The organism is Leifsonia williamsii (assembly GCF_030433685.1).
GTDB classification, from domain to species: domain Bacteria; phylum Actinomycetota; class Actinomycetes; order Actinomycetales; family Microbacteriaceae; genus Leifsonia; species Leifsonia williamsii.
Genome location: NZ_JAROCF010000001.1, coordinates 3,164,217 through 3,274,204 on the forward strand (window position 1 = coordinate 3,164,217; position 109,988 = coordinate 3,274,204).

General features: G+C 71.4%; 113 protein-coding genes, 1 tRNA gene and 2 riboswitches (2 of these 116 cut by a window edge). Of the genes, 47 read left to right on the forward strand and 67 right to left on the reverse strand.

What is annotated here, in order from left to right; translation table 11 throughout:
* Positions 1 to 316: the 3' portion of a PH domain-containing protein gene (locus P5G50_RS14930; protein WP_301212470.1), read on the forward strand. It extends 311 nt beyond the left edge of the window; the window shows 316 of its 627 coding nt (coding positions 312-627); its start codon lies off the left edge, out of view; its stop codon occupies positions 314 to 316.
* 41 nt (positions 317 to 357) lie between these two features.
* On the opposite strand, the gene P5G50_RS14935 is transcribed toward P5G50_RS14930, so the two are convergent.
* The 3 genes from P5G50_RS14935 to P5G50_RS14945 form a co-directional block, all read right to left on the reverse strand.
* Positions 358 to 1,371: an ABC transporter permease gene (locus P5G50_RS14935; protein ID WP_301212469.1), complete on the reverse strand. Its 1,014-nt coding sequence runs from the start codon at positions 1,369 to 1,371 to the stop codon at positions 358 to 360.
* On the reverse strand, positions 1,371 to 2,903 hold the full coding sequence (locus tag P5G50_RS14940; RefSeq protein WP_301212468.1) for an ABC transporter permease: 1,533 nt from the start codon (positions 2,901 to 2,903) through the stop codon (positions 1,371 to 1,373). The genes P5G50_RS14935 and P5G50_RS14940 overlap by 1 nt, the downstream gene beginning before the upstream one ends.
* A 185-nt stretch (positions 2,904 to 3,088) precedes the next feature.
* Positions 3,089 to 4,882, reverse strand: a complete 1,794-nt coding sequence (locus P5G50_RS14945; protein WP_301212467.1) for an ABC transporter family substrate-binding protein — start codon at positions 4,880 to 4,882, stop codon at positions 3,089 to 3,091.
* A gap of 281 nt (positions 4,883 to 5,163) precedes the next feature.
* On the opposite strand from P5G50_RS14945, the gene P5G50_RS14950 reads away from it, so the two are divergent.
* Positions 5,164 to 5,958, forward strand: coding sequence for a CPBP family intramembrane glutamic endopeptidase (locus P5G50_RS14950; protein ID WP_301212466.1), 795 nt, complete (start codon positions 5,164 to 5,166; stop codon positions 5,956 to 5,958).
* Between the two features lie 92 nt (positions 5,959 to 6,050).
* Here the strand turns inward: P5G50_RS14950 and gcvP are convergent, their stop codons facing one another.
* Genes gcvP through gcvT form a run of 3 tightly spaced genes read right to left on the reverse strand, consistent with a single transcriptional unit; the run spans position 6,051 to position 10,577 of the window.
* Positions 6,051 to 8,948 carry an aminomethyl-transferring glycine dehydrogenase gene (gene gcvP, locus P5G50_RS14955; protein ID WP_301212465.1) on the reverse strand — a complete coding sequence of 966 codons (2,898 nt, stop codon included), beginning with the start codon at positions 8,946 to 8,948 and terminating at the stop codon, positions 6,051 to 6,053.
* Between the two features lie 17 nt (positions 8,949 to 8,965).
* Complete coding sequence (gcvH, locus tag P5G50_RS14960) at positions 8,966 to 9,346, reverse strand: glycine cleavage system protein GcvH (protein ID WP_301212464.1); 381 nt, start codon at positions 9,344 to 9,346, stop codon at positions 8,966 to 8,968.
* A 1-nt stretch (position 9,347) separates the two neighbouring features.
* Complete coding sequence (gene gcvT, locus P5G50_RS14965; RefSeq protein ID WP_301212463.1) at positions 9,348 to 10,577, reverse strand: glycine cleavage system aminomethyltransferase GcvT; 1,230 nt, start codon at positions 10,575 to 10,577, stop codon at positions 9,348 to 9,350.
* A 63-nt stretch (positions 10,578 to 10,640) separates the two neighbouring features.
* Positions 10,641 to 10,745, reverse strand: a riboswitch (glycine riboswitch).
* A gap of 1 nt (position 10,746) precedes the next feature.
* Positions 10,747 to 10,845: riboswitch (glycine riboswitch) on the reverse strand.
* Between the two features lie 133 nt (positions 10,846 to 10,978).
* Between gcvT and P5G50_RS14970 the strand changes: the two genes are divergently transcribed.
* The 9 genes from P5G50_RS14970 (at position 10,979) to P5G50_RS15010 (ending at position 19,598) form a co-directional block, all read left to right on the forward strand.
* Entirely contained in the window at positions 10,979 to 11,704 is a 726-nt protein-coding gene (locus tag P5G50_RS14970; protein ID WP_301212462.1) for an NUDIX hydrolase, read from the forward strand.
* On the forward strand, positions 11,701 to 13,002 hold the full coding sequence (gene nadA / locus P5G50_RS14975) for a quinolinate synthase NadA (protein WP_301212461.1): 1,302 nt from the start codon (positions 11,701 to 11,703) through the stop codon (positions 13,000 to 13,002). The genes P5G50_RS14970 and nadA overlap by 4 nt, the downstream gene beginning before the upstream one ends.
* A 1-nt stretch (position 13,003) precedes the next feature.
* The gene (gene nadB / locus P5G50_RS14980) at positions 13,004 to 14,599 is read left to right on the forward strand and encodes an L-aspartate oxidase (protein WP_301212460.1); all 1,596 of its coding nucleotides are present in this window, start codon (positions 13,004 to 13,006) and stop codon (positions 14,597 to 14,599) included.
* Positions 14,593 to 15,453, forward strand: a complete 861-nt coding sequence (gene nadC / locus P5G50_RS14985; RefSeq protein ID WP_301212459.1) for a carboxylating nicotinate-nucleotide diphosphorylase — start codon at positions 14,593 to 14,595, stop codon at positions 15,451 to 15,453. The genes nadB and nadC overlap by 7 nt, the downstream gene beginning before the upstream one ends.
* Before the next feature lie 7 nt (positions 15,454 to 15,460).
* Entirely contained in the window at positions 15,461 to 16,627 is a 1,167-nt protein-coding gene (locus P5G50_RS14990; protein WP_301212457.1) for a cysteine desulfurase family protein, read from the forward strand.
* Between the two features lie 90 nt (positions 16,628 to 16,717).
* Positions 16,718 to 18,199, forward strand: coding sequence for an MDR family MFS transporter (locus tag P5G50_RS14995; RefSeq protein WP_301212456.1), 1,482 nt, complete (start codon positions 16,718 to 16,720; stop codon positions 18,197 to 18,199).
* 96 nt (positions 18,200 to 18,295) lie between these two features.
* Positions 18,296 to 18,676, forward strand: coding sequence for an iron chaperone (locus P5G50_RS15000; RefSeq protein WP_301212455.1), 381 nt, complete (start codon positions 18,296 to 18,298; stop codon positions 18,674 to 18,676).
* Positions 18,677 to 18,678: 2 nt separating this feature from the next.
* Positions 18,679 to 19,248: a carboxymuconolactone decarboxylase family protein gene (locus P5G50_RS15005; protein ID WP_301212454.1), complete on the forward strand. Its 570-nt coding sequence runs from the start codon at positions 18,679 to 18,681 to the stop codon at positions 19,246 to 19,248.
* Positions 19,245 to 19,598, forward strand: a complete 354-nt coding sequence (locus P5G50_RS15010; RefSeq protein WP_301212453.1) for a DUF488 domain-containing protein — start codon at positions 19,245 to 19,247, stop codon at positions 19,596 to 19,598. Before P5G50_RS15005 ends, P5G50_RS15010 begins: the two co-directional genes overlap by 4 nt.
* A 19-nt stretch (positions 19,599 to 19,617) precedes the next feature.
* Here the strand turns inward: P5G50_RS15010 and P5G50_RS15015 are convergent, their stop codons facing one another.
* From P5G50_RS15015 to P5G50_RS15035, 5 genes are all read right to left on the reverse strand, one after another.
* Positions 19,618 to 21,582: a glycoside hydrolase 5 family protein gene (locus P5G50_RS15015; RefSeq protein WP_301212452.1), complete on the reverse strand. Its 1,965-nt coding sequence runs from the start codon at positions 21,580 to 21,582 to the stop codon at positions 19,618 to 19,620.
* Positions 21,579 to 22,418, reverse strand: coding sequence for a carbohydrate ABC transporter permease (locus tag P5G50_RS15020; protein WP_301212451.1), 840 nt, complete (start codon positions 22,416 to 22,418; stop codon positions 21,579 to 21,581). Before P5G50_RS15020 ends, P5G50_RS15015 begins: the two co-directional genes overlap by 4 nt.
* The gene (locus P5G50_RS15025) at positions 22,411 to 23,385 is read right to left on the reverse strand and encodes a carbohydrate ABC transporter permease (protein WP_301212450.1); all 975 of its coding nucleotides are present in this window, start codon (positions 23,383 to 23,385) and stop codon (positions 22,411 to 22,413) included. Before P5G50_RS15025 ends, P5G50_RS15020 begins: the two co-directional genes overlap by 8 nt.
* Before the next feature lie 102 nt (positions 23,386 to 23,487).
* Positions 23,488 to 24,795, reverse strand: a complete 1,308-nt coding sequence (locus tag P5G50_RS15030) for an ABC transporter substrate-binding protein (protein ID WP_301212448.1) — start codon at positions 24,793 to 24,795, stop codon at positions 23,488 to 23,490.
* Positions 24,796 to 24,892: 97 nt separating this feature from the next.
* Entirely contained in the window at positions 24,893 to 25,957 is a 1,065-nt protein-coding gene (locus tag P5G50_RS15035; RefSeq protein ID WP_301212447.1) for a LacI family DNA-binding transcriptional regulator, read from the reverse strand.
* Between the two features lie 85 nt (positions 25,958 to 26,042).
* On the opposite strand from P5G50_RS15035, the gene P5G50_RS15040 reads away from it, so the two are divergent.
* Positions 26,043 to 27,212 carry an NYN domain-containing protein gene (locus tag P5G50_RS15040; protein ID WP_301212446.1) on the forward strand — a complete coding sequence of 390 codons (1,170 nt, stop codon included), beginning with the start codon at positions 26,043 to 26,045 and terminating at the stop codon, positions 27,210 to 27,212.
* Positions 27,213 to 27,277: 65 nt separating this feature from the next.
* Positions 27,278 to 28,228 (forward strand): NADP-dependent oxidoreductase, encoded by a 951-nt coding sequence (locus P5G50_RS15045; RefSeq protein ID WP_301212444.1) that lies wholly within the window; start codon positions 27,278 to 27,280, stop codon positions 28,226 to 28,228.
* A 71-nt stretch (positions 28,229 to 28,299) separates the two neighbouring features.
* On the opposite strand, the gene P5G50_RS15050 is transcribed toward P5G50_RS15045, so the two are convergent.
* From P5G50_RS15050 to P5G50_RS15060, 3 genes are read right to left on the reverse strand one after another with little or no spacing between them, the layout of a single operon-like run.
* Entirely contained in the window at positions 28,300 to 28,545 is a 246-nt protein-coding gene (locus tag P5G50_RS15050) for a hypothetical protein (protein WP_301212442.1), read from the reverse strand.
* A gap of 26 nt (positions 28,546 to 28,571) precedes the next feature.
* Entirely contained in the window at positions 28,572 to 28,895 is a 324-nt protein-coding gene (locus P5G50_RS15055; RefSeq protein ID WP_301212441.1) for a DUF7882 family protein, read from the reverse strand.
* A 3-nt stretch (positions 28,896 to 28,898) separates the two neighbouring features.
* Positions 28,899 to 29,264, reverse strand: coding sequence for a DUF7882 family protein (locus P5G50_RS15060; protein WP_301212440.1), 366 nt, complete (start codon positions 29,262 to 29,264; stop codon positions 28,899 to 28,901).
* Positions 29,265 to 29,344: 80 nt separating this feature from the next.
* On the opposite strand from P5G50_RS15060, the gene P5G50_RS15065 reads away from it, so the two are divergent.
* From P5G50_RS15065 to P5G50_RS15075, 3 genes are all read left to right on the forward strand, one after another.
* Positions 29,345 to 29,590 (forward strand): hypothetical protein, encoded by a 246-nt coding sequence (locus tag P5G50_RS15065; protein ID WP_301212438.1) that lies wholly within the window; start codon positions 29,345 to 29,347, stop codon positions 29,588 to 29,590.
* Positions 29,591 to 29,609: 19 nt separating this feature from the next.
* Positions 29,610 to 31,022, forward strand: a complete 1,413-nt coding sequence (locus P5G50_RS15070) for an MFS transporter (RefSeq protein ID WP_301212437.1) — start codon at positions 29,610 to 29,612, stop codon at positions 31,020 to 31,022.
* A gap of 429 nt (positions 31,023 to 31,451) precedes the next feature.
* The gene (locus tag P5G50_RS15075) at positions 31,452 to 32,141 is read left to right on the forward strand and encodes an MgtC/SapB family protein (protein ID WP_301212436.1); all 690 of its coding nucleotides are present in this window, start codon (positions 31,452 to 31,454) and stop codon (positions 32,139 to 32,141) included.
* A gap of 91 nt (positions 32,142 to 32,232) precedes the next feature.
* Here the strand turns inward: P5G50_RS15075 and P5G50_RS15080 are convergent, their stop codons facing one another.
* Entirely contained in the window at positions 32,233 to 32,469 is a 237-nt protein-coding gene (locus P5G50_RS15080) for a hypothetical protein (protein WP_301212435.1), read from the reverse strand.
* 186 nt (positions 32,470 to 32,655) lie between these two features.
* Here P5G50_RS15080 and P5G50_RS15085 point away from each other — a divergent pair, with 186 nt between their 5' ends.
* Positions 32,656 to 33,306 (forward strand): alpha/beta hydrolase family protein, encoded by a 651-nt coding sequence (locus P5G50_RS15085; protein WP_301212434.1) that lies wholly within the window; start codon positions 32,656 to 32,658, stop codon positions 33,304 to 33,306.
* A gap of 102 nt (positions 33,307 to 33,408) precedes the next feature.
* On the opposite strand, the gene P5G50_RS15090 is transcribed toward P5G50_RS15085, so the two are convergent.
* From P5G50_RS15090 to P5G50_RS15100, 3 genes are all read right to left on the reverse strand, one after another.
* Positions 33,409 to 34,467: an NAD(P)H-dependent flavin oxidoreductase gene (locus P5G50_RS15090; protein ID WP_301212519.1), complete on the reverse strand. Its 1,059-nt coding sequence runs from the start codon at positions 34,465 to 34,467 to the stop codon at positions 33,409 to 33,411.
* Positions 34,468 to 34,511: 44 nt separating this feature from the next.
* Positions 34,512 to 36,059, reverse strand: coding sequence for a DNA recombination protein RmuC (locus P5G50_RS15095; protein ID WP_301212433.1), 1,548 nt, complete (start codon positions 36,057 to 36,059; stop codon positions 34,512 to 34,514).
* A gap of 158 nt (positions 36,060 to 36,217) precedes the next feature.
* Positions 36,218 to 36,799: an exonuclease domain-containing protein gene (locus tag P5G50_RS15100; protein WP_301212432.1), complete on the reverse strand. Its 582-nt coding sequence runs from the start codon at positions 36,797 to 36,799 to the stop codon at positions 36,218 to 36,220.
* 191 nt (positions 36,800 to 36,990) lie between these two features.
* On the opposite strand from P5G50_RS15100, the gene P5G50_RS15105 reads away from it, so the two are divergent.
* Genes P5G50_RS15105 through P5G50_RS15115 form a run of 3 tightly spaced genes read left to right on the forward strand, consistent with a single transcriptional unit; the run spans position 36,991 to position 39,228 of the window.
* On the forward strand, positions 36,991 to 37,734 hold the full coding sequence (locus P5G50_RS15105) for a class I SAM-dependent methyltransferase (RefSeq protein WP_301212431.1): 744 nt from the start codon (positions 36,991 to 36,993) through the stop codon (positions 37,732 to 37,734).
* A 48-nt stretch (positions 37,735 to 37,782) separates the two neighbouring features.
* Positions 37,783 to 38,856 carry a redox-regulated ATPase YchF gene (gene ychF / locus P5G50_RS15110; RefSeq protein ID WP_301212430.1) on the forward strand — a complete coding sequence of 358 codons (1,074 nt, stop codon included), beginning with the start codon at positions 37,783 to 37,785 and terminating at the stop codon, positions 38,854 to 38,856.
* Between the two features lie 33 nt (positions 38,857 to 38,889).
* Positions 38,890 to 39,228 carry a hypothetical protein gene (locus tag P5G50_RS15115; protein WP_301212428.1) on the forward strand — a complete coding sequence of 113 codons (339 nt, stop codon included), beginning with the start codon at positions 38,890 to 38,892 and terminating at the stop codon, positions 39,226 to 39,228.
* Between the two features lie 16 nt (positions 39,229 to 39,244).
* Here P5G50_RS15115 and P5G50_RS15120 read toward each other — a convergent pair whose 3' ends face one another.
* Complete coding sequence (locus P5G50_RS15120) at positions 39,245 to 40,087, reverse strand: hypothetical protein (protein ID WP_301212426.1); 843 nt, start codon at positions 40,085 to 40,087, stop codon at positions 39,245 to 39,247.
* A 436-nt stretch (positions 40,088 to 40,523) separates the two neighbouring features.
* Between P5G50_RS15120 and P5G50_RS15125 the strand changes: the two genes are divergently transcribed.
* The 4 genes from P5G50_RS15125 (at position 40,524) to P5G50_RS15140 (ending at position 42,496) form a co-directional block, all read left to right on the forward strand.
* The gene (locus tag P5G50_RS15125; protein ID WP_301212424.1) at positions 40,524 to 40,916 is read left to right on the forward strand and encodes a DUF2510 domain-containing protein; all 393 of its coding nucleotides are present in this window, start codon (positions 40,524 to 40,526) and stop codon (positions 40,914 to 40,916) included.
* Positions 40,917 to 41,039: 123 nt separating this feature from the next.
* Positions 41,040 to 41,501, forward strand: a complete 462-nt coding sequence (locus tag P5G50_RS15130) for a phage tail protein (protein ID WP_301212421.1) — start codon at positions 41,040 to 41,042, stop codon at positions 41,499 to 41,501.
* A 36-nt stretch (positions 41,502 to 41,537) separates the two neighbouring features.
* Positions 41,538 to 41,867: a YciI family protein gene (locus tag P5G50_RS15135; RefSeq protein WP_301212419.1), complete on the forward strand. Its 330-nt coding sequence runs from the start codon at positions 41,538 to 41,540 to the stop codon at positions 41,865 to 41,867.
* A gap of 65 nt (positions 41,868 to 41,932) precedes the next feature.
* Positions 41,933 to 42,496 carry a GNAT family N-acetyltransferase gene (locus P5G50_RS15140; RefSeq protein ID WP_301212417.1) on the forward strand — a complete coding sequence of 188 codons (564 nt, stop codon included), beginning with the start codon at positions 41,933 to 41,935 and terminating at the stop codon, positions 42,494 to 42,496.
* Positions 42,497 to 42,523: 27 nt separating this feature from the next.
* On the opposite strand, the gene glpX is transcribed toward P5G50_RS15140, so the two are convergent.
* From glpX to P5G50_RS15165, 5 genes are all read right to left on the reverse strand, one after another.
* The gene (gene glpX, locus P5G50_RS15145) at positions 42,524 to 43,528 is read right to left on the reverse strand and encodes a class II fructose-bisphosphatase (RefSeq protein ID WP_301212416.1); all 1,005 of its coding nucleotides are present in this window, start codon (positions 43,526 to 43,528) and stop codon (positions 42,524 to 42,526) included.
* A gap of 259 nt (positions 43,529 to 43,787) precedes the next feature.
* Positions 43,788 to 45,065 carry a four-carbon acid sugar kinase family protein gene (locus P5G50_RS15150; protein ID WP_301212414.1) on the reverse strand — a complete coding sequence of 426 codons (1,278 nt, stop codon included), beginning with the start codon at positions 45,063 to 45,065 and terminating at the stop codon, positions 43,788 to 43,790.
* 99 nt (positions 45,066 to 45,164) lie between these two features.
* Complete coding sequence (locus P5G50_RS15155) at positions 45,165 to 46,481, reverse strand: MFS transporter (protein ID WP_363319479.1); 1,317 nt, start codon at positions 46,479 to 46,481, stop codon at positions 45,165 to 45,167.
* 58 nt (positions 46,482 to 46,539) lie between these two features.
* Positions 46,540 to 47,286, reverse strand: coding sequence for a FadR/GntR family transcriptional regulator (locus P5G50_RS15160; protein ID WP_301212412.1), 747 nt, complete (start codon positions 47,284 to 47,286; stop codon positions 46,540 to 46,542).
* A gap of 95 nt (positions 47,287 to 47,381) precedes the next feature.
* Complete coding sequence (locus tag P5G50_RS15165) at positions 47,382 to 48,740, reverse strand: NAD(P)H-dependent oxidoreductase (RefSeq protein ID WP_301212411.1); 1,359 nt, start codon at positions 48,738 to 48,740, stop codon at positions 47,382 to 47,384.
* A 162-nt stretch (positions 48,741 to 48,902) separates the two neighbouring features.
* Here P5G50_RS15165 and fbaA point away from each other — a divergent pair, with 162 nt between their 5' ends.
* Positions 48,903 to 49,931, forward strand: a complete 1,029-nt coding sequence (fbaA, locus tag P5G50_RS15170; protein ID WP_301212409.1) for a class II fructose-bisphosphate aldolase — start codon at positions 48,903 to 48,905, stop codon at positions 49,929 to 49,931.
* 59 nt (positions 49,932 to 49,990) lie between these two features.
* A complete protein-coding gene (locus P5G50_RS15175) occupies positions 49,991 to 50,605 on the forward strand; it encodes a DUF6264 family protein (protein ID WP_301212408.1) in 615 nt (204 codons plus the stop codon).
* Positions 50,606 to 50,648: 43 nt separating this feature from the next.
* Here P5G50_RS15175 and P5G50_RS15180 read toward each other — a convergent pair whose 3' ends face one another.
* Positions 50,649 to 51,521 carry an SDR family oxidoreductase gene (locus tag P5G50_RS15180; protein ID WP_301212406.1) on the reverse strand — a complete coding sequence of 291 codons (873 nt, stop codon included), beginning with the start codon at positions 51,519 to 51,521 and terminating at the stop codon, positions 50,649 to 50,651.
* A 94-nt stretch (positions 51,522 to 51,615) separates the two neighbouring features.
* Between P5G50_RS15180 and P5G50_RS15185 the strand changes: the two genes are divergently transcribed.
* Positions 51,616 to 52,002: a winged helix-turn-helix transcriptional regulator gene (locus tag P5G50_RS15185; protein WP_301212404.1), complete on the forward strand. Its 387-nt coding sequence runs from the start codon at positions 51,616 to 51,618 to the stop codon at positions 52,000 to 52,002.
* 59 nt (positions 52,003 to 52,061) lie between these two features.
* On the forward strand, positions 52,062 to 52,505 hold the full coding sequence (locus P5G50_RS15190; RefSeq protein WP_301212402.1) for a Rho termination factor N-terminal domain-containing protein: 444 nt from the start codon (positions 52,062 to 52,064) through the stop codon (positions 52,503 to 52,505).
* A 36-nt stretch (positions 52,506 to 52,541) separates the two neighbouring features.
* Here the strand turns inward: P5G50_RS15190 and P5G50_RS15195 are convergent, their stop codons facing one another.
* Positions 52,542 to 53,597: a 4-hydroxy-3-methylbut-2-enyl diphosphate reductase gene (locus tag P5G50_RS15195; RefSeq protein ID WP_301212518.1), complete on the reverse strand. Its 1,056-nt coding sequence runs from the start codon at positions 53,595 to 53,597 to the stop codon at positions 52,542 to 52,544.
* A 40-nt stretch (positions 53,598 to 53,637) separates the two neighbouring features.
* Here P5G50_RS15195 and xseA point away from each other — a divergent pair, with 40 nt between their 5' ends.
* From xseA to P5G50_RS15225, 6 genes are all read left to right on the forward strand, one after another.
* Positions 53,638 to 55,026 carry an exodeoxyribonuclease VII large subunit gene (xseA, locus tag P5G50_RS15200; RefSeq protein WP_435870904.1) on the forward strand — a complete coding sequence of 463 codons (1,389 nt, stop codon included), beginning with the start codon at positions 53,638 to 53,640 and terminating at the stop codon, positions 55,024 to 55,026.
* Between the two features lie 10 nt (positions 55,027 to 55,036).
* Positions 55,037 to 55,309 (forward strand): exodeoxyribonuclease VII small subunit, encoded by a 273-nt coding sequence (locus tag P5G50_RS15205; RefSeq protein WP_301212400.1) that lies wholly within the window; start codon positions 55,037 to 55,039, stop codon positions 55,307 to 55,309.
* 10 nt (positions 55,310 to 55,319) lie between these two features.
* A complete protein-coding gene (locus P5G50_RS15210; protein ID WP_301212398.1) occupies positions 55,320 to 55,976 on the forward strand; it encodes a DUF4245 domain-containing protein in 657 nt (218 codons plus the stop codon).
* Positions 55,976 to 56,644, forward strand: a complete 669-nt coding sequence (locus tag P5G50_RS15215; RefSeq protein WP_301212396.1) for a carbonic anhydrase — start codon at positions 55,976 to 55,978, stop codon at positions 56,642 to 56,644. The genes P5G50_RS15210 and P5G50_RS15215 overlap by 1 nt, the downstream gene beginning before the upstream one ends.
* A gap of 31 nt (positions 56,645 to 56,675) precedes the next feature.
* Positions 56,676 to 58,082, forward strand: coding sequence for a class II fumarate hydratase (locus P5G50_RS15220; RefSeq protein ID WP_301212395.1), 1,407 nt, complete (start codon positions 56,676 to 56,678; stop codon positions 58,080 to 58,082).
* 130 nt (positions 58,083 to 58,212) lie between these two features.
* Complete coding sequence (locus tag P5G50_RS15225; protein ID WP_301212394.1) at positions 58,213 to 58,779, forward strand: P-loop NTPase family protein; 567 nt, start codon at positions 58,213 to 58,215, stop codon at positions 58,777 to 58,779.
* Here the strand turns inward: P5G50_RS15225 and P5G50_RS15230 are convergent.
* From P5G50_RS15230 to P5G50_RS15255, 6 genes are all read right to left on the reverse strand, one after another.
* Positions 58,748 to 59,155: a type II toxin-antitoxin system death-on-curing family toxin gene (locus P5G50_RS15230; protein WP_301212393.1), complete on the reverse strand. Its 408-nt coding sequence runs from the start codon at positions 59,153 to 59,155 to the stop codon at positions 58,748 to 58,750. The two genes, P5G50_RS15225 and P5G50_RS15230, sit on opposite strands and share 32 nt — an antisense overlap.
* Complete coding sequence (locus P5G50_RS15235) at positions 59,152 to 59,394, reverse strand: hypothetical protein (RefSeq protein ID WP_301212392.1); 243 nt, start codon at positions 59,392 to 59,394, stop codon at positions 59,152 to 59,154. Before P5G50_RS15235 ends, P5G50_RS15230 begins: the two co-directional genes overlap by 4 nt.
* Positions 59,395 to 59,448: 54 nt before the next feature.
* Positions 59,449 to 60,087: a prepilin peptidase gene (locus P5G50_RS15240; protein WP_301212391.1), complete on the reverse strand. Its 639-nt coding sequence runs from the start codon at positions 60,085 to 60,087 to the stop codon at positions 59,449 to 59,451.
* A 147-nt stretch (positions 60,088 to 60,234) separates the two neighbouring features.
* Positions 60,235 to 61,584 (reverse strand): RNA 5'-3' helicase PhoH2, encoded by a 1,350-nt coding sequence (phoH2, locus tag P5G50_RS15245; RefSeq protein ID WP_435870927.1) that lies wholly within the window; start codon positions 61,582 to 61,584, stop codon positions 60,235 to 60,237.
* A 241-nt stretch (positions 61,585 to 61,825) separates the two neighbouring features.
* A complete protein-coding gene (locus P5G50_RS15250) occupies positions 61,826 to 62,947 on the reverse strand; it encodes an aminotransferase class V-fold PLP-dependent enzyme (RefSeq protein ID WP_301212389.1) in 1,122 nt (373 codons plus the stop codon).
* Between the two features lie 2 nt (positions 62,948 to 62,949).
* On the reverse strand, positions 62,950 to 63,744 hold the full coding sequence (locus P5G50_RS15255) for an isoprenyl transferase (protein WP_301212388.1): 795 nt from the start codon (positions 63,742 to 63,744) through the stop codon (positions 62,950 to 62,952).
* Between the two features lie 72 nt (positions 63,745 to 63,816).
* On the opposite strand from P5G50_RS15255, the gene trhA reads away from it, so the two are divergent.
* Complete coding sequence (gene trhA, locus P5G50_RS15260; protein WP_301212387.1) at positions 63,817 to 64,644, forward strand: PAQR family membrane homeostasis protein TrhA; 828 nt, start codon at positions 63,817 to 63,819, stop codon at positions 64,642 to 64,644.
* A 36-nt stretch (positions 64,645 to 64,680) separates the two neighbouring features.
* On the opposite strand, the gene lepB is transcribed toward trhA, so the two are convergent.
* Positions 64,681 to 65,394, reverse strand: coding sequence for a signal peptidase I (gene lepB, locus P5G50_RS15265; RefSeq protein WP_435870905.1), 714 nt, complete (start codon positions 65,392 to 65,394; stop codon positions 64,681 to 64,683).
* A gap of 260 nt (positions 65,395 to 65,654) precedes the next feature.
* On the opposite strand from lepB, the gene P5G50_RS15270 reads away from it, so the two are divergent.
* Entirely contained in the window at positions 65,655 to 65,861 is a 207-nt protein-coding gene (locus P5G50_RS15270; RefSeq protein ID WP_301230625.1) for a hypothetical protein, read from the forward strand.
* 87 nt (positions 65,862 to 65,948) lie between these two features.
* Here the strand turns inward: P5G50_RS15270 and P5G50_RS15275 are convergent, their stop codons facing one another.
* A complete protein-coding gene (locus tag P5G50_RS15275; RefSeq protein WP_301212384.1) occupies positions 65,949 to 66,212 on the reverse strand; it encodes a hypothetical protein in 264 nt (87 codons plus the stop codon).
* Positions 66,209 to 67,099 carry a mycothiol conjugate amidase Mca gene (gene mca / locus P5G50_RS15280; protein WP_301212516.1) on the reverse strand — a complete coding sequence of 297 codons (891 nt, stop codon included), beginning with the start codon at positions 67,097 to 67,099 and terminating at the stop codon, positions 66,209 to 66,211. Before mca ends, P5G50_RS15275 begins: the two co-directional genes overlap by 4 nt.
* 133 nt (positions 67,100 to 67,232) lie before the next feature.
* Between mca and P5G50_RS15285 the strand changes: the two genes are divergently transcribed.
* Complete coding sequence (locus P5G50_RS15285) at positions 67,233 to 67,628, forward strand: DUF4307 domain-containing protein (RefSeq protein ID WP_301212383.1); 396 nt, start codon at positions 67,233 to 67,235, stop codon at positions 67,626 to 67,628.
* A gap of 129 nt (positions 67,629 to 67,757) precedes the next feature.
* Entirely contained in the window at positions 67,758 to 68,246 is a 489-nt protein-coding gene (gene greA / locus P5G50_RS15290; protein WP_301212382.1) for a transcription elongation factor GreA, read from the forward strand.
* Positions 68,247 to 68,327: 81 nt separating this feature from the next.
* Here greA and ilvA read toward each other — a convergent pair whose 3' ends face one another.
* From ilvA to P5G50_RS15325, 7 genes are all read right to left on the reverse strand, one after another.
* Positions 68,328 to 69,587 (reverse strand): threonine ammonia-lyase, encoded by a 1,260-nt coding sequence (gene ilvA, locus P5G50_RS15295; protein WP_301212381.1) that lies wholly within the window; start codon positions 69,585 to 69,587, stop codon positions 68,328 to 68,330.
* Between the two features lie 70 nt (positions 69,588 to 69,657).
* Positions 69,658 to 70,965: an AI-2E family transporter gene (locus tag P5G50_RS15300; protein ID WP_301212380.1), complete on the reverse strand. Its 1,308-nt coding sequence runs from the start codon at positions 70,963 to 70,965 to the stop codon at positions 69,658 to 69,660.
* 89 nt (positions 70,966 to 71,054) lie between these two features.
* Complete coding sequence (locus tag P5G50_RS15305; RefSeq protein WP_301212379.1) at positions 71,055 to 71,663, reverse strand: hypothetical protein; 609 nt, start codon at positions 71,661 to 71,663, stop codon at positions 71,055 to 71,057.
* 53 nt (positions 71,664 to 71,716) lie between these two features.
* Entirely contained in the window at positions 71,717 to 72,787 is a 1,071-nt protein-coding gene (locus tag P5G50_RS15310; RefSeq protein ID WP_301212378.1) for an ABC transporter ATP-binding protein, read from the reverse strand.
* Positions 72,788 to 72,789: 2 nt separating this feature from the next.
* Positions 72,790 to 73,605: an ABC transporter permease gene (locus P5G50_RS15315; protein WP_301212515.1), complete on the reverse strand. Its 816-nt coding sequence runs from the start codon at positions 73,603 to 73,605 to the stop codon at positions 72,790 to 72,792.
* Positions 73,602 to 74,597: an ABC transporter permease gene (locus tag P5G50_RS15320; protein WP_301212514.1), complete on the reverse strand. Its 996-nt coding sequence runs from the start codon at positions 74,595 to 74,597 to the stop codon at positions 73,602 to 73,604. Before P5G50_RS15320 ends, P5G50_RS15315 begins: the two co-directional genes overlap by 4 nt.
* The gene (locus tag P5G50_RS15325) at positions 74,576 to 75,712 is read right to left on the reverse strand and encodes an ABC transporter substrate-binding protein (RefSeq protein WP_301212377.1); all 1,137 of its coding nucleotides are present in this window, start codon (positions 75,710 to 75,712) and stop codon (positions 74,576 to 74,578) included. The genes P5G50_RS15320 and P5G50_RS15325 overlap by 22 nt, the downstream gene beginning before the upstream one ends.
* A 160-nt stretch (positions 75,713 to 75,872) precedes the next feature.
* On the opposite strand from P5G50_RS15325, the gene P5G50_RS15330 reads away from it, so the two are divergent.
* Complete coding sequence (locus tag P5G50_RS15330; protein WP_301212376.1) at positions 75,873 to 77,135, forward strand: winged helix-turn-helix domain-containing protein; 1,263 nt, start codon at positions 75,873 to 75,875, stop codon at positions 77,133 to 77,135.
* Between the two features lie 10 nt (positions 77,136 to 77,145).
* The gene (locus tag P5G50_RS15335) at positions 77,146 to 77,574 is read left to right on the forward strand and encodes a hypothetical protein (protein ID WP_301212375.1); all 429 of its coding nucleotides are present in this window, start codon (positions 77,146 to 77,148) and stop codon (positions 77,572 to 77,574) included.
* A 69-nt stretch (positions 77,575 to 77,643) separates the two neighbouring features.
* On the opposite strand, the gene P5G50_RS15340 is transcribed toward P5G50_RS15335, so the two are convergent.
* Both P5G50_RS15340 and P5G50_RS15345 read right to left on the reverse strand, forming a co-directional pair.
* On the reverse strand, positions 77,644 to 78,534 hold the full coding sequence (locus P5G50_RS15340; protein WP_301212373.1) for a M48 family metalloprotease: 891 nt from the start codon (positions 78,532 to 78,534) through the stop codon (positions 77,644 to 77,646).
* Between the two features lie 7 nt (positions 78,535 to 78,541).
* Positions 78,542 to 79,108, reverse strand: coding sequence for a LemA family protein (locus P5G50_RS15345; RefSeq protein ID WP_301212372.1), 567 nt, complete (start codon positions 79,106 to 79,108; stop codon positions 78,542 to 78,544).
* Positions 79,109 to 79,295: 187 nt separating this feature from the next.
* On the opposite strand from P5G50_RS15345, the gene P5G50_RS15350 reads away from it, so the two are divergent.
* From P5G50_RS15350 to P5G50_RS15360, 3 genes are read left to right on the forward strand one after another with little or no spacing between them, the layout of a single operon-like run.
* Complete coding sequence (locus P5G50_RS15350) at positions 79,296 to 79,922, forward strand: TetR/AcrR family transcriptional regulator (protein ID WP_301212371.1); 627 nt, start codon at positions 79,296 to 79,298, stop codon at positions 79,920 to 79,922.
* Positions 79,923 to 79,977: 55 nt separating this feature from the next.
* On the forward strand, positions 79,978 to 80,778 hold the full coding sequence (locus P5G50_RS15355; RefSeq protein ID WP_301212370.1) for an ABC transporter ATP-binding protein: 801 nt from the start codon (positions 79,978 to 79,980) through the stop codon (positions 80,776 to 80,778).
* Complete coding sequence (locus P5G50_RS15360) at positions 80,775 to 81,509, forward strand: ABC transporter permease (RefSeq protein WP_301212369.1); 735 nt, start codon at positions 80,775 to 80,777, stop codon at positions 81,507 to 81,509. Before P5G50_RS15355 ends, P5G50_RS15360 begins: the two co-directional genes overlap by 4 nt.
* Positions 81,510 to 81,515: 6 nt before the next feature.
* Here P5G50_RS15360 and P5G50_RS15365 read toward each other — a convergent pair whose 3' ends face one another.
* Genes P5G50_RS15365 through P5G50_RS15380 form a run of 4 tightly spaced genes read right to left on the reverse strand, consistent with a single transcriptional unit; the run spans position 81,516 to position 86,039 of the window.
* The gene (locus P5G50_RS15365; protein WP_435870928.1) at positions 81,516 to 82,811 is read right to left on the reverse strand and encodes a D-arabinono-1,4-lactone oxidase; all 1,296 of its coding nucleotides are present in this window, start codon (positions 82,809 to 82,811) and stop codon (positions 81,516 to 81,518) included.
* A 44-nt stretch (positions 82,812 to 82,855) separates the two neighbouring features.
* Complete coding sequence (locus P5G50_RS15370) at positions 82,856 to 84,139, reverse strand: alanine racemase (protein ID WP_301212367.1); 1,284 nt, start codon at positions 84,137 to 84,139, stop codon at positions 82,856 to 82,858.
* Positions 84,139 to 85,398 carry an MFS transporter gene (locus P5G50_RS15375; protein WP_301212366.1) on the reverse strand — a complete coding sequence of 420 codons (1,260 nt, stop codon included), beginning with the start codon at positions 85,396 to 85,398 and terminating at the stop codon, positions 84,139 to 84,141. The genes P5G50_RS15370 and P5G50_RS15375 overlap by 1 nt, the downstream gene beginning before the upstream one ends.
* Positions 85,395 to 86,039 carry a TetR/AcrR family transcriptional regulator gene (locus P5G50_RS15380; protein ID WP_301212364.1) on the reverse strand — a complete coding sequence of 215 codons (645 nt, stop codon included), beginning with the start codon at positions 86,037 to 86,039 and terminating at the stop codon, positions 85,395 to 85,397. The genes P5G50_RS15375 and P5G50_RS15380 overlap by 4 nt, the downstream gene beginning before the upstream one ends.
* 217 nt (positions 86,040 to 86,256) lie before the next feature.
* On the opposite strand from P5G50_RS15380, the gene P5G50_RS15385 reads away from it, so the two are divergent.
* A complete protein-coding gene (locus tag P5G50_RS15385) occupies positions 86,257 to 88,488 on the forward strand; it encodes an Ig-like domain-containing protein (RefSeq protein ID WP_301212513.1) in 2,232 nt (743 codons plus the stop codon).
* 7 nt (positions 88,489 to 88,495) lie between these two features.
* Here P5G50_RS15385 and P5G50_RS15390 read toward each other — a convergent pair whose 3' ends face one another.
* Positions 88,496 to 88,867: a YchJ family protein gene (locus P5G50_RS15390; RefSeq protein ID WP_301212362.1), complete on the reverse strand. Its 372-nt coding sequence runs from the start codon at positions 88,865 to 88,867 to the stop codon at positions 88,496 to 88,498.
* Between the two features lie 382 nt (positions 88,868 to 89,249).
* Here P5G50_RS15390 and P5G50_RS15395 point away from each other — a divergent pair.
* A tRNA-Leu gene (locus P5G50_RS15395) sits at positions 89,250 to 89,323 on the forward strand.
* A 137-nt stretch (positions 89,324 to 89,460) separates the two neighbouring features.
* On the opposite strand, the gene P5G50_RS15400 is transcribed toward P5G50_RS15395, so the two are convergent.
* The 13 genes from P5G50_RS15400 to P5G50_RS15460 all read right to left on the reverse strand — a co-directional run bounded on the left by P5G50_RS15400 (position 89,461) and on the right by P5G50_RS15460 (position 101,946).
* Positions 89,461 to 90,864, reverse strand: coding sequence for an NAD(P)/FAD-dependent oxidoreductase (locus P5G50_RS15400; protein ID WP_301230627.1), 1,404 nt, complete (start codon positions 90,862 to 90,864; stop codon positions 89,461 to 89,463).
* 39 nt (positions 90,865 to 90,903) lie between these two features.
* Positions 90,904 to 92,187, reverse strand: coding sequence for a S8 family peptidase (locus tag P5G50_RS15405; protein ID WP_301212145.1), 1,284 nt, complete (start codon positions 92,185 to 92,187; stop codon positions 90,904 to 90,906).
* Positions 92,184 to 92,699 (reverse strand): DUF501 domain-containing protein, encoded by a 516-nt coding sequence (locus tag P5G50_RS15410; protein ID WP_301212144.1) that lies wholly within the window; start codon positions 92,697 to 92,699, stop codon positions 92,184 to 92,186. Before P5G50_RS15410 ends, P5G50_RS15405 begins: the two co-directional genes overlap by 4 nt.
* Positions 92,700 to 92,709: 10 nt before the next feature.
* Positions 92,710 to 93,243 carry an FtsB family cell division protein gene (locus tag P5G50_RS15415; protein ID WP_301212142.1) on the reverse strand — a complete coding sequence of 178 codons (534 nt, stop codon included), beginning with the start codon at positions 93,241 to 93,243 and terminating at the stop codon, positions 92,710 to 92,712.
* 34 nt (positions 93,244 to 93,277) lie between these two features.
* Positions 93,278 to 93,526 carry a hypothetical protein gene (locus P5G50_RS15420; protein WP_301212141.1) on the reverse strand — a complete coding sequence of 83 codons (249 nt, stop codon included), beginning with the start codon at positions 93,524 to 93,526 and terminating at the stop codon, positions 93,278 to 93,280.
* 105 nt (positions 93,527 to 93,631) lie between these two features.
* Complete coding sequence (eno, locus tag P5G50_RS15425) at positions 93,632 to 94,912, reverse strand: phosphopyruvate hydratase (protein WP_301212140.1); 1,281 nt, start codon at positions 94,910 to 94,912, stop codon at positions 93,632 to 93,634.
* Positions 94,913 to 94,964: 52 nt separating this feature from the next.
* Positions 94,965 to 95,555, reverse strand: coding sequence for a DUF1349 domain-containing protein (locus P5G50_RS15430; RefSeq protein ID WP_301212139.1), 591 nt, complete (start codon positions 95,553 to 95,555; stop codon positions 94,965 to 94,967).
* Positions 95,552 to 96,844, reverse strand: a complete 1,293-nt coding sequence (hisS, locus tag P5G50_RS15435) for a histidine--tRNA ligase (RefSeq protein ID WP_301212138.1) — start codon at positions 96,842 to 96,844, stop codon at positions 95,552 to 95,554. The genes P5G50_RS15430 and hisS overlap by 4 nt, the downstream gene beginning before the upstream one ends.
* 281 nt (positions 96,845 to 97,125) lie before the next feature.
* Positions 97,126 to 97,935, reverse strand: coding sequence for an ABC transporter ATP-binding protein (locus P5G50_RS15440; RefSeq protein WP_301212137.1), 810 nt, complete (start codon positions 97,933 to 97,935; stop codon positions 97,126 to 97,128).
* Between the two features lies 1 nt (position 97,936).
* On the reverse strand, positions 97,937 to 99,016 hold the full coding sequence (locus tag P5G50_RS15445) for a FecCD family ABC transporter permease (protein ID WP_301212136.1): 1,080 nt from the start codon (positions 99,014 to 99,016) through the stop codon (positions 97,937 to 97,939).
* A complete protein-coding gene (locus tag P5G50_RS15450) occupies positions 99,013 to 100,089 on the reverse strand; it encodes a FecCD family ABC transporter permease (protein ID WP_301212134.1) in 1,077 nt (358 codons plus the stop codon). The genes P5G50_RS15445 and P5G50_RS15450 overlap by 4 nt, the downstream gene beginning before the upstream one ends.
* Before the next feature lie 6 nt (positions 100,090 to 100,095).
* Positions 100,096 to 101,151, reverse strand: coding sequence for an iron-siderophore ABC transporter substrate-binding protein (locus P5G50_RS15455; RefSeq protein ID WP_301212133.1), 1,056 nt, complete (start codon positions 101,149 to 101,151; stop codon positions 100,096 to 100,098).
* A 111-nt stretch (positions 101,152 to 101,262) separates the two neighbouring features.
* The gene (locus tag P5G50_RS15460) at positions 101,263 to 101,946 is read right to left on the reverse strand and encodes a nucleoside triphosphate pyrophosphohydrolase (RefSeq protein ID WP_301212132.1); all 684 of its coding nucleotides are present in this window, start codon (positions 101,944 to 101,946) and stop codon (positions 101,263 to 101,265) included.
* 137 nt (positions 101,947 to 102,083) lie between these two features.
* On the opposite strand from P5G50_RS15460, the gene P5G50_RS15465 reads away from it, so the two are divergent.
* Positions 102,084 to 103,226, forward strand: coding sequence for a Na+/H+ antiporter NhaA (locus P5G50_RS15465; protein WP_301212131.1), 1,143 nt, complete (start codon positions 102,084 to 102,086; stop codon positions 103,224 to 103,226).
* A gap of 191 nt (positions 103,227 to 103,417) precedes the next feature.
* Here P5G50_RS15465 and mfd read toward each other — a convergent pair whose 3' ends face one another.
* Both mfd and P5G50_RS15475 read right to left on the reverse strand, forming a co-directional pair.
* Positions 103,418 to 107,029 carry a transcription-repair coupling factor gene (mfd, locus tag P5G50_RS15470; RefSeq protein ID WP_301212130.1) on the reverse strand — a complete coding sequence of 1,204 codons (3,612 nt, stop codon included), beginning with the start codon at positions 107,027 to 107,029 and terminating at the stop codon, positions 103,418 to 103,420.
* Positions 107,030 to 107,087: 58 nt separating this feature from the next.
* The gene (locus P5G50_RS15475; protein WP_301212129.1) at positions 107,088 to 107,792 is read right to left on the reverse strand and encodes an alpha/beta fold hydrolase; all 705 of its coding nucleotides are present in this window, start codon (positions 107,790 to 107,792) and stop codon (positions 107,088 to 107,090) included.
* Between the two features lie 94 nt (positions 107,793 to 107,886).
* On the opposite strand from P5G50_RS15475, the gene P5G50_RS15480 reads away from it, so the two are divergent.
* The gene (locus tag P5G50_RS15480; RefSeq protein WP_301212127.1) at positions 107,887 to 108,462 is read left to right on the forward strand and encodes a hypothetical protein; all 576 of its coding nucleotides are present in this window, start codon (positions 107,887 to 107,889) and stop codon (positions 108,460 to 108,462) included.
* Positions 108,463 to 108,549: 87 nt separating this feature from the next.
* Here P5G50_RS15480 and pth read toward each other — a convergent pair whose 3' ends face one another.
* From pth to P5G50_RS15495, 3 genes are all read right to left on the reverse strand, one after another.
* The gene (gene pth, locus P5G50_RS15485; protein ID WP_301212126.1) at positions 108,550 to 109,146 is read right to left on the reverse strand and encodes an aminoacyl-tRNA hydrolase; all 597 of its coding nucleotides are present in this window, start codon (positions 109,144 to 109,146) and stop codon (positions 108,550 to 108,552) included.
* A gap of 9 nt (positions 109,147 to 109,155) precedes the next feature.
* Positions 109,156 to 109,773: a 50S ribosomal protein L25/general stress protein Ctc gene (locus P5G50_RS15490; RefSeq protein ID WP_301212125.1), complete on the reverse strand. Its 618-nt coding sequence runs from the start codon at positions 109,771 to 109,773 to the stop codon at positions 109,156 to 109,158.
* 152 nt (positions 109,774 to 109,925) lie between these two features.
* Positions 109,926 to 109,988, reverse strand: partial view of a gluconokinase gene (locus tag P5G50_RS15495; protein WP_301212124.1) — the final stretch only. 453 nt of this gene lie beyond the right edge of the window; 63 of the gene's 516 nt are visible here — the last part of the coding sequence; its start codon lies beyond the right edge, outside the window; it ends in the stop codon at positions 109,926 to 109,928.

Consider the following 109,988-nt stretch of genomic DNA (forward strand, 5'->3'; position numbering starts at 1 on the left):
CGCCAAGTACCCGGTGTGGTCCGCTCCCGCGCCCGGCACCGCCCGCACGCTGCGGGCGACCCGCAACGAGACGAAGGGCCGGACCGGCCGGCCGAGCGTCGATGACACGGTGCGACGCCCCGGTGACCTGCTGGGCACCGAGTCCGGGGCCGCCGCGGAGGTCATCCGCCGTCGCTGGACCGCCCTGCAGAACGCTGGAACGATCGAGGCCGGCCGCGCCGACGAGACGCCCGTCGCCGTGCGCTGGCACGTCGCGACGCTGGCCGTGCTGGTGCTGCTGACGGCCGGCTCGGTCGCCGCGCTGCTCCTGGCCTGACCCCGCGAGGGGGGCCGGGAGCAGCACGGCGAGGGCGGAGGTCACAGCACGTCCTCCGCGAGGGCAGCGCCCGTGCGCGGGCCGCCGTCGTCGCCCTCGCCCTCCTCCGGCTCCTGCTCGCGCATGCGGCGCAGGTTGAACCGGCGGTGGCGGGGGTCGAAGGCGTCGCGCAGGCCGTCGCCGACGAAGTTGACCAGCAGGGCCAGGGTCACGATGAACGCGCCGGGCCACCAGAACAGCCACGGCCGGGTCTGGAACGCGGACTGGTTCTGGCTGATCAGCAGGCCGAGCGAGACGTCCGGCGGACGGATGCCGTAGCCGAGGAACGACAACGCGGTCTCGAGCAGGATGGCCGAGGCCATGATCAGCGTCGAGGCGACGATGACGACGCCGATGGCGTTCGGCAGGATGTGCTTGAAGATGATGCGCGCATCCGAGGCCCCCGCGACACGGGCCGCCTCCACGAACTCCCGCTCGCGCAGCGAGAGGAACTCGCCGCGGACCAGACGGGCGATGCCCATCCACGAGAAGAAGCCGAGCATCAGCGCCAGGAAGAAGGCGCCGAGACCGCCGAAGATGTGGCCGACGACCGAGCCGATCACGAGCGCGGGGATGACGATGAAGACATCCGTGATGCGCATCAGGATCGCGTCGACGACGCCGCGGAAGTAGCCGGCGACCGCTCCGACCACGACGCCGACGACGCTCGCGATCAGTCCGAGCACGACCATGACGAGGATCGAGTTCTGGATGCCGCGCATGGTCTGCGCGAAGTAGTCCTTGCCGATCCTGTCCTGCCCGAACGGGTGCTCCCACGAGGGCGCTCCGCGCTGGAACTGGTCGTTCAGCTCCTTGAAGCCGTACTTCCACCAGCCGGGGATGGGGCCGAGCCCGATCGCCGAGATGGAGAAGAGCAGGATCGCGATGAACAGGATGGCGCTGACGACGGCCAGCTTGTTCGAGAGGAACCGCTTCCAGACCAGCTTCCCCTGGCTGACCGGGGGCGCGGTCGGCGCCTCGAGCTCGTCTGCGATTCGCGTGTTGTCGACGGACATCAGCGGACCCTCACTCTCGGGTCGAGCGCGGCGTACGAGAGGTCCGCGAGGAAGTTGAACAGGATCGCCATGACCGCGATCACCAGGAAGTAGCCCATGACCGGATTGAGGTCACCGCGGTCGAGGCCGCTGGCGAACAGGAAGCCCATACCGGGGATGGCGAACACGCGCTCGGTGATGATCGCGCCACCGAGCAGCGCACCCACATCGAACGCCACGAGGGTGGTGAGCGGGATGAGCATGTTGCGGAAGGCGTGGCGCACGATCACCGTGCGCTCGGGCAGGCCCTTCGCCCGCGCGGTGCGGATGAAGTCCTGATTGAGCACCTCGAGCATCCCGGCGCGCGAGTAGCGCGTGTAGGAGGCGAAGGAGATCAGGAGCAGCGCGATCGTCGGCAGCACCAGGTGGGTGAAGGTGTCGAGGCCGGTGACCCACATGTCGCCCTCGAGCCCGGGGGTCGCCGAGCCGACGGTCGCGATCGGACGTCCGTTGGTGTCGTCGAAGTAGGTCGGCCACGCCTGCATGAGGCGGTCCACGATGATGAGGAAGCCGGAGACGATCGTCACGATGACCGCGATGCGCATGTTCTGGCCGCGGTCGTAGCCGCCGACGAACCAGCCGATCGCGAGGCTCACGAGGATGGCCACGATCGCCAGGATCACGATGGTGCCGATCGTCGAGACGTCGAAGAGCGGCTGCAGCGCGAAGTAGCAGATGATCGCGACGGCGCCCGCGATCCCGCCGGCGATCAGGGCGCGGCGGTTCTGCAGGCCCGCGATGAGGGCGGTGGTGCCGATGACGGTCGCCGCGACGAGGATGATCATCACGACCGGTCCGAGCCCGGGGACCAGGAACCAGTTCGTCGCCGACATCAGCAGCAGCACGCCCGCGGTCGCCACCGTGGCCACCGCGAAGGTGGTGAGGCGACGACGGCGGTCGCCGCCGATCAGCGACTGCCAGATCAGGCCGGCCACCACTCCGATGATGACGGCCACCCACCACGGGATGGTCGGGTGCGCCAGGAAGTTGTTGAACCCGATCGCGACGAACTCCTTGAGGAGCACGGCCATGAGGAACGCGGGCAGCGAGTACAGGAAGAAGCTGAGGAAGGTGACGACGTTGTCGAGCCCGCTGTACTGCCGGAGCGCGGTCACGATGCCGATCGTGACGCCGAGGAGGATCGCCAGCACCAGGGCCAGCGTGACCAGCTGGACCGTCGAGCCGAGCGCCTGCGGCAGGATGTCGACGACCTTCGCGTTCGAGATCGTCGACCCGAGGTCGCACTGGTTGGCGAACGGGATCAGGCACTTGGCCACTCCGCCGAGCCAGAGCAGCCAGCGCAGCGGCGGGGCGACGTCGAGCTGGAGCAGCTGCACGCGCGCGGCGATCAGCTGGGTCTTGTTGGGGGAATTGCTCGACCGCAGGTCCTGGAGCGGGTCGGCGCTGTACGCGACCAGCATGTACATCAGGAACGAGGCGGCGATGATGATGAGTACCGAGACGAGAAGGCGTCTCAGGATGAAACTCGCCATAGGTTCAGAACCTTCACTGACAGGACGCGCCTCACGGGATGCGGCGGGGGGAGCCGCCAGGCGCGTTCACTAAGGGCGGACGGATCGCGTCCACCGACTACATGATACGGGGCGCCGGAAGAACCGGCGCCCCGCCGCAGAGAGAGTGCCCGGGGTTCGCCCGGGCACTCTCTCGTACGGAGCTGTTACTTCTTGGAGCCGGACTTGACCGACCACTCCCAGAAGTTCCAGAACGGGCCCGTCTGATTGCCCATGTACTCCACGCCGTCGACGCGGGCGTTGACACCGAAGACACCCGGCAGCTGGAACAGCGGCAGGCCGTAGCCGTCCTTGAAGGTGGCCGTGTCGATCTGCAGCTCGAGCTTGGTGAGCTCGTCCTTGTCGAGGGTCGTCTGGGTCTGCACCGCGACGTCGTTCATGTTGTTGTAGCGGTTGTAGTTGCCGCCGCCACCGGTGGTGAACAGCTGCGGGATCTGCGAGGTGCCTGCACCCGGGCTGATCCAGCCGAAGAGCGACGCGTCGTAGTCACCACCCGGGAGGAGGGTGCTCCACTGCGGCGAACCGGCGTCCACGATCTTGAAGCCGGCCTTGGTCGCCGAGGCCTGGATGGCCTGGAACTCGTCGACGCGGTTCGGGTTGTTCGTGTTGTAGAGGATCCGGATGGTCGGGGTGGCACCGGCGAGCAGCTGCTTGGCGCCCTCGATGTCGACCTTGTCGTACGCGTCGGAGCCGTTCTTCTTGACCGCGTCCGCGTAGTCGTCCTGGCTGGGCAGCCAGATCTGCGAGTTGAGGACCTTCGCCTTCGGGTTCACCGGGGTGACGATCGAGTCGAGGATCTGCTGACGCGGGATCGTCTTGAGGAACGCCTCACGGACCTTCGCGTCCTGGAACGTCGGCGAGCCGAAGTTCAGGTCGAGGTGGTCGTACGAGACCTGGTCGCCGGTGAGCACCTTGGCGCTCGTGTTCTTCAGCGCCGTCAGGGTGTCCGCGGACGCCTGCGGGTTGATGATGTCGACCTCGCCGTTCTGTAGGGCGGTCACCTGAGCGTTGGCGTCGGGGATGATGCGGAAGACGATCTTGTCGACGTTGCCCTTGTTCTTGCCCCAGTAGTTCTTGTTCTTCACCATGGTGATGGACTGACCGGGGGTCCAGTTCGAGACCACGAACGGGCCGGACGCGACGAGGAGGTCCTTGTCGGTCGGGAACGCGGTGATGTCGTAGCCCGTGTTGACGAAGTCGGCGGCCTTCTTCAGGGTCGGGTCGGCCGGCTGCGGGTTGGCCTTGTCGCCCTTGGGCAGGCCCTTCAGCAGCTTCGTCAGGTCGGCGGCCGAGGAGAGGCCCGCCTTCTTGGCGACGATGTGCGCCGGCTGCGCGATCGGGTTGAAGAGCTCCCAGTCCACGAAGGGCTTGGCGTACTTCAGCGTGATCGTGCGGTTGTCGTTGCTGACCTCGGGGTACTCGGTCTGGTCGATGCCCGCGGTGCCGGCAGCAGGGGTGAAGTACTGCGTGCCCTTGGTGACCTCGCCGCTGGCCTCGTCGAGGGTGGCGGAGTCGTAGTAACCGGACTGCATCGCCCAGCCGAGGACCATGTCGTCAGCCGTGACCGGCTCGCCGTCGGACCACTTCGCTTCCTTGGGAAGGGTGTACTTGACGGTCAGCGGGTCGTCCGAGGTCTTCTCGAAGGTGCCGTAGCTGTCGTCGTGGACGATCTTGTAGTTGTTGTCGATGTACTGGAAGCCCGAGCCGTACGAGCCGTCCAGGTAGCCGACCTGACCGTTGGTGTCCAGGTTGCCCTGGGGGGTCTGCGAGTTCAGCGAGGTGAGGTCGTTGACGACCGCGACCGTCACGGTGCCGCCCTTGGCAGCCGTGGAGCCGCCCGTGCTGCCGGACGTGGTGCAGGCCGACAGGGCGAGCGCAGTGGCGCCCGCGAGGGCGACGGCGCTGACCGCGTACCTCACCCTTCTTCCCTTGATGTGCAATGTTCCTCCTGTGCGAAGTGTGCGACGGCACAGGCGTGCGAGAGCCCCTGCGCCGCGCGGGATATGAACGACCCTAGGTACGTCGGTGAATGAATGCAAAACAAGCCCGGAAAACGTTACACAGCGGTAACTCAGTCGCGGGAATCGTGCGCCGTGGCATCGATGACGCCCGTAATCGGTCCCGCGACGCAACGGATCCATCGTTCGCCGCCGGTCCTCCGCAACTCCATGCAGAAACGGCGCTCCCGCTCGGCCTGCCGCGGGGCTGGCAGGATGCACATATGAGCAGCACCACGACCTGGGTCGCCGAGACGCCCGTCGCGCCCGATCGCCGCGCCCGGCTGTGGTGGGAGGTCGCCATCGTCCTCGGGCTCTCGCTCGGCCGGTCGGCGGTCTACTCCATCGTCGAGATCATCGACGACAGCACCAAGGGCACGGCCCTCGCCGACCAGACGACGAGCATCAACCCGGCGCAGTCGGACCGCGAGGTCTTCGACTTCCTCTATCAGGTGCTCGGGGCGCTGTTCCCGCTCTTCGCGGTGGCTCTCGTCGTGTACCTGCTGTGGGAGCCCGGCCGCAGCGGGTTCCGGCGCATCGGGCTGGAATTCCGGCAGCCGGGGAGGGACGTGCTGCGCGCGCTGCTGCTGGTCGCCGTCATCGGCGTGCCGGGCATCCTCTTCTTCGCGGCGACCCGGCTGCTCGGGATCACGGTCACGGTGCAGGCGTCGACGCTCGACACGCACTGGTGGACGGTGCCGGTCCTCGTCCTCGTCGCGCTGCGCGCCGGGCTGCAGGAGGAGGTGATCGTGGTCGGCTACCTCTTCACGCGCCTCCGCCAGCTCGGCTGGGGGACGTGGCCGATCATCCTCGGCGCCGCCGTCCTGCGCGGGAGCTACCACCTGTACCAGGGCTTCGGCCCCTTCATCGGCAACGCGGTGATGGGCGTCGTCTTCGGCTGGTGCTACACGCGATGGGGCCGCGTCATGCCCCTCGTGGTCGCCCACGTGATCATCGACGTCATCTCGTTCGTCGGCTATCCCCTCGCCGTCGCCCTCTGGCCCCACATCTTCGCGTAGCAAACCGCCGAGTACGCGGACTCTCTGCGTACTCGGCGGTTTCAAGCGGAATTCGCGCGTACTCGGCGGTCGGGGCCGGGAGTGGGCGCGGGTCAGGCGAAGGCGTCCGGCGGGGGGCAGGCGCAGAAGAGGTTGCGGTCGCCGTAGGCCTGGTCGATGCGGCGGACCGGAGGCCAGTACTTGCCGCGGACGAGGCCGGGGACCGGGTAGACCGCCTTCTCGCGGGTGTACGGGTGGCTCCAGTCGGCCGCGACCACGGACTCCGCGGTGTGCGGGGCGTTGCGCAGCGGGTTGTCGTCGGAGGGCCACTCCCCCGCGGCGACCGCGTCGGCCTCGGCCTTGATCGCGATCATCGCGGCGACGAAGCGGTCGAGCTCCGCGAGGTCCTCGCTCTCGGTCGGCTCCACCATGAGGGTGCCGGCGACCGGGAACGACATCGTCGGCGCGTGGAAGCCGAAGTCGATGAGGCGCTTGGCCACGTCGTCGACCGTCACACCGGTGCGCTCGGTGAGAGGGCGCACGTCGAGGATGCACTCGTGCGCCACGAGCCCGTCGTCGCCCGCGTACAGCACCGGAAAGTGGTCGCGCAGCTTCGCCGCGACGTAGTTGGCCGCGAGCACCGCGGCGCCGGTGGCGTCACGGAGACCCTCCGCACCCATCATGCGCACGTAGGCCCAGCTGATCGGGAGGATGCTCGGGCTGCCGTACGGAGCCGCCGAGACCGGGCCGCCGCCGTGCTCGACGCGACCGCCGCCGACCGACGGGTGCGTGGCCTCCTGCGCCATGGGGTGCCCGGGCAGGAACGGCGCGAGGTGCGCCTTCGCCGCGACAGGGCCGACGCCGGGGCCGCCGCCGCCGTGCGGGATGCAGAAGGTCTTGTGCAGGTTGAGGTGGCTGACGTCGCCGCCGAAGTCGCCGAACCGGGCGTAGCCGAGCAGGGCGTTGAGGTTGGCGCCGTCGACGTACACCTGGCCGCCGGCCTCGTGCACCGCGCTCGTGATCTGGACGACCTCGTGCTCGTACACGCCGTGGGTGGACGGATAGGTGATCATCAGGGCGGCGAGCGCGTCGGCGTTCTCGCCGATCTTGGCGCGCAGGTCGTCGAGGTCGACGTTGCCGAGCTCGTCGGTCGCGACGACGACGACGCGCATCCCCGCCAACACAGCCGAGGCCGCGTTGGTGCCGTGAGCACTCTGCGGGATCAGGCACACCGTGCGCTGGTCGTCGCCGCGCGAGCGGTGGTAGCCGCGGATGGCGAGGAGGCCCGCCAGCTCGCCCTGGCTGCCCGCGTTGGGCTGCAGCGAGACGGTGTCGTAGCCGGTGACGTCGGCGAGCCAGGTCTCCAGCTGGTCGATCAGCTCCAGGCTGCCGGCGACGTCGGCGGTCGGGGCGAAGGGGTGGAGCGCCGCGAACTCCGGCCAGGTCACCGCCTCCATCTCGGTGGCCGCGTTGAGCTTCATCGTGCACGAGCCGAGCGGGATCATGCCGCGGTCGAGCGCGTAGTCGCGGTCCTGCAGGAGGCGCAGGTAGCGCATCATCGCAGTCTCGGAGTGGTGCGTGCTGAACACCGGGTGCGTCAGGTACGCGGAGGTGCGCGTCAGCGCCTGATCGAACGACGTCTCGGAGCCGAGCCGCAGCTCGGGCTCGCCGTCGACCGTGCCGCCCAGCGCCTCCACGAGCTCGCTGAGCGGGAAGGAGCCGTCGCGGAGGTCGGAGGCGGACTCCTCGTCGAGGCTCAGCGACACCAGACCGGCGTCGGTGGCGTGCAGCAGCAGGCCGTGCTCGTGAGCACGCGCGACGACCGCGGCGGCGTCGTCCACCTCCACCTGCAGCGTGTCGAAGAACGACCGGGAGACGACCTCGACGCCGGAGGCGCGCAGCAGGTCGGCGACGGCGACCGTCGCGAGGTGCACCTGGCTGCCGATCGCCCGCAGCCCGGCCGGGCCGTGGTAGACGCCGTACATGGCGGCCATGACGGCGAGGAGCACCTGAGCGGTGCAGATGTTGGAGGTCGCCTTCTCGCGGCGGATGTGCTGCTCGCGAGTCTGCAGCGTGAGCCGGTAGGCCGGCTTGCCCGCGGCATCCTGCGAGACGCCGACGAGCCGGCCGGGGAGCTGGCGCTCCAGACCGGCGCGGACGGCCATGTAGCCGGCGTGCGGTCCGCCGAAGCCCATCGGGACGCCGAACCGCTGCGTCGTGCCCACGGCGACGTCGGCGCCAAGCTCGCCGGGCGAGCGGAGCAGGGTGAGGGCGAGGAGGTCGGCGGCAGCGACCACGATCGCGCCCGCCTCCTTCGCGGCGCGCATGACCGGCTCGGCGTCCCAGACGCGGCCGGAGGCGCCGGGGTACTGCACGAACAGGCCGAACGCGTCCGACAGCTCCGGCGCGTCGGCCGGGGTGGAGGCGAGGTCGAGCACGACCAGCTCGATCCCGACGGCGTCGGCGCGGTTGCGGAGCAGGGCGAGCGTCTGCGGGAAGGTGTCGGCGTCGACGACGAAGCGGGGGCTCTTCACCTTGGAGGCGCGCCGCGCCAGCAGCATGCCCTCCACCACCGCGGTGCCCTCGTCGAGCATCGAGGCGTTCGCGGTGTCGAGGCCGGCCAGGTCGGCGACCATGGTCTGGAAGTTGAGCAGCGCCTCCAGCCGTCCCTGCGAGATCTCGGGCTGGTACGGCGTGTACGCGGTGTACCAGCCCGGGTTCTCGAGCACGTTGCGCTTGATCACCGCGGGGGTGATCGTGCCGTAGTAGCCGAGCCCGATCATGGGGCGGTTGACGGTGTTGCGGGAGGCGATGGCGCGCAGCTCGCGCAGCGCGGCCCGCTCGCTGATCGGGGCCGGCAGCGCCGACGCGCGGGAGCCGTCGACCCGGATGGAGTCCGGGACCGCGGCGGAGACCAGCGCCTCCACCGATTCGTAGCCCAGCGCGGACAGCATCGTGCGCTGCGCGTCGCCGTCGGTGCCGATGTGACGCGTCTGGAAGAGCTCGCTCATGCGGTGGTGTCGATCCTTCAGTCGGTTCCGCCGGTGACGGCGGTGTACTGGTCGTAGCTCAGGAGGCCGTCGGGCAGCGCCGAGAAGCGCACCTTGATCAGCCAGCCGTCGCCGAACGGGTCGGAGTTGACCAGCTCGGGCGCGTCGACGACCGCGTCGTTGATCTCGGTCACGGTGCCGTCGACGGGGGCGAACAGCTCGCCGACCGACTTGGTGGACTCGATCTCGCCGACGACGCGGCCGGCGGCCACGTCGCTCCCGGCCTCCGGCAGCTCCACGAAGACGACGTCGCCGAGCTTGTCGGCCGCGTACGCGGTGATGCCCACCGTCGCGACGTCGCCCTCGACGAGCAGCCACTCGTGCTCGGCGGTGTACTGGAGGTCCTGCTCTGCGGCCATGTCAGCCGTCCTTTCGGGTCTCGCTGGTGCTGGAGGGGGCGGGAGTGCTGGAGGGCGCGCCGGGCTTCCTGCGGTAGAACGGCAGCTCGGTGACGGTGAAGGGCAGGCGGGAGCCGCGCACGTCGACGTGCAGCTCGGTGCCGGGCCGGGCGTAGCGGGGCGCGACGTAGGCCATGGCCACGGGGACGCCGATCGTCGGCGACAGGACGCCCGAGGTCACGACGCCGACCTCGGCGTCGTCGCCGCCCTTGTCGCCGCCGAGGACGGCGAGCACGGGGTAGCCGGCGCGGGCGGCGCGCTTGCCATGGCCCATCAGGCCGACGAGCACGCGGGCCTCGGGGTCCGGCCCCTCCTCCGCGGCGGCGCGGCCGACGAAGTCGGTGTCCTTGCCCAGGTCGACGACACGGCCGAGGCCGGCCTGCGCCGGCTGGGTGTCGCGGCCGAGCTCGTGACCGTACAGCGGCATCCCCGCCTCCAGGCGGAGGGTGTCGCGCGCGGCGAGACCGGCGGGCACGAGGCCCTGGTCGGCGCCGGCCTCCAGCAGCGCGTCCCAGAGGCCGCGGGCGTCGTCGGGGGCGAGGTAGAGCTCGAAGCCGTCCTCGCCGGTGTAGCCGGTGCGGGCGATCAGCAGCGGGCGCGTCTGGAACTCGGCCGGAAGGGCGCGGTAGTAGCGGAGGTCGGTGAGGCGCTGGGCGAAGTCCTCGCCGTCGAGGGCTCCGTCGTCGGCGGAGAAGCCGGGCGTCGCGAGCAGGATCGACAGCGCGGCGGGGCCCTGCACCGCGATCAGGGCGACGTCGTCGCTCTCGTCGAACACCTCGACGTCGAAGGGCGCCGTGCGGTCGCGCAGCTCCTCGGCGACCACCTCGCGGTTCGCGGCGTTCGCGACGACCAGGTAGCGGTCCTCCCCCGTGCGGTACACGACGAGGTCGTCGATGACGCCGCCGGAGCGCGAGAGCAGGAGGCTGTACTTGGCCCGGTCGACCGCGAGCGCGGACAGGCGGCCGGCGAGCGCGTAGTCGAGCGCCTCCCCCGCCTCCGGCCCGAGGACGACGATCTCGCCCATGTGCGAGAGGTCGAAGATGCCGGCGGCGGTGCGGACGGCGTGGTGCTCGGCGAGGTCGCCCGCGTAGCGCACGGGCATCTGCCAGCCGGCGAAGTCCGTGAAGGAGGCGCCGGCGGCGACGTGGGCGTCGTGGAGCGGCGAGAGGCGGGGCTCGTTCTGCGAGGTCATGAGTTCTCCGATACGCCGGCCGGGCGGCCGGGGGCGGCGGGGCGCGGCGGCCCCGGGAAGAACTCCCCCTCTGTCATCCGGCCTGAGAGTTTCACCGCGCCCGCCGGAGCGGACCGCGGCTTTCACCGTGGGCGAGGGCGGCGAGCGCCGTCCTGCTTTTCAGAGTGGCCAGTCCGATGCGGTACGCGTACCTGAGAGATTGTCGGGGAGGATTGCTCCTTCGGTGCCGCGCGGCGTCAAGCGCCCGCGACTCTCCCGCATCGACCTCGATGGCCCGATGTTCAGTTGAGTGGATCGGGAGTCAGCATATCCGCTTCCCGCCGGGTTGGCGTTCAGGTCGGAATGACACTAAGATGGCTTCTTAGAGTCACGATGACTTTAACCATCCGGAGGGACCGGCCATGACGACGAAGCACGAACGCGCCAGCGCGTTGCTCGCCGTGTCCACGGTGATCTTCGCCCTCCGCAAGGACGACGAGACCGGTGGCGAGCCGCAGGTCTGGCTGCCGCTCGTGCGCCGCATCCGCGAGCCCTTCCAGGGCCGCTGGGCGCTCCCGGGCGGACCGCTGCGCGTCGGAGAGGATCTCGCGTACGCCGCGGGACGCACGCTCAACGAGACCACGGGGCTCGCCCCGAGCTATCTGGAGCAGCTGTACGCGTTCGGAGACGCCTCCCGCTCCTCCGGCGCCGAACGCGTCGTCTCGATCGTCTACTGGGCGCTCGTGCGCGGGGAGGAGGCGGAGCGCGCCGTGGTGGGCGAGAACGTCGCCTGGTTCCCCGCCGACCACCTGCCCGAGCTGGCCTTCGACCACAACCTCATCGTCGAGTACGCGCTCTGGCGGCTGCGCACCAAGATGGAGTACTCGCGCATCGCCCACGCCTTCCTCGGCGAGCGCTTCACGCTCGCCCAGCTGCGCGAGGTGCACGAGGCCGTGCTCGGCCGCGCCCTCGACCCGGCCAACTTCCGGCGCACGATCGAGGCCTCCGGGGCCGTCGTCGCGACCGACGAGTACCTCACGGGGACGCCGCACCGGCCTCCCCGGCTCTACCGCTACGACGACGCGGTCGACCTCGCCGACGCGGGGCCGCTGCCGCTGCAGCAGCACTTCTTCAAGGGAGAATCATGAGCACAGCCATCGCCTCGGTCGACACGACCATCCGGCTCATCGCGACCGGTGATGCCGCCGGCGCCACCTGCACGCCCGACCTCGTCGAGGCGCCGTGGACGTTCGACGCCGCCCCTCCCTCCTACGGGCCGGGCGCCTCCATGGCAGACCCGATCCCGGCGTTCGCGCCGCGCCAGGGCGAGCTGCCCGAGGAGTACCGCACGGCCTCCGCCGATGAACTGCGCGAACGCATCCTCGCCGCGAAGGCGACGCTCGGCGACCGCGTCGCCGTGATGGGCCACTTCTACCAGCGCGACGAGGTCGTGCAGTTCGCCGACTTCGTCGGCGACTCGTTCCAGCTCGCGAACGCGGCGAAGGCGCGGCCGGAGGCGGAGGCGATCGTGTTCTGCGGCGTGCACTTCATGGCCGAGACCGCCGACATCGTGTCGCGTCCCGAGCAGCGCGTCATCCTCCCGAACCTCGCCGCCGGGTGCTCGATGGCCGACATGGCCGACCTCGACTCGGTGCAGGAGTGCTGGGAGCAGTTGGAGGAGCTGTACGGCACCGAGCCCGACGCCGACGGCCGCGTGCCGGTCATCCCGGTCACGTACATGAACTCGTCGGCGGCGCTCAAGGCGTTCTGCGGCGAGCACGGCGGCATCGTGTGCACCTCCTCCAACGCGGCGACCGTGCTGGAGTGGGCGTTCGCGCGCGGGCAGCGCGTCCTCTTCTTCCCCGACCAGCACCTCGGGCGCAACACGGCGAAGGCGATGGGCGTGCCGGTGGAGGCGATGCCGCTGTGGAACCCGCGCAAGCCGCTCGGCGGGTCCAGCGTCGAGACGCTCCAGGACGCCCGGGTGATCCTGTGGCACGGCTTCTGCTCGGTGCACAAGCGGTTCACGGTCGGCCAGATCGAGCACGCGCGGGCCGAGTTCCCCGGCGTGCGCGTCATCGTGCACCCGGAGTGCCCGATGGAGGTCGTCGACGCCGCCGACGAGTACGGCTCGACCGACTACATCGTCAAGGCGATCCAGGCCGCTCCCGCCGGCTCGACCTTCGCCATCGGCACCGAGATCAACCTGGTGCAGCGGCTCGCGGCCCAGTTCCCGCAGCACACGATCTTCTGCCTCGACGCGGTGGTGTGCCCGTGCTCGACCATGTACCGCATCCACCCCGGCTACCTGGCCTGGGTGCTGGAGGGGCTGGTCCGCGGCGAGGCCCTCAACCAGGTCTCGGTGCCCGAGTCGGTCGCGGCACCGGCCCGGGTCGCGCTGGAGCGGATGCTCGCGGCGCGCCCCGACACGACGATGGCGGCGTGACATGAGCCGCGTGGTCGTCGTCGGAAGCGGCATCGCGGGGCTGACCGCCGCGCTGGAGGCGTCGCGCCTCCACGCCGTGACCCTGGTCACGAAGGCCGCGCTCACCGAGGCCAACACGCGTTACGCCCAGGGCGGTATCGCCGCCGCCGTGTTCCCCGACGACAGCGCCGAGGCGCACGCGGCCGACACCGAGCGCGCGGGCGCCGGGCTGACCGTGCCGGAGGCGGTGGCAGCGCTCTGCGGCGACGGGCCCGACCGCATCCGCGACCTCCTCGCGCTGGGGACGCGGTTCGACACGGTCGACGGCCCGGGCGCGGGTGACGGAGGCGATGGGATCGACGGGCTGGCCCGCGGGCTCGAGGCGGCGCACTCCGCGCCTCGCGTGCTGCACGCCGGCGGCGACGCGACCGGGGCCGAGATCGAGCGGGCGCTGGTGGAGGCGGTGCGCGCCTCCGGGGTCCGCGTCGTCGAGCGCGCCTTCCTGCTCGACGTGCTCGTCACCGACGGCGCCGCCGCCGGGGTGCGGCTGCTGCTCGCCGACGGGAGCACGACCTCCCTCGCCGCCGACGCCGTGATCCTGGCGACGGGAGGCTTCGGGCGGCTCTGGTCGCGCACGACCAACCCCGAGGTCGCCACCGGTGACGGCATCGCCGCCGCCTGGCGCGCGGGGGCGGCGCTGGCCGACCTCGAGTTCACGCAGTTCCACCCGACCGCGCTCGCCCTGCCGGGATCGTTCCTGGTGTCGGAGGCGGTACGCGGCGAGGGCGCGGTGCTGCGGAACGCGCACGGCGAGCGCTTCATGCTCGATGTGCACCCGGACGCCGAGCTGGCCCCGCGCGATGTCGTGGCCCGCGGGATCGCGGTCGAGATGGCGGCGCAGGGCGGCGCTCCGGTGGTGCTCGACGCGACGGCGCTGGGCCGGGACTTCCTCTCCCGGCGGTTCCCGACGATCGACGCCGCCTCCCGCGCCGCCGGCCTCGACTGGGCGACCGAGCCCGTGCCGGTCACCCCGGCCGCGCACTACGCGATGGGCGGGGTCGCGACCGACACGAGCGGCCGCTCCACCCTCCCCGGGCTGTTCGCCGCCGGGGAGGTCGCCTGCACCGGCGTGCACGGTGCGAACCGGCTCGCCTCCAACTCTCTGCTGGAAGGGCTCGTCTTCGCCCACCGGGCGGTCGCGGCACTCGGAGAGGAATGGCCTCCGCCGCCCGCCTGGATCACGGCGGCCCGTCCGGCCGACCTCCCCATCGTTGACGCGCATCCGTCGCTCGCCTTCGACCGCAGCAGGCTCGGCGCGCTGATGTGGGAGGCCGCGGGCGTGCACCGCTCCGGCACCGGCCTGCGCGCGGCGGCCGCCGAGCTGGCCGCGACGGCCATGCCGCTGCCCGGCGAGGACGCCAACCTCCTGCAGCTCGCCCGGCTCGTGGTTGCCGCGGCCCTCGCGCGGGAGGAGTCCCGCGGAGCGCACTTCCGCGCGGACCACCCGCTCCCCGCCCCTGGTACCGCGCAGCACACGCTGATCGCGGGAGCGTCCTCCACTCCCCTCTCCACCGCCGACACCGCCCTCCGAACCGCCGAGGTGACCGCCGCATGCTGACCCGCCAGATCATCGAGACCGTCGTGCGCGCCGCGCTCGTCGAGGACGCGCCCTGGGGCGACCTCACCAGCCAGACGCTCATTCCCGAAACGGCATATGCCACCGCGGCGCTGGTTGCGCGCGAGCCGGGGACCTTCTCCGGAGGCGAGGTGTTCGCCGCCGCGATGACGTTGACCGACCCCGCGATCGAGGTGGCGCTCGCGGTCGCGGACGGCGAGGAGTTCGCGGCCGGCGCGACCCTGGCCACCGTCTCCGGCCCCGCGCGATCGGTGCTGCAGGCCGAGCGCGTCGCCCTCAACTTCACGCAGCGCATGAGCGGCATCGCGACGACGACCGCCGCGTATGTACGGGAGGTGGCGCACACCTCCGCCCGCATCGTCGACACCCGCAAGACCACGCCGGGCCTGCGCGCGTTCGAACGGCATGCCGTGCGCAGCGGCGGCGGGCGCAACCACCGGTTCTCGCTCTCGGACGCGGTCATGGCGAAGGACAACCACCTGGCGGTGCTGACCGCGCAGTCCGGCCTGTCGGTCATTGATGCGCTGCGGGCCGTACGCGCGGAGCTGCCGCACACCACCCACCTGGAGGTGGAGGTCGACCGGCTGGACCAGATCGAGCCCGTGCTCGCCGCCGGGGTCGACACGATCATGCTCGACAACTTCAGCCTGGACGAGCTGCGCGAGGGGGTGGCGCTCGTCGCCGGTCGCGCGATCGTGGAGGCCAGCGGCAACGTGAACCTGTCGACCGTGCGGGCCATCGCCGAGACCGGGGTGGACGTCATCTCCTCCGGTGCGCTCACGCACAGCGTCCGCTCGCTCGACCTGGGGCTGGACGTCGTGGTGGAGCAGGCCTGAGGCGACGATGACCGCCCCGCTCTACCTCGACGCCGCCGCCACCTCCGCCGTGCGGCGGGAGGTGCTGGAGGCGATGTGGCCGTACCTGACCGGCGACTTCGGCAACCCCTCCAGCCACCACGGCTACGGCGAGTCGGCGGCGCGGGCGCTGGCCGACGCCCGCGCGACCGTCGCCGCGTGGCTCGGCTGCCGCGCGTCCGAGGTCGTGTTCACCTCGGGCGGCACGGAGGCCGACAACCTCGCCCTCAAGGGCATCGCTCTCGGGGCGGTCGCAGCGGACCCCGACCGTGGGCGGCACATCGTGACAACGCCGATCGAGCACGAGGCGGTGCTCGCCTCCGTCGACTACCTCGTCCGCCGGCACGGATTCGAGGCCACGATGGTCCCGGTCGGGAGGGACGGGCTGGTCGACCCCGCGGACTTCAGCGCGGCCCTGCGCCCCGGCACGACGCTCGCCAGCGTCATGCTCGCCAACAACGAGGTCGGCACTGTGCAGCCCGTCGCGGAGCTGGCGCGCATCGCGCACGACAACGGCACGCCCCTCCACACCGACGCGGTCCAGGCGGCCGGCTGGCTGCCGCTCGACGTGCGCGCGCTCGGTGTGGACGCGCTGAGCGTCTCCGGCCACAAGCTCGGTGCGCCCAAGGGCATCGGGGCGCTGTTCGTCCGCAGCCGCCTCCCGCTCGAACCGGTGCTCCACGGCGGCGGCCAGGAGCGTGGGCGGCGCTCGGGGACCGAGAACGTCGCCGGGGCGGTGGCGCTGGCCACCGCTGCACGGCTGTCGATGGCCGGCCAGGAGCGCGCTGCGGCGGCGGCCGCGGCGGCTCGCGACGCCTTCATCGCAGCGGTGCTCACGGAGGCGCCCGACGCGCAGCTCACGGGGCACCCGGCCGCTCGCCTGCCCGGCACCGCCTCCTTCGTCTTCCCCGGGACCAACGGGGAGGCGGTGCTGCTGGAGCTGGAGCGCCGCGGCATCGTCTCGTCCAGCGGCTCGGCGTGCGCGGCGGGCAGCGAGGAGGCCTCCCACGTGCTGCTCGCGCTGGGGTACGACGAGGAGCTGGCCCGCACGGCGGTGCGCTTCTCGTGGGGTTCGGAGGTGACGGCCGGGCAGCTCGCGGCGGTCGCTCCCGCCGTCGGCGAGGCGGTGCGCACGGTGCGCGGGCTGGCCGGCTGATTATTCCCCGTTACGCGCAGAGTGAACGGACGACACCGTTTACCTCGGCGAAACCCGCAGCGTCGGTGGCCATCGCTACTGTTGACCCTCGTGACCCTCCAAGACTCCCCGGCCGACACCGCATCCGTTCCGGCGCAGACCGTCGCCAAGCCGGGCCCGGTCATCGCACTGCTCGTCGTCAGCGCCTTCGTCGTCATCCTCAACGAGACGACGATGGGTGTCGCGCTGACCGACATCATGGACGACCTCGGCATCACCGCGGCCACGGGCGCCTGGCTCACCACCGGCTTCCTCCTCACCATGGCGATCGTCATCCCGCTGACCGGCTTCCTGCTGAGCAGATTCACCATCCGTCAGGTGTTCTTCTCGGCCATGGGCCTCTTCGCGACCGGAACGCTCATCGCGGCGCTCGCGCCGGGCTTCGAGGTCCTGCTGGCGGGTCGCATCGTGCAGGCCACCGGCACCGGTGTGATGATGCCGCTGCTCTTCACCACGGTCCTCACGATCGTGCCGCCGAGCCACCGCGGTCGCATGATGGGCGTCATCACCATCGTCATCGCTGTCGCACCGGCCGTCGGCCCGACCGTCTCCGGTCTGATCCTCCAGAACCTGACCTGGCACGCCATCTTCTGGATCGTGCTGCCCATCGCCCTGCTCGCCATCGGGCTCGGTGCGGTGTGGGTGCGGAACGTCACCGAGACCAACCCGCATGCGCGATTCGACGTCCTGTCGGTGATCCTGTCGGCCTTCGGCTTCGGCGGACTGATCTACGGCCTCAGCAGCATCGGCGAGGCGGCATCCGGTCACGCGCTCATGCCGATCTGGATCCCGATCGTCGTGGGCGTCGTCGCGCTCGCGTTGTTCGTGCTCCGGCAGCTCCAGCTGCAGAAGGTGGACGGCGCGCTGCTCGATCTGCGCGTGTTCACGAGTCGCGCGTTCAGCCTCGCGTCGGTCCTGGTGGTCATCGTCATGGCCGCGCTGTTCGGTTCGCTGATCCTGATTCCGATCTATCTGCAGCAGGTCCTCGGTCTCGACGTCCTCGCCGTGGGCCTGGTGCTGCTTCCCGGCGGGGTGCTGATGGGCGCGATGGCGCCGGTCGTCGGCAACCTGTTCGACCGGTTCGGCCCGACTCCGCTGGTCATCCCCGGTACCGCGATCGCCGCCGCCGCGCTCTGGGGCATGGCGACGTTCGGTGAGGGCACGAGCCTCGTCTGGGTCATCGCCGTCCATCTGGCGCTGAACCTCGGCCTCGGCCTGGTCTTCACCCCGCTGCTGACGTCGGCGCTCGGCTCACTCCCGCAGCGTCTGTATCCGCACGGGAGCGCCGTCGTCGGGACCATCCAGCAGGTCGCGGGCGCCGCGGGCACCGCCCTGTTCGTCACCCTCATGTCCGTCACCATCGCTTCGTCGACGAGCGCCGGCGCAAGCCCGGTGACCGCGACGGCCGACGGTGTGCATGTGGCGTTCTTCATCGGCGCCATCGTCGCCTCGGCCGCGGTGGTGCTGGCCCTGTTCGTCCGCAAGCCGGTGGAACCCGTCGAGGCCGGCGGGGACGTCCTGACGGTTCACTGACCCTCCCCGCTCCCCTCTCCCCTCTCCCTCGCAGGCGGCCTCTTTCCATCGGGCCGCGCGGTGCGGCATACTGCACCGCGACGAAGGGAGGCGCGGGTGGCACGCGGCGTCGAGGCGGGAACGGTCGAGGAGTACCTCGACCGCATCGGTGAGCCGTTCGGCTCGGCGCTGCGCACGGTCCGCGACCGCATCGCCGTGCTGCTGCCCGACAGCGATCAGGTCATCAGCTACCGCGTCCCGATCTTCCGTCGCAACGGGAAGAGCGTGGTCGGCCTGTCGGCGACGGCGACCGAGTGCAGCCTCCTGCTGATGAGTCCACCCGCCGCTGCGGAGCTCGCCGGCACGCTGACCGAGGGCTCGCTGTCGGGCGCGACCCTGCACTTCTCCCCCGAGCACCCGCTCAGCGAGCAGACGCTGCGCACCATCCTCGCCGTGCGGCTGCGCGAGCTCGACGGCGGGACGAAGCCGAAGGAGTGATCATGTCCGTCATCCACACCCCGGAGCCCGACGAGGCGACCGGCGACGTCGCCGCGATCTACGCCGAGGACGTCGCCGACCTCGGCTACGTGCCCGACTACACCCGCGTCATGGCGATGAACCCCGAGGCGTACCGCGCCTGGGAGCAGCTCGGCCGCACCATCAAGCGCTCCCTGGGGGCGCACCGGTTCGAACTCGTCACGCTGGCCGCGGCGCAGGGCACGCACTCGCAGCACTGCCGGCTCGCCCACGGCCGCAAGACGCTCGGACTGATGGACGAGGGAGAGCTGGAGGCGGTCGCGCGCGACTACCGCACGGCCGGCCTCACGGAGGCCGAGGTCGCGATGATGGAGTTCGCCGAGCGGATCAGCACCGACTCGACCGGCATCACCGACGCGGACCTCCTGCACCTGCGCGAGGTGGGCTTCACCGACCGCGAGATCGTCGACATCACCCTCGCGGCCGCCGCCCGCAACTACTTCAGCCGTGCGATCCAGGCACTCGGCGCCGCGGTGGAGGTGCCGCCCGGGATCAGCGACCGGTTGCGCGACGCGCTGCTGGCGCCGCTGTGAGCGCTCCCGGCGCCGTCGTTCGCATCCGCCGCGTGTACGACGAGCCGGAGGCGGCCGACGGCTACCGCGTCCTGGTCGACCGCCTGTGGCCACGCGGGCTCAGCAAAGAGCGGGCGCAGCTCGACCTCTGGCTCAAGGAGGTCGCGCCGTCGACCGAGCTGCGCCGCTGGTTCCACGGCGAGCACCCGCCGTTCGAGGCGTTCGCCGAGCGGTACCGCGCCGAGTTGGCGGGCAACCCCGCGCTGGAGGAGCTGCGCGCGGTCGTCCACGCGCATCCCGCGGTCACCCTGCTGGTCGCGGTGCACGACCCCGACCAGAACCACGCCCGGGTCCTCCTCCCCCTCCTCTAACCGCGAAGCAGCGCAGGCGCTACTCCAGCGCGAGGACGCGGAGGGCGACGCCGTACGGCTCCAGCTGCACCTCGGGCGCGGCGGCGCCGTCGAGGCTCTGCAGCTCACCCCCGGCGACCTCCGGCCGCACGGTGACGGCGTCGGGATGCTGCGACACGAACACCACGACGCGCCTCCCGTCGCCCGTCAGCAGCGCGTCCGCGAACACGAGCGGGTCGTCGAGCAGCACGTCGCGCTCGGCCTCCGCGACCGCGGCGAGCGCGTCGTACAGCCGCCAGGTCTCCTCGGGGTTGACCCGCGGCAGGCCCGCGGCGAACGCCTCCAGGGGATACGTGGAGAGCACCGCGCGCCCGGCCCCGAGCTCGTTGACCACGATCGCCGGGCGGCCGGCCGCATCCTCCGCGACGACCCGGCCGGAGGTCACCGTCACCGGGAGGTACGTGCGCGCGTTCTCGTTGCCCGCGGCACGCACGGTCAGGGTCTCCCCCGCGTGGAGCGTGCCGAAGTCCTCCACGAACCGCAGCGTCACGACGTCGTCGCCCACCGGCTCCGCGAGCCCGTAGGCGCTCGCCGGCCGGACGCCGAAGAGCGCCTCGGTGTTCGCCCACCAGGGCCCGCGCTGCACGCCGCTCGTGCCGTGCGAGTACGAGGCGTAGACCGTCGCCCCGCCCCGTGCCAGCTCCTCCAGCTGATACCAGGAGGGTCCGCAGAGCTGCTTGACCGAGGGGAGCAGGTAGAGCCCGTACCCGGCGGGCAGCCCGCCGTCCTCGCGCTCGCGCACGACCGCGACGGGGAGGTGCGCCTCGTGCGCGGCCACGTACGCCTGCTCGCCGGTCGCCACGATGTGGGCGCGCTCCTCCTCGTTGGTGAACGGGTAGTCGGCGGCGAGGTGCGACGGCACGACGATCGCGGCGTCGACGGGCGCGCGGCGAGCGGTGGGGAGGTCGAGGGCCGCGATGTCCTCGGCGAACCGGGCCAGCTCGCGCAGCGGCGGCTTGGGCGCCCCGGTGCGGTCGGTGATGCCGAAGTGCAGCTCGAACGGGTGGTGCGAGTACGGCCGCTGCGCGACGAGGTCGTCGTAGTCGGTGTTGTTCCACGCGATCCAGCCGGTCGCCCCGGCCAGCAGCGTGTTGTACAACAGCTGCCGGTAGTAGGAGGCCGCGCCCTCGTCCGACACGAAGTCGCTCGTGAGCCCGAACTCCTCCATGACGACGGGGAGGCCGCGCCCGCCCGTGAGCGGACCGGTCGCGCACAGCTCCGCGATGTACGCCGCTTTAAGGTGCTGCCGCACCTGGTCGGTCTCCATCCGGTAGACGTGCGGCCCGACGAAGTCGGTGAACTCCGCGAGGTCGCCCACCGAGAACCCGTTGTCGTGCCCGGTGGTCTCGATCCCCCAGGCGCCGTCTCCGACCGCCACCGGCTGCGTGCCGCCGCCCGCACGGACGGCGTCGACCAGCAGGGAGGCCCAGGCCGCGACGATCGGCCGCGGCGCCTCCCCGCCGTAGATCGGCACCTCGTTGGTCAGCAGCCAGCCGGCGACCGCGGGATGCTCGGCGAACCGCCTCGTCAGCTCGCGCACGTACCAGGCCTGCCGTCCGACGAACCAGACGTCGCGGTAGAGGTCGCGCCCCTCCCGCCACACCGGGTCCCAGTTCTCCCCCGACATGTGGCCGACGAGGTACGTCGGCACCGTCGTCATCCCCGCCTCGACGTGCGCGTCGAGGAAGTCGGCGAAGTTCGCGACGCACTGCTCGTCGAGCGTGTCGGGCGTCGGCTGGAAGTCCGGCCAGTAGAAGAAGGAGCGCGTCATGTTCAGCCCGTGCTCGGCGAGCACGCGCAGCTCCTCCCGCACCACGGCGGGGTCGTACCGCGTCCACATCAGCGGACCGCCCGTGCGGGACCAGAAGTTCGCTCCCAGCCAGATCGCCGGCTCGCCGTCGACGGCGAGCACGGGCGACGGCCGGTCCCGGGGATCGCGACTCACTTCACGGCCCCGGCGGTCAGCCCGGCGACGAAGCTGCGCTGCAGCAGCAGGAACGCGATGACGATCGGGATGGAGACCACGAGCGAGGCCGCCATGATCTGGTTCCAGTAGACGTTGGTCTGGGTGGAGTAGAGCTGCAACCCGACCGCGAGCGTCCGGTTCTCGTCGGTCGTCATCACCGACGCGAACAGCACCTCCCCCCAGCTGGTCATGAACGAGTAGATCGCGACCGCGATCAGGCCGGGCCGGGCCGCCGGGAGCACGACGTGCCACAGCGCGCCCATCGGGCCGGAGCCGTCCACCTTCGCCGCTTCGTCGAGGTCGCGCGGGATGCCGTCGAAGTACCCGGCGAGCATCCAGATCGCGAACGGCAGCGAGAAGGTGAGGTAGGTGATGACGAGCCCCCACCGGGTGCCGACGAGCTGGATGCCGACCGCCTGGTTGATGTTGACGAAGATGAGGAACAGCGGCAGCAGGAACAGCACGCCGGGGAACATCTGCGTCGACAGCACAGTCGTGGTGAACACGGTGCGCCCCTTGAACCGGTACCGCGACACCGCGTACGCGGCGAAGATCGCGATGATCACGCTGAGGATGGTGGCCGCGGAGGCGACGATCACGCTGTTCAGGAAGTACGACGCCAGCGGCACGGTCGACCACATGTCGATGAACGGCTGGATGGTCAGGTTCGTCGGCCACCACTGGAAGGCGCCCTGCACGTCGGCCAGCGGCTTCAGCGACGAGGTGATCATCACGTAGAGCGGCACGACGGTGAAGATCGTCAGGAAGACGATGACGACCCAGCGGAAGATGTGGGACGAGGTGGTCTCACGCATTGCGGTTCCTCCGGTTGACGACGAGCAGGTACACACCGCTGACGAGCAGCAGGAACAGCAGCAGGAGCACGCTCATCGCCGAGCCCGAGCCGAAGTTCCAGGTCAGGAACGACGCGTTGTAGATGTGGAACGAGATCAGGTCGCCCGACGCGGGCTGCGCGTTGCCGAACAGCACGAACGGCGTGTTGAAGTCGTTGAAGGTCCACAGGAACATCACGAGCAGCAGCACCGCGTTGACCGGCCGCAGCATCGGCAGCGTGATCGCCCGCCACTGCCGGAACGGCCGCGCGCCGTCGACCGCCGAGGCCTCGTACACCTCGTCAGGGATCGATTGGAGGCCCGCCATCAGCATCAGGAAGGCGAACGGCCACAGCCGCCAGATGGCCACGATCACGATCGCCCAGAAGGCGTTGTCGCCGATCAGCCAGAACGGCTTGTTGTCGCCGAGCCCGAGGTTGTCGAAGAAGAAGTGGTTGATCGCGCCGGTGTCCTTCTGGAACATGAACTTCCAGGTGATGATGCCCGCGTAGAGCGGCAGCGCGTACGGCACGAGGAACAGGGTGCGGAAGAAGCCGCGCCCCCGGAACTTGCCCTGCAGCGCGACGGCGGCCGCCATCCCGAGCACCCAGGACAGCCCGACCACGAGGATCGTGAAGCCGACGGTGACGAAGAAGGAGCGGAACAGCCCGGCGCCGATCGACGTGTTGACGTCGAGCGCGACCGTGTAGTTCTTGAGCCCGACGAAGGGCGCTGCGCCCCAGTTGGCGATGTAGAACTTGGTGAGCTGGAGGAAGCTGATCCAGATGCCCGTGAGCATCGGGATGACGTGGATGAGCAGCTCGAACACGATCGCCGGTGCGAGCAGCACGAGGGGCAGCCACCAGCCCTTGGGGCGGCGGCGGCGCTTGGGCGGGGCGGCCGGCGCGGCATCGGCCGTGCGCGGCGGGAGGGTCGTCGTCGTCGACATGGTTCTCCTTCGCTGGTGGAACGCTGGTCGCGGCCACCGGTGCGGGCCGGGCGCGGGAGGCCGTCGGGCCTCCCGCGCCCGGCGGGCGTCACCGGACGGTCGTCAGCCGATCGACTGCTCGACCTGGTCCTGCGCGGTCTGCAGGGCCGACTTGATGTCGGAGTCCGAGACCGTGCCTCCGGTGGCGATCTTGGCGAACATGTCGTTCATCGCCTTGCCGACGGTGTTCTCGAACTGGTCCTCGGCCGGCACCAGCGGCAGCGGCTTCGACATCTCGTTGTAGATCTTCTGGAAGGTGGCCGCCTCCTCCGCGTTGTCGGTGAAGGTCGCCTTGGCGCCGTTGAGCACCGGCAGCGTGGCGAACGGCTTGCCGAGCGTGGCCTGGGTGTCCTCGCTCGTCATGTACTTCACGAACTTCAGCGCGGCGTCCTTGTTCTTCGTGTTCTTGAAGATCGACAGGTTGATGCCGGCGACGTGGCTGGCGACCGGCTTGCCGCCCTCGGGCGACGGGAACGGCACCACGCCGTACTGGTCGGACTTCATGCCGTTGGCGACGATCGACGAGTCGGCGTTGTTCTGGCTGAGGATCATCGCGACCTTGCCCGTGGCGAAGTCGTTGACCGCCTGCACGCCGTTGTCGTACTGGGCGTTGGAGGTGTTGACGACCTTGTCGGCCTGCATCAGGTCGAGGTAGCGCTTGATGCCGTCCACGTTCTCGCTGGTCGTGAAGGTCGGCTTGCCGTCCTTGTCGAACCACGCGCCGCCGTTCTGCGCCGAGTTGATGAACGCGAAGTGCGCGTTCTCGGTGTAGCTGCCGGCCGCGAGCGAGAAGCCGTACGTCGAGCCGGTGGTGACCTTCTTGGCCGCCGCCACGAGCTCCTCCCACGTCGTCGGAGGCTGCACGCCGGCGTCGGAGAACATCTTCTTGTTGTAGTAGAGGCCGTAGGCGAGGCCGTACAGCGGGACGCTGGTCACGGTCTGGCCGGAGGCGCCGCCGGTCTCGAGCGCGGTCTTGACGAACTTGTCCTCGCCGCCGATCGCCTTCATCTCGGAGTCGCCGAACGGCAGGAACGCGCCGGTCGCCTGCAGCGACGCGGCCCAGGTGTTGCCGATGTTCAGCACGTCGGGGCCCTGGCCGCTGGTCACGGCGGTCTGGATGCGGGTCTGCAGGTCGTTCCAGCCGATCACCTCGAGCTTGACCTTGATGCCGGTCTGCTTGGTGAAGTCGTTCAGCACCGGGGTCAGGACCTGCTTGTCGTTGTCGAGGCTGGTGCCCTGGTTGCTGGCCCAGTAGGTGATGGTCGAACCCGACCCCGACGAGCCCGAGCCGCCGCCCGATCCGCTGCATCCGGCGACCACGAGCGAGACCGCGGCGGCGATGGCCGCTGCCGCGATGGCGCGTTTCCTCATTGTGACTCCTTCGTCTCTTGATGGGGAGCCGCAGGCGCGGAGCGAGAACCGGCGTCGGCGGCTGCGCCCGAGCATAACTGAACCGGTTCAGTGCTTGTCAAGCATTTTCGGCGAGTGTTTTCTGCCCTCGGGCGGGGGTCAGCTCGCCCTCGCGGGCCGGCAGGCTGGTCGACCGCACGACCAGCCGGCTCGGCTTCGCCCGGTGCACGGAGGCGGGGAGGCCGTAGAGCTGGTCCAGCAGCATGCGCGTCGCGCGCCTCCCCTGCTCCTCCGCCGACCGGTCGAGCGCGGTGATCGGGCGCGAGCCCAGCCGGCAGAGCAGGGAGTCGTCCCACGCGACGAGCGCGACGTCGTCACGGCCGGCGGCCGCGAGCGCCGCCTGAGCGCCGTGCGCGAGCAGGTCGTTCGAGGTGATGACGGCGGTGATCCCAGGGTCGGCGGCGAGCCCGCGGGCGGCGAGCCTCTCCCCCGCCGCCATCGAGTAGTCCGAGGTCTCGAACGCCACCGTCATACCGGCGTGCACGGCCTCGGCCGCGACGGCGGTGCGCCGGTCCTGCTCGTGCTCGAAGTCGCCCGGCCCCTGGATGTGCAGCGCGCGGCGGTGACCCAGCCCGGCCAGGTGCCGCACGATCAAGCCGGCGTCGCCACCCGCGTCGTAGCGGAGCACGCGGCCCGGGGCGACCTCCTCACGGTTGCCATGCAGCACGAACGCGAGCCCCAGCTCGTCGAGCAGCCGGGGCCGGGGGTCGTCGATCGTGATGTCGAACAGCATCACGCCGTCGACCCTCCCCTCGGCGCTCCAGCGGCGGTACACGGCGACGTCCTGGCCGGGGGCGGTGCCGACCATGCGCAGGAGCAGCGACTGCCCGGTCGCCGAGAGCTCTGCCTCCACCCCCGCGAGCAGGCTCATGTAGTACGGCTCGGTGCCGAGCAGCTCGGGGTCGCGGCGCAGCACGATGCCGATCGTGTCCGACAGCGACCGCGACAGCGCCCTGGCGCTCGAGCTCGGGTGCCAGCCCAGCTCGTCGGCGAGCGCGAGCACCCGCTCCCTGGTCTCGTCGCTGACGCCGGGCTGGCCGTTGAGGGCATAGGAGACGGACGCCTTGGACAGGCCGAGGCGCGCCGCCAGCCCGGCGATCGTCACCCGTCCCGCAGCGGACACCAGCGTCTCCCTTCGCGTGCGTGCGGGGACAACGTTACAGTCCCGCCCCGCGGCGAGCGCCAGCGGGTCCGGCTATCGTTGCAGCATGACCGAACCAGGGGACGGCCGCGTCGCTGTCTACATCGACTTCGACAACATCGTCATCTCCCGCTACGACCAGGTGCACGGCCGGGGCTCGTTCATGCGCGACCGGCAGCGGTCCGCCGGCGGCCAGCCGAAGCCCACGTTCGCGGCGCGGCTCGCGGAGGCGCGGGTCGACCTGGGCGCGGTGATCGACTTCTCCTCGTCGTTCGGCACGCTGGTGCTGACCAGGGCGTACGCGGACTGGTCGGCCGCCGTGAACGCCGAGTACCGCGGTCAGCTCGTCGGGCGCGCGGTCGACCTCGTGCAGCTGTTCCCCGCCGCCGCCTACGCCAAGAACGGCGCCGACATCCGGCTCGCGGTCGACGCGGTGGAGGACCTCTTCCGCCTTCCCGAGCTCACGCACGTCGTCATCGTCGCCGGTGACAGCGACTACGTCCCGCTGGCCCAGCGGATCAAGCGGCTCGGCCGGTACGTCGTCGGCATCGGCGTCGCCGGTTCCACCGCGCGCTCGCTCGCAGCGGCGTGCGACGAGTTCGTGAGCTACGACGACCTGCCCGGCATCGCACGGGACGAGGCCGCGGACGCCGCGGACGACGTGCCGGTCGCCGCCGCCTCCGCCGGCTCGGCCGCCACCTCCTCCGATCAGGAGGCCGCCGTCACCCCCGCCGAGGACGAGGCGCCGGCTGCAGCCGCGACCACCACCTCCACCCGCTCCCGCAAGGTCCGGGCGGAGCAGCCCGCCGCCGCAGCCGACGACGAGGAGAACACTGCGGAGGACGCGGAGGAGGCCGCGGCGGAGGAGCCGGAGCAGAAGCCGAAGCGCCGCCGTCGCCGCCCTGCCGAGACCGCGGAGCAGCCGGACGAGGAGCCCGCCGAGGACCTCCAGCTCGTCGCCACCCGCCTGCTCGCCCGCGCGATGCAGCTGGGCCACGAGAAGGACGACTCCGAGTGGCTGCACGCCGGCCAGGTGAAGAGCCAGATGAAGCGGATGGACCCCTCCTTCAGCGAGAAGGCCCTCGGCTACCGCTCGTTCAGCGACTTCGTGAAGTCGCGCGACAGCCTGGTGGAGCTCGACGACAGCTCGACCGCGCAGCTCATCCGCCTCGCCCCCTCCCGCCCGCGCCGCGCCCGGCACAGCGGCAGGATCAGCGACCCCGTCAACGCGTCCTGACGCGTCGGCGCCGGACGCCCACGGCGTCCAGCCGACGCCCAGCCGGCGGGCGTTGACTCGCGCCCATGGCAGAACGACGCAGTGCCCGGCAGTGGATCGCGACCCAGTTCGGCGGTCCGGAGACGTGGGAGTTCGCAGAGCGGGAGGTGCCGGAGCCCGGCCCCGGCGAGGTCACCATCGAGGTGCGGGCCGCCGGCGTGAATCCCGCCGACTACAAGCACGTCGCGTCGCCGCGGCCCGGCACCGAGTTCCCCGTCCCGATCGGCTACGAGCTGGCCGGCGTGGTGACCGCGATCGGGCCGGGCACCGAACTGGCGTCGGGAGGCGGCGCCGTCGGGGACGAGGTCGTGGCGTTCCGCATCCAGGGCGGCTATGCGACCGAGCTGACCGTGCCCGCGAAGGACGTCTTCGCCAAGCCGCCGCGCCTGGCCGAGGAGGAGGCCGCCAACCTCCTGCTCGCCGGCTCCACCGCCGCCCAGATGCTGCACGTGACCGACGTGCGCGACGGCGAGACCATCCTCGTGCACGGCGCCTCGGGCGCGGTCGGCGTCAGCATCCTCCAGCAGGCGGCGGAGCTCGGCGCGCGGGTGATCGGCACCGCGAGCGAGGCCGGCTTCGCCCGGGTCCGGCGCTTCGGCGGCCTGCCGGTCGAATACGGCCCCGGGCTCGCCGAACGCGTGCGGGAGGCCGCCCAGGGCCCCATCGCCGCCGCGCTCGACACCGTCGGCACCGACGAGGCGGTCGACGTCTCGCTGGAGCTGGTGCCCGACCGCCTCCGCATCGTCACCATCGTCGCCGCGCAGCGCGCCGAGAAGGAAGGGTTCCACGCCGTCTTCGGCGCGCAGCCCGAGAGCCAGCGCTACCGCGACTCGGTGCGCGCGCGGCTGCTCGAGCTGGCCGGCTCCGGGAGGCTGCAGGTGCCCATCGCCCGCACGTACCCGCTGGCCGAGGCGCCGGAGGCGTTGCGCTTCCTCGCCGAGGGACACCCGGGCGGCAAGATCGCACTGCTGCCGTAGGGCGTCCGGCCGGGCAGCGCACTCTCCCCCGCGCTCGCCGCCCGGGGCGGCGCGCGCCCTGCGCGCGACGGCTACGACACCTGCAGCTGCGTGGTCGCGGGCGACGGGCACACGAGGAACGCGTGACCCTCGTCACGCTGCGTCGTGTGATCCGCCAGTCCGCGGCCGCAGAGCGGGCACGCGGCCGTCTGCGTCTTCGGGGACTCCTGCTCGTACGGGCCGAGCGGGGGTGGACCGAAGACCGGCAGCAGCTTGGCGTCCAGCCACTCCGCCGCCCGCCCGGCGCGCGCGCCGAGCCGACCCTCCACCTTCACCATGACTCCATGGTAGATCGGCAGGGGCGCTAACGGTCGGCGAAGTTGCCGCTCTCCGCCTCCTCCTCGCGCATGATGAACATGCCGCCGGTGCGCTGGCTGGAGTGCAGCAGCGCCTCCATCCACCGGTCGTTCAGCTTGGGCGGCCGGCTGCCGCTGAACACGAACGCCATGGACACCTCGCGGCTGATCCAGAGACTCATCCGGCCGCCGCCCTGCTCAGGCGGGATCTGCCAGTTGAGCAGGAAGCTCTCATGCCGCCGCAGCTTCGTGACGATCGCGATCTTCACGTGCGAGAGCGTGCGGTCGTCGAACTCGTACTCCTGCGAAGCGCCGTAGATCAGCCGTCCCATGCGTCACGCCTCCCTCTTGCGCGTGCGCGCAGTGCGGTACGTCCCCTCCGGGATCTCCTCCCGGATCTCGGCGCGGATGTTGTCGTCGAGCATGAGGCCGCTGTTGCTGTTGGCCTTCTCCGTCAGGATGCCGAGCCACTCCCGGTTGAGTTCGGGGAGGCGGGGATGCGCGAACACGAACTGGATGCTGATCGACGGGTCGAGCCACACCGAGCGCAGCGTGCCCTCCTCGCTGCTGGTGCGATCGGTCCAGATCAGGAGGAAGCCCTCCCGTCGGCGCAGCTTGGTCGCGATCACGGCCTGCAGGTGGGCCAGCACACGGTCGTCGAAGGTGAATCCGTCCGCGCCGTCGTAGATCAGGGTTCCCATCGAGTCCTCTCCGAGACCGAGTTTCCCGATCGGACCGCGCGTCGTCAAGTCAGCGTGTGCGCGCGGCGTAAAGTCCGGCCATGGACGCTCTCACGCGAACCATCAAGGCGGCCCTTCTCTACGAGGACGGCGTCACCCTGGACAGCGTCGTGGTCGTGCCCCTGATCGGAGGCTGTCCGCCGGGTGAGATCCGCGTCGCCACCACGTTCGCCGGCGCCCTCGCCTACGACGTGTACGAGCTCGCGGACGACGAGGAGTACTCGGCGATGCCGGCGTACCCGTACCGTTCCACCATCCCCGTGACGACCGCGGACCTCGACGACTGAGCGCGGTTAGGCTGGCCGGGTGACTCCGCCGGCCGACCGCTCCCGCCCGGTGTCCGCGGCCGTCGCGGCCCTCAGCCTCGGCACGCTGCTCAACCCGCTCAACTCGTCGATGATCGCGGTCGCGCTCGTGCCGCTGCAACGCGACTTCGACGTCGACGTGACGACGGTCACCTGGGTGGTGACCGCCTTCTACCTCGCATCGGCGGCCGGCCAGCCGCTCATGGGCCGGCTGGCCGACCGGTTCGGCCCGCGCCGACTGTTCCTGTTCGGGATGCTGGTCGTGGCGCTCGCGTGCGCGCTGACGCCGTTCGCCACCTCGTTCGCCGCGGTGTGCCTCGGCCGGGTCGCACTCGCCATCGGGACTGCGCCCGCGTTCCCGTCGGCCATCGCCATGCTCCGCTCCCTCTCCTCGGCGAGCCAGGTCGGCACCCCGCGCCTGCTCGGCCGCATCCAGATCGCGAACACCGCCGGCGCCGCGGTCGGCCCGGTGCTGGGCGGAGCGCTCGTCACCTTCCTCGGCTGGCAGGCGATCTTCTGGGTCAACGTCCCGCTCGCCGCGTTGGCCTTCGCCGGCGTGTGGATCGCCGCCCCGCGCGACGCCGAGCGCGAGCGGACCCCGCTCTCCCGCACCCTGATCGAGTCGGACATCCCCGGCATCCTGCTGTTCATCGCCACCCTGACGTCGCTGCTGGTGTTCCTGCTCGACCTGCACCCGCAGCCGCTGTGGTGGCTGCTGCCGGTCGCGGTCCTCGCGGGCGCCGGGTTCGTGTGGCGCGAGCTGCGCACGCGGACGCCGTTCCTCGACCTGCGCCTCCTGGCCGCGAACCGGCGGCTGATGACGATCTACCTGTGCTTCGCGATCTTCAACATCGTCTACTACTCGGCGTTCTTCGGCCTGCCGCAGTACCTGCAGTCGCACGGAGGCTACTCGGCGGGGATAGCGGGCCTCCTGATGTTCCCGCTGGCCGCGGTCACGACCGTCGTGACGCCCTTCGCCGCCCGGATGATCGAACGCGTCGGCCTCCGCCCCACCCTGCTCGGCGGCGCGGGCGCCCTGATCGCCGGAGCCGCGCTGCTCGCGGTGGGCGCCGCCTCCACCGCGTCGTGGGTGGTGCTTCTATTGACGGCGGCGCTCGGCGTGCCGTACGCGGTCGTCAGCATCGCGATGAACCAGGCCCTGTACGCCTCGGCCCGCCCCGAGGACAGCGGCGTCGCCGCGGGCATCTTCCAGACCTCCCGCTACGTCGGCGCGATCATCGCCACGACCCTCCTGGGCCTGCTGTTCAGCGCCGGCACCACCCCGGGAAGCTGGCTCACCGCGGTCTCGGTCGCGTCGGCGCTGGCGGTCGTGCACCTCGTGCTGCTGGTGTTCTCGCGTCCGCGGTCGGGTGGCCGGAGGGATGGTGGGGGCGCGGAGGCTGCGGCAGGGTGACGGCGGCGCGGCAGCGCGAAGCATCTGGCGGGCGCACTCAGAACGCGTCCCGACGGCCGCACCTCGCGACATCGCCGTAAGCGCTCGGCCGCCTCACGCCACGGCGCGCTCACACCACACCGGCTCACGCCACGCCGGCTCACGCCACGGCGGCTCGCGTCCCCGACGCCGCGTCGCGCCCCTGGGCGTTGCGCGCACAGCCCGGATTCACGCACACCCACACGCTCGCCACGACCCAGCTGCCGCCGAGCGAGGGCACCAGCCTCCGCTGCGCCGCCAGTCGTCCGCCGCATCCTGCACATCGACCCGTGTCCGCCGCCATCGCGATCACCTCGTCCCCATCGCACCCTCCTCCATGCTCCGCCCGGCGGGGAGGCTACGCAAGGTCCGCTGGTGCCACGCGCCCGGCGCCGCCCTACAATCCGTCGCATGGCGCTGTGGCCGGACCCCGAGCACCTCCTGGTGCAGCTCGGACTGCTGCTGCTGGCGTTCATCCTCACCGGGCTCATCGGCATCGAGCGCGAGCGCCGACTGAAGAGCGCCGGCCTGCGCACCCACATCCTCGTCGGGCTGGGCGCCGCACTGTTCACGCTGGTCTCGGCCTACGGTTTCACCGCGCTCGGCCTCGGCCCGACGGACCCCTCGCGCATCGCCGCGCAGGTCGTCACCGGAATCGGCTTCGTGGGCGCCGGCGTCATCTTCGTGAACCGCGGCAACGTCGTCGGCCTCACGACGGCCGCGTCGATCTGGGTCACGGCGGCCGTCGGGATGGCGTGCGGCGCAGGCCTGCCGGTCCTCGCCGTCGCCGGCACGGTCCTCCACCTCCTCGCCGTCGGCTCGCTGCCGATGGCCGAGCGGATGCTGCGCCGCACCACCGGCGTCACGCTCACCGTGCGCGTCCTCCGCGGGGGCACGGCCGTGCGCGACGTGCTGGACCGCTGCGCCGCGAGCAGCACCAAGACCCGGATCGACGAGCTGCGGGAGGCGCCCGACGGCGCAGCCCTCGAGTTCTCCATCCGCGTCCGCGGACGAAGACCCGAGGCGAACCGCCTGGTGGCCGACCTCGCCGAGATCGTCGGGGTGACCGGGATCACGGCGTTGGACGATCGGGCGGTGTGAGAGGCGCGGGGCCCCTCGCCCGCGCCCGCGCCCGCGGACGCAGCGAAGCCGGCGGGCCCGACCGCCGGCTTCGACCGTGTGTGCGCCGCTCTCAGGGCTCGGTGCGCTCGTGCTCGGCGCGCGGGTAGTTGCCGTTGCGCAGGTGCACGCTGCGGACGATCGGCGGGATGCCGTCGTGCTGCGTGCCGACGTACGCTCCCACCACCTCCGGCCGCGGTCCGGCCTGCTCCGCGCGGCGCGTGTACTGACCGTGCACCGCCCGTTCGCCGGCGACCGCTGGCGCGGTCAGGGTGTAACGCCCCTCCACGAGATCGCGTGCTTCGACCATGACCATCGCCTCCTTCTTCTCATTCGGTAGCGCCATTGTCGGTCGCCGCAGCCCGAAGGCAAGGGTGCGGCCGACGCTCGAAGCGACCTCCCACACTGTTCACACAATCGGGTGTTGTTCGGACGCTCCGCTTTGCTCACGCACTCGGCTTCGTGCCCGTGGGCGCCCACCCGGTACGTTCGTTGCGTGGATGTCGACGTTCCCACCTCCCTCGGCCCCGGTCGCCTCGTCGTGGCGCCCGCCGAACGGCCCCGCGCGGCGCTCTGGCTCGGGCACGGAGCGGGCGGGGGCATCGGCGCGGTCGACCTGGCGGCGCTCGCGGACCGGCTCCCGGAGCACGGCGTCACGGTGCTCCGGTACGAGCAGCCGTGGCGGGTCGCCGGACGCCGCGTCGCCCCGCGGCCGCAACAGCTCGACGTGGCATGGTTGGAGACCGCTCCCGCTGTCCGCGACCTCGTCGGCGGGCTTCCCCTCATCGTCGGCGGCCGCAGCGCCGGGGCCCGGGTCGCCTGCCGCACCGCGACCGAGCTCGGCGCGGCCGGGGTGGTCTGCCTCGCCTTCCCCCTCCACCCGCCGGGACACCCGGAGCGGTCGCGCTTGGAGGAGCTGCTCGCCCCCTCTGTGCCCGTGCTCGTCCTGCAGGGCGACCGCGACACGTTCGGCACCGCTGAGCATGTCCGGGCGGAGACCGCGGATGCCGCGAATGTGCGTGTGGTCCCCGTGCCCGGTGCCGACCACGGCATGAAAGTGCTTGCCTCGTCACCGCTGCGCCCGGCCGAGGTGGCCCGGCTCGTCGTGGACGAGGTCGCGGCGTTCGTGGCGGCGGTGAGCCGGTAGGGTCTCGTCGAACGCGATTAAGCAGCGGATGCCGCCTCGGCGTGACGGACGACCGCACGTGGTCGGCCCGCCCGCAACGCCAATTGCGCCCGGACCGCGCCGTCAGCGGTGGGTCGCGACCCCCGCGACCAGTTCGGCCATGACCTCGGCCGCCGTGGCTCCCCGGGCCAGCGCAGCGCCCTGACCCATCCACAGTGAGAGGAGGTCGGGCCGGTCCGCTGCGGCGGCCGCGCGCCGGAAGGCGCCGGTCAGGACGTTCTGCAGAGGGAAGGGCGCGATCGCGTCGCTCTCCTCCACGACGCGCACCGCGTGATTCGGAAGCCCGCGAGCGAAGCGTCCGCTCATGGCACGGGTGAGCACCGTCTCGTGGGCGTCGGAGGAGCGAATGCTGTCGCGATGAGAGTGGGGCGCCGCCGACTCCTCGGTGGCGAGGAACGCGGTCCCGACCTGAACGGCCTCGGCGCCGAGCGCAAGAGCCGCAGCCACACCGCGTCGATCGGCGATGCCACCGGCGGCGATGACGGGGACGTCGACGGCGTCCACCACCTGCGGGATCAGAGCCAGGCCCCCGACGAGGCTCTTCTCGGCCGGCAGCAGGAACGAGGGTCGGTGCCCGGCCGCCTCGAAGCCCGAGGCGACGATCGCGTCGACCCCGCCCGCCTCCAGCGCCAGCGCCTCGGGCACGGTCGTCGCAGCACCGATCACGAGGATGCCGCGCTCATGCGCCGCGCTGACGATCTCCGTCGGCGGGACTCCGAAGACGAAACTGAGGGCGGCCGGCCGAGCGTCGAGTGCCGCCTCCACCTGCTCCTCGAAGGCGGGCAGCAGCCGCTCCGCGTAGGGCGGCGGCTCGGCTCCCGCCTCGGCATAGAGCGTGCGGAGCGCCTCAGCGGCGTCGTCGTAGGTCTGACGGTCGGTGGGCTCGCCGAGCGGCCGCTCCCCCGGCCCCACCCACGGAAGCCACAGGTTCAGCGCGATCGGGCCGGACGTCCGGCGTCGCAGCTCGTCAGCCGTCTCCCGGATGCGGTCGGCGCTATAGCCGTACAGCCCGAACGAGCCGAGTCCGCCGGCCTCGGCGACCGCCGCCGTCAGGTTCACCGATGAGAGTCCACCGAACGGACCGAGCACGATGGGATGCCGGAGACCGAGCCGTTGCTGCAGCGACACGCTCACTCCTTCGCACAACCGATCGACACTCTCCGACCCTACGCGCTCCGGAGGTCGTCAGCGGCGGAGCGGTCCGCGGTCTCGTGAGCCCGTGCCTGCTCCTCCAGCGCGAGCTTGTCGATCCCGTGCATGTCGCGTTCCTCGCCCTCACCCGCACCATCCCCGGAGTCAGCGGTCGACTCTTCCGAGACGGGCGCGACCGCGGCAGAGCTGACAGGCTCGCCGGCGGTGACCGCACTCGGGGAATCGAGCTCACTCACGAGCTCGAACGCGGTCAGCTCGCGCGGCGACTCCTCGATGCCCTCGATGACGCCGATGACCTTCGACTCGTCGAGCGCGTTGAGCTTGCGTGCGGCGGGGAACACCTGCCGCTCGAGCGAGCCGACGAAGCCGTTGTAGTCCTTGATCGTCCGTTCCAGCGACCGGCCGAGCTTCTCGATGTGCCCGGCCGTTGTGGAGAGGCGGGTGTAGAGCGTGCGGCTGAGGTCGAACAACTGCTTCGCCTCCTGCGTCAGCACGTCCTGCTGCCAGCTGAACGCCACGGTCTTCAGCACCGACCACAGTGTGACCGGCGAGGCGAGCGCCACGCGCTTGCCGAAGGCGAACTCCATGATCGACGGGTCCGCCTCCAGCGCCGACGACACCAGGGACTCACTCGGGATGAAGGCGATCACCAGCTCCGGCGACGACTCCAGCCCGGTCCAGTAGGCCTTGTTGCCCAGCGCGGTGATGTGGTCGCGGACCGCCTTCACGTGCTGCTTCAGGAGCGCGTCGCGCTGTGCCCGCTCGGAACCGGTCGCCGTGGCCGGGATCTGGCTGGCCTCCAGGTAGGAGTTGAACGGAACCTTCGCGTCGAGGGCGATGCTCTTGCCGCCGGGGAGGTGCACGATCATGTCGGGGCGCCCGGAGCCGGATTCGGACTGGATGCTGGACTGCACCGAGAAGTCGACGCGCTCGATGAGCCCCGCCGCCTCCACGACGCTGCGCAGCTGGGTCTCGCCCCAGACGCCACGCGTGCTGTTGGAGCGGAGGGCCGACGCCAGCGCCTCCGCGGTGCTGCGGAGGCGCTCCTCCGACTCCGCCGCCGTGCGCAGCTGCTGCGTCAGCTGGCCGTGCTGCTCGTGACGCTGCGTCTCGAGCTCGACGACCTTGCGCTGCATCTCGGTGAGCGTCTGGCGCACCGGCGCGAGCGCCTCCAGGACCTTGCTCTCCGCTCGCTCGCGGGCCGTGCGCTCCTGGGCCTCCGTGCGTTCGCGCTCGGCGCGCTCCTGCGCCTCCGCCCGCTGCCGCTCGAGCAGCTCGCGGTACTGCTCCTGGGCGCCGCGCAACTGCTCCTGCAGCGCGTCGACGCGCGTGTGCGCCGCGGCGAGATCGGTGCGGATCTCGGCCTGCACGGCGGCCTCCGCCGCCCGCACCTCCGCCAGCTCGGTCGCATGGCGCGCCTCGATGACGGCGGGGTCGACCTGCACCGCCGCGGTGTCTGCGGATGGGCGCCGGCGGAGCACGGAGGCGACGACCGTGCCCGCCGCGGCACCGCCGACGACGAGGCCGAGCACGAGTCCGAGGAGGAGGGCGAGGATGTCCATGGCCTCAGTGTGTCAGGGGCGTCCGACACCGGACGCGCGCGACGCCGATCCGTGGAGAACCCGCGGACGCTCGGCGCCTGTGGATGGCGTGACCGGCTGCCGCGACCGGCTCAACCCGCGACCGGCTCAACCCGCGACCGACTCAGCCCGCCACGCGCTCAGGCCGCGACCGGCATCCCGATCCGCCCGACGCGGGCGCCGCACAGCTCCGCCAGGTCGTCGATGGTGGCCGCCCCGTGGCGTCGTGCCGCGTGGACCACGATGGCCGCGCAGGCCTCCGCGTCCGCCAGGGCGTCGTGGTGGTGGAAGTCCTCGAACCCTGCGGCCATCGCAGCGACCGGAAGACGGTAGGACTCCAGCGAGTAGGTGCGCCGTGCGACCTGCAGGCTGCAGAGATAGCGGTACTCCGGGCACTCGACGGCCGTGGCCGCGCAGGCCGCACGGATGACGCCCATGTCGAACCCGGCGTTGTGGGCGACCAGGTGGTCGTCCTCCGCGAAGGCGACCAGATCCGCGAGCTGTTCCACCCACCCCAGAGCGTCGACCACCTGCTCCGGCTGGATGCCGTGGATGCGCACGTTCCACTCCTGGAAGTGGTCGTGCCCGAACGGCGGGCGGATCAGCCAGCCGGCGCGGTCGACCACCTTGCCGTCGCGGACCTTGATCAGCCCCACCGAGCACGCGGAGGCGGCGGAGGAGTTGGCGGTCTCGAAGTCGATGGCGGTGAAGTCCAGGGTCACGGTGTGATGCTCGCACGGCCCACCGACGAGGTCGCGGAGGCCGTCCGCGTGCCGCGCCATCCGGCGCCCGCGGCGGCGCCCCAGCCGATCCACGGCCGCGCGGTTCCCCACAGCCTCCCCGTCAGAACACGTTCTCCACCGATTTCGGCGACCCCTCCCGGTCCTCCGGACACGCTGCGTAGCATCAGGCCATGCGCCAGAGAAACGACCGCGAAGCCCACGCCGCCTCCTTCGACCAGGCGGCTGAGGTGTACGACGCCGCCCGCCCCTCCTACCCCGCCGAGGCGGTGTCGTGGCTGACCGACGGCATCGCGGGACCGGTGCTCGACCTCGGCGCCGGGACGGGCAAGCTGACCGCCGAGCTCGCCTCCCGGGGGTTCGAGGTGACGGCCGTCGACCCCTCGGAGCAGATGCTGCGGGTCCTCGCCGACCGGATCCCCGGAGTGGAGGTGCGGGTCGGAGGAGCGGAGGAGATCCCGCTCTCGGCCGCGTCGTTCTCTCTGGTGGTCGCGGCACAGGCCTGGCACTGGTTCGATGCGGGCAGGGCGACGTCCGAGGTGGCGCGGGTCCTCCGCCCGGGCGGACGACTGGGGCTGGTGTGGAACGACCGCGACGAGTCGGTCGACTGGGTGCGCGAGCTGGGCGAGCTGATGGGCTCGCCCGACGCCACCTACGGTGAGGACGAGGAGCCGCAGGTGCCCGAACCGTTCGGTCCGCTGGAACGGCACGACGTCACATGGGTGCAGCCGCTGTCCGTGGACGGGCTGCTCGACCTCGCGCGGTCGCGCAGCTACTTCATCACCAAGGATCCGGAGGCGCAGGCCGCCGTGATCGCCTCACTGCGGCGGCTGACGGCCGAGCATCCCGACCTGGCCGGGCGCGAGACGCTGGAGCTGCCGTACGTGACCCGCTGCTACCGGGCGACGCTGTCGTGACCGGCCGTCGCGTCGGCGTCGCCCGGGTGGCCCGTAGAATGGACGACCGTGGCTCTCACTATCGGTATCGTCGGGCTGCCCAACGTGGGCAAGTCCACCCTGTTCAATGCGCTGACCAAGAACACGGCGCTCGCCGCGAACTACCCGTTCGCGACGATCGAGCCGAACGTCGGCGTGGTGAACCTGCCCGACCCCCGCCTCGACACCCTCGCCGAGCTGTTCTCGAGCGAGCGGATCGTGCCGGCGCCGGTGTCGTTCGTCGACATCGCCGGCATCGTGAAGGGCGCGAGCGAGGGTGAGGGCCTCGGCAACAAGTTCCTCGCGAACATCCGCGAGGCGGACGCCATCGCGCAGGTGGTCCGCGGCTTCAGCGACCCCGACGTCGTCCACGTCGCCGGCAAGGTCGACGCGGCCGGTGACATGGAGACGATCAACACCGAGCTGATCCTCGCCGACCTGCAGACCCTCGAGAAGGCGGAGACGCGGTACGAGAAGGAGGTCAAGGGCCGCAAGCTGGAGCCGGTCGTCCTCGAGACCACGCGCGAGGCGATCGCGTACCTGAACGACGGTAAGCCGCTGTCGGCCTCCACGATCGACCTCGAGCCGATCAAGGAGCTCGGGCTGCTCACGGCAAAGCCGTTCATCTACGTGTTCAACGTGGATGAGGACGTCCTCACCGACGAGTCCCGCCGCGCACAGCTCGCCGCCCTGGTCGCCCCTGCGCAGGCCGTGTTCCTCGACGCCAAGCTCGAGTCCGAGCTGATCGACCTCGACGCGGCCGACGCCGCGGAACTCCTCGCCTCCACCGGCCAGGAGGAGAGCGGCCTCGACCAGCTCGCCCGCATCGGCTTCGACACCCTCGGCCTGCAGACCTACCTCACGGCCGGCCCGAAGGAGTCGCGCGCCTGGACCATCCACAAGGGCTGGAAGGCCCCGCAGGCGGCCGGTGTCATCCACACCGACTTCGAGAAGGGCTTCATCAAGGCCGAGGTCATCTCCTTCGACGACCTCGTCGAGGCCGGCAGCATCGCCGAGGCCCGCTCCCGCGGCAAGGCCCGCATGGAGGGCAAGGACTACGTCATGCAGGACGGCGACGTGGTGGAGTTCCGCTTCAACGTCTGAGCCGGGCCGCCCGGCTTCTGCCAAAGTGGCGATATGGAGGCTGACAAGACGCAACGGATGCGCCTGGCAGCAAGGACCCTCCCAGCGGTCTGCATCCTGCTGTCGACCTGGCTTCTCATGTGGCTCGCTCTGGGCCTTCCGACGCTGTGCGCGCTCGCGTATCCGTGCCCCGCACCGGACGTTCGCGTCGCTCCGACGCTGCTCTTCGGCGGCCTCATGCTCGTGCCCGCCGCGGCCCTGGTCATCACTGCTCGAGGCGACGACTGGGGTTGGGTGCGCACGCTCTCGTACATCGTGATCGTGGGGTTGGCGGTCGTCGGATTGGGTGTGGTGCTGTTCTCGGGTGGGTTCACCATCCCGCTGACCTATTGACTGGCACCCGCCCCACTCACGGCAAATCGAGCTCCAACCGCGGCCCCGCGAACCGCTCCGCGAGCAATCGCCCGTTCACCAGCAGGGCCGACGCATCCTGCTCCACCGCCGCGTCCCTCATGCTCTGCGCGGCGGATTCGAGGGCGTCGAGTTGCGCGAGCAGCGCTTGGGCAGGCGTGAGGCCGCCGGCCAGCACGTGTTCGGCAGCCCATTCGGGCGGGAGTGCGAGGTAGGCCCGCAGCGTGTCCGGGAGGTAGACGGTCGCCGCCAGCCGCACGGTCGCGTCCGGCTCGCCCGACCCGGCCACTCGCGCAAGGGTCTCGGCGAGCAGCGCGCCGATCCGTCCGACCGCCGCGACAGCCTCCCCGGGCACGCGGCGTCCGAGACGCGCAGCGAGCGTCAAGAGGTCTCGCGCGGGGTCGGCGCCATCCACGTGGACCTCCGATCCGGGCGGCAGGATGCCCAGCTTCTGCAGCGCACGCGCGGCGTCCGCCGAGTCCTCTGCGGCGCGGACGGCGAGATCGTCGACGAGCTCGGCGAAGGCCGTCAGCCAGCGGCCGAAGGTGATCGAGTGGTTCGAGAGCACCACGCCCGCGTAGCACTCCTCCACCTCGGCGATCCATCGGCCACCTGGCTCCTGTCGCAGCGACAGCGCCTCCCTCTCCCCCGACAGCCGCAGCCGGGTGATCGCGCCGGGGCGGCGGCCCAACCAGTCGGAGAGTGTGCGCGTGCGCTCGACCACGAGCACGCTTCCGGCGACGTCGTCCGGGAGTGCGCGCGTGACGCTGCCGACCAGTTCGCGCACGAGGAACTCCGGGTCGGGATCCGTTCCCGCTCGCCGCAGCCTGTCGAGCTCCATGCCTGTGCTCCCACAACGCGCCAGTCCTGGCAGGGCATCCATCGGATGCCTCACGCGCTCATCCAAGCACGTCCGGCTCCCGTGCAAAACAGGCCGCGGGCGCCTCGAAGCGACCGCCCAGGTGAGGAGCCGTGGAGGAGTGGCAAGGCCCGCATGGAGGGCAAGGAGAAGTCAACGGCGCCGGGAGAGACACACCGTGGCAGCCGCGGTCCCTCCGAAGCCAGCGAAAAGAGGGGATACCACCGGGTCGGCCTCTGCCATGTTCAACACAGCCGATAATCGACCGGACACGCGCCTCCCTTCCGGTCGCCCCGCAGCGCTCGCACCCTCGTCCGGCGGATCGCGCTGCGCATCCCGTTTTGGGGATCACAGCCAGCATCCCGGCTCCGTCAGACTACGAGTCGGATCGACAGACGATCCGATGAGAGGAATGGCGATGTCCGCAGATGCACAGGCCGGATGGTACGACGACGGCTCCGGGACGATGAGGTGGTGGGACGGCCAGACCTGGACGGATCGGGTGCAGCCGCCGGCCCCCGCGGCCGGGGGCATCTCGGGGATCGTCGACCGCATCGAGGCGGAGTCCGTCGCCGGAGGCCGGCCGCGGCCGGCGCCCGCCGGCATGGACTACGTCGTCCTCCAGGTGATCCTGAAGGAGAAGCTCTGGGGAACCGGGTCGGGCAATCTGACCGAGCTCGAGAAGGCCATCAACAAGCAGGCCGCGCTCGGCTACCGGCTGCACACCATCTCCACAGCCGCTTCGGGGAGCAAGGGGCTCGGCGGCGGCGACCGCATCCAGGCCACCATGGTGTTCGAGCGGATCGTCTGACGCCGCACCCGAACTCCCTCCACAGCTGAGCGGTTTTCGAGAAGTCGCGCCGCCGCTCCTCCCACTAGCGTTGGTTCCGATCCCGCACACAGCGCCACCCACCGACTCAGGAGGCCAGCACACATGCCGTACACCGTCGATTTCGTGAACGTCTCCACGACCGGGCTCGAGTCGTCGCCCGTTGCGGACGCCCTCGCCGGGCTGCGCGCGAACGAGGCGCGGTACTTCAAGAACAAGTACGAGCACGACTTCACCGTCGACACGCCGGAGGAGGCGCCGGAGGTGCTGGAGCGGATCAGCCGGATCCTGAAGGAGGAGCGCGACATCGTGATCGCCTCCCCCGCGCTCAATCTCAGCGAGTTCGAGGTGGGCGGCGTGCGGTGGTCGTACGTGTTCTACGAGTCGGGGCTGTCGATCAACGTCCTCTACACGCTGGAGGAGGGCGGCAAGCGCGCCGTCGGGTTCAAGCTCTCCGACGGCATGGAGGTGCCGGAGGAGCTGTCCGCGTTCAAGTTCGCGCGGCAGAAGTCGAAGCTTGCCGGCACGATCCGCGGCTCGTTCTTCGTGCTGAAGGGCGAATACTGATTCCGCGCACCGGCCCCGCTCGCTAGCATCGCCGGCATGAAGGTGATGCTCCTCATGTGGTCGCACGGCAGGTACGAGGGCGGGGGCGCCGACGACTACGCGGCCTGGTCCGCGTTCGAGAACGATGCTCAGGAGGCCGGCGTCTTCGTCGACTCCGGCATGTTCGAGCCTGAGCAGGCGCGTATCGTCGGCACGGAACTCGACGCCGCCGCGGAGGACGCCCCAGAGCAGCCGATCGTCGCCGACGGCATGGTCGCCGCCGGCTACTACCTGCTGGACTGCGCCTCGCTCGACGAGGCCGAGGCCTGGGCCCGGCGCGCACCGCTGCACGGCAGGGTGGAGCTGCGGCCGCTCGTCGCGTTCTGAAGGCCGGTCCCGCGAGAGTCTCGCGCGACAAACCCGATGTCGGCCCCCTCCACTACGCTCACGCCATGACGATCGACGTCCTTCCCGCGACCGGGCGCTTCGACGACTTCGCGACCTTCATGGTGCCGCGCAAGCCGGGAGGCGGCGGCTGCGTGTGCATGTCGTACCGCGACGCCCGCCTGGGCATGCCGGAGCGCATCGCCTATATGGAAGACGAGTGCTCGCACGAGCCCGGGCCGGGCGTGCTCGCCTATCTCGACGGCGAGGTCGCGGGCTGGTGCTCGGTCGCACCCAAGTCGACGTACCGGAGGCTGCTGAACTCGCGCACGATCCCGCACCTCGACGAGGAGCGCGACCCGTGGTCGATCGTGTGCTTCGTCGTGCGCGGCGGCTTCCGCAAGCGCGGCCTCATGCACGATCTGCTCGACGGCGCGGTGGAGCACGCCCGGGCCTCCGGCGCGGAGCTGGTGGAGGGGTACCCGGTCGACGCCGGGCCCGAGCGGGTGGATGTGATCAGCGGTTACGTCGGCACCGTGCGGCTGTTCGAGGCGCACGGATTCCACCGGCTGCAGGAGACGGCCGCGCACTCCGGCGGCACGACCCGCTGGGTGATGCGGCGCGAGCTCTGAGCCCGCGCACGCACACCCGCGCAGCCTCTACAGCTGGTCCGCCTCCAGCCACTTCGCGGCCAGGTGGTCGGCGCTCACGCGGCGGATCGTGCCCGACTTCGAGCGCAGCACGATCGACTCGGTGCGGATGACCGGGCCCTTGCGGCGGACGCCGTCGACCAGGCCGCCGTCGGTGACGCCCGTGGCGACGAAGAAGGTGTTGTCGCCCTTCACCAGGTCGTCGGCGTCGTAGATGCGGTCCATGTCGAGGCCCGCCGCGATGCCGCCCGCGCGCTCCGCCTCGTCCTTGGGGGCGAGCTTGCCCTGCATGAAGCCGTCGAGCGCCTTGATCGCGCAGGCCGTGGTGATCCCCTCCGGGCTGCCGCCGATACCGACGCAGATGTCGATGCGCGACTCGTAGAGCGCGGCGTTGATGCCGCCGGCGACGTCGCCGTCGAGCAGGAGGCGCGTGCCGGCGCCGGCCGCGCGGATCTCCTCGATCAGGCCCTCGTGGCGGGGGCGGTCGAGCACGGCGACGCGGATCTCGCCGACCGGCTTCTTCTTCGCCTTCGCCAGCTCGCGGATGTTGTCGCCGATCGACTGCGACAGGTCGACGACGCCGCGTCCCTCCGGCCCGGTGACGATCTTGGACATGTAGAAGACGCTGGAGGCGTCGAGCATCGTTCCGCGGTCCGACACCGCGATCACCGAGAGCGCATTCGGGCGGCCGGCCGCGGTCAGCGAGGTCCCGTCGATCGGGTCGACGGCGATGTCGCAGGCGGGGCCGCGGCCGTTGCCGACGTGCTCCCCGTTGAAGAGCATGGGGGCGTTGTCCTTCTCGCCCTCGCCGATGACGATCAGGCCGTCGAAGTTGACCGTGCCGAGGAACTTGCGCATCGCGTCCACCGCCGCGCCGTCGGCCGCGTTCTTGTCGCCGCGCCCGATCCAGGGGGTCGCACGGATGGCCGCCGCCTCGGTCGCCCGCACCAGCTCCATCGCCAGGTTCCGATCGGGGTGGCTGAAGTGGGATGCGCTGTCGGTGGTGGTGGTCATGATGGGTCCTCCCGGACGGATTCGAACGACGGTGTCGGCGCCGCCGGCGACAGGGCGGCCGGCGACGTTGCCAGTGTAGCCAGCGGGGTGGTCGCGGGGGCCGGACCCGCACAGACGTTCACGCGCTGGACGCACACGCCGCGACGAGCAGGGGTCTTCGCATGCACAGGGGTCCCGACACGCCGCGCCGACGACGCGCCGACGGCATGTCGGGACCCCCGTGCACGAGTGGCGCCGCGCACGAGCCGCGACGAGCCGGTCAGAGCGCAGACGGCGCCGGCACCGGCACCAGCCCGACCGCGTCCAGCACGTCGGCCAGCGTCTCCGGCCCGCCGACGTTGCCCGGCACGACCACGTAGGTGATCTCCCGGCCGTCGTGCGCGAGCATCCGCCACACCGAGACGCCGGGGAGCACCTGGCCGGCGACGTACGCCCAGGTCGCGCCGATGCCGGTGCGGGCCACCTCGGCGGAGGTGATGCCGCCCTTCGCGACCACGACCTCGACCGCGGGGAGCAGATCGCGCACGGCGGTCGTGAGGGCGGTCATGACCTTCTCGCCGTGCGCGAGCGTGTTGTTCTCGGCCGACCGCACGCGCTCGGTGGTCACCACGGTCAGTGGCCGGTCGGCGAGCTGCGTGCGCGCCCGATCGGCGGCGGCGCGGCCGCCGGCGACGGGGTCGGCGAGCGCGGCGGCGGTGTCGATGACCGCCTCCTCGCCCCACTCCTCGCGGAGGCGGGCCAGCTGCGCGGCGGCTCCGCCGGTGTGGGAGCCGCACGCCAGCAGAGTCGGACGGGGCGACGGCACGATCGGCCGCGGCAGCAGCCCCTGGCTCTGCACCCCGGCGAGCGCCGCGGCGAGCGGAGCGGCCGAGCGCACCACGATGACCGCGCCCTGCACGCGGGCGGCCTGCACGGCGGCGGCGATGCGGCGGATGTCGTCGTCGGTCAGCGCGTCCGGCAGCAGCACGCTGCCCGCGGGCGCCGACGCCAGCGCCGTCGCCAGCGCGGAGGCATCGCCGCGGACGACCGACAGCGGCACTCCGACCGGCTCGCGCGAGGACTTCTCGCGAACGTAATCGGCCAGGATCCCCGTGGAGAACGGGAACACCGGGTCCTGCGCATACTCGGTCTCGTGCGCAGGGAGCACCTCCTCGCCGACGCGCACCAGGTGCACGCCGTCGACCGTGGTGCGGCCGCCGTCCGGGAACGCAGGCACGAACAGCATCACGGCGTCGTCGTGGTCGAGGAACACCTCGGTCTCGGCGAAGACGTGCCCGCGGAGGGTGGAGTCGCCGCGCAGCACGAACTGCAGCTCCTCCCCCAGCCGGCGTGCGGCCTCCTCGGCGTCCGCCTTCACCCGCGACACCAGACGCACGGCGGCATCCTCGTCGATCGCGCGGCTGTTGGTCTGCACGTACACGCTGTCGCTGAGCCGCAGCGCCTCGGTCAGGAGGTCCGCGTCACTCTCGAGCAGCACGCGCACGCCGGTCGCGGACTGGGTGCCGGTGGGGTCGTCGTCGAGCACGACCGTCTTCATGGTGGTCCTTTCGGAGGGGACGGAAGAAGGGACGGGAGTAAGGGACGGAGGAGAGGAGGCCGAGGGCGCGACCCGCGCGCCCCCGGCCACTGCGAGGGCCTACTCGCCGGACGCGATCACGCGCTCGACCTCGGCGCGCTCCGCGGCGCCCCAGGTCTCGCGGGTGAGCACGACGCCGAGCAGGCCGATCACGCCGACGGCGACATAGATCCACGCGACGCCGCCCCAGCCCATCCCGATCGCCGCAGCCGTGGCGATGAAGGGAATGAAGCCCGAGATGGCGGCCGAGAACTGGTAGCCGAGGGAGGCGCCGGAGGTGCGCGTGTTGGTGTTGAACAGCTCGCTGAAGTAGGCGCCCTGGGTGCCGGCGAGCATGTCGTGGATGATGGCGAGTCCGATCACGTAGACGAGCACGATCAGGAACGGCAGGCCGGTGTTGACCATGAGGAACATCGGGAAGCCGAAGGCGATCGTGAGCAGCGAACCGATCAGGTACGTCTTCTTCCGGCCGATCCGGTCGCTGAGCGCGCCGAACAGCACGGTCGTGAAGCAGCCGAGCGCCGTCGCGATGATCAGGCCGGTCAGCGCGGTCTCGCGGGAGGCGATCTCGCCCGAGGTGATGTAGCTGATCAGGTAGGTGACGATGACGTAGAAGCCGCCGGTCTCGGCCAGGCGCAGCGCGATGACGCGCAGCACGGTGCGCCAGTCGTTGCGCAGCACGGTGAGGATCGGGTTCTTGACCAGGGTGCCCGCCGTCTTCGCCTCCTCGAACTCGGGGCTCTCGGAGACCTTGAGGCGGATGATGAGGCCGGCGATGATCAGCACGGCGCTGAGCATGAACGGCAGCCGCCAGGCGAGCTCGTTGCCGAGGCCGGCCGACAGCAGGAAGGCGACGTTCGCGAGGAAGACGCCGAGCGGCACGCCGACCTGCGGGATGGCGGAGTACTTGCCGCGCTTGCGCCACGGCGCGTGCTCGAACGTCATCAGGATGGCGCCGCCCCACTCCGCACCGAAGGCGAGGCCCTGCACCACGCGGATGGCGGTGAGCAGCAGCGGAGCCAGGAGGCCGACCTGCGCGTACGTCGGCAGCAGGCCGATCAGCACGGTCGAGATGCCCATGACGAACAGCGCGCCGACGAGCACCGGCTTGCGGCCGTACTTGTCGCCGAGGAAGCCGCCGATGATGCCGCCGAGCGGGCGCATCGCGAAGCCGATGCCGAAGGTCAGGAAGCCGAGCAGGACGCCGACCACCGGGTCCTCGCTGGGGAAGAAGTCGGTGCCGAAGTAGAGCGCTGCGGCGGTGCCGTAGGCGAGGAAGTCGTAGTTCTCGACCGTGGTGCCGACGGCGGAGCCGATGGCCACCTTGAGCCTGTCGGGCGAGCCGTTGGCCGCCTGCTGCGAGCGGGTCGCTGTCATGGTCATGGTGAGGATATCTCCCTTGATACTCATCAGGCCGGGAGACCCTCTCCCTGGCCTACCCGGCGGGGCTGCTGACCCCGCCGACGTTGCCGATCTTGTAGAAGCTGGTGATGTGGTCGCGCACCTGGCGCGCGGCCTCATCGGGGTCCCGCCGCACGATGGCGGCGAGGAGTTCGCGATGCTCGGCCCTGACCGTCTTCGCGGTCTCCCGCCAGTTCTCGAGGCTCGCGTAGGCCTCGATCATCTGGCGGTTGATCGCGATCCGGAGGGACTGCATCAGGTGGGCGGTCAAGGCGTTGCCGGTGGACTCGGCGATCGCCACGTGGAAGGCGCTGTCGAGCCGGTTGAACTCGCCCGTGTCGATCTCCGGGTCCTCCATCGCGTCGAGGATGCCGGCCAGCCGGGTGTGGTCCTCATCCGTCGCGCGATGGGCCGCCTCCCAGCACGACCAGGTCTCGAGCGCGATGCGCGTCTCGAGCACGTCGGTCTGGCTGAAGTGCCCGAGGGCGAGCTGGAGCTTGAGGAGGTTGACGAAGCCGGGACCGGGCGTCCCGACCAGCACCGCCCCGCCCTCCGGCCCGCCGCCGCGGCGGATGTCCACCACGCCGAGCGCCTCCAGCACGCGGAGGCTCTCCCGGAGCGACGGCCGGCTGACGCCCAGCGACAGCGCGAGGTCGCGCTCGCTCGGCAGGTGGTCGCCCGCCTTCAGCCGGCCGTCGAGGATGCGCTCCTCGATCTGCGCCATGACCTGCTCGTACGTGCGCACCCGCTGCACGGGCTCCCACGTCGCATCTGCGGACATCGGGTCCCCCCATCTGGTTCTCGTCGGAGTCGGCGCCAGGAGCGTCGCCTCCGGTGAGAAGCAGTCTAGGGTTCATGGCGCTCATGGTCTGTCGGTCAGACCGCGGCCAGGTGCTCGCTGCGGAACTCCGCCTCGAGTTCCTTGCGGACCTGCACGGCCTGGAGCGTCTCGTCCACGTCGATGTCGTCCCACGAGACCATGCGGTCCTTCGGCACGTCGCGGATGAGTTTGGCGCCGTGGGCGAGGCCGAGCGGCAGGGCGTTGTGCTCGAGCGAGACCGCCGCGGGGGCGAGCTTGCCGAACACCGTGTAACCGCCTTCGCCGTCGAGCGTCTCGCCGGCGCGGAGGTCCTTCTTGGCGGTCGTGACGACGTCGCCGCGGAAGCCGGTGGGGGCACCGGTCGCCTCGTTGCGCAGCACGGCGGCCGCGATCGAGACCCCGAGCTCGAGCCCGATCATGTGGTACGGCCGGTACAGCTCGCCGAAGCGGCCGGACGGGTCGGTCTGCACGCCGTACTCCGCGAAGCACTGCACGGCGTAGTCCGTGCGGGCCTCGAAGGTGACGTAGACGCCCCAGCGGAGGTCGCGGTACACATCGCTGCCGTCGCGGTTGAGGCTGGAGACGATCTCGACGGTCCCGGAGCGGCTGAGGGTGCCGCCGTTCACCTTCGGGATGATCAGGGTCGACAGCTCGTCGACGCCGGCCGGGGTGAAGTTGAGGCCCTCGTCCTGCGGGATCAGCCCGGTGCCGTTGGCCACGGCCGCCATCTCGATCGCCGACTTGGTGCCGTCGAGGAACGAGTTGAACATCTTCGGGTTGTAGTCGCCGGAGGCCAGCTGCTCGTCGGTGAAGCCGTAGTAGTTCCACACGGTGTCGGGCGTCGAGTAGTTGTACTCGGGGAGGTACTTGGTGCCCTTGCCCGCGGCGACGACGTCGAAGCCGACCGTGCGGCACCAGTCGACCATCTCGCAGATGAGCGCGGGCTGGTCGCCGTACGCCATCGAGTAGACGACGCCGGCGGCCTGGGCGCGGCGCTGGAGGATCGGGCCGACCATGCAGTCCGCCTCCACGTTGACCATGATGACGTGCTTGCCGTTGTCGATGGCCTTGAGCGCGTGATAGGTGCCGATGATCGGGTTACCGGTGATCTCGAGCACGACCTCGATCTCGGGCCGCTCGAGCAGGGCGTCCGCGCTCTCGGTGACGAAGGTGGCGCCGGTGCGCAGCGCCTCGTCGAAGCTCGCGGCGGCGTAACGCTCGGCCGCCCAGCCGGTGCGCTCCAGCGCGCCCTTGGCCTTCGGGACGTTGATGTCGGCGACGCCCACGACGTGGAAGCCCGGGCTGTTCACGGCCTGGGTCAGGAACATCGACGAGAACTTGCCGGCGCCGATGACGCCGACGCGGATGGGGCCGGCTTCCGCGGTCCGCTTCTGCAACAGGGAGTGCAGATTCATGTGCCTACTCCTTCGTGGCCGGCCCGCGGGCCGTCCTTCGGTGGTTCTTGGAATGATGGTCAGACCATCAAGCCTTTGACCATGATGGGAGACGACTCCCGCCCTGTCAAGCGCCCGTATGATGAGACCCGTTCGACACCCCGATCTCTTCAAGGAGCTTCAATGCCCATCGCAACGCCGGACCAGTACGCAGAGATGCTCGACAAGGCGAAGGCCGGCGGCTTCGCCTACCCCGCGTTCAACGTGTCGTCGTCGTCGACGATCAACGCGGTGCTGCAGGGCCTCACCGAGGCGGGCAGCGACGGCATCATCCAGGTGACCACCGGCGGCGCCGACTACTTCGCGGGCCAGTCCGTCAAGGCGCGCGCGACCGGTGCCCTCGCGTTCGCGAAGTTCGCGACCGAGGTCGCGAAGAACTACCCGGTGACCGTCGCACTGCACACCGACCACTGCCCCAAGAACGCGCTCGACGACTTCGTGCTGCCGCTCATCGCCGCCTCGGAGGAGGAGGTGAAGGCCGGCCGCAACCCGATCTTCCAGTCCCACATGTGGGACGGCTCCGCTGTGCCGCTCGACGAGAACATCGAGATCGCGCAGCAGATGATCAAGCGCACCAAGGCCATCAACGCCATCCTCGAGGTCGAGATCGGCGTCGTCGGCGGCGAGGAGGACGGCGTGCGTCACGAGGGCTCCAACGAGGCCCTCTACACGACTCTCGCCGACGTCGAGAAGGCCGTAGAGGCGCTGGGCCTCGGCGAGAACGGCCGCTACATGGCCGCCCTCACCTTCGGCAACGTGCACGGTGTCTACAAGCCGGGCAACGTGAAGCTGCGCCCGGAGCTCCTCAAGGAGATCCAGGACGGCATCGCGGCGAAGTACGGCACCGGCGCCAAGCCGCTCGACCTGGTCTTCCACGGCGGCTCCGGCTCGACCGACGCCGAGATCGCGGAGGCCGTGCGCAACGGCGTCGTGAAGATGAACATCGACACCGACACGCAGTACGCCTTCACCCGCTCCATCGCCGACTACATGCTGAAGAACTACGACGGCGTGATCAAGGTCGACGGCGAGGTCGGCAACAAGAAGCTGTACGACCCGCGCGCGTGGGGCAAGGTCGCGGAGTCGGCGATGGCCGCCCGCGTCGTCGAGGCCACGCAGCAGCTCGGCTCGGCCGGCCACTCCGGCAAGTAGTCCGTCAGCGGCGGCCGGCCCCGTGCCGGCCGCCGCGCACCATCGAGGAGGCGGCCGGGATGGCCGAGCAGCACCCGCAGCCGGACGAGCGGCCGCGGCCGAAGTACGGCGAGCTGGCGCCACCGGGCTGGACCTGGACGCCGCCGGCCGACGCCGACCGGCTCGACACCTCCCGGACCAGCCCCGCTGCGTCCGGAGCGGAAGAGTCGCCCGTCGAGCACCAGGCGCCGCCTCCCCACGCCTACCAGGCGCCTCCGGGCGGCGTGCTGCAGCAGCCCCGCGCCACCTCGCGCTGGGATCTGCCGCTGACGGTCCTCCTGCTGGTCTTCGGCTTCTTCGGGCTGTCGTACTCCATCGGCATCCTGCAGGCGTTCCCCGCCTACCTGCAGCTGCTGCACAGCTCGCAGGGCCTCGGCGACTACACGCCCGAGCCGGTCGTCGGCACCATCGTCACGATCGGCACCATCACGATGGCGGGCCTGTGGGCGGTGTCGACCGGCCTCTCCGTCTGGCTCCTGGTGCGCAAGCGCGTCGCGTTCTACGTGCCGCTCATCACGGGCGTCATCGCCTTCATCGCGCTGATCGTCTTCGCGAGCCTCATGGTCTCCACCGACCCGGCGCTGCTGGACGTCTATGGCGGCTTCTCGCCGCCGCCCGCGCCGAGCACCCCCTGATCGGAGGCGCCCGGCGCGGCGGGCTCGACGGCTGCGTCCCGGCTCAGGCCGCCGCGTCGTCCTCGCGCGCCTCGGCGAGACCCTCGGCGAGCGGCGTGGTCGGGCGGCCGATCAGCTCGCGGAGCGTCGGGGTCGCCTCCCCGAGCAGCCCGTCGCGGATGTTGCCGTCGAGCGCGACGACGAAGCCGACCGTGCCCTCGTCGAGGCCGGCGCCGCTGAGGATGCTCGCGTGCTCCTCCGGCGACACCGAGCGGTAGGCGACCTCGCGGCCGATCAGCGAGCCGATCGTGGCGGCGAGCTCGTCGAACGTCCACGCGACGTCGCCGCTCAGCTCGTAGACCGCGCCGTCGTGGCCCGGCTCCGTGAGCACCACGGCCGCGGCCTCCGCGTAGTCCTTGCGGGAGGCGCTGGCGACCCGCCCCTCCCCCGCGCTGCCGACGAGCTCGCCCGTCGCTGCGGCGGTGTCGAGCTGGCCGACGTAGTTCTCGGTGTACCAATTGTTGCGCAGGATGGTGACCGGGAGGCCGGAGGCGGCGAGCAGCCGCTCGGTCTCGGCGTGCTCCGGCGCCAGCACCAGCGCGGAGTCGGTCGCGCGCGGCGCGCTCGTGTAGACCAGGCGGGAGACGCCGGCGGCCTTCGCGGCCTCGATGGCGTTGGCGTGCTGGGCCACGCGCTTGCCGACCTCGGAACCGGAGACGAGCAGCACGGCGTCGACGCCGTCGAACGCGGGCACGAGCGTCTCGGGGCGCTCGAAGTCGATCACGGCGGTGTCGACGCCGCGGGCGGCGAGCGGGGCGAGGCGCTCGGCCGAGCGGCCGGCGGCGCGGATCTGCTCAGCGGGCACGCCGCGCTCGAGCAGCGCGTCGACGACGAGACGGCCGAGGTGGCCGGTGGCTCCGGTGACGAGGATGGTCATGGGTGGTTTCCTTTCGGTCGGACATGAAGGCGAACCCGCTCCGCGCGCCGAAACTTCCCATCCGCGGGTACCCACTTTTCGGTAAGTTACTGACGTGGACATCGGAAACAGGCCGCTGAGCGGCTACGGCTTCACCGACGGCGTCCTCCCCGCCGCCTGCCCGAGCCGGATCGTGCTGAATCACGTCACGAGCACCTGGGGCGTGCTCGTGCTCGTCGCCCTCTCGCAGAGCGACCACCGCTGGGGCGAGCTGCGCCGCACCGTGCAGGGCATCAGCGAGAAGATGCTGGCCCAGACGCTCCGCACCCTGGAGCACGACGGCTTCGTCCTCCGAACCGCCCAGCCGACGATCCCTCCCCGGGTCGACTACAGCCTCACCGAGCGCGGCCGGGCGCTGACGGAGCATCTCCTCCCGCTCATGTCCTGGATCTCCGACCACGCCGACGAGATCGTGGGCGAGGCGAGCGGCCCGGCGGACTGACGCGCGCTGACGCCCGCTCTGCTCTTGCCCTGGGCGCTGCCCGGTGGGAACGTCGAGGCATGGCCAAGCAGAAGAAGCAGGACAAGCTCGAGAAGGCGGCCAAGAAGGCCTACAAGCGCGCCGTGAAGGCCGTCGACGCGGCGGTGGAGGCCGCGGAGGCGGTCGACAAGAAGGCGCGGAAGAAGGCGCAGAAGCTGCGCGCCCGCCTTGCGGATGCGGCCGGCCCGCGCACCACCGCGGGCACGCGGCCCGCTGAGCAGAGCGCGCCCGACGAGCCGACCTCCGCCTCCGCCATCGACCTCACCCCGCCGCTGCCGAACGTCGAGGACCCGACGGCCGACACCGCGGCGGAGTTCGCCGGCTCGACGGCCACCGCCGAGCCGCACGACCCTGCACTCGACCGCATGACGGCGCAGGCCCTGCGGGATGTCGCACGCGCCCGCGGTCTCGCGAACGTTTCGCGGCTGTCGAAGGCGCAGCTGATCGAGCGCCTCAGCGAGTAGCGCCGACCGAGGCGGCACCGGTCAGTACGGGACGGCTCAGCGGCCTGCGCCTCCGCGCCCGCCGAGCGCCCGCGCGTCCTGCTTGCCGGAGATGTCCTTGCGGAGCTCCTTCGGCAGCGAGAACATCAGGTCCTCCTCGGCGGTCTTGACCTCCTGCACCTCGCCGTAGCCGGCGGCGGAGAGCTCGTCGAGCACCTCCTGCACCAGCACCTCGGGCACGGACGCGCCGCTCGTCACGCCGACCGATGCGACGCCGTCCAGCCACTCCTGGCGGATCTCGGAGGCGTAGTCGACCCGGTACGCGGCCTTCGCCCCGTACTCGAGCGCGACCTCCACGAGCCGCACCGAGTTGGAGGAGTTGGCCGAGCCGACCACGATCACGAGTTCCGCCTGCTCGGCGACCTTCTTGATGGCGACCTGGCGGTTCTGCGTCGCGTAGCAGATGTCGTCGCTGGGCGGGTCCTGGAGGTTCGGGAAGCGCTCGCGCAGGCGGCGCACGGTCTCCATCGTCTCGTCGACCGAGAGCGTGGTCTGCGACAGCCACACGACCTTGTCGGGGTCGCGCACCTGCACGGTGTCGGCGTCGCCGGGACCGTTGACGAGGGTCACGTGCTCGGGCGCCTCGCCCGCGGTGCCCTCGACCTCCTCGTGGCCCTCGTGGCCGATGAGCAGGATCTCGAAGTCGTCGCGCGCGAACCGCACGGCCTCGCGGTGCACCTTGGTCACCAGCGGGCAGGTCGCGTCGATCGCGTGCAGCCCACGCGCCGCAGCGCCCTGCACGACCGCCGGAGAGACGCCGTGTGCGGAGAACACGACGTGCGCGCCCTGGGGCACCTCGTCGACCTCGTCGACGAAGATCGCGCCCTGCTTCTCGAGCTCGGACACGACGTGCACGTTGTGGACGATCTGCTTGCGCACGTACACCGGCGCGCCGTAGTGCTCGAGCGCCTTCTCGACCGCGACCACGGCGCGGTCGACGCCGGCGCAGTACCCGCGCGGTGCCGCCAGCAGCACCCGCTTCTGTCCGACGACCGGGATATCCTGAAGCCGGCCGCGCACACCGGGCGCCCGGCGAACGGGGATCCGGGGCATCGGAAGGCTGATGGTTGCGTCGCTCACCCCTCGATCGTACGTGAGCGCGCTGAACGACGGATGGGAGGACGCGGTGACGGAGACGGCGAGCGCACCCTCGAGCGCACCGACGAGCGCACCGACGGGCGCCCCCGCGTTCACCGCCGGCCCGCCGACGCTCGACGCGCCCTGGCCGGTCGCGCTGCTCGCGTCCAAGATCAAGGGCTGGATCGATCGGCTCGGCACCGCGTGGGTCGAGGGCGAGATCACGCAGTGGGGCGTCTCCGGCGGCAACGTCTACGGCAAGCTGAAGGACCTCAACGAGGACGCGACGATCAGCTTCACGATCTGGTCGTCGGTGAAGGCGCGCATCCCGGCCGACCTGAAGCAGGGCGACCGCGTGATCGCCGCCGTCAAGCCGAACTACTGGCTCAAGGGCGGCACGCTCACCATGCAGGTCTTCGACATGCGGCACGTGGGTCTCGGCGACCTCCTGGAGCGGCTGGAGCGGCTGCGCGCCCAGCTCGCGGCGGAGGGGCTGTTCGCCCTCGAGCGCAAGAAGCGCCTCCCGTTCCTCCCGCACACGATCGGCCTCGTCACCGGCAAGGACTCCGACGCCGAGAAGGACGTGCTGCGCAACGCGCAGCTGCGCTGGCCCGCCGTGCGCTTCCGCGTCGTGTACGCCGCGGTGCAGGGCGAGCGGACGGTTCCGGAGGTGATGGGCGCGATCCGGCGGCTCGACGCCGACCCCGAGGTGGAGGTCATCATCGTCGCGCGCGGCGGCGGCGACTTCCAGAACCTCCTCGGCTTCAGCGACGAGCGGCTGGTGCGCGCGGCGGCGGAGGCCCTGACCCCGATCGTCTCGGCCATCGGCCACGAGGCCGACCGGCCGCTGCTGGACGAGGTGGCGGACCTCCGCGCCTCCACGCCCACCGATGCGGCCAAGCGCGTGGTCCCCGACGTCGCCGAGGAGCTCGCCCGGGTGCAGCAGGCCAGGGCCAGGATCGGCATGCGGGTCACGCACATGATCGCGAACGAGATCGACCGCATCGGCCACCTCCGCACCCGGCCGGTGCTCGCCTCCTCGTCGTGGATCGTCGACACGCGCGCCCAGGAGCTCACCCGGTACGTCGCCCGCGGCGCCGAGCTGATGGAGCGCTGCGTCGACCGCGAGACCACGCGCGTCGCCGAGCTGCGCGGGCAGCTGCGCGCCCTGTCGCCGCAGGCCACCCTCGACCGCGGGTACGCGATCGTGCAGAACGACGCCGGGCACGTCGTCTCCTCCCCCGCGGAGGCGCCGGCCGGCTCCGCCCTGCGGGTGACCGTCTCCGACGGCGCGTTCGCCGCCACCGCGGGCGAGGCGCTCGCCTCTCCCGCGCACCACGACGACGGTCCCTCCGATTCCAGCCTCGGCTCCTCCGGCCCAGCCACCGCTCAGCGGGGGAAATAGAATGGACGGCATGGCCACACCCGAGACGAGCCCCGGCTCCGATCCCCTCAGCTCCCTCGGCTACGAGGAGGCGCGCGACGAGCTCGTCCGCGTCGTCGCCGCCCTGGAGCAGGGCCAGGCCACCCTCGAGGAGTCGATCGCCCTCTGGGAGCGCGGCGAGGCCCTCGCCCGCCACTGCGAGGAGTGGCTGATCGGCGCGAAGGCGCGGCTCGACGCCGCCCGCGCCGGAGCAGGCGCCTCCTCCCCCGCCTCCGCGACCGCCGGAGCCGCTGACCCCGAATGAGTTCCGCCGCATGAGCCCCCGCACCAAGCCCCCCGCCGTCGTCGCCGAGCTCGGCCGACCGGAGACCCCGGAGGAGACCGCCGCCCGCAAGGCGCAGAACTCCGCGAACCACCGCAACCGGCAGACGGTCAACAACCTCGTCTACTCGCTCCTCGCGACCCTCGCCCTGGTCGTCGTCATCGTGCTCGCGGTGCCGCGCGGCAATCCGACCGCCGACGCCCCCGCCGTCGACTACGCGAAGATCGCGCAGGAGGCGCAGGGCAGCGAGCCCGACCGCCTCCTGGTGCCGAAGCTCCCGGCCGGCTGGAAGGCCAACAACGCCGAGCTGCGCACCAGGACCGCCGACAAGGTGGACTACTGGTACATCGGGCTGCTGACGCCGAAGGGCGAGTACATCGGCGTCACCCAGGGCTTCGAGGCCAACGAGAGCTGGGTCGCCGAGCAGGTGAACCGCACCATGATCAAGGGCACGCGCTCGATCAGCGGCGTGACCTGGGACGTCTACGACAACCGCACCTCCAGCTCCGACAACGGCAATGTCGCCTACGGGCTGTCCACGGAGGCCGGCAGGAGCTCCATCATCGTCTTCGGAACCGCCGACGACGCCGAATTCGACACGGTCGCCGACGCGCTGGCCGGTCAGATCACACAACTGGGAGGCAAGTGATGCCGACGACCCGACCGGGCCGCATCTGGAACGCCATGCTCGCGGGCAATGAGCGCTTCATCGCAGGGACTCCCCAGCACCCGCACCAGGACGTCGAGCGCCGCGAGTCCGTCGCCGCCGGCCAGGCGCCCGTCGCCGCGATCTTCGGCTGCGCCGACTCGCGCCTCGCGGCCGAGATCATCTTCGACATGGGCCTCGGCGACGCGTTCGTGGTGCGCAACGCCGGGCAGGTCATCTCGGACTCCGTCCTGGGCTCGCTGGACTACGCGGTCGCGGTGCTCAACGTGCCGCTCATCCTCGTGCTCGGCCATGACGCCTGCGGCGCCGTCGCCTCGGCCATCGCCTCCCAGGCGGAGGACGCGGAGCCGCTGCCCCCGCACATCGCCAACCTGATCGCGCCGATCGTCCCGGCCGTGCACCGCGTCACCGGCACCGCCGCCGACGCGCACATCGACCCCGCGACGGTGGACGCCGGCGAGGTGGGCCGCGAGCACCTGCGCGACACCGTCGGGGAGCTGCTCGCGCGGTCCGAGGTGATCAGCGCGGCCGTGGCCGCGAACACGCTCGCGATCGTCGGAGCGAACTACCGGCTCCAGGAAGGTCGGGTCGTCCCCGACGTCGTCGTCGGAATGGCCGATCCGGTCGCCGACCCAACGCCCGCGCGCTGACCGGCGCACGAGCCCAGAAAGGAAACACACCGTGGTGGACACCCAGGCGGACGCCGAGTACCGCATCGAGCACGACACGATGGGCGAGGTGCGGGTCCCCGCCGCCGCGCTCTACAGCGCGCAGACGCAGCGGGCCGTCGAGAACTTCCCGATCTCGGGCTCGGTGCTGGAGCCGACCCAGATCGCCGCGCTCGCCCGCATCAAGAAGTCGGCCGCGCTCGCGAACGCGCGTCTCGGCGTGCTCGACGCCGACATCGCCGAGGCGATCGCCGCGGCCGCCGACGAGGTCGTCGCCGGCGCGCACAACGCCGAGTTCCCGATCGACGTCTACCAGACCGGCTCGGGCACCTCCTCCAACATGAACATGAACGAGGTGCTGGCGACGCTCGCCTCCCGCCGCCTCGGCAAGCCCGTGCACCCGAACGACCACGTCAACGCGTCGCAGTCGTCGAACGACGTGTTCCCGACCTCCGTGCACATCGCCGTGACCGGAGCGCTCATCGACGACCTCATCCCCGCGCTCGACCACCTCGCGGTCGCGCTGGAGGAGAAGGCGGAGCTGTGGGCGACCGCCGTCAAGAGCGGCCGCACGCACCTCATGGACGCGACCCCGGTCACGCTCGGCCAGGAGTTCGGCGGCTACGCGGCGCAGATCCGCTACGGCATCGAGCGCGTGCAGGGCTCGCTGCACCGCGTCGCGGAGGTCCCGCTCGGCGGCACCGCCGTCGGCACCGGCATCAACACGCCGATCGGCTTCCCGCAGCTGGTGATCGAGCTGCTCACGCAGGAGACCGAGCTGCCCATCACCGAGGCGCGCAACCACTTCGAGGCCCAGGCGAACCGCGACGCGCTGGTGGAGGCCTCCGGCGCCCTCCGCACCATCGCCGTCAGCCTGACCAAGATCTGCAACGACCTGCGCTGGATGGGCTCCGGCCCGAACACCGGCCTCGGCGAGCTGCACATCCCCGACCTGCAGCCGGGTTCGTCGATCATGCCCGGCAAGGTCAACCCGGTCATTCCGGAGGCCGTGCTCATGGTCGCGAGCCGCGTGATCGGCAACGACGCGACCGTCGCCTGGAGCGGAGCCTCCGGCCTGTTCGAGCTGAACGTCGCCATCCCGGTCATGGGCACCGCGCTGCTGGAGTCGATCCGTCTGCTCACACAGGCGTCGCGCGTGCTCGCCGACAAGACGGTGACGGGCCTCGAGGCCAACCTCGACCGCGCCCGCGCGTTCGCCGAGTCGAGCCCGTCGATCGTGACGCCGCTCAACCGCGTGATCGGTTACGAGGCCGCAGCGAAGGTCGCCAAGCACTCGGTCGCCCAGGGCATGACGGTCCGCGAGGCCGTCATCGACCTCGGCTTCGTGGAGCGCGGCGAGGTCACCGAGGAGCAGCTCGACAAGGCCCTCGACGTCCTCAGCATGACCCACCCGGGCTGAGTGGGAGGCGCGTTCCGCGCTTCCCCCCCGTCCCAACGAGGCGCCCCTTCCGAATCGCGGGAGGGGCGCCTCGCCGCGTCCGGCGCAGCCGCGGCGTCGCTTCTGGCAGGCGCCGCCCTAGACTCGTGGGATGCTGACCGCCGGGGATCCTCTGCGGCACCGCCCCCGCCGCGTCATCGTGGCCGGCGTCTCGGGCAGCGGCAAGACGACCCTCGCCGCACGCATCGCCGCCGTCACCGGCGACCCGCACACGGAGATCGACAGCCTGTTCCACGGCCCCGGCTGGGAGCCGCGTCCGTCGTTCGCCGACGACGTCCGCACCCTGGCGGCGACCGACAGCTGGACGACGGAGTGGCAGTACACCGCTGCCCGCGACATCCTCGCCGAGCGGGCGGACCTTCTGGTCTGGCTGGACTACCCCTTCCTCCGCGTCACCCTCCCCCGCGTGATCCGCCGCACCCTCCACCGCAACCGCTCCCGCGAGGTGCTCTGGAACGGCAACGTCGAACCTCCCCTCTGGACCGCGTTCACCCGCCGCGATCACATCGTGCGCTGGGCGATCGCCACACGCCGCAAGTACCACACGCTCGTCCCGGAGCTGCAGCGCACCCGCCCCGATCTGACCATCGTCCGCCTGCGCAGCCCGGCCGAGACCGAGGCGTGGCTCACCGGCCCGCTGCGGGCGGCCGCGGGCTGAACCACCGCGCCAGCTCCCGGGCGATGTCGCCGACCTCCTCCCGCTCGCCGGCCGCCACCGCGACGATCAGGTCGAACATCGCCTGTTCGTCGTAGCGCTCCCCATAGCCGTTGAGGTCGAAGAACAGCACGCACAGCACCCACCCTGTCCGCTTGTTCCCGTCGAGCAGCGGGTGGTTCCGCAGCACCGAGTGGAGCAGCGCGGCCGCCTTGTTGTACACGTCCGGATAGGCGTCCTTCCCGAACACCGTGGCGGCAGGCCGCCCCAGCGCAGAGTCGAGAAGCACAGGATCCCGGATGACCGCGACCGGCTCGGAGCCGAGCACCGCACGGATGACGCCGTGCGCCTCCTCCTGCGTGAGGTAGCGGTACGTCACGCGTCCCGCAGCCGCTCCAGCAGGCCCGCGTTCTGCTGCACGATGCGCCTGAGGATCTGCTGCGTCGCGCTGTCGTGGGCCGCGATGTGCGCGTCGACCGCCTCCAGCACCACCGAGGTGAAAGAGGTCCCCGCCTCCGTCGCGATGCGGTCTACCGCGCTCACCTGGTCGGCGCGGAAGGCGATCAGCTTCTTGGTCCGGCCCGCGGGCTGCACCCCGGTCGATCGTGCGTCCGTCATCATCGTCCCCCTTGGTATATATGCGGTAGGACTTCCATATATACACCCGTTCGGTCATGAGAGCACCGCCACGGACAGGAAGGAGGCGAGCAGGACCGGCCCGAAGGCGACCTCGTCATGGCGAGACCACGCCCCCGCCCCGACGAGCGCCGCGACTCCCGCCAGTCCGCCCGCGAGGAAGGCCGCTCCCACGAACGCGACCACGGCGGTGCCCGCCGATGCAGCCAGCGCCGCCCACGACAGCGCCGCCCACGACAGCGCTGATCCCCCAGCACCACCGTCACCCCCTCCGGCGCATACCCCCACCAACGCCACCACGAGCAGCGTGGCGAGCTTCACATCCCCCATCCCCAGCCCGCCACCCGACGCGAGCACGAGCAACGCACCTCCGACGGCGACCCCCAGCACCACCGCCGCGCCAAGAGCCTCCGGCGACCCGCGGGCCAGTGCATCCCACACCAACCCCACGGCCGCGAATGCGAACCCCGGCAGCACGAGCGCATTCGGGAGGCGGTGCTCGCGCACGTCCGTCCGCACCAGCCGCGCAGCGACCGCCGCCGCATACGCCGCCCCGACGAGACCGGGTGAGACGCCGCCCCTCGCCACCACCAGCAGGATGACGAGGGCGGCGCCCACGACCAGGTCGGTCACTGATGCGGCTGTGAGCCGCCCTTCCGGCGAGTTCTTCCCCATGCCTCCACGCTAGGAAGCGGGAACCGGCCTCCGGCGGAACTCACACGATGTACCGGAATACCGCCCGACTCACAGGCCCGCGACTACAGAGCCCCGCGCCCACAAAGACCCGCGACAACACGAACCCGCGCAACAGGCGAGCAACCCCTACGCCAACTCGTTCCCCTCCAGCATCTCCGTCACGAGCGCAGCGATCGCCGACCGCTCCGACCGCGTCAGGGTCACGTGCGCGAACAGCGGGTGCCCCTTCAGCGTCTCGATCACCGATGCGACGCCGTCGTGGCGGCCGACCCGCAGGTTGTCGCGCTGCGCGACATCGTGGGTGAGCACCACCCGGGAGTTCTGACCGATGCGGCTGAGCACCGTCAGCAGCACGTTGCGCTCCAGCGACTGCGCCTCGTCGACGATCACGAACGCGTCGTGCAGCGATCGGCCGCGGATGTGGGTCAGTGGCAGCACCTCGAGGATGCCGCGGTCCTGCACCTCGTCGAGCACATTCTGCGACACCAGCGCGCCGAGCGTGTCGAACACCGCCTGGCCCCACGGGTTCATCTTCTCGCCCTGGTCGCCGGGCAGGTAGCCGAGCTCCTGGCCGCCGACCGCGTACAGCGGGCGGAAGACCATGATCTTCTTGTGCTGCTGCCGCTCCAGCACCGCCTCCAGGCCGGCGCAGAGGGCGAGCGCCGACTTGCCGGTTCCGGCTCGCCCGCCGAGCGAGAGGATGCCGATCTCGGGGTCGAGCAGGAGGTCGATCGCGAGCCGCTGCTCCGCCGAGCGGCCGTGCAGGCCGAACACGTCGCGGTCGCCGCGCACCAGCTTCACCTCGCCGCGCCCCAGCACCCGGCCGAGCGCCGAGCCGCGATCCGAGTGGATGACGAGCCCGGTGTTGACGGGGAGGTCGGCGACGAGGGAGGTCGTCATCCGCTCCTCCTCGTACAGCTCGGCCATCTTGTCGCTGCCGAGGTCGATCTCGGCGAGCCCGGTCCACCCGGACTCCACCGCCTGCTCGTGCCGGTACTCCTCGGCGGAGAGGCCGATGGAGGCCGCCTTCACGCGCAGGGGCAGGTCTTTGGAGACGACGGTGACGTCGAGCCCGTCGTTGGAGAGGTTCAGCGCGACCGCGAGGATGCGGGAGTCGTTGTCGTTGAGCTGCATGCCGCTCGGGAGGACCGACATGTTGGAGTGGTTGAGCTCCACACGCAGCGACCCGCCGTCACCGACGGGGATCGGGAAGTCGAGCCGTTCGTGCTGGACGCGCAGGTCGTCCAGGTTGCGCAGCGCCTGCCGGGCGAAGTACCCGATCTCGGGGTCGTTGCGCTTGCCCTCCAGTTCGCTCACGACCACGACCGGGATGACGACGGCGTGTTCGGCGAATCGGAAGATCGCCTTCGGGTCGGACAGCAGGACCGACGTGTCGAGCACATACGTCCGCTCGCTCTGCCTGGTCCCGTCGGGTGCCGACTCGAACTGCCGGGTTGCTGATTCAGCCACGACCACTCCCACCCCACCGCTCCCGCAGGAGCCGGCGGTTTCAGTTGGCGAGCCGGCCGCTTCCGTCCCGAGGCGAACTTATGTGGCCGTCTCGATCGGGCGCCATGCCCGATGCCCTGAAACTACGCCGCACCGCCGACACGGAAGGATGCGCAGGCCGCGTGTCGTGTTTCCATCAGGTGAACATCCGCCCCCAGTTCTGGGAATGGCACCGTTGTGGGAATGGCACCGTTGTGGGAGTGGCGCCTCACACCGCCGACGCGAACGACGTGAACGCCGCCCGCAGCATGTCCAGCGTCTCCTCGGTGGTTCCGGCGTGCGCGCTGATGCGCACGCTCGTCGAGCGGACGGTCGCCGTCACCCCGTGGTTGTAGAGGGAGGCGCTGAGCGCGGCCAGCTGCTCCGGGAGCGGCTCGAGCACCACCATGCCGGCCCGTTCGGACGGGGACCGCGACGACGAGACCGGCAGGGCGAAGTCGTCGGCGAGCTCCAGCACCCGCTCCACCTTCTCGGCGACCGCGTCGCTCACCGCGGCGACGCCGACGGCCGCGATCTCCTCCAGTGCTGCGGCGAACCGGGCCTGGGCGATGCCGTCGGGGTTGGAGACCGTGAAGGCCTTGGCGCTCCGTGCCGGCTCGATGACCTCGTCCCAGGTCTGGCCGCCGGCCGCCGTGCCCACCCAGCCGCTGAAGACCGGCGTGAGGTGCTCGAGGGCGCGCTCGCTCAGCGCGAGGAAGCCGGTCCCCCAGCCCGCACGCGTCCACTTCTGTCCGCCCGAAGCCACCACGTCGGCGACCTCGTAGGGCGCGTCGACGACGCCGAAGCCCTGGATCGCGTCCACGATGAGCAGCCGGTCGCCGATCACCTGGCGGATGCCGTCGATGTCCGCGAGGTAGCCGGTGCGCGAGTCGACCAGGCTGACCATGACGGCCGTGGTGGAGGGGGTGAGCTGGTCGCGGATGACGGCGGGCGTCACGCGCGCGTGATCCGTCTGCAGCCACCGCGGTGTGACCACGTGCATCGCCTGAGCCGCCCGCACGGCCGCGTAAGTGACGCTCGGGAACTCCGCCTGCGAGAGCAGCACCTCTCCGCCCGTCAGCCCGAAGGCGGCGTGCATGAGCCCGCTGGTCGCGTTGGGCTGGAACACGATGCTGTCGGACGCGAAGCCTGTGAGCGCCGAGACGGCGTCGCGGACGCGGTCGTCCTCCACCCGGAACCGGTCGGCGGCGCCGAAGCGGGCCCGGCCGAGGATCTCGTGCTGAGCCGTCGCCTCGGCGCGCACGGCCGCGGAGAGGGGGCCGACCCTGCCGTAGTCCAGGTAGCCGGGGTCCTCGCCGAAGCCGCTCGCGAACTCCTCGATCGTCGTCACGCCTATCCCCCGAACCGCCGGTGGCGGCGGGAGTAGTCGCGCACCGCACGCAGGAAGTCGACCTCGCGCAGGTCCGGTCCGAGCGCCTCCACGAAGTAGAACTCGCTGTGGGCGCTCTGCCAGAGCATGAAGTCGCTGAGCCGCTGCTCCCCCGACGTGCGGATGACGAGGTCGGGGTCGGGCTGCCCTCCGGTGTAGAGGTGCTCGCCGATGAGGTCGGGGGTGAGGAGGTCGGCGAGCGTCTCGAGGCTGCCGCCGTCGGCGTGGTGCGCGGCGACGATGCTGCGCATGGCGTCCGTGATCTCCTTGCGTCCGCCGTAGCCCACCGCGAGGTTGATGTGGAGGCCGGTGTTGCCGGAGGTGCGCTCCTCCGCCGCGCTCAGCGCCGACACCAGCGGCTCCGGGAGGCCGGCGGTCGAGCCCACGTGCTTGACCCGCCAGTCGCGGTAGCGGGAGAGGTCGTCGGCGAGCTCGGCGATGATCTCGATGAGGTCGGAGAGCTCGGTGCTCTCACGGTTGGTGAGGTTGTCGGACGACAGCAGGTACAGCGTCACGACCTCGATCCCGAGGTCGTCGCACCACTCGAGGAACTCGCGCATCTTCTGCGCGCCCGCCCGGTGGCCGTGTGCGACCGTCGTCAGCCCGGCCTGGCGCGCCCAGCGGCGGTTGCCGTCGATGATCATGGCGACGTGCCGCGGCATGGCCTCCGGGCCGAGCCCCGAGAGTTCGCGGCGCAGACGTTTCTGGTACAGCCCGTACAGCAGTCCGCTGCCGGGGGCGGAGCTGCGTCTGGTCACGCTGCTACGTTAGCGCTCCGGGGCGGGATCGACTCACAGGATCCGACCACGCGCCTCCCGTATTCTTGGGCCATGTCGCCCCGTCACCGCCCCGCCGCCGAGAGTGCCGCCGCGGACGTCGCCGACCAGCTCGACCGACCCGCCGCGGAGCTCTCCCCCGCTGATGCCGCCGTCAAGGCGGACGAGGCGGTCGCCGACCGCGAAGGCCCCGACCTCCCCAACATCCCGCTGCTCGACGCGTCCCCGGCGAGCACCGCCGAGCTCAAGCCGAAGTGGCGTGGCTGGATCCACGCCGGCACGTTCCCGGTGACCATCGCCGCCGGCATCGTGCTGATCTGCCTGGCGGAGGGCGCGGCGGCCAAGTGGGCGTCCGCCGTGTTCATGCTCACGTCGATGCTGCTGTTCGGCAACTCGGCGCTCTACCACCGCTTCAACTGGAAGCCGAAGACGAAGGTCGTGCTCAAGCGCATCGACCACGCCAACATCTTCCTGCTCATCGCCGGCACGTACACGCCGCTCGCGGTACTGGCCCTGCCGCCGGACAAGGGCATCCTGCTGCTGTCGCTGGTGTGGGCGGGCGCCCTGCTCGGCATCGGCTTCCGGGTGTTCTGGATCTCGGCGCCGCGGTGGCTGTACGTGCCGATCTACGTGGCGCTCGGCTGGGCCGCGATGATGTACGTCGTCGACCTGGTGAACGCCAACGTCGCGATGATGGTCCTCGTGCTGGTCGGCGGCATCCTCTACACGATCGGCGCCGTCATCTACGGCCTCAAGCGGCCGAATCCGTTCCCCGGCGTGTTCGGGTTCCACGAGATCTTCCACACCCTGACGGTGCTGGCGTTCCTCTGCCACTGGACCGCGACCCTCCTGATCGCGCTCCACCCCGCCTACAACGGCTAGCGGCTAGCCCTGACACGTTGTCCTTTCCAGCGGTCCCTATTGCTTGGATTGCGGAACTGCCGCGAATACCGCCGGGTAGTCGTCTAGCCAGGTCCAGCGACCGACCGGCCAGGTGATCACGAGCGCGCGGCCCACGATCGCTGATTGTGGAACGAAGCCGCCACCGCGTCCACCCATGTGGTAGCGCGAATCGGCGGAATCGTTGCGGTTGTCGCCCATCACCCAGTAAGACCTCGCTGGGACCGTCTCGTCGAACGGAATAGCGGATGCCGGCTCGTGTGGCGAGAACAGGTACGGGGACTCGTTGATCGCTTGGCCATTGACGGTCATCTGCCCGAGAGCGTTGCAGCAAGCCACCTTGTCCCCTGGAAGTCCGATGATCCGCTTGATGAGGTGATCGTCTTCCTTCGCCGACGGGATGCCCACGAACGACAGGGCCGCCTCGAGCGGAGTGAGGGACTGAGTGGATGCGGCGCTGCCCAACAACCAGCCGCCGGGATCTTTGAACACCACAACGTCTCCCCGGGTCAGGGGCAAGAGGCTCGGCTGCAGCTCATTGACGATCACTCGGTCGTTGATCATCAAAGTCTTCTCCATCGACGCGGATGGAATGTAGAAGGACCTGGCCACGAACGTCTTGATCAAGAACGAACAAAGGACGGCGACGACGACGATCACGGCCACGTCTCGCAGCACTCTCTTCCAGCCCCGGGTGCGACTTTGTGCGGCCGATCCTCCTACGCGAGTCATCCAAAACCTTTCCATCTTGGGGTAGACGCGGCGGTCTGATACGTTACCGCTATCTCGGTTAGATGAAATATATCAAGACGACCGAGGATGTCGGAAGGAAAGTAATGAATAGGTTCGTTGTGACAACTGCTGCTGTGGCTGCTTCTGTACTGTCCGCGGTTGGTATGGGGTTGCCCGCCAACGCGACAACTTCGCGTGGTGCCTCCTGCTCCTCGTCGCAAGAAGTCTGTCGCGTCACACTTCCTGCCACTCAGAGCCTCGTGGCGTTCAACACGGGTTTCGCTGGGCAGGGTGCGCGAGCCGCCTCGTACACCATCAACAAAGACGTCTACGGGGCCGCATTGTGCAGCGGCTCGATGGGATACAGCGCCGGCAAGTCGTGCAACATCGGCAGCTACCGGGGCAACGTCACCTTCACCTTCTACAAGGGTGCCGGAACTTCCGGAAACATCAGCATCGCCGGCTGAGCATTACCAAGGGGGTGCCATGGTGCGGGCGCACCGCCGCACCCCTCCGTTCGGCCGCGGTGTAGCGCCTATAGCTGCCGACAGCGCTCAGCGGTCGGTGTCGGGGCGGTCGTCGTCCTCGGCCGCCTGCTCGGCGTCGAGCTTCTCGTTGATCTCGGCGCGGTAGCGCACGCGGCGGATGCGGCGCACCATGTCGAGCGCGAGCAGCACGGCCGCGAGCGCGACCAGGAACGTGACCACGAAGCCGGCGACGCCCGGCGTGACCAGGTCGTCGTCCGGGGCGCCCGATGGCGTCGGGGTGGGTGTCGCAGCCAGCCAGATGGAGGCGCGGAGGAGGCTGTCGGCGATCACGCGGCGTCTCCCGCGGTCGACGCCGCGGCGTCGGCGTCGGTCTCGATCCCCGCGAAGAGGTCGGTCTCGGGCATTGCACTCTCCACTTTCGAGTCGATGAGCTGGAACTCCTCCGTCGGCCACGCGGTGCGCAGCACGTCGTTGGGCCAGAAGAAGAAGCTGTTGTCGGGCGCCACCTGGCTGGCGTGCGCGCGCAGGGCCGCGTCGCGGCGCTCCAGGAAGTCGCCGACCGGCACACGGGTCGTGACGGGCGACGGCTGGTCGTCCATCCACGACCGCATCTCGCGCATGCGCTCCAGCAACGGAGACGCCGGGTCGGCCGCGAGCAGCGCGTCGTGGACCGCGCGGATGCGCTCGGCGTTGAAGATGCGGTCGTAGTAGAGCTTCGACACCGTCCACGGCGCGCCCAGCTCGGGGAAGCGGGAGGGGTCGGCGGCGGCGCGGTACGCCTCCACGCCGATCACATGGGCGCGGATGTGGTCGGGGTGCGGATAGCCGCCGTTCTCGTCGTACGTGATCATCACGTGCGGACGGAACGCGCGCACGAGGCGGACGAGCGGCGCCAGCTCGGTCTCGACCGGCAGCGCGGCGAAAGAGCCGAAGGGGTGCGTGCCGTCCTCGCGCGCCATCCCCGAGTCGACGTAGCCGAGCCAGCGGTGCTGGACTCCGAGCACCGTCCGAGCCGCGGCCATCTCGCGGCGGCGGAGACCCGCCATGTCGCGGGCGGCCATCGCGCGCGAGCGGGCGTCGAGCGCCTCGTTCAAGATGTCGCCGCGCTCGCCGCCGGTGCAGCTCACGATCATCACCTCATCGCCGCGGGCGGCGTACGCGGCGTAGGTGCCGGCTCCCTTGCTGGACTCGTCGTCGGGATGGGCGTGGACCGCCATGAGCCGGCGGGGCGGGCGTGCGGGATTCACAGCTTCGTCTCCTAGTCTTGTCCCAGCCTACCGTCGCGCCCGCGGCGGCCCTGAACGTCGACCGAGAGGCGGATGCGAGCAGCATGGCGGTGCCACTATGGCGGTGACGCAGAGCATCGAGCGCCGCTACGGCCGCACCCCGGAGCGGCGCCGGCGCGACCGCTGGCTGCTCGGCGGGGGCCTCCTCGCCGTTCTCGTGGTCGTCGGCGCGTGGGTCATCTGGGTCGGGGGGGCCAACAGCCAGGCGAACCTCGAGGCGACGGACACCGCCTTCACCATCCGCGACGCCCACCACGTCGACATCTCGTTCACCATCAACGCCCCGGTCGGCCAGCCCGTGACCTGCGCGCTCCAGGCGCTCAATGAAGACTTCGCGATCGTCGGCTGGCGCGTCATCGAGTACCCGGGCTCGGATACGCGCGTGACGAAGTACACCGAGACGATCCGCACCGTGCAGCAGAGCAACACGGGTTTGATTAACACCTGCTGGCTGACCTAGCATTCTCTGGATACGCCCCGGCCACGAGGTCGGGGCGTCGACTTTACCCAGAGTCGATCACACCCAGGGGGTTCCTCCCCCGGACGATCTGCCCACGCGGCCGTGGCCGTGGGAGCGAAGGAGTTCATCATGTCCGAGTCTCAGGTCACGTTTCTGACCCAGGATGCGTACGACCGCCTGGCGGCCGAACTGGAGGAGCTCAGCGTCAACGGCCGGAACGAGATCGCGAAGCGCATCGAGGCGGCCCGTGAGGAGGGCGACCTCAAGGAGAACGGCGGCTACCACGCGGCCAAGGAGGAGCAGGGCAAGATCGAGGCCCGCATCGTCCAGCTCACCAACCTGCTGCGCAGCGCGACCGTCGGCGAGGCTCCGGAGAGCCACGGCGTCGTCGAGCCCGGCACCGTCATCACCGCGACCATCGCGGGCGACGAGAGCGTCTTCCTGATCGGCAACCGCGAGATCGCGGCCGGCACCGACCTCCCCGTCTACAGCGAGCAGAGCCCGCTCGGACTCGCCATCATGGGTCTGAAGGTCGGCGACAAGACCGAGTACACCGCTCCGAACGGCCGCCAGATCGCCGTCGAGGTCACCAAGGTCGACACCTACGCCGGCCGGTAACAGCCCCGGCAACAGGCGAGTACGCGCGAATTCGACTCGAAGCCGCCGGGTACGCAGACAGTCTGCGTACTCGGCGGTTTGTCATTCGTCGTCGACGACCGGGTCGTAGCCCGCGGTGCGGAGCGCCGCGATCACCTGCTGCCGATGCTCGGTGCCGCGCGTCTCCACGCTGACGTCGAGCTCGACCTGGCTGAGCTGGAGGCCGCGTCCGTGCCGCGTGTGCAGCACCTCCACGACGTTCGCGTTGACCCCGGCGAGGAGCTCGGCGATGCGGGCCAGCTGGCCCGGACGGTCGGGCAGCATGATGGTCAGCTTGAGGTAGCGGTCGGAGGCGGCGAGGCCGTTCCCGATGACGCGCTGCATGAGCAGCGGGTCGATGTTGCCGCCGGAGAGGATGGCGATCGTCGTGCCGTCCGCCGGCACGTGACCGGCGAGGATGGCCGCGACCGCCGCGGCGCCCGCCGGCTCGACGACGAGCTTGGCGCGCTCCATCAGCACGAGCATGGCGCGGGCGATATCGTCCTCGGTGACGGTGACGACCTCGTCGACCGCGTCCCGGATGATCGCGAAGTTCAGCGCGCCCGGCCGGCTCACCGCGATGCCGTCGGCGATGGTCGGTACGGGCGCGATGTCGGTGGGCTCCCCGGCGGCCAGTGATGCGGGGTAGGCGGCCGCATTCGCCGCCTGGACCCCGATCACGCGGATGCTGCGCCCCTCCCGGTGCGCCCGCTGCTTGACGGCGGAGGCCACGCCGGAGATCAGCCCACCGCCGCCGATCGGCACGACGATCGTGGCGACGTCGGGCGCCTCGTCGAGCAGCTCGAGGCCGAGCGTGCCCTGACCGGCGACGACGTCGGGGTGGTCGAACGGCGGGATGAGCACGGCGCCCGTCTGCTCGGCGAACTCGGCGGCGGCGCGGAGCGTCTCGTCGACGATGCTGCCGCTCAGCACCACGTCGGCGCCGTACGCCCGCGTGGCCTGGAACTTGGGGATGGCGACGCCGACCGGCATGAAGATGGTGGCGTGGATGCCCAGCTCGCGGGCGGCGAAGGCCACGCCCTGCGCATGGTTGCCGGCCGAGGCCGCGACGACGCCGCGCTCGCGCTCCTCCGCGGTCAGCTTGGACAGCCGGTGGTAGGCGCCGCGGATCTTATACGAGCCGGTGCGCTGCAGGTTCTCGCACTTGAGGAGGACGGGAGCCCCGAGCACCTCGGCGAGGAACCGCGAGCTCTCCAGGGGCGTTTGCCGCGCGACCCTGCCCACGATCGCGCGCGCCGCCTCGATCTCGTCGAGGCTCGGCCCGGCGAACGGAGTACGCGTGGGATCGGTCACGGTTGCCACGCGCTCAGCCTACCGGCCGCCGTATTCCGGCGGGTGTATGCGCTTCGCGGCGGCCATCCCGCCCCTCCGGTCAGGACGGCGTGCGCCGCACGGCCTGCGGCACCGTCTGCCAGATGGGCCGGAACGGCGGAGCGTTGTCGCCGCTCCCCTTGTTCCGCCAGACCCCGCTGGAGATGTAGTGGACCATCACGTTGAGCACCGCCACGAACGGCACGGCGAACAGGGCGCCGGGGATGCCCGCGAGCAGGGAGCCGGCGGCGACCGAGAGGACGACGGCGAGCGGGTGCACCTTGACCGCCGTGCCCATGATGAGCGGCTGGAGGACATGGCCCTCCAGCTGCTGCACCAGCAGCACGCCGGCCAGCATGATCAGCGCGAACACCCAGCCCTTGAAGATGAGGGCGATGACCACCGCGAGAGCACCGGTCACGACCGCGCCGACGACGGGGATGAACGACCCGAGGAAGACCAGCACCGAGATCGGGATGACCAGCGGCAGGCCGAGGAAGAACGCCACGATGCCGATGCCGACCGCGTCGATGAACGCGACGAGGATCTGCACCTTCACGAAGTTCTTCAGCGTCTTCCACCCGGCCTGGCCGGCGCCGTCGACGGCCGGCCGCGCGCGCTTCGGGAACACCCGCACGACCCAGCCCCAGATGCCCTTGCCGTCGATCAGGATGAACAGCACGCTGAACAGCGTCAGCAGGGCGCCGGTGAGCACGTGGCCCAGCGTGGAGCTGACCGAGAGCGCACCGGAGAGGAAGACCTGGCTGTCCTCCTGGAGCGAGCGTCCGATGGAGGACAGCGCCTGACTGATCTGCGCCTCGCTCAACCCGAGCGGGCCGGTGGTGAGCCAGGCCCGGAAGCCGTCGTAGGCCTGGACCGCCTGGGTCTGGAGGTCGCCGCTCTGCCGCGTCACCGACCAGATGGCGAGATAGAACAGCCCGCCGACGACCACGATCATCGACAGCAGGGGCACCACCACGCCGAGCCACTTCGGCCAGTGGTGCCGCAGCAGGAAGTCCTTGAACGGCACCAGCAGGGCGGCGAGCAGCACCGCGATCAGCACCGGGATGACGATGAGCCGGAGCTGCACGATCAGGAACAGCAGGACGGCGATGGCCGCGCCGATCACGAGCAGCCGCCACGACCAGGCGGCGCCGAGCCGCACGCCGCGCGGCAGCGACGCGTCGACCGGCTCGGTGTGCGCGGGGGCTCCGGTGTCGGTCGTCGTGTCGCCCCGGCGACGCAGGAACCACGCCCGCGCCGGCGCGCGGTTGGCGCCAGGAACGGCGGCCGCGCCCGCCGGCGAGCCGGCGACCGGCGCCTGCTCGTTCGCTGCGGGGGTCGGGACGGAGGTCTCGCTGTCGGCCATGACCGTCAGTGTAGGCTCCCCGGCGCCGGCCATCCGGTCGACTCCCGGCGGCTGGCCGCGCCTTCACAGCGGGCGTACAGTCGGCCGGTTCAGGGCGAGGGCTCGAACACCAGCGGCGGCCGCTCGACGGAGGTCCGGAACCACTGCCAGGTGCCTCCCGCCGACGTCTGCTGGATGGAGGCGTAGGTCGTGTGCGCGGCCGGCACGTTCTGCAGGCCGACCACGACCGCGACGTTGCCGTTCACGGTCTTCGTCCCGTTGCCGGTGACCGTTCCCGCCCCGGCGTACCCGTTCACCGAGAGCGTGACCGGCCCTTGGGTCGCAATGAGGAACTCCACGAGGTAGCTCTGGGTGGTCGTGATCCCGTAGGCGGCCGGCTCGAAGTGCACGGAGACGCCCGGGCCGCCGGACGGCACCTGCCGGAACGCGAAGGAGGCGTACGGCGTGCCGGTCGTGTCGGTCTGCAGGATGTCCGAAGCGATGACGGTGAGGTTGGTCCTCCCCTTGCCGACCGTGTGCGTGGGGCTGATGGTGTCGATGGGGATGAGCCACCACGGGAAGTGCACGACCTCGTCGATGCGCAGGCGGGTGGCGAATTCGTGGGGCGAGAGCGTCCGGTCGAACGTCTCGAACTGGATGGCGTCGGTGATCTCGGCGTCAGCGCTGGGCGTGTAGGTGGTGGAGGCCTGGTCCGACATGCGCGCAGGGTACTGCTGCGTGCTCGCGTCGCACCAGACCGCGCGCCTTCGGCTCAGACGGCCGGTGCGACCGTCACCGGCGTGGGCGCGAGCGCGACGCCGACGCGCTCCCCCGGCGCCGGGTGCTCGCGCGTGCCGTGCTGCACGGCGAGCTCGGTGCCGTCCTCCAGCCGCACCCGGGTGCGGCGCACGGCGCCGAGGAAGCTCGTCGTCAGCACGGTCGCCGGCACGCCCTCGGCCGCGAGCAGCACGTCCTCCGGGCGCACGTACGCGGTGACCGGGCCGTCGGCCGACGGCGCTGCGAGCGGCACCGGTGCGCCGAGGAGGCTGAGAACGCCTCCCGCGACCATGCCCGGCACGCGGTTCGTGAGGCCGACGAACTCCGCCACGAAGGCGGTCGCGGGCCGGTGGTACAGCTCCTCCGGCGACCCGATCTGTTCGATCGCGCCCGCCCGCATGACGGCGACCCGGTCGGCGACGGCGAGCGCCTCCTCCTGGTCGTGGGTCACGAAGAAGGTCGTGATGCCGAGCTCGGTCTGGATGCGGCGGATCTCGTCGCGCAGCTGCACCCGGACCTTGGCGTCGAGCGCCGAGAGCGGCTCGTCGAGGAGGAGGACGCGCGGCTCTGTGACCAGTGCGCGGGCGAGCGCGACGCGCTGCTGCTGGCCGCCGGAGAGCTGATGGGCGTAGCGGGCGCCGTGACCGCCGAGTCCGACGAGCTCCAGTGCCTCGGCGGCGCGGCGGCGGCGCTCCGCGGCGGGGACCTTGCGCATGCGGAGGCCGAACTCCACGTTCTGCGCCGAGTCGAGGTGCGGGAACAGCGAGTACGACTGGAAGACCATCCCGAGGTCGCGGCGGCTCGCCGGCTCACCGGTCACGTCGCGGCCGTCGACGAGGATGCTGCCGCCGTCGACGCGCTCCAGCCCGGCGAGGGCGCGCAGCGCGGTGGTCTTGCCGCAGCCGCTCGGGCCGAGCAGGGCGATGAACTCGCCGGGGCCGGCGGCGAGGTCGAGTCCGGTCAGGCCGACGCCGCCGCCGAAGTCGCGGACGAGTCCGCGCAGCTCGACGGTGCTGCCGCGGCGCGCAGCGAGCTCCGCGGGGAGGGAGGGGGCGGTAACAGACACTTTCAGCCTTTCGCGGTGCGCCGCCGGACCGACACGACGCGGTCGACGATGACGAGGAGGACGAACGCGAACACCAGCGCGAGGAGCGCGAAGATGACCGCGACGAAGGGGTCGGACTGGGAGACCAGCAGCAGCGAGGTCTGCAGGTTGACCCGGCTGAGCAGCGACGCGATGGTGAACTCGCCGAGCACCACGGCCACCGACAGCGCGGAGGCGGCGAGGATGCCGCGGCGCAGGCCCGGCACGATCACGCGCCAGAACGCCGTCCACCACCCGGAGCCGAGCGAGCGCGCCGCCTCGGTGAGCGTCACGAGGTCGGTGGCTGCGACGCTGCCCTGGATGGCGCGATACGCGTACGGCAGCACGGTGATGCCGTACGCGAAGGCGAGCGTCCAGGCGCCGGAGCCGAAGATGTCGGTCACGACCGCGTAGGTGGGAGCGAGGCCGACCACCATCACGATCGCCGGGATCATGATCGGGAGCAGGCACACGCCCTCCAGCAGCCGGCGCAGCTTCGGGAACCGCAGCTCCACCAGCACCATCGTCGGCAGCAGCACCAGCAGCACGATCGCGACCGTGACCGCGGCGAGCACGAGCGAGTTGCCGAGGCCCTGGTAGACCCGGTCGTACCGATGGGTGGCCCCGCTGAACACGGCGACCCAGCGGTCGACGTTGTAGACACCCGGTTTCGCGGTGCGCAGGGTGAACTCGACCATAGAGACCAGGGGGACGAGGAAGAAGACGCCGAGCACGGTCCAGATGACCGCCTTCGTCGCCGGTCCGGGGGCGAGCCGGAGCGGACGCGCGCGGCCGCTCATCGCTGCCACCGCGCCGTGCGACGGACGAGCGCCGAGTAGGCGAGCATCACGACGATCATGACGACGAGCATGCCGAGCGCCATCGCGCCGGCGAGGTTCGCTCGTCCGAGCACGGTCTCGCTGATCAGTGCCTGGCGGATCTGCAGCGACACGATGTTGTTCGCCTGCCCGACGAGCGCGGCGGCCGTCGCGTACGACGAGAACGCGTTGGCGAACAGCAGCAGGAGGCTGCCGAGGAACGACGGCAGGAGGATCGGGCCGCCGACACGGGTCCAGTAGGTCCAGCGACCGCCGCCCAGGGTGGCCGTCGCCTCCAGCCACTGCGGGCGGAGCCCCTCCAGCGCCGGCAGGAACGTGATCACCATGAGCGGGATCTGGAAGTAGAGGTACGGGAGGATCAGCCCGGGCACCGTGTAGAGCCAGACGCCGTTCTCGTAGATGTTCACATGGAACTGGTTGCGCAGCAGCACGGTGACGAGCCCCTGGGCGCCGATGGTCGCGATGAAGGCGAAGGCGAGCATGACGCCGCCGAACTGGGCGAGCACACTGCTGGCGGAGTCGACGAGCGAGCGGCCGACGCCTCCCGAGCGGCTCCCGAGGAGGGCGAAGCACAGGGCGGCGCCCGCGACGGCGCCGACGATCGCGGTGACCGCGGAGAGCCAGAAGGCGCCGAAGAACGACCCGGCGATGGCGGGCTCGGCGAGGCCGCTGAGGTTCGAGAGGGTGAAGCGGCCCTCCCCGTCCACGAATCCGCTGCCGACCGCGACGAGCGTCGGCACGGCGAGGAAGACGATGACATAAAGGGCGAACGGCGTGAGGCCGAGCGCGGCGGCGACTCCGCCGCGGCCGCGGCCCCTGGCGGGGGTGCGCTGCGCGCGCGACGGGCGCGGCCGCCGGCTCCCCTGCTGGGGGGAGCCGACGGCGGCGCTGTCGACCGCCGGCGCTGCCGCGTCGGCGATGGTGCCGGTCATCAGCCGACCGCGTTGGCCCAGGTGGAGTTGAGCAGCTCGCCGGCCTTGGTGGCCTGCTCGTCGGTCATCACGGCGACGTCGTCGAGCTTGCCGGGGAACTCGTCCTTGTTCAGGGTCCCCGCCTTCTCCATGGCGTCGACGCGCGCCGGGTAGGCGCCGCCCTTCAGCCACGCGTTCTGGGCGGCGTCGCTGTAGAGGTACTCCTCCCAGAGGCGCGCGGCCGCGGGGTGCGGGGCGTCCTTGTTGATGGCCTGGTTGTAGTAGCCGACGTACGCGGTGCCCGGGAGCACGGTGTACTTCCAGTCGATGCCGCCGCCCTTGATGGTGTCGGAGGTGGCGTAGCCCTTCTGGTTGAACGACCAGTCGAGCAGGACCGGGGTCTCGCCGGAGGCGATGGTGTTCGGCTTGCCGTCGGCGGCGTTCCAGTTGCCGGCCTTCTTGAGCTCGGAGAACCACTCGACGCCCTTGCTGAGGTCGTCCAGGGTGCCACCGTTCTGGAGGGTGGCGTAGGCGACCGCGCCGGCCGCGGCGGCCGCCTGCGTCGGGTTGCCGTTGAGCGCGACCGCGCCCTTGAACTCCGGCTTCAGCAGGTCGTCGAAGGTCTTCGGCGGGTTCTTGATCTTGTTGGCGTCGTAGCCGACCGCCATGACGCCGTAGTAGCCGACCTTCCAGAGGCCGTCCTTCTCCTTCTGGGCGTCGGGGATGTCGTCGAAGCCGGCCGGCTTGTACGGCGCGAAGTACTCGGTGTTCGCGACCGCGACCGAGGAGCCGATGTCGAAGGTGTCGGGAGCGGTGTCCTGGCCCTTGAGCTTCTTGGCGGCGTCGATCTCCTCCTGGCTGGAGGCGCTGTCCTGGCTCCGGTTGATGGTGATGCCGTACTTCTCGGTGAAGCCGTCGAAGATCTCCTGGTAGTTGGCCCAGTCGCCCGGCGTCGCGATGATGTTGAGGCTGCCCTCGGCCTTCGCGGCCTTCACCAGGGCGTCCATGCCGCCGGCCGACGCGGCGTCGGTGGCGGTGGCGATCTTCTTCGAGTCGGCCGAGTCGGCGCTGGCGCCGGCGCTGCAGCCGGCGAGCGAGAGGGCGACGACGGTCGCCGCAGCGGCGAAGCCGACAGCGCGTGCGCGCTTGGTGATCACGGAATGTCCTCCAGATACGGGTTGCGGACCGGGCGTTCCCGATCCGTCGTCACCGTAGGGAGAGCGGGAGACGCGTGGGCCAGCGGGTGGTGGCCGGTTGGTGAACTCGCGGTGACCGGACCGCGCACGGGGTGTCGGCGGGGGCGGATAGGGTCTACTCGTGGTCGATCAGGTGTCCCCCGCATCCGTCTCTCGCGAGCTCGTCTCCCCCGCTCTGGCGCGCCGCATCGCGCTCGCGGCGCAGGGTTTCGGGAGGCCTCGGCCGGCCGCCATCGGTACCCGCCAGCTCAACGGCGTGATCGACCGGCTCGGCCTGCTGCAGATCGACTCGGTGAACGTGTTCGAGCGCAGCCACTACCTCCCCGTCTTCGCGCGGCTCGGCGGCTACGACCGTGCGTTGCTCGACCGGCTCACGTTCGACGCCCGCGGCCCGCACACCGAGTACTGGGCGCACGAGGCGGCGTTCGTGCGCAAGGAGGACTGGCCTCTCTTCGCCTGGCGGATGGAGGACTACCGCGCCCGGTACGGCGCCGCCGACGGCTGGTTCGCGCAGAACCGCGAGACGGTGGAGTGGCTGCGCCGCGAGCTGGCGGCGAACGGTCCGCTGGTGGCGGGCGAGATCGAGCACGACGCCAACACCCGCACCGGGCCGTGGTGGGGCTGGTCGGGCGTCAAGCGCGCGCTGGAGTCGCTGTTCCTCTTCGGCGAGGTCGCGATCGCCGGGCGCACCCGCTTCCAGCGCCGCTACGGGCTCGTGGAGGATGTGCTCCCCGCATCCGCGCTCGACCGGACCGTCGACCGCGAGGACGCGGTGCGCGAGCTGATCCGCCGCTCCGCGGTCGCGCACGGCATCGGCACCGCGAAGGACTTCGCCGACTACTACCGCATCAAGGGCGCGCCGGCGGCGGCCGCCATCCGCGACCTCGAGGAGGCGGGCGACCTCCTGCCCGTGCGGGTCCCGGGCTGGGAGTCGAACGGCAAGCCGACCCCCGCGTGGGTGCACCGCGACGCCCGCAAGCCGCGGCGCATCGAGGCGGCGGCGCTGCTGTCGCCGTTCGACCCGGTGGTCTGGTTCCGCGACCGCGCGCTGCGGATGTTCGGATTCCACTACCGCATCGAGATCTACACGCCGGCGCCGCAGCGCGTGTACGGCTACTACTCGCTGCCGATCCTCCTCGACGACGCGCTCGTCGGGCGGATCGACCTCAAGAGCGACCGGCAGGCGGGCGTGCTGCGGGTGCAGTCGGCCTGGACCGAGCCGGGCGCGCCCCCCGCGACCCTCGACCGCCTGGTGCCGCTGCTGCACGAGACGGCGGCCTGGCAGGGGCTCGCGTCCGTCACGGTCAGCGACACGGCGCGCGGCGATCTGGCCCCGGCCCTCGCCCGCGCGCTCGGCACGACAGCGGCCGCCGCCGGGGAGTAGGGTGCGGGTCATGACGTCACCGCTGGAGTATCTGAATGCCGACGGGGCCGATGAGGCCGACTACGAGCAGCCGATGCGCGAGCTCTACGCGTATCCCGACGGCGATCACTGGCTCGACGGGATCGTCACCGGGGTGAAGCCGGGCGCCGCGATCGAGGGCGGCGCGCTCGTGCAGTTCGACGAGCGGCTGTGGGTGCGCGCCTCGCTCGTGCGCGAGTCGGACCATTACATCGCGGTGCTCCTCGGTCGCGACGGCGACGTGTACGCGGAAGTCATCACCAGCTTCATCGACGGGCAGCCCGCCGACCCGATCCGCGACATCTCGGTCACTGACGGGGAGTCGAACATCGGCACCGAATGGCGACCGATCGACGAGCCGCGCACCGGCACGCGCGTACGGTACCGCTACACCGGCTCCGCCGACCTGCCGCAGCCGTAGCCGACCCTCGAGTACGCGGACTCTCTGCGTACTCGAAGGTTTCGGATCGAATTCGCGCGTACTCGACGGTTAGAAGCCGGCGCCCATCTTCTCCAGGCGCTCGACGCGCTCGGGGATCGGCGGGTGCGTGCTGAACAGCCGCGCTGTCAGGCTCGGCTTGAGCGGCTCGGCGATCCAGAGGTGCGCCATCGAGGAGTTCTGCTTGCGCATCGGACGGCCGTAGGCCTCCAGCTTGAGCAGCGCGCTCGCCAGCGCGTCGGGGTGACGGGTCGTCATCGCGCCGGTCGCGTCGGCGAGGTACTCGCGCTGACGGGACACGGCCAGCTGCACGAGCGTCGCGACGAGCGGCGCCACGATCGCGGCGATCAGCCCGAAGACGAGCACGACCGGGTTGCCGCCTCCGCCGTTGTTGTTGTTGCGGTTGTTGCCGCCGAAGAACGCCATCCGCAGCATGATGTCGGCGATGAAACCGACCGCGACGGTGAGGCCGAAGACGATCATGGACAGCCGGATGTCGTAGTTGCGCACATGCCCGAGCTCGTGCGCCATGACCCCCTCCAGCTCGGCGTCGGTCATGATGTCGAGCAGGCCGGTGGTCGCGGCGACGGAGGCGTGCTGCGGATCCCGGCCGGTGGCGAACGCGTTCGGAGCGGGGTCGTCGACGATGTAGACGGCGGGCATCGGCGCGCCCGTGGTGATCGAGAGGTTCTCGACGATGTTCCACAGCCGCGGGTTGTCCGCCTTCTGGATCGGGATCGCCCCCGACATGCTCAGCGCCTGGCTGCTCGCCATGAAGTACTGGAACACGGCGTAGAGCACGGCGCCGATGAGCACCACGACGAGGATCGTGTAGCTCTGGTAGAACCACGACGCCAGCCATCCCAGCGCACCGATGAGGACCAGGAACAGCAGGATGATGAAGACGGTGTTGCGCTTGTTCCTGGCGATCGCCCTGTACATCTAGGCCCTAGAACTGGACGCGCGGGGGCTCGGCGATCGCGGCGAGGTTGTCGACCTCGAAGAAGTCGCGCTCGGTGAAGCCCAGGCGGCGGGCGAACAGGTTGTTCGGGAACACGCGGATCTTGGTGTTGAACTCCCGCACGCCGCCGTTGTAGAACCGGCGCGACGCCTGGATCTTGTCCTCGGTGTCGACCAGGTCGGCCTGGAGGCGCAGGAAGTTCTGGCTAGCCTGCAGCTGCGGATACGCCTCCGCCACGGCGAAGATGCTCTTCAGCGCCGTCTGCATGTGCCCCTCGGCGACGGACGCCTCCGCCGGGCCCTGGGCCGACAGCGTCTCGGCGCGCGCCTGCGTCACCGACTCGAAGACGCCCTTCTCGTGCGCCGCGTAGCCCTTGACCGTCTCGATCAGGTTCGGGATGAGGTCGGCGCGCCGCTTGAGCTGCACCGTGATGTCGCTCCACGCCTCGTCGACGCGCACCTTGAGGGTGACGAGCGAGTTGTAGGTGGCCCAGAGATAGATTCCGATGATCGCGACGAGCACGACGACGATGATGACCGGAATGAGCCATTCCATGTTCGGATACTCCTTGCGTGGGGCGCGGTGAAGGACGGTGCGCAGACCACATCCTATCGGCGGCCGGAGAGCCTCCCACCGCGTTCCCACCACACTCGAAGCATCCCCATGGCCGGCGCATGGACGGGGGCGCCCGGACGCCGGACGCGGCGAGGCGCGGTACGGCGCGAAGGTGCACAATGTCCCCGTGAGCGAGATCGCCGAGCGTCGCCCGCGGGGCCGCCCGCGCAAGGAGCGGGGCGCGTCCTCGGCACGCGCGGCGATCCTGCGCGCCGCCGCCGACGAGTTCGCCGACCGCGGCTACGAGGCGGCGTCGCTGCGCGCGATCGCCCGGCGGGCGGGCGTCGACTCCGCACTCGTGCACCACTACTTCGACGGCAAGGCCGACGTGTTCGCGGCAGCGTTGGAGGCGCCGCTGCGGCCCGACCGGATGCTCGAGGTGGTGCTCGCGGCGCCGCGGGACGAGATCGGCGAGCGCCTGGTGCGCTACCTGCTGGAGCAGCTCGGCGACCCGAAGGCGGCCGGCCGGATGGTCGTGATCCTCCGCACGGTTCTCGGCAGCGGCCCCGGCACCCGGATGGTGCGCGAGTTCCTGACCCGCGAGGTCTTCTCCCGGCTGGCGGCCCTCAACGACGGGCCGGACGCCGCGCTGCGCGCGAACCTCGCCGCCTCCCAGCTCGTCGGGCTCATGATGACGCGGTTCGCCCTGCGGCTGGAGCCCATCGCGAGCGCCTCCCCGGACGAGCTGGCGAAACGGATCGGGCCGGTCCTGCAGTGGCACCTGTTCGGCTACCCGGAGGCGCTGCCCGACTGAGGCGCCGACGATCCGCTCTTGTGCCGGGCGCGAGACGGGGCGAATAATTCATCACATGGTGAATTCACCGGATCCGGCCGTGTCGATCGCCGGCCTGCGCGTGCGCCGGGGCCGCACGACGGTGCTCGACGGGCTCACGCTCGACATCCCCCGCGGCCAGGTCGTCGGCCTCCTCGGCCCGAGCGGCTGCGGCAAGACCACCCTCATGCGCGCCATCGTCGGCGTGCAGCGCATCGCCGGAGGGACGGTGGAGGTGCTCGGCCAGCCTGCGGGCTCCTCCCCGCTGCGCCACCGCGTCGGCTACGTGACCCAGGCGGCGAGCGTCTACGACGACCTCACCGTCACCCAGAACCTCGCCTACTTCCGGCGCGTGCTCGGCGCGGGCAAGGAAGACGTCGAGCGCGCGATCGCGGCGACCGACCTCGGCGCGAACGCCGGCCAGCTCGTGTCGACGCTCTCGGGCGGTCAGCGCAGCCGCGTCTCCCTCGCCGCCGCCCTGCTCGGCTCCCCCGACCTGCTGGTGCTCGACGAGCCGACCGTCGGCCTCGACCCCCTGCTGCGCGCCGACCTGTGGGGGCTGTTCCACCGCCTCGCGGATTCGGGGACGAGCCTCCTGATCTCCAGTCACGTGATGGACGAGGCCACCCGCTGCGACCGCCTGCTGCTGATGCGGGAGGGGCGCATCCTCGCCGACCAGACCCCGGAGGAGCTGCTGGCCGAGACCGGCGCCGCCGACGCCGAGGACGCGTTCCTCGCGCTGCTGCGGCGGCGGCACCCTCGGCACGCGCTGGAGGATGCGGAGGCGGAGCGCGCCGACGGCGCGGACACGGACCACACCGAGGAGGCCGGCCGATGAACGCGACCCGCACCCTCGCCACCACCGCGCGCGTGCTGAGCCAGATCCGGCACGACCCGCGGACGATCGGACTGCTCGTGGTCGTGCCGAGCCTCCTGATCGGGCTGGTCGCCTGGATCTTCACCGACACGCCGGTTTTCGACACCATCGGCCCGGCGATGCTGGCGCTGTTCCCCTTCGTCGTGATGTTCCTCGTCACGAGCATCACCACGCTGCGCGAGCGGCGCACCGGGACGCTGGAGCGCCTCCTCTCGATGCCGCTCGGGAAGGGCGACTTCATCCTCGGTTACACCCTGGCCTTCGCCCTGCTCGCGGTCGTGCAGTCGGCGGTCGCGGTCGCGATGGCCGTGTGGGTGTGCGGGCTGGAGATCGAGGGGAGCACCTGGCTGCTGTTCGCGGTCGCGGTCGCCGACGCCATCCTCGGCACGACCCTCGGGCTGTTCGCGAGCGCGTTCGCCCGCACCGAGTTCCAGGTCGTCCAGTTCATGCCGCTGCTGGTCTTCCCGCAGATCCTGCTCGGCGGCATCTTCCTGCCCCGCGACCAGCTACCGGACGTGCTGGAGGCGATCAGCGACTGGCTCCCCCTCTCCCACGCGATCGACGCCCTCAACGCGGTCGCGACGAACTCGGAGGACGCGGCCTACGTCGGCGGCCAACTCCTCATCATCGGCGCGTTCGCACTCGGCGCGGTGGTGGTGGGGTCGCTGACGCTGCAGCGGCGGACGGCGTAGGAACGATCACTCGCCCAGCACCTGCCGCAGGTACGCGTTCGCGAACCGCCGCTCCGGGTCGAGCCGGTCGCGGACGGCGAGGAAGTCGCCGAACCGCGGGTACGCCTCGCGGAACCAGTCGGCGTCGCGGGTGTGCAGCTTGCCCCAGTGGGGGCGGCCGTCGTGGTCGAGCATGATCTCCTCGACCGCGGCGAAGTACTCGCGGTGGTCCTCGCGGTAGTAGCGGTGGACGGCGATGTAGCCGGTCTCGCGGCCGTACGCCGTCGAGAGCCAGTTGCCGTCGGCGGCGGCCGAGCGCACCTCCACCGGGAAGGAGATGCGCCAGCCGCGGCGCTCGATCAGCGCCTTCACCTCGACGAGCGCCGCGGGCACGGCGGCGCGCGGGAGGGCGTACTCCTGCTCGCGGAAGCGGACCCCGCGGTTGGTGACGTAGACGCGCGGCGACAGGTCGGTGAAGTCGCGGTTGCCGGTCATCCGCTGCGCGAGCCTGCTGAACGGCGGGATGACGCCGGGCGCGACCGTGCCGAGCGCGCAGGCGCCGCGGTAGACGCCGTTGGCGAGCAGCTCGTCGTCGATCCAGCGCCCCCAGCGGGTGAGCGGCGCGCGCGGCGCGGTGACGGGGAGGCGGGTGTTGGTCTTGGTGAGCGCGGTCTCGGTGTGCGGGAACCAGTAGAACTCGAAGTGGTCCTCCCGGGCCGAGCGCTCGAGGTAGCCGTCGAGAGCGTCCTGCAGGGGCTCCGGGCGCTCGACGGCCTGCAGCAGGTACGCGGGCACGCACTGCACGGTCACGTCGACGATGATGCCGAGCGCGCCGAGGCCGAGGCGGGCGGCGGGCAGCAGTTCGGCGTTCTCGGTCTCGTCGATGCGGAGCAGGGAGCCGTCGGCGGTGACCAGGGTGAGCGCGGTGAGCTGCGTCGCGAGGCCGCCGAAGCCTCCGCCGGTGCCGTGCGTGCCGGTGGAAGTGGCGCCGGCGATGGTCTGCCGGTCGATGTCGCCCATGTTCTCCAAGGCGAGTCCGTACGGTTCGAGGAGGGCCGGGAGCCGGTGGAGGCGCGTCCCCGCCCCGAGCGTGACCCGGCCGCGCTCGACGTCGACCGCGAGCACGCCGCTCAGCGCGTCGAGGTCGAGCAGCACCCCCGGGGCCGCGGCGATGCCGGTGAAGCTGTGGCCCGCTCCGACCGCCTTCACCGGCAGCCCCTGGCTCGCTGCGGCGGCGACGGCGCGCTGCACGGCCTCGGGGCCGGAGGGGCGTTCGACCCGTCGCGGACGCACCGCCTCCGTGCGTCCCCAGTTGCGCCACACGCCGGCCCGGCCTCCACCCGCCCGCACCGCGACGGCCGTGCCGGTCACAGGAACACCTGCCCCTCACCGCGGTAGGTGAGCGACTCGCCCACGACGGCCGCGCGGCCGTCGACGGCGTCGACCAGCTGGAAGCCGGTCAGGTGTTCGCTCAGCTCGCCCGACTTGGTGTGCCGCAGCCACACCCGGTCGCCGACATGCAGGACGCCGGCGGCGGCGCCGGTGAGCGGGGTCTGCACCTCCCCCGCCATCTCGCGCGCGACCATGGAGAGCCCGGTCGGCCACACCACGCGCGGCAGCCGGTCGGGTCCTGGCGGGCCGGAGGCGATCCAGCCGCCGCCGAGCAGGGTCGCGGTGCGCTCGTCCGGCCGGCGCACCACGCTGAGCGCGAAGGAGGCCGCCGGAGCGGGCCGGAACGCCCGGTAGGTGTCGAACAGGTGGCCGCCGAAGAGCCCGGAGCCCGCGGCGAGCTCGGTGACCGCGGCGTCGCCGGAGGTGAACTCGAGCGAGCCCGTCCCTCCGCCGTTCACGAACTCCAGGTCGGCCACCGCGCGCACCGCGGCGACGGCCTCCCCGCGTCGCGCGATCAGCTCGGCACCGGACGCCCGCTGGACGCGGCGCAAGGTCGCGGCCCACGCCGGCCGGCCGGGAGGCGCGTCGCCCTGGCCCGCGATCTGGGCCTCGTACGACATCAGGCCGACGAGCCGGAAGCCGGGGCGCCGCACCACGGCCTCCGCCAGCTCCCGCAGCGCCTCCGGCGTGTGCAGCGGCGACCGGTAGACGCCGACGCGGCCGAGCACGGGCGCGTCCCAGGAGGCGTCGAGCTCCAGGCAGAGCCGGATCGTCTCGCGCTCCGCGGGAGGGACGACCGCGTCGATCAGGTCGAGGTGCTCCAGGGAGTCGACCATCAGCGTCACCCGCGCGGCGAGCTCCGGCGATGCGGCCAGGCGCGCGATCGCCGCCCGGTCGGCCGTCGGGTAGCCCACCACCACGTCGTCGATCGGCGTGTGCCGTTCGTCGCCAGCGGCCAGCCAGAGCGCCTCCGGCAGCGTGTAGGCGAGCACGCCCGCGTACCCCGGCAGCGCGAGCACGGCCTCCAGCACCGACCGCACCCGCACCGACTTGGAGGCGACGCGGATCGGCCGGCCGCCGGCGCGCCGCAGCATGTCGTGCGCGTTGTGCCGCAGGGCGGGCAGGTGCAGCACCCCGAGCGGAGGGTCGAGCTGCGCGGTCGCGGCCGTCAGCGACGTCCAGAACGCCTCGGGCGACGTCCAGGTGCGCTCGGCCGGGGCGGGCCGCTCGTGCAGGTCGATGGTGGCGAGGTCGGTCACTAGCGCACCGCTTTCACTCGGGCGACCGCGAGAGCACCCGCGAACGCGAACAGTCCGGAGAGGACGAAGAGTCCCGTGAAGCCGCCCAGCGCCGCCACGATGCCGGCGCCGAACAGCGGCGCCATCGCCTGCGGCACGGCCATGGCGATGTTCATGATGCCGAGATCCTTGCCGCGGTTCTCGGGGTCGGGCAGCACCTGCGTCGCGAGCGCCTGGTCGACCGACAGGAAGCAGCCGTAGCCGAGACCGAGCAGGCCGGCCGCGATCAGCGCCGCGGGGAGCGCCGGCACGAAGGCGAGCAGCAGCGCCGCGACCCCCTGCAGGGCGGAGGAGAGGAAGACGAAGGCCTTGCGCCTCCCGAGCCGGTCCGACAGCCGCCCGAGCACCAGGGACGCCACGATCACGAACACCATGTAGACGAGGATCAGGATGAGGAGGTCGTCGTCGGCATTCGGATCCTTCAGCCCGAATTCGAGGAAGTACAGCAGGAGGGACGTGCCGAACGCGTTGCCGAAGTTGACGAGCACGCGGCTGAGCAGCGTCCAGCCGAAGTCCGGGTGGCGGCGCGGGCTGATCCACAGCCCCTCCACGACGCCGCGCGCCGTCATGCGCTCGCGCAGCTCGCGCGGCAGCACCGCGTCGGGGAGGAAGAGGAAGGGGAGCACCAGCACGAGCAGCAGCACCGCCATCGCCGCGTAGCCGAGCAGCGCCCCGACGAACACGTATGTGACCAGCGCGACGCCCAGGATGATGCCCACCGCCTGCGGCGCGCTGATCCAGCCGGAGACGAAGCCGCGCTGATCGACCGGCACCTGGTCGCTGATCGTCGCGGTGAGGGCGGCCGTCAGCACGCAGAAGCCGATCAGCGCGAGCGACCAGAGGACGCCGATGCCGACGATGCCGGTCTGCATGCCGAGCAGGAGGAGCGATCCGGCGAACAGCAGCGCGCCTCCCGCGATCCACGGCCGGCGCCTCCCGAACCGGCTCGTCGTGCGGTCGGACAGCGCACCGGTGAGCGGATATGCGACGATCGCGCACACGCCCGAGATGCCGGAGACGACACCGAACGCGACGACGTTGTCGACCCAGGAGGTGGTGCCGAGCGTGTGCTGCACCTGATCGGGCAGCAGCTTCTGGATCGGCGCGAGCTGCGCCATCCACACCCCGAGCCAGGCGGTGGCGAAGGCGGCGATCCAGCGCCCGGGGACCCGGCGGACCGGTTCGGCGAAGACGGCGGGCGTCGCGGTGGTCTCGGTCATCGGGAGGCTCCCGTCGTCGTGTTCGCCGCCGCCGCATGCTCGGTCGCCGGCCGGGCCAGGGCCGCGAGCGCCTCCACCGCGAAGTCGATGGTCGCCGCGGCCGCCTCGTCGTCGCGGGTGACCAGCCAGGCGATGGTGAGGCCGTCGGTGAGGGCGACGAGCGTGCGCGCCACCTGCGGCAGCGGCCGCGTCCACGTACTGCCCGTCAGCCGCGCGGTCTCGGCGGCGGTCTGCTCGGCGAGCTCGAAGTAGCGGTCGTACTGGCGGCGGGCGAGCGCCTCCATCCCCGGCTCGCGCAGCGCCCACTGGGTGAGCTCGAACATCGCCTTCTCGCGCCCGGGATCGGCGCGGACGCCGTCGAGGTAGTGCTGCAGGCCGGCCCGGATCGCGGCGCGGAGGTCGCCGGGTGGAGACGCGAAAGCCGGGGCGAGATCCGAGCGCTCCTGCGCGACCACCGTGCCGATGAGCTCGCCCATCAGCTCGTCGCGCGAGGAGAAGACGTAGTGGAAGCTCGCCAGCGACATGCCGGCCTCGCCGACGATGCGGCGCGTGGTCGCGGCGGCGACGCCGTCGCGGGCGACGACGCGCAGGGCGGCGTCGATCAGGGCGGTGCGACGATCGGCGACGGGGATGCGCGTCATCGGTTCTCCTCGGGTACCCGGTGCTCCATTGCTCGGGACCGTGCGACGGGTGCACGGAAGTGGGACGAGCGTCCCAGTTGACAGTATGCCGTAAATCGGCGTCACCGGTTTGACAGCGACCGCGCGCCTCCCGGGACAATGGTCTTGAATGCGGGGGAATCTGTCTGAAACGTCTCCACCAGTCCGGCCACGGGGGTCGACCGGACTGGTGTCCGTCATGCTGACCGCGGCCCTGGCCGCGCTCCTGCTCGCGGTGCCGGGACTGGTCGGGAGCGGTGCGGCGGCAGCCGAGCCCGTGACGGGTGCGACACCGTCGGCGGTCTCCGCTACTCCGTCGGCCGTGGCGCCGTCCGAGAGTGCGCCGTCCGCGAGCGCGCCGTCCGCGGTCGCCACGGCGCCACCGAGCAGCGATGCCCCCGCCGAGACCACGCCTCCGGCCACCACCCCGCCACCCACGCCCGAGCCTCCACAGCTCGACCCGCTGCCCACCCGTCTGGTCACCAGCCTGCCCTTGCGCGTCTCCGGTTCGGGCAGCGACGGCGACACCGTCGATGTCTCGGCCGGCGCCGCCTCCGTGGCCGGCGCGCGCTGCCAGGCCCCGGTGTCGAAGGGGCGCTGGAGCTGCGCGCTGGCCGACCCGCCGGACGGGCCGAACGTGATCATCCGCGCCGAGTCGCGCACCTCCGGGCTCGCGCAGACCGGGCGGGTCGACGTGCTGTCGCCGCCCAGCATCGCCTCGCAGAGCGGCGCGGCGACCGGAGGCGGCGTCCGCGGCACCGCCTACCCCCGCGCCACCGTCACCGTCACCGCCGAGACCGGGGCGAGCTGCACCTTCCCCGCCGATTCGACCGGCCAATGGGGCTGCGTGCTGACGGGGAGGCTGCCGGACGGCCCGCACACCGTGACCGCCACCCAGGTGGCCGGCTTCTCCTCCGAGCGCTCGGCGAAGAGCGCGCCCTTCCGCATCGTCGTCGACACCGTCGCTCCTGCCGCCCCGCGCATCACCTCGCCCGCCGCCGGGACGCGCCTGACCCCCGGAGCGCCGGCCGCCTTCAGCGGGACCGGCGAGGAGGGCGACGCCGTCACCGTCTACGCGAGCACCGACTCCGGCACCAGCGTGCTCTGCACCGTCGCTGTCATGGGAGGCGCCTGGTCGTGCTCGGGCAGCCTCCCGGAGGGCGCGTACACCGTCTCCGCTCTGCAGCGCGACCGGGCCGGCAACGTGAGCGCCGGCAGCAACGGCGTGGCACTGACCGTAGCAGCGCCTTCGTCGCCGTCGGCCACCCCGTCGCCCTCGCGGACGCCGTCGCCCACGCGGACACCCGCTCCCACCGCTCCCCCGAACACCGCGCCGGCCGTGCCGCCCGCGGCCCCTGGCCCGCCCGCGCCGAGCCGACCCGATACCGACGGCTGGGTGGGAACGCCGTTCTCCACCACCTCGGCGCCGCAAGTCGACGCTGCGTCGGTCCCGGTCTGGCTGCGGTCGGTGGCGCTGGCGCTGGCCGCCCTGATCCTGCTGGTGCTGCCCGCGCGACTGCTCGCGGCGACGATCGCCCGCGGGCGGGGTCCGCGCGAGGCGTCCGGGGCGCGCCCCTCGCTCTTCGGCCGCAACCGGCCGCGGGCGGAGCTCGGGGAGGCCGATGCCCTGTTCGGCGTGCGAACCGCTCCTTCCGACGCCGTCGCCGGCCCCGATGCGCCTGCCGGGCGGCACGCCTCCGGCCCTGCGCAGCCGGTGTGGCTCGCACCCGTCGTCGGCGCGGCGGCCGCAGCACTGATCACGCTGTCGACCTCGGTGCGCGACGTCGGCGCGTACACCCGTCTGCTCCTGGCCGTGGCGCTCGCGGTCGCGGCGATCAACGCCGTCTGGCTGCTCTCGGCGCGCGGGCTGTCCCGGCACCTCGGCGTGCGCGTGCCGCGCGTGGTGGTGCGGCCGTGGATGCTGGTGATCGTGGCAGCGGCGGCCATCGGTTCCCGTCTCCTCGGCCTCGAACCCGCGCTGCTGTTCGGACTGGTGCTCGGAACGCTGTTCGCGGACGACTTGGGCCGCGCCCGTCGCGGCCGCGTGGCCGCGCTGCAGCTGTCTGCGACGGCCGCCCTCGGCGTGCTCGCCTGGCTGCTCGTCGGCGTGCTGCCCGAGCCGACCGGCTCGGTGTCGGCCTTCGTGGTCGAGCTGGCGAACGCCCTCGCCCTGGTCGGCATCGGCTCGACGGCGATCGCGCTGCTGCCCCTCGGCGGGCTGGCCGGTCGGGCCGTGTTCCAGTGGTCCCTGCCCGTGTGGCTCGGGATCAGCGTGGTCGTCGACACCGTGCTGTTCGCGGTGCTGCTGCCCGTGGCCTCCCTCGTCGAGAACGGCAGCGGACTCGCCGTCGCCGGCATCGCCGCGCTCGCCTTCGCGGTGCTGAGCGTCTCGGCGTGGCTGTGGGAGCGCTACGTGGAGCCGGCGCGCTGAGCGCTGCTCACACGGCCGAGACGTAGAACCAGTCGCGGCCCTCCCGCACGAACCGCGACACCTCGTGCAGTTGCCCGCGCTCGTCGCCGCGGTAGTACGCCGTGAACGCGACGACCCCGTCGCGGTCGAACGGCCCTCCCCGCTCCGTGCGCTCGATGTCGAGCCGGTACCAGCGCACGCGGTCGTCGAGGTCGAGCTCGGCGGGCCGGGTCGAGGGGTGCCAGCTGCGCAGCAGGTAGCCGGCGTCGCCGAGGGCGAAGGCCGAGAACCGGGACCGCATCAGCCGCTCCGCGGTCGGCGCCGGCTCGCCGCGGTGCAGAGGCCCGCAGCACTCGTCGTACGGCGAGCCGCTGAGGCAGGGGCAGCGGAGCGCGGACACGCATCCGAGCCTACCGCCGGAGGTGTCCGCCCTCTCCGCCGCGCCCCCACTCGACAGAAAGGACCCGGCCGGGGCGTGTCGGGGGATCACGCGCCTCGGCCGGGTCGGGGACACCTCACCAGAAACGGTGTCGAGCACATCATCCCGCCGCCGGTTGAGCGCCGCCCCTCAATCGACTGAGGGACCTCTCAACCGCGGCGAGGCGGCGAGCCCGAGCGCCGGGGCGGTAGGCTGGGGTTCATGGAAGGTCTGCTCATCGGTTTCATCTGGCTCGTCGTGCTCGTGGGCGGCGGCATCGCGACCGCTGCCATCGTCCAGATGATCAAGTCGCCGTTCCGCGACCGCTGACGCCCCGGGGGCGCAGCGTCCCCGCGCCGGCTCCGCCCCCATAGCCCAATCGGTAGAGGCAGGCGACTTAAAATCGCCCGAGTGTGGGTTCGAGTCCCACTGGGGGTACTTCGCTACGGCCCCTTCTGCGGTCGCACCTTCTCACGACCCTGTCGCGATGCAGTCCTCTCCGCGCACGATCCTTTTCCGTGAACGCACGAAGGCCCGGCCACCCTCCTCGGGTGCCGGGCCTTCGACGCGTGGCCTTACTTGGCGGGCGCGGGCTCCTTGGCCTTCGACGCCTTGGCCGGAGCCGCGGCGGGCTCCGCCGCCGGAGCGGCCTCGACGGCCGGCTTCGGGCGGGCGGCGAACTCCTCGAAGGCGCCGCGCGGGTTCGACAGGCCGGGGAGCGACACGATGTCGCGGCCGAGCCAGAAGTTGTTCCACCAGCCCCACAGCACGCGCCACTTGCGCTCCCACGACGGCATCGCCAGGCCGTGGTAGCCGCGGTGGGCGAGCCAGCCGACGACGCCCTTGATCGCGAGCTTGCCGGACTGCAGCACGCCGATGCCGACGCCGAGGCCGGCGACCGCGCCGAGGCTCTTGTGGTAGTACTGGCGCGGCAGCTCGCCGCGCATGTCGGCGACGAGGTTCTTCGCGAGCAGCTTCGCCTGGCGGACGGCGTGCTGGGCGTTCGGCACGCAGTAGCCGCCGACGCCGTTGCCGGTCAGGTCGGGGACGGCCGAGACGTCGCCGGCGCCCCAGGCGCCCTCGATGATCTCCTCCTCGGTGCCGACGCGGAGGTCCGCGCGCACGCGCAGGCGGCCGCGCTCCTCGATCGGGAGGTCGGTGTGGCGCACCACGGTCGGGTTCGCCATGACGCCCGCGGTCCAGACGATGAGGTCGGACTCGAAGGACTCGCCGGTGGAGAGCTGGATGACGCCGTCGACCGCGCTCTGCAGCTGGGTCTCGAGGTGGATCTGCGCGCCGCGCTCCGCCAGGTTCTTGATGACCCAGTGGCTGGTCGGGAGCGACACCTCCGGCATGATCCGGCCCATCGCCTCGATCAGGTGGAAGTGGGTGTCCTCGAACGAGATCTCCGGGTACTTCGACAGCAGCGAGCTGGCGAACGAGCGCAGCTCGGCGAAGATCTCGATGCCGGCGAAGCCGCCGCCGACGACGACGACGGTCAGCAGGCGGTCGCGCTCCGGGCCGGCCGGCAGCGCGGCGGCCTTGTCGAAGTTCTCGAGCAGGCGGTCGCGGATGAACACGGCCTCCTCGATCGTCTTGAGGCCGACGGCCTGGTCGGCGACGCCCGGGATCGGGAAGGTGCGCGAGACGGCGCCCGCGGTCACCACGACGATGTCGTACGCGAACTCGTACGCCTCGCCGATCGCCGGCTGGATGGTGGCGGTCTTCTTGGCGTGGTCGATGTAGGTGACCTTGGCCGAGATGATGTTCGTGGTCTTGAGGTGGCGGCGGTGCGCGACCACCGCATGACGCGGCTCGATGGAGCCGGAGGCCACCTCGGGGAGGAACGGCTGGTACGTCATGTACGGCAGCGGGTCGACCATGGTGACCTCGGCCTCGCCCTTGCGAAGCTGCTTCTCGAGCTTCCAAGCGGTGTAGAAGCCGGCGTAGCCACCGCCGACGATCAGGATTTTGGGCACAGTGATGCGTCTCCTCAGCACGAAAGTATGGATGACAGGCTACTCCCTGGAAGCCCTCCGCCTGAAATGGAGCCACGCCCCCACGCCGCCGAGGGCGAACAGGGCGAGGAATCCGGCGATCAGGCTGAACGGCAACCAGAAGGTGGTGAGGACGCCCCATTGCGGCCAGAAGAACGATTTCCATGGTAGCGCGCGCTCGGGCGCGAGTTTCACGGGGGCCGGCGCCTGGCCCTGCGCGCTGCCGCCGGGTGCGGGCGCCGACGGCGACTCGGCGCGGCGGTGGACGCGGATCCACTCGGTCAGATCGCCCATCGGGTTGGCCGAGACGTGCGGGACGTCGGCGGTCACGGCCGCGGCCGCGTCGAGCAGCCCGTAACCGTAGATCGGGCTGGGGACCGCGCCGCCCGCCGCCGGCCGGGCCGTGCGGATGATCCGCTCGATGACGTCGGGGGCCTTCAGCTCGGGATGGGCCGCCCGCACCAGCGCGACGGCGCCCGAGACCAGCGGCGCGGCGCCGCTGGTGCCCTCCCACTGCACGTAGCCTCCGCCCGGATTCGCGCCGACGAGCTGTTCACTCGGCGCCGAGACCCCGATCGTGATGCCCTGCGAGGAAGCGTCGAAGCTGGCCATGCCCTGCCGGTCGACGCCCGCGACGGTGAGCACGCCCGGGATGGTCGCCGGGGCGCCGACCTCGGTCGTGCCGCTCCCCCGGTTGCCCGCCGCTGCGACGACGACGACGTCGTGCGAGAACGCGTACTGGAAGGCGTCGTCCCACGAGGTCGGCCAGTCGAGGGTGTTGCGGGTGAGCGACATGTTGATCACGGAGGCGCCGTTGTCGACGGCCCAGCGGATCGCCTGCGCGATCTGCTCGTCGCTGCCGACGGCGCCCATGGCCTTGCCGAGGGCGACGGAGGCGGTGAGGATGCTCGCCTCGGGCGCCGCGCCCAGCACGCCGTCGTCGGGCCCGGTGCCGCGCCCGGCGAGCAGGGAGGCGACCCAGGTGCCATGATCGGCCGCGTCGCCGTCGCCGAGCGGGCGCTGCCCGTTCGCGGCGCCGACGCCGGAGACGTCGGTCCCGCCGACGACCGCGCCCGCGAGGTCGCGGACGCTCCCGTCGACGCCCGTGTCGATGACGGCGACCTTCACCCCGGCGCCGCGGGTCGTGTTCCAGGCCTGGGCGAAGCCGTAGTCGTTCAGCCAGTACTGGAGGTCGCGGACCTGGTCCGCGCGGGCGGGCGTCGCCCCGGCGAGCACGAGGGCGACCGCCGTCACGGCGGCCGCGATCCCCGCGACCCCTCGGCGCAGGCGCCCGGCAGCGGTCATCCGGCGACGTCGACCTGGCACTGGCAGACCTCGGGCGACCAGTCGCCGCGGGCCAGCGCGAGGTCACCGATCGGGTTCACGCCCGGCCCCGCCGCGAGGGCGTGCGCGGCGAGGGCGTGCAGGCACTTCACCCGGGAGGGCATGCCTCCCGCCGAGATGCCGGCGATCTCGTCGACGACCGCGATCGACTCCCGGTCGGCGAGGTACTGCTCGTGCGCGGCGGCGTACTGGGCGCGCACCTCCTCGTCGTCGGCGAGGAGGTCGTTGTACTCGACCATCACCTGCGTGGCCTCGAGCGCCGACATCGCGGCGGTCGCTGCGGGGTGCGTCAGGTAGTAGAAGGTCGGGAACGGCGTGCCGTCGGCCAGGCGTGGCGCGGTGCTCACGACGGTCGGCCGGCCGCACACGCAGCGCGCGGCGATGCCGACGACGTCGCGGGCGGGGCGGCCCAGCTGGCCGGTGACGACGGCGATGTCCTCGTCGGTCACGGGATCGAAGGGGGGTCTGGTCATGCTGGTGCGCTCACTGCGAGGGGGTCGGGGTGGGGGTCGGGGTCGGGGCGGGCGCGCCGCCGGTCAGCTGATCCGGCGTCGCGTCGGTCAGGCCGGCGCCGACGAACGACGAGAAGAGCGAGCCGACCCAGTCGGTCTTGGTCTTCTGCAGCCGGGAGCTGACGGGCGTCTCCGCCTGCCGGGCCGCCGGTGGCCGGTCGTCGATGACGAGGTAGGAGATCTCGCCAGGCATCACGTAGTAGAGCCGGTCACGCGCCTGGGCCCGCAGGTAGCTCGGGTCGTTCCAGCGGGCCCGCTGGTCGTGGAGGTGGTCGACCTGCTTCGACAGCGCGTCGACGGCGGCCTGCTGGTCGGCGATCTGCTGCCGCTGGGTGATGAACGACTGGAGCGTCGGCGCGAGGATCACGACCGCCAGCACCACCGCGCCCATCATCACGAGCGAGAACGCCGAGAAGTGGATGCCGCGCAGCCAGCGCCCGGTGCCCGACGGCCCCGACAGGGTGACGGGGACGCGACGGGAGTCGCGCGCGGGACGCTTCGGCATGCTCCCCATCGTAGGCGACGGCCCTGTGCGGGGCTCAGAGCAGCGTGGCGAGGCGCAGGATGCCGAGGGCGATGAGCGCCGCTCCCCCGCCGGCGAACACCGCGCCGAGCGCACGGGCGTCGCGCGGGCGGAACCGGCGCCGCGCCTCCGCGTCGGCGAAGAAGGCCGCCGCCGAGCCCGGGCGCAGCAGCAGGTACACGCCGAGCAGGGTGAAGAGCCCGGCCAGCGCGAGGAACAGCACGAGCGGGCCGACGTCTCCCGAGCCTCCCGCGCTGACCTGCATGCTGGCATTCTCGCACCGCGACGGCCGGCGGGCGGGGTGGCGGCGCGGGGACGACGAAGGGCGCCCGGCACGCGGCCGGACGCCCTTCGCGGTGAACGGAACTGCTTACGCGGTGAAGCGCGGGAAGGCGCTGCGGCCGGCGTAGACGGCGGCGTCGCCCAGCTCCTCCTCGATGCGGAGCAGCTGGTTGTACTTCGCGACGCGCTCGGAGCGGGCCGGGGCGCCGGTCTTGATCTGGCCGGCGTTGGTGGCGACGGCGAGGTCGGCGATGGTGGTGTCCTCGGTCTCGCCCGAGCGGTGCGAGAGCACGGCGGTCATGCCGCTGCGCTGGGCCAGCGACACGGCGTCGAGCGTCTCGGTCAGGGTGCCGATCTGGTTGACCTTGACGAGGATGCTGTTCGCGGCGCGCGCGGTGATGCCCTGGGCGAGGCGCTTCGGGTTGGTGACGAACAGGTCGTCGCCGACGAGCTGGAGCTTCTGGCCGAGCTCGGCGGTCAGGTGCGCCCAGCCCTCCCAGTCGTCCTCGGCCAGCGGGTCCTCGATGGAGACCAGCGGGTAGTTCGCGGCGAGCTCGGTGTAGTACGCGCTCATCTCGGCCGCGGTGCGCTGCTGGCCCTCGAAGGTGTAGACGCCGTTCTCGAAGAACTCGGTGGAGGCCACGTCGAGGCCGAGCGCGATGTCGCTGCCGACGGTGAAGCCGGCCTGCTCGATCGCCTCGGAGATCAGGTCGAGCGCGGCGCGGTTGTTGGCGAGCTCGGGGGCGAAGCCGCCCTCGTCGCCGAGGCCGGTGTTGAGTCCCTTCGACTTCAGCAGCGACTTGAGCGAGTGGTAGGTCTCGACGCCCCAGCGCAGACCCTCGGAGAAGGTCTCGGCGCCGAGCGGAAGGACCATGAACTCCTGGATGTCGACGCCGGTATCGGCGTGCGCGCCGCCGTTGATGATGTTCATCATCGGCACCGGGAGGACGTGCGCGTTCGGCCCGCCGACGTAGCGGAACAGCGGGAGGTCGGCCGAGTCGGCCGCGGCCTTGGCGACCGCGAGGCTGACGCCGAGGATCGCGTTGGCGCCGAGGCGCTTCTTGTTGTCGGTGCCGTCGAGCTCGATCATCGCCTCGTCGACCAGGCGCTGGTCGCTGGCCTCGAAGCCCTCGATCGCCGGGCCGAGCTCGTCGAGGACCGCGTCGACGGCCTTCTCGACGCCCTTGCCCAGGTAACGGCCCTTGTCGCCGTCGCGCAGCTCGTAGGCCTCGAAGGCGCCGGTGGACGCGCCGGACGGGACGGCGGCACGGCTGACGGTGCCGTCCTCCAGGAGCACCTCGACCTCGACGGTCGGGTTGCCGCGCGAGTCCAGGATCTCGCGAGCGCCTACAGCTTCGATCTGAGCCACAACTGTCTCCTCAGTGGTCTTCTTCGTGGGGTTTCGTCGTCAGTCTAGGGGTTCAATGCAACGCGGCGTCCGCCGGGCCGACCGTCCAGGCCTCGAAGCGCACGGTCAGGTCGGCGCGGCTCGGCGCGCTGATCAGCGGGCCTGCGGATGCCTGCGCATCGGGCGCCAGGTACGCCACGCGGACCAGCCGGAACGGCTCGTCGCCCGCCCGCGCGCGCACCGTGATCGCGTCGCCGGCGCGGCTGACGCGGATGGTGATCCTCCGGCCCGCCCAGTCGGGCACCGGCGCGACGGACCAGTCCGAGAAGCGGTGCGTGACGACGGCGCCGAGCTGCAGGGCGCCGTCGGCGAACTCCACGCCGGCCTTGGTCCAGTGCTCGTCGTCGACGCGCACGAAGACGCCGGCCTGGTCGAACTCGCCGGAGAAGTCGCCCGTGAACGCGACCTCGACGGCCGTGCCGGGATCGAGCGGAGCCAGGAGGGCGTGCTCGCTGTCGTGCACGAACCCGTACGCGGTCGTGCGCCACGCGTCGCTGCCCTCCACCGCGGTCACGAGGAGGGCGTCGCCGTCGGGCCGCACGGCGGCCGGCTCATGCGTCCATCGCCCCGCGCTCCACGGGACGGCGGAGGCGGAGGCGGTCACGACAGCGCCTTGAACTCGAGCGAGGAGGCGTCGGCCGTGTCGGCGTTGACGAACGCGAACGAGCGGTACCCGGAGGCCGCCGCGCGGTCGAGCACGGCCTTCAGGTTCTTCGCGCGGCGGTCGAGGCGGACCCGGCGGCCCGAGGCGATCAGCTCCGTCTTGATCGCGGCCAGCCTGTCCAATGGCACGGCCGGGTCGTACACGAGCACGACCGACTCGGAGGTCGCGTCCTCCGGCACCTCGATCAGGTCGACGACACGCTCGAAGCCGATGGAGAAGCCCGCGGCCGGGACGTCGGTGCCGAGGAAGCGCCCGATCATGCCGTCGTAGCGGCCTCCGCCGCCGACCGAACTGCCCGATCCGGGGTGCGCGATCTCGAAGATGGTGCCGGTGTAGTAGCCCATGCCACGCACGAGCGTCGGGTCGAAGCGCAGCCGCACGCCGGTCGGGAGGGTGTCGAGCGCGTGTGCGAGCGCCTCCAGCTCGGCCACGGCGTCGGGGTCCATGCCCGTGGGCAGGATGCCCGTGATCGCCTCGACGGTCAGCTCCACGCCGCCGTCGGCCAGGTGCGGCTCGAGCCCGGAGAGGATGCCGCCCAGCACGGCCGCGGAGTCGGCTCCGCCCTCGCTGAGCTCGGCGACCACGCCCTCCGCCCCGATCTTGTCGAGCTTGTCGACCGAGATCAGTACCTGCGGCCAGCGGTCCTCGGCGAACCCGCAGTACTCCAGCAGGCCGTTCAGGATGCGGCGGTCGTTGATGCGGATGGTGCAGTCGGTGAGGCCGAGCGCCTCCAGCGCCGCCGCCGTCGCGGTGATCAGCTCGACCTCCGCCAGCTGCGTGCCCTCGCCGATGATGTCGATGTCGCACTGCACGAACTGGCGGTAGCGACCCTTCTGCGGGCGCTCGGCGCGCCAGACCGGCGCGATCTGGATCGACCGGAACACCGGCGGCAGCTCGGCGCGGTGCGTCGCGTAGAACCGGGCCAGCGGCACCGTCAGGTCGAACCGCAGGCCGAGGTCGCAGAGCGCGAGCATGTCGCCGGTCTCGAGCGCGGCGCGCAGGTCGTCGCCGTCGAGCCCGCGCTTGAGCACGCTGAACGCCAGCTTCTCGTTGTCGCCGCCGAGGCCCGAGTGGAGTCGCGCCACATCCTCGACGACCGGGGTCTCGATCTCGTCGAAGCCGTGGGAGGCGAAGCTCCTCCTGATCACACCGAGCGCATGCTCCCGGCGGGCCTTCTCTGCGGGGAGGAAGTCGCGCATGCCGCGGGGCGGGGTGATCGGAGAGGCCATGCCTTGATTCTTCCATGCGGCGCCCGCCCGCCGTCGCGCAGATCACGGAACGGTAACGGGGGGGTATGGCGCACGAAGGGTTCGCGGGCTTACCATGTGGGCGTTGCCACCCTGATGCCGCGTCACCGGCGCGGTGCGGTGGTGTCCCGCCAGGACCTGGCATGAGCCGCATCCCGTCCGACCGCGCCGAGGTGCTCGCTGCCAGACACGACAGGCCGACACGGCGTCCACGATGACCGGACACCCTGTCGGCCGCTGTCGTCAGAGCCCCTGCGCGGCAGTCAGGCCGTGTGATGCCGCCCCAGCGGCACCACCAGCGGCGTCCCCGTCACGGGGTCCGGTGCGACCACCGACTCCACGCCGAACACGTCGCGCACGAGCCGGGGCGTGACCACGTCCGCCGGAGCGCCGGCCGCGACGATCGCGCCCGAGCGCATGGCGACGAGGTGGCCGGCGTAGCGCGCGGCCAGGTTGAGGTCGTGCAGGACCATCACGACCGTCGTCCCGCGGGCGGCGTTGAGGTCGAGCAGCAGGTCGAGCACGTCGAGCTGGTGGCTGATGTCGAGGAAGGTCGTCGGCTCGTCGAGGAGCAGGATGCCGGTGCGCTGGGCGAGCGCCATCGCGATCCAGACGCGCTGGCGCTGGCCGCCGGAGAGCTCGTCCACCGGGCGCTCCGCCAGCTCGGCGACGCCGGTGGCGATCATCGCCTCCGCGACGGCCTCGTCGTCCTCGGCCGTCCAGCGTCGGAACCAGCCCTGGTGCGGGTAGCGGCCGCGCGAGACGAGGTCGGCGACGGTGATCCCGTCGGGCGCGGTCGGTGTCTGCGGCAGCAGGCCCAGGCGCGTCGCGACCTGTTTGGTCGGCAGCGAGTGGAGGTCCGCCCCATCGAGCAGGACGGCGCCCGCTGTCGGCGGGAGCAGCCGCGAGAGGCCGCGCAGCAGCGTGGACTTGCCGCAGGCGTTCGGCCCCACGATGGCGGTCACCTCGCCGCGCGGGAGCTCGAGGTCGAGGTCGTCGACGACGACCCTCCCCTCGTAGGCCAGGGTCAGGCCGCCGGCGGCGAGCTCGGCGTGCGATGCGGTGTCGGTCATGTCAGCCTCCCCGGCCGATCCGATTGGTCCTGGTGAGCAGCCACAGCAGGTAGGGCGCGCCGACGATCCCGGTCACGACGCCGACCGGGAACACGACGCCCGGCACCGCGAACTGCGCGACGATGTCGGAGACGACGAGCACGAGCGCGCCGACGAGCGCCGATGGCACGAGCGCGAGCGAACCGCGACCGACGAGCCGGCGGGCGATCGGCGCCGCGAGGAACGCGACGAACGAAACGGGGCCCGCCATCGACACGGCGACCGCGGCCAGCGCGACGGCGACCGCGACGACGAGGAGGCGCGTCCGCTCGGTCCGCACGCCGATCCCCGCGGCCAGGTCGTCGCCGAGCCCGAGCGCGGCGAGCGGGCGGCCGAGCAGCAGCGCGCACGGGATCAGCACCACGGCGCCGACGCCGAGCACCAGCAGAGCCGTGCTGTCGACGTTGTTCAGGCTCCCCGTGATCCACACCAGCGCCTGCTGCACGTCGTTGAGGTCCGCGGTCGTGAGGACGTAAGAGACGAACCCGGTGCAGACGGCGGCCACGCCGATCCCGACCAGCACGAACCGGTAGCCGCTCACGCCGCGGCGCCAGGCCAGCAGGTAGATCAGGGCGGCGGCGACCAACGTGCCGGCCAGCACGATTCCCGAGAGCGCCAGGCCGGTGATGCCGAACCAGACCAGCGCGACGGCGCCCGACGCGCTCGCGGCGGCGGTGATGCCGATGATGTCCGGGCTCGCGAGCGGGTTGCGGGCGACCGACTGGATCAGGGCCCCCGAGAGGCCGAGGCACGCACCGACGAGCGCGGCCGCGACCAGGCGCGGGAGGCGCAGCTGCAGGATGACGAAGGACGTCAGCCGGTCAGCGCGGCCGACCAGGGCCGCGAGCACGTCCGCGGGCGCGAGCCCGGCCGCGCCCAGCGTGAGCGACACGGCCCCGACCAGCAGCACGAGCACGGCGAGGACGACCGCGACTCGGAGCCCACGGCCGGTGCGGCGGCGACAGTCGGTCGCGATCGCGGCCGCAGCGCGGGCGGAGGAGGACGAGGAGGCGGCGGCGTCCGCGGTGCGCGCGGGGCTCACAGGCTCGCCGGCTTCCGGCGGCGCACGAGTGCGATGAACAGCGGGGCCCCGACGAAGGCCATCACGACGCCGACCTGCAGCTCGCCGGGGCGCGCGACGACTCTCCCGATCACGTCGCAGACGATCAGCAGGGTCGGCGCGATGACGGCCGAGAAGGCGAGGATGCGGCGGTAGTCGCTGCCGACGACCCAGCGTGCGGCGTGCGGCACGACGAGGCCCACGAACGCGATCGGGCCGACCGCCGCAGTGGCCGAGCCGCAGAGCAGCACGATCGCGATGCCGCTCAGCACGCGTGCGAGCCCGACGCGCTGACCGAGCCCGCGGGCGACGTCGTCGCCGAGCGCCAGCCCGTTGAGCACCCGGCCGAGCCCGAAGGCGATCACCGCGCCGACGGCGAGCGTCGGCAGCACCTGCAGGAGCACGCCGAGATTGCGTCCGGCGAGCGAGCCGACCTGCCAGAACCGCATCGTGTCGAGCGAGACCCGGCTGGTCAGCATGACGGCCGTGATGAGCGAGCCGAGCGCAGCCGAGACCGCGGCTCCGGCGAGCGCGAGCTTCACCGGCGTCGCCCCCTCCCGGCCCACTGACGACACGGCGTAGACGAGCGCCGCGGCGAGCGCCGCCCCGGCGAACGCGAACCACACGTAGCCCGAGACGCTGGTCACCCCCAGGAACGCGATGGCGACCACGACGGCGAGAGAGGCGCCGAAGTTGACGCCGAGGATGCCCGGATCGGCCAGCGGGTTGCGCGAGAGCCCCTGCATGACCGTGCCGGCCAGCCCGAGCGCGAGCCCGGCGGCGAGGCCGAGCAGCGTGCGCGGGAGACGGCTCCCGACCACCACGAGTGCGTCGGGGTCGCCGGGCGAGTAGTGGAGCAGCGCGTTCAGCACGTCGCCCGGCGCGATGGTGCGCGCCCCCACCATGAGGCTGAGCACGCACGCGATCAGCAGCGCGAGCACGGCGACGGCGAAGCCCAGGAGGGTACGCCGACGGCGCCGGCCGGCCGGGAGGGGCTCCCCGGTCCGGTCGACGCCGTTCGCCGCCGAGACGGCGCGCTGTGCGCTCGCGGGCATGAAGCGTTACTTCACCTTGTCGGCGGCCTCGGCGAGCTGCGGGACGAACTTGTCGAGCGACCACGGGATGGCCAGCACGCTGGGCGCGCTGGTGGCGGCCACGTAGGACTCGCCGACCAGGGCGGCGAAGCGTCCCTCCTTGATGTTCGGCATCGCGGCGACCAGCGGGTCTGCCGTGAAGGCGTCGAGCGAGGCCTGGGTGTCGAAGTACATCACGAGCAGGTCGGCGTCGATCTTGGAGAGGTTCTCGTAGCTCAGCTGGTAGAAGAAGCTGCCGTCGCCCTTCGACGCGTCGAGGTCGGCGATGCTGGCCGAGTTCTTCATCCCGAGGTCGTTGAGGATCTGCACGCGCGGGTCCTCGGCGCGGTACACGTTGAGCACGCCCGGCTGGTTGGCGGCGGCGTAGAAGAAGGTCTTGTCCTTGATGACCGGGTGCTTGTCGGCGAGCGCGGACATGGCGTCCTCGGTCTTCGTGATCAGGGCCTCCGCCTCCTTCGACATGCCGAGCGCCTTGCCCACGATCGTGGTCTGGTCGCGCCAGCTCGTCGCCCACGGCTTCTCGGGGTAGGCGGCGACGGGGGCGATCTGGCTGAGCTTGTCGAACTCCTCCTGGGTCAGGCCGGAGTACGGCGCGAGGATGACGTCGGGCTTCGCCTTCACGAACTCCTCGAACGGCACCTCGCCGCTGTCGGCGTTGAGCAGCTGCGGGGTCGTGCCGCCGAGCTCCTTGATCTTGTCGGCGTCCCACGGGAGGACCTTGTCCTTGTTGCCGCCGTAAGTGAAGGCGGGCATGGCCACGGGCACGATGCCGAGGCCGAGGACGACGTCCTGCGCGCCCCAGCCCCAGGTCGCGATGCGCTCGGGCTTGGCGTCGATGGTGGTCTTTCCCAGCGCGCTGTCGACGGTCACCGGGAAGGAGCCGGTGCCGGAGGAGGAGGTGCTTCCGCTCTCGGGCGAGGCCGAGCTGCAACCGGTCAAAGCCAGCGCGACGGCGGCGACGACCGCGGACGCGGTCAGGGCGAGGCGCGACCGGCGGCGGCCGGAGCGGGCGGAGGCGTGCATGGGACTCCTTCGACGAGGAAACGGGGGGTCATCGTGCCGAGCGGCACATTAGGGGAGCCTAACCTAACCTCGGCCACCCCCGCATCTCGCGTCACCGGATGCGGAGCATCGTCACAGTTCCGGCGCGGCGGCCTCGTGCTCCCGGATCTCCCCCTGCAGCTCGCGCAGCGTCGACCGCAGCGCACGCTCGGCGTCGAGCCCCTGCGCCTTCGCCGACGCGACGATGGCGAGCAGCAGCGGCCCGAGCTCGTCCTCGCTGCCCACCTGCACTCCCCCGGTCTCGCCCAGGTCGAGCAGCCCGACCTTCTCGGCGCGGCCGAGGAGCTTGTCGGCGAGGGCGAGGGAGGGCATGGCCTGCGGGATGCCGTCGAGCACGCTCGTGCGACCGGGCTTCTCGGCCTTCTTGAGGTCGTCCCAGAACCCGACCACGTCGTCCGCCGTCTCGGCCGTGCGGTCGCCGCCGAAGACGTGCGGGTGCCGGCCGATCATCTTCGCGGTCATGTGGGCGGCGACGTCCTGGATGTCGAAGTCCTCCCCCGGCGTGTGCGCCGCGATGTCGGCGTGGAAGAGCACCTGGTAGAGCACGTCGCCGAGCTCCTCGATCATCTCCTCGCGGTCGCCCGCCTCGATCGCCTCCACCAGCTCGTACGTCTCCTCGATGAGGTACTGGACGAGCGACGCGTGGGTCTGGTCGGCATCCCACGGGCAGCCGCCGGGGGCACGCAGCCGCGCGGTGATGGCGACGAGCTCGTCGAGCTTGGTTCCGTCGAACGTGGTGGGGGCCGAGTCGGTCATCGGATGCTCCTTGCGCCGGGACTCCTCCATCCTCTCACCGGCCTCCGGGGCCCGCCGCTAGACTGTCCGCTGGTGTGCCGGGAAGTCTGGTCGGCGTCTTCGACCCTGCACGCGCGCACGCGCGAGATCGGATCTCCATGAGCATCATCCGCTCCGAACGCACCGCCGCCGCCCTGCTCCTGGGCGCCGCCGCCCTCGGCCTCCTGCTGGCCAACACCGCGGCCGGCCCCGCACTGTTGGACCTGCAGCATGCGCATCTGGGCGCCGGAGGGCTCGAGCTGAGCGTCGGGCACTGGATCAGCGACGGCCTCCTCGCCGTCTTCTTCTTCATCGTGGCCGTGGAGCTGCGCCACGAGCTGGTCGCGGGCGACCTGAACAGCGTCGCCAAGGCTCTCCACCCCGCGATCGCGGCCGCGTGCGGTGTCGCGGTGCCCGCGCTGGTCTATCTGGCCTTCGCGGGGAGCGCCGGACTCGGGCAGGGCTGGCCGGTGCCCACCGCGACCGACATCGCCTTCGCGCTCGGCGTGCTCGCCGTGTTCGGCAGGGGGCTGCCGAACCGGCTCCGCGTCTTCCTGCTGGCGCTGGCGGTGCTGGACGACCTGATCGCGATCGTGATCATCGCGGTGTTCTTCACCACCGACCCGAACCTGGTGGAGCTGCTGCTCGCGGCCGTCGCGGTCGTCGCGTTCGGCCTCCTGAGCCGTCTGCTGCGGGGCCGGCTGCGCTGGCCGATCGGCGTGCTGATGGTGCTGGTCGCCCTGCTCACCTGGTGGCTGGTCTACGACTCGGGCGTGCACGCGACCATCGCGGGCGTCGCGCTCGGCCTCGTGATGTCGCGAGGGCCTGCACGCAGGGTCGCGCACGCGCTGGAGCCGTGGTCGAACGGGCTCATCCTGCCGCTGTTCGCCTTCTCGGCCGCGCTCGTCGTCATCCCGGCGGTCTCCCCCGCCGAGCTCTCGCCCGCATTCTGGGGCATCCTCGTCGCGCTGCCCGTCGGCAAGCTGGTCGGCATCACGCTCGGCGGGTGGCTGGGGTCGTTCACGCGCAGCCCGGAGGACCGGGCCCGTATCCCCCTGTTCGGCCTGATCGTCGTCGGGGCGCTCGGCGGCATCGGCTTCACGGTGTCGCTGCTGATGAACGAGCTGGCCTTCACCGGGCAGACGCGGGCGGAGGGGACGCTCGCGGTGCTCCTCGGCTCGGCCGTCGCCATCGTCGTGTCGGGCGGGCTCGTGAGCGCGCTCGCGCGGCGCTACCGGGCGCGGTACCCCCACCGCGGGTAACTCCGGAGGCGGCGGGCGGCGCGCCGCCCGCTCGCGCGTTCATCCGGAGATCCGGCCCGCATCCTCCACGAGCTCCGGAGTCGCGCGCAGGCCCGCAACTCCGGAGGTTGCGGCGCGGACGGGCCGGGTCTCCGGAGTTGAGCCACGTGGTGCGGCGTGTCGCGGCAGGACTCCGGAGTTACGGCGCGGAGTCAGCCGACCGGTTCCGGGGCCGGCTGCGGGAACAGCGCGCCGAGCAGGGTCGCGACCCAGTCGATCAGCTCGGCATCCGGCAGCGCCTCGCCGTCGACCCGGGGCAGCGGCACCATCGCGACCTTCGGCGCGGCGTGGTACTTCGAGCCCGGGTACATGCGCTGCAGCCGCACCTGCACTGAGTCCGGCAGGATCGCCGGAGCCAGCCGCAGGTTCGAGCCCATCGCCACGACCTCGCCGAGTCCCGCCTTCTGCGCCGCCCGGCGCAGCCGCGACACGGCGATCAGGTTGAGCACGGGCGCGGGAGGCTGGCCGTAGCGGTCGGTCAGCTCCTCCAGCACGAGGTCGATCTGGCCGTCCTTCGACGTGGGCGAGCTCGCGGTCGAGAGCTTCTGGTAGGCCTCCAGCCGCAAGCGCTCGCTGTCGACGTACTCCTCGGGGATGTGGGCGTCGACCGGCAGCTCCAGTCGCAGCTCGGTCTGGCCCTCGGCCACCTCGCCGCGGAACGTGCTCACGGCCTCCCCGATCATCCGCAGGTAGAGGTCGAAGCCGACGCCCGCGATGTGACCGGACTGCTCGCCGCCGAGCAGGTTCCCCGCGCCGCGGATCTCGAGGTCCTTCAGGGCGACCTGCATGCCGCTGCCCAGGTCGTTGTTGGCGGCGATGGTGGAGAGCCGGTCGTGCGCGGTCTCGCTCAGCGGCTTGTTCTCGTCCCACAGGAAGTACGCGTACGCCCGCTCGCGGCCGCGGCCGACGCGGCCGCGCAGCTGGTGCAGCTGGCTGAGGCCGTACTTGTCGGCGCGATCGATGATGATCGTGTTCGCGTTGGAGATGTCGAGTCCGGTCTCGATGATCGTGGTCGACACGAGCACGTCGAATCGGCGCTCCCAGAAGTCGACGACGACCTGCTCCAGGGAGTGCTCGTTCATCTTGCCGTGCGCGACGCCGATGCGCGCCTCCGGCACCAACTCCGCCAGCTTCGCCGCGGTCGCGTTGATCGACCCGACCCGGTTGTGCACGAAGAACACCTGGCCCTCGCGCAGCAGCTCGCGCCGGATCGCCGCGGCGACCTGCTTGTCGGAGTACGGCCCCACGAACGTGAGGATCGGGTGCCGGTCCTCCGGCGGGGTCGCGAGCGTCGACATCTCGCGGATGCCGGTGACCGCCATCTCGAGCGTGCGCGGGATGGGCGTGGCGCTCATGGCCAGGATGTCGACGTTGGTCTTGAGCTTCTTCAGCGCGTCCTTGTGCTCGACGCCGAACCGCTGCTCCTCGTCGATGATGACGAGCCCCAGGTCTTTGAACGTGACGCCGTCGGCGAGGATGCGATGCGTGCCGATCACGATGTCGACCGTGCCGTCCGCCATGCCGCGCAGCGTCTCCCGCGCCTCCTTGTCGGTCTGGAACCGGCTGAGCTGCCGCAGATGTACCGGGAACCCGGCGAACCGCTCCGCGAACGTCTCGGCATGCTGTTTGACCAGGAGGGTCGTCGGCACGAGCATGGCGACCTGCTTGCCGTCCTGCACGGCCTTGAACGCGGCGCGGATGGCGATCTCGGTCTTGCCGAAGCCGACGTCGCCCGAGATGAGCCGGTCCATCGGGATGGGCCGCTCCATGTCGGCCTTCACCTCGTCGATCGTCTGCAGCTGGTCGGGCGTCTCGGCGAACGGGAACGCCTCCTCCAGCTCGCGCTGCCACGGGGTGTCCGGACCGAAGGCGTAGCCCTTGCTCGCCATGCGGGCCGAGTACAGCTTCACCAGCTCCACCGCGATGTCTCGCACGGCCTTGCGCGCGCGACCCTTCGCGGCGGCCCAGTCGCTGCCGCCCATCTTGGACAGCTGCGGCGCCTCCCCGCCGACGTAGCGGGTGAGGAGGTCGAGCTGGTCGGTCGGCACGTACAGCTTGTCGCCGGGGTAGCCGCGCTTGGAGGGCGCGTACTCGAGCACGAGGTACTCGCGCTTCGACTTGACCGCGTTGCGGCCTCCGCTCGACACCTCGCGCTGGGTCAGCTCCACGAACTTGCCGATGCCGTGCGTCTCGTGCACCACGTAGTCGCCGGGCTTGAGCTGGAGGGGGTCCACCACGTTCTTGCGCCGGGTCGCCAGCTTCTTGACCTGACGGGAGTCGTAGCCGACGGTGCGGCCGTAGAACTCGGCCTCGCTGATCAGGGCGAGCTTCGTCTCCGGCACCTCGAAGCCGTGCTCCACGGTCGCCTTGAGCAGGTAGGCGATACCGGCCTCGGGCTCGGCCGGGAACTCCTCCACGTGCCGGGCCGGAAGCTCGGCCTCGGCCAGCACCTGCGCCGCGCGCTCGACCAGTCCTGCGCCCTCGGCGACGATCGCGACGTGCCAGCCGTCGCGCAGCCGGGCGGTCAGGTGCTCCAGGGCGCCGTTGACGTTGCCCTGGAAGCTCGGCACGGCGTCGGCGTCGATGCGGACCTGGAGGTGCTCCTCCAGCTCGCGCTCCTCCGGCAACACGTCGTTGGCCTGGAAGCCGCTCATGGTCCACCACGGGTGGTCACCGGCCGGAGCGCCCGGGCGGCTGTACTTCACCGAATCGTGCAGCTGCTGCAGGGTGAGGAAGTCGCCGGCGGCGAGGTCGATGGGGGCCGCGGCGCCCACGGTGGCGGCGCTCCAGGCGGCCGTGAGGAACTCGCGGTTCGTCTCGGCGAGGCTCACCGCGCGCGAGGCGACGCGCTCGGGCGAGAACACGGCGACGGCGGCGCCGTCGGGGAGGTAGTGGGTGAGCGGCACGAGCCGGTCGACGAGCGCAGGAGCCAGCGACTCCATCCCCTCGACCGGGATGCCCTCGCCGATCTTGGCGAGCATCGACGACAGGCTCGGGAACTCGTGCTCCATCTCGCGCGCCCGCTGCCGCACCGAGTCGCTGAGCAGCAGCTCGCGGCTCGGCGGCAGGGTCACCGCCGGGATGGGCTCGGGCAGCGACCGCTGGTCGGCCACCGAGAAGGCGCGGATCTGCTCCACCTCGTCGCCGAAGAAGTCGACGCGGTACGGGTGGTCGGCGGTCGGCGGGAACACGTCGAGGATGCCGCCGCGCACCGCGAACTCGCCGCGGCGCGTGACCATGTCGACGCGCGCGTAGGCGAGGTCGACCAGCTGGGAGGCGAGCCCGCCGAGGTCGAAGCCGCGGCCTCCGGCGGCCAGCTCGATCGCCGGGTAGTCGGTGAGGTTGTCGGCGAGCGGCTGCAGCGCGGCGCGCACCGAGGCGACGAGCACGAACGGGGCCCGGCGCTCCCCCTGCGCCCAGTCGGAAAGGCGGCGCAGGGCGGTCAGGCGCTTGCCGACGATCTCGGCGCTCGGGCTGAGCCGCTCGTGCGGCAGCGTCTCCCACGCGGGGAACTCGACGATCTCGGCGTCGGGCAGCACGCACGGCAGCGCCGCGCGCACCGACTCCGACTCGCGTCCGGTGGCGGTGATGACGAGGACGGCCTGGGCCTTCCCGGCGTCGCCGCGCCGGCGCAGCAGCCCCGCGAGCAGTGGCGCGCGGAGTCCGTCGGTCAGCGAGAAGTCGGCGTCGCGGCCGGAGAAGGCCAGGGCGTCACCGAACGAGGAGGCGCGCGAGAGCGCCGCGATCAAGCCCTGCAGAATCACTCAGCCCACTCTACGCGGCTCCGCCGACATCCCGTGCGGGCGCGGGTGCTCGCGTCTGTCAGATCCACCCGTCGAGGGCCCGCATGAAGCCGTCGTGATCGTCGCGGTTGACGACGTGCCCGCTGCCTGCGACCACGCGCACCTCGAAGCCGTCGTCGCGCAGCCGGTCGGCGAGCTGCGGGCCGACCAGGCGCGAGCGGTCCGCGAGCACGACCAGCGACGGCACGGCCATGGTATCCGGCGCCCGCAGCGCACCCGGGGCGACCAGCGACGGCAGCACCGCGCGGTCGAAGACGCGGAAGGACTCGACCTCGATGGCAACGTCGGCCGGGTCCCACTTGGGGTTCACCTTCGCGATGCGGGCGGCGGACCGCCGCGCGAGCTGACGCAGGAAGGCGGGCGCGAGCATCCGCTGGAACCAGCCGGAGGCGGGCGACGAGAAGGCGGGGTCGACGTAGACCGCGCGCCGCGGGTCGAGGCGCTCGACGGCGAGGCTCACGGTCAGTCCGCCGAGCGAGTGGCCGACCACCAGGTCCGGCCGGGTCGGCACGGTCTCGACGACGTCGGCCGCCATCAGTTCGGCGGTGTACTCGTCGGCATGGGCGCTGTGCCCGTGCCCGCGCAGGTCGACGGCGACCACGTGGTAGCCGCGGCGCGCCAGCTCGGGGCCGACGCGGCGCCAGGTGCGCGAGTCCGACATGACGCCGTGGACGAGGACGGCGTAACGGTCGCCGCTCCCCCATTCGCGCGTGTGGAGCCTCATGCCAGGAACGGTAACCCTCGCGCCTGCGGAGGGGCAGGGCTTCCGCTACGCTCTGGCTGTGCATCCGGCGAGAGTCGCCGGTGAGGAGGCCAGCATGTCCGACGTCCCGCCGTTCCAGCCAGCGGTCCCGCCGACGCCTCCTGGCCAGCAGGGTCCGTACGGGCAGCCTCCGCAGCCGTACGGCCAGCAGCATCAGCCGTACGGGCAGCAGCAGCCGTACGGTCAGCAGCAGCCGTACTCTCAGCAGCAGTATGGCGCCCCGGCCGGCTGGGGACAGCCCGGTGAGCGGGAGGCGCGGCCGCGCACCCTCGGGCTCATCGCCATGCTCATCGCGCTCGCCGTGATCGTGCTCTCGGTGATCGCCTCGATCATCGTCGGCACCACGTTCGGGCAGTACGCAACGACCGGCGACGCGAGCTTCTCCTTCGACACGCGCGACCTCACGCCCGACCAGGCGGATGCCGTCGCCCCCGCCGGCATCGTGATCGGTGCGCAGATCCTGTTCGGCACGATCGCCGGCATCCTCGCCATCGTGCTCGGCATCATCGCGGTCGCCACGCGGCGCGGGCGTGCGTTCGGCGTCGTCGCGATCGTCGTGGCCGCGCTCGCCCCGCTGCTGTCGTTCGTGGTCTACTTCGTCGCACTGGCGGTCACCGCAGCAGCATCCTGACGCCTCGCCAGCACACATTCGGCACGAATGTACGTTTTGAAGGCACGAGAACACGCATTCGGCACGAATGTAGGCCGAGCCCGATGATCAGCGGGCGGTGTGGAAGCGGTTCTGCGCCGCTGTGACGCCCTCGGTGGCGATCTGCTCGACCGCATCCGCCGCGTCGGAGACGAGGATGGGGAGCGTCGTGCGCTCGGCGGCGCTGAACGCCTTCAGCACGTGGTCGGCCGCGGCCTGCGATCCGGGCGGGCGGCCGACGCCGACCCGCACGCGCGTGAAGTCGCCGGTGCCGATCGCCGCGATCACGTCGCGGACGCCGTTGTGCCCGCCGTGGCCTCCGCCGTGCTTCAGCCGGAGGGTGTCGAACGGGATGTCGAGCTCGTCCTGCACCACGATCAGGTGCGACGGATCGAGCGAGTAGAAGCGCAGCAGCTGCGACACCGGCCCGCCGGACACGTTCATGTACGTGTTCGGCTTGGCCAGGACGAACCGCGGGCCGCCGGGGGCGAGACGCCCCTCGGCGACCGTCGCGTTCGTCTTGTGGGTCTTGAAGGTCAGGCGGCCGCGCGAGGCGAGCTCGTCCAGGACCATCTGGCCCACGTTGTGACGGGTGGCGGCGTAGCCGGGCCCGGGGTTGCCGAGCCCGACCACGAGCCAGGGTCCGTCGTCGTGACGGGAGTCCATCGAGGAGGGTTACTCCGCGGCCGACTCGTCGGCGGCCTCGGCGGCGTCGCCGGACTCGGCGGCCTCCTCGTCCTCGGCGCGAGCGGCGGCCGGGACGACGATGTTGAGGATGAGGAGGTCCTCGTCCTCGGCGAGGGCGGCACCGGCCGGGAGCGCGAAGTCCTTGGCGTGGTACTGGGTGCCCTCCTCCGCGTCGGTGACGTCGATCACGATGCGGTCGGGGATGTGGGTGGCCTCGACCTCGAGCTTGATGGTCGGGATGTCGAGCACCGCGATGGTGCCCGAGAACGGCTCGCCCTCGACGTGCACGGGCACCTCGACGGTGACCTTCTCGCCGCGGCGGACGACCAGCAGGTCGAGGTGCTCGATGATCTGCAGCACCGGGTCCTTCTGCACGTCCTTCACGAGGGTGAGCTGGCTCGTGCCCTCGATGTCGAGCTCGAGCACGGCGTTGGCCTTGCGGAGCAGGAGGCTGACCTGGTGGCCGGGGAGGGTGACGTGCACGGGGTCGGTGCCGTGACCGTAGATGACCGCGGGGATCTTGCCGGCCGCGCGGATCTTGCGGGCCGCGCCCTTGCCGAAGCTGTCGCGACGCTCAGCGGCGACCTTGTTGGACTCGTCTGCCATGGTGACTCCTTGCCGGCATGCCGGCGATCGAGCGAGCCGGGGCTCGCAGTATGGGTTGTGTTCGACTCGAGCGCATCGAAGTGCGCGAGGAAAGACTGCGTAGCCTGCTCCACCGCGTCGATTACGGGTGCCGGAGCACCCCTCGCCGAAGTTCAGTGAGTCAGTCTACCGGAAATCGCGTCGGCCACCGCGCCGGGGCTGCCGGTGACGTCCAC

What these genes read in the sequence shown, in the direction of transcription:
- P5G50_RS15450 (WP_301212134.1), bottom strand. Translation starts at nt 100,089, where the DNA reads ATGCCCGCGAGCGCACAGCGCGCCGTCTCGGCGGCGAACGGCGTCGAC.
- P5G50_RS15095 (WP_301212433.1), bottom strand. Translation starts at nt 36,059, where the DNA reads ATGGACATCCTCGCCCTCCTCCTCGGACTCGTGCTCGGCCTCGTCGTC.
- P5G50_RS15405 (WP_301212145.1), bottom strand. Translation starts at nt 92,187, where the DNA reads ATGACCGCTGCCGGGCGCCTGCGCCGAGGGGTCGCGGGGATCGCGGCC.
- P5G50_RS15225 (WP_301212394.1), top strand. Translation starts at nt 58,213, where the DNA reads ATGCTGACCGCCGGGGATCCTCTGCGGCACCGCCCCCGCCGCGTCATC.
- gcvT (WP_301212463.1), bottom strand. Translation starts at nt 10,577, where the DNA reads ATGACCTCGCAGAACGAGCCCCGCCTCTCGCCGCTCCACGACGCCCAC.
- P5G50_RS15240 (WP_301212391.1), bottom strand. Translation starts at nt 60,087, where the DNA reads ATGGGGAAGAACTCGCCGGAAGGGCGGCTCACAGCCGCATCAGTGACC.
- P5G50_RS15490 (WP_301212125.1), bottom strand. Translation starts at nt 109,773, where the DNA reads ATGGCAGACGAGTCCAACAAGGTCGCCGCTGAGCGTCGCGACAGCTTC.
- lepB (WP_435870905.1), bottom strand. Translation starts at nt 65,394, where the DNA reads ATGACTCGCGTAGGAGGATCGGCCGCACAAAGTCGCACCCGGGGCTGG.
- P5G50_RS15460 (WP_301212132.1), bottom strand. Translation starts at nt 101,946, where the DNA reads ATGACCGACTCGGCCCCCACCACGTTCGACGGAACCAAGCTCGACGAG.
- gcvH (WP_301212464.1), bottom strand. Translation starts at nt 9,346, where the DNA reads ATGGCCGCAGAGCAGGACCTCCAGTACACCGCCGAGCACGAGTGGCTG.
- glpX (WP_301212416.1), bottom strand. Translation starts at nt 43,528, where the DNA reads ATGACCACCACCACCGACAGCGCATCCCACTTCAGCCACCCCGATCGG.
- P5G50_RS15210 (WP_301212398.1), top strand. Translation starts at nt 55,320, where the DNA reads ATGAGCCCCCGCACCAAGCCCCCCGCCGTCGTCGCCGAGCTCGGCCGA.
- P5G50_RS15375 (WP_301212366.1), bottom strand. Translation starts at nt 85,398, where the DNA reads ATGACCGAGACCACCGCGACGCCCGCCGTCTTCGCCGAACCGGTCCGC.
- P5G50_RS15115 (WP_301212428.1), top strand. Translation starts at nt 38,890, where the DNA reads ATGGAGGCTGACAAGACGCAACGGATGCGCCTGGCAGCAAGGACCCTC.
- P5G50_RS15465 (WP_301212131.1), top strand. Translation starts at nt 102,084, where the DNA reads ATGAGCATCATCCGCTCCGAACGCACCGCCGCCGCCCTGCTCCTGGGC.
- P5G50_RS15190 (WP_301212402.1), top strand. Translation starts at nt 52,062, where the DNA reads ATGGCCAAGCAGAAGAAGCAGGACAAGCTCGAGAAGGCGGCCAAGAAG.
- trhA (WP_301212387.1), top strand. Translation starts at nt 63,817, where the DNA reads ATGTCGCCCCGTCACCGCCCCGCCGCCGAGAGTGCCGCCGCGGACGTC.
- P5G50_RS15300 (WP_301212380.1), bottom strand. Translation starts at nt 70,965, where the DNA reads ATGGCCGACAGCGAGACCTCCGTCCCGACCCCCGCAGCGAACGAGCAG.
- P5G50_RS15135 (WP_301212419.1), top strand. Translation starts at nt 41,538, where the DNA reads ATGAAGGTGATGCTCCTCATGTGGTCGCACGGCAGGTACGAGGGCGGG.
- P5G50_RS15205 (WP_301212400.1), top strand. Translation starts at nt 55,037, where the DNA reads ATGGCCACACCCGAGACGAGCCCCGGCTCCGATCCCCTCAGCTCCCTC.
- P5G50_RS15415 (WP_301212142.1), bottom strand. Translation starts at nt 93,243, where the DNA reads ATGCCGAAGCGTCCCGCGCGCGACTCCCGTCGCGTCCCCGTCACCCTG.
- P5G50_RS15140 (WP_301212417.1), top strand. Translation starts at nt 41,933, where the DNA reads ATGACGATCGACGTCCTTCCCGCGACCGGGCGCTTCGACGACTTCGCG.
- P5G50_RS15355 (WP_301212370.1), top strand. Translation starts at nt 79,978, where the DNA reads ATGGTGAATTCACCGGATCCGGCCGTGTCGATCGCCGGCCTGCGCGTG.
- P5G50_RS14950 (WP_301212466.1), top strand. Translation starts at nt 5,164, where the DNA reads ATGAGCAGCACCACGACCTGGGTCGCCGAGACGCCCGTCGCGCCCGAT.
- P5G50_RS15380 (WP_301212364.1), bottom strand. Translation starts at nt 86,039, where the DNA reads ATGACGCGCATCCCCGTCGCCGATCGTCGCACCGCCCTGATCGACGCC.
- P5G50_RS15195 (WP_301212518.1), bottom strand. Translation starts at nt 53,597, where the DNA reads ATGCCCCGGATCCCCGTTCGCCGGGCGCCCGGTGTGCGCGGCCGGCTT.
- P5G50_RS15160 (WP_301212412.1), bottom strand. Translation starts at nt 47,286, where the DNA reads ATGTCCGCAGATGCGACGTGGGAGCCCGTGCAGCGGGTGCGCACGTAC.
- P5G50_RS15130 (WP_301212421.1), top strand. Translation starts at nt 41,040, where the DNA reads ATGCCGTACACCGTCGATTTCGTGAACGTCTCCACGACCGGGCTCGAG.
- P5G50_RS15125 (WP_301212424.1), top strand. Translation starts at nt 40,524, where the DNA reads ATGTCCGCAGATGCACAGGCCGGATGGTACGACGACGGCTCCGGGACG.
- P5G50_RS15080 (WP_301212435.1), bottom strand. Translation starts at nt 32,469, where the DNA reads ATGGTCGAAGCACGCGATCTCGTGGAGGGGCGTTACACCCTGACCGCG.
- nadB (WP_301212460.1), top strand. Translation starts at nt 13,004, where the DNA reads ATGAGCCGCGTGGTCGTCGTCGGAAGCGGCATCGCGGGGCTGACCGCC.
- P5G50_RS15050 (WP_301212442.1), bottom strand. Translation starts at nt 28,545, where the DNA reads ATGGTGAAGGTGGAGGGTCGGCTCGGCGCGCGCGCCGGGCGGGCGGCG.
- greA (WP_301212382.1), top strand. Translation starts at nt 67,758, where the DNA reads ATGTCCGAGTCTCAGGTCACGTTTCTGACCCAGGATGCGTACGACCGC.
- hisS (WP_301212138.1), bottom strand. Translation starts at nt 96,844, where the DNA reads ATGGCCTCTCCGATCACCCCGCCCCGCGGCATGCGCGACTTCCTCCCC.
- P5G50_RS15305 (WP_301212379.1), bottom strand. Translation starts at nt 71,663, where the DNA reads ATGTCGGACCAGGCCTCCACCACCTACACGCCCAGCGCTGACGCCGAG.
- P5G50_RS15410 (WP_301212144.1), bottom strand. Translation starts at nt 92,699, where the DNA reads ATGACCAGACCCCCCTTCGATCCCGTGACCGACGAGGACATCGCCGTC.
- P5G50_RS15055 (WP_301212441.1), bottom strand. Translation starts at nt 28,895, where the DNA reads ATGGGACGGCTGATCTACGGCGCTTCGCAGGAGTACGAGTTCGACGAC.
- P5G50_RS15235 (WP_301212392.1), bottom strand. Translation starts at nt 59,394, where the DNA reads ATGACGGACGCACGATCGACCGGGGTGCAGCCCGCGGGCCGGACCAAG.
- P5G50_RS14970 (WP_301212462.1), top strand. Translation starts at nt 10,979, where the DNA reads ATGACGACGAAGCACGAACGCGCCAGCGCGTTGCTCGCCGTGTCCACG.
- P5G50_RS15335 (WP_301212375.1), top strand. Translation starts at nt 77,146, where the DNA reads ATGACGTCACCGCTGGAGTATCTGAATGCCGACGGGGCCGATGAGGCC.
- P5G50_RS15060 (WP_301212440.1), bottom strand. Translation starts at nt 29,264, where the DNA reads ATGGGAACCCTGATCTACGACGGCGCGGACGGATTCACCTTCGACGAC.
- P5G50_RS15180 (WP_301212406.1), bottom strand. Translation starts at nt 51,521, where the DNA reads ATGACCATCCTCGTCACCGGAGCCACCGGCCACCTCGGCCGTCTCGTC.
- P5G50_RS14990 (WP_301212457.1), top strand. Translation starts at nt 15,461, where the DNA reads ATGACCGCCCCGCTCTACCTCGACGCCGCCGCCACCTCCGCCGTGCGG.
- fbaA (WP_301212409.1), top strand. Translation starts at nt 48,903, where the DNA reads ATGCCCATCGCAACGCCGGACCAGTACGCAGAGATGCTCGACAAGGCG.
- P5G50_RS15340 (WP_301212373.1), bottom strand. Translation starts at nt 78,534, where the DNA reads ATGTACAGGGCGATCGCCAGGAACAAGCGCAACACCGTCTTCATCATC.
- gcvP (WP_301212465.1), bottom strand. Translation starts at nt 8,948, where the DNA reads ATGAGCGAGCTCTTCCAGACGCGTCACATCGGCACCGACGGCGACGCG.
- pth (WP_301212126.1), bottom strand. Translation starts at nt 109,146, where the DNA reads ATGGACTCCCGTCACGACGACGGACCCTGGCTCGTGGTCGGGCTCGGC.
- P5G50_RS15475 (WP_301212129.1), bottom strand. Translation starts at nt 107,792, where the DNA reads ATGAGGCTCCACACGCGCGAATGGGGGAGCGGCGACCGTTACGCCGTC.
- P5G50_RS15040 (WP_301212446.1), top strand. Translation starts at nt 26,043, where the DNA reads ATGACCGAACCAGGGGACGGCCGCGTCGCTGTCTACATCGACTTCGAC.
- P5G50_RS15440 (WP_301212137.1), bottom strand. Translation starts at nt 97,935, where the DNA reads ATGACCGACACCGCATCGCACGCCGAGCTCGCCGCCGGCGGCCTGACC.
- P5G50_RS15030 (WP_301212448.1), bottom strand. Translation starts at nt 24,795, where the DNA reads ATGAGGAAACGCGCCATCGCGGCAGCGGCCATCGCCGCCGCGGTCTCG.
- P5G50_RS15345 (WP_301212372.1), bottom strand. Translation starts at nt 79,108, where the DNA reads ATGGAATGGCTCATTCCGGTCATCATCGTCGTCGTGCTCGTCGCGATC.
- P5G50_RS15065 (WP_301212438.1), top strand. Translation starts at nt 29,345, where the DNA reads ATGGACGCTCTCACGCGAACCATCAAGGCGGCCCTTCTCTACGAGGAC.
- P5G50_RS15455 (WP_301212133.1), bottom strand. Translation starts at nt 101,151, where the DNA reads ATGCACGCCTCCGCCCGCTCCGGCCGCCGCCGGTCGCGCCTCGCCCTG.
- P5G50_RS14940 (WP_301212468.1), bottom strand. Translation starts at nt 2,903, where the DNA reads ATGGCGAGTTTCATCCTGAGACGCCTTCTCGTCTCGGTACTCATCATC.
- P5G50_RS15045 (WP_301212444.1), top strand. Translation starts at nt 27,278, where the DNA reads ATGGCAGAACGACGCAGTGCCCGGCAGTGGATCGCGACCCAGTTCGGC.
- nadC (WP_301212459.1), top strand. Translation starts at nt 14,593, where the DNA reads ATGCTGACCCGCCAGATCATCGAGACCGTCGTGCGCGCCGCGCTCGTC.
- P5G50_RS15075 (WP_301212436.1), top strand. Translation starts at nt 31,452, where the DNA reads ATGGCGCTGTGGCCGGACCCCGAGCACCTCCTGGTGCAGCTCGGACTG.
- P5G50_RS15480 (WP_301212127.1), top strand. Translation starts at nt 107,887, where the DNA reads ATGTCCGACGTCCCGCCGTTCCAGCCAGCGGTCCCGCCGACGCCTCCT.
- P5G50_RS15165 (WP_301212411.1), bottom strand. Translation starts at nt 48,740, where the DNA reads ATGAATCTGCACTCCCTGTTGCAGAAGCGGACCGCGGAAGCCGGCCCC.
- P5G50_RS15385 (WP_301212513.1), top strand. Translation starts at nt 86,257, where the DNA reads ATGCTGACCGCGGCCCTGGCCGCGCTCCTGCTCGCGGTGCCGGGACTG.
- P5G50_RS15020 (WP_301212451.1), bottom strand. Translation starts at nt 22,418, where the DNA reads ATGCGTGAGACCACCTCGTCCCACATCTTCCGCTGGGTCGTCATCGTC.
- P5G50_RS15175 (WP_301212408.1), top strand. Translation starts at nt 49,991, where the DNA reads ATGGCCGAGCAGCACCCGCAGCCGGACGAGCGGCCGCGGCCGAAGTAC.
- P5G50_RS15105 (WP_301212431.1), top strand. Translation starts at nt 36,991, where the DNA reads ATGCGCCAGAGAAACGACCGCGAAGCCCACGCCGCCTCCTTCGACCAG.
- mca (WP_301212516.1), bottom strand. Translation starts at nt 67,099, where the DNA reads ATGGCGGTCCACGCCCATCCCGACGACGAGTCCAGCAAGGGAGCCGGC.
- P5G50_RS15420 (WP_301212141.1), bottom strand. Translation starts at nt 93,526, where the DNA reads ATGCAGGTCAGCGCGGGAGGCTCGGGAGACGTCGGCCCGCTCGTGCTG.
- nadA (WP_301212461.1), top strand. Translation starts at nt 11,701, where the DNA reads ATGAGCACAGCCATCGCCTCGGTCGACACGACCATCCGGCTCATCGCG.
- P5G50_RS15360 (WP_301212369.1), top strand. Translation starts at nt 80,775, where the DNA reads ATGAACGCGACCCGCACCCTCGCCACCACCGCGCGCGTGCTGAGCCAG.
- P5G50_RS14935 (WP_301212469.1), bottom strand. Translation starts at nt 1,371, where the DNA reads ATGTCCGTCGACAACACGCGAATCGCAGACGAGCTCGAGGCGCCGACC.
- P5G50_RS15150 (WP_301212414.1), bottom strand. Translation starts at nt 45,065, where the DNA reads ATGAAGACGGTCGTGCTCGACGACGACCCCACCGGCACCCAGTCCGCG.
- P5G50_RS15025 (WP_301212450.1), bottom strand. Translation starts at nt 23,385, where the DNA reads ATGTCGACGACGACGACCCTCCCGCCGCGCACGGCCGATGCCGCGCCG.
- P5G50_RS15155 (WP_363319479.1), bottom strand. Translation starts at nt 46,481, where the DNA reads ATGACAGCGACCCGCTCGCAGCAGGCGGCCAACGGCTCGCCCGACAGG.
- P5G50_RS15120 (WP_301212426.1), bottom strand. Translation starts at nt 40,087, where the DNA reads ATGGAGCTCGACAGGCTGCGGCGAGCGGGAACGGATCCCGACCCGGAG.
- P5G50_RS15315 (WP_301212515.1), bottom strand. Translation starts at nt 73,605, where the DNA reads ATGAGCGGCCGCGCGCGTCCGCTCCGGCTCGCCCCCGGACCGGCGACG.
- P5G50_RS15215 (WP_301212396.1), top strand. Translation starts at nt 55,976, where the DNA reads ATGCCGACGACCCGACCGGGCCGCATCTGGAACGCCATGCTCGCGGGC.
- P5G50_RS15005 (WP_301212454.1), top strand. Translation starts at nt 18,679, where the DNA reads ATGTCCGTCATCCACACCCCGGAGCCCGACGAGGCGACCGGCGACGTC.